This window comes from Nonomuraea ferruginea (assembly GCF_039540635.1).
GTDB lineage: Bacteria > Actinomycetota > Actinomycetes > Streptosporangiales > Streptosporangiaceae > Nonomuraea > Nonomuraea ferruginea.
Genome location: NZ_BAABFD010000021.1, coordinates 57,672 through 141,690, shown reverse-complemented (window position 1 = coordinate 141,690; position 84,019 = coordinate 57,672). Strand labels below are relative to the sequence as shown.

At 71.0% G+C, this 84,019-nt stretch carries 79 protein-coding genes and 1 tRNA gene (1 of these 80 running past the window's edge); 34 read left to right on the top strand and 46 right to left on the bottom strand.

Going from position 1 to position 84,019, the window contains the following annotated elements; all coding sequences use genetic code 11:
- The 7 genes from ABD999_RS34245 to pyrG all read right to left on the bottom strand — a co-directional run.
- The coding region (locus tag ABD999_RS34245; protein WP_345483081.1) for a hypothetical protein at positions 1-321 on the bottom strand (321 nt) is incomplete at its 3' end.
- Between the two features lie 507 nt (positions 322-828).
- Entirely contained in the window at positions 829-1,560 is a 732-nt protein-coding gene (gene scpB / locus ABD999_RS34240; RefSeq protein ID WP_271278136.1) for an SMC-Scp complex subunit ScpB, read from the bottom strand.
- Positions 1,553-2,371, bottom strand: a complete 819-nt coding sequence (locus ABD999_RS34235; RefSeq protein WP_219550938.1) for a segregation and condensation protein A — start codon at positions 2,369-2,371, stop codon at positions 1,553-1,555. The genes scpB and ABD999_RS34235 overlap by 8 nt, the downstream gene beginning before the upstream one ends.
- The gene (locus tag ABD999_RS34230; RefSeq protein WP_148032582.1) at positions 2,368-3,309 is read right to left on the bottom strand and encodes a ParA family protein; all 942 of its coding nucleotides are present in this window, start codon (positions 3,307-3,309) and stop codon (positions 2,368-2,370) included. The genes ABD999_RS34235 and ABD999_RS34230 overlap by 4 nt, the downstream gene beginning before the upstream one ends.
- Before the next feature lie 116 nt (positions 3,310-3,425).
- Entirely contained in the window at positions 3,426-4,352 is a 927-nt protein-coding gene (locus ABD999_RS34225; protein WP_148032583.1) for a site-specific tyrosine recombinase XerD, read from the bottom strand.
- A complete protein-coding gene (locus tag ABD999_RS34220) occupies positions 4,349-4,957 on the bottom strand; it encodes an NUDIX domain-containing protein (protein ID WP_219550936.1) in 609 nt (202 codons plus the stop codon). The genes ABD999_RS34225 and ABD999_RS34220 overlap by 4 nt, the downstream gene beginning before the upstream one ends.
- Positions 4,958-5,001: 44 nt before the next feature.
- Positions 5,002-6,663, bottom strand: a complete 1,662-nt coding sequence (gene pyrG, locus ABD999_RS34215; RefSeq protein ID WP_148032585.1) for a CTP synthase — start codon at positions 6,661-6,663, stop codon at positions 5,002-5,004.
- 106 nt (positions 6,664-6,769) lie between these two features.
- On the opposite strand from pyrG, the gene ABD999_RS34210 reads away from it, so the two are divergent.
- The 3 genes from ABD999_RS34210 to ABD999_RS34200 are packed head-to-tail and all read left to right on the top strand — an operon-like array spanning position 6,770 to position 9,412.
- Positions 6,770-7,417, top strand: a complete 648-nt coding sequence (locus ABD999_RS34210) for an acyltransferase (RefSeq protein ID WP_219550934.1) — start codon at positions 6,770-6,772, stop codon at positions 7,415-7,417.
- Between the two features lie 41 nt (positions 7,418-7,458).
- The gene (locus ABD999_RS34205; RefSeq protein ID WP_271278135.1) at positions 7,459-8,583 is read left to right on the top strand and encodes a nitronate monooxygenase; all 1,125 of its coding nucleotides are present in this window, start codon (positions 7,459-7,461) and stop codon (positions 8,581-8,583) included.
- Positions 8,584-8,632: 49 nt separating this feature from the next.
- Complete coding sequence (locus ABD999_RS34200) at positions 8,633-9,412, top strand: GntR family transcriptional regulator (protein WP_345483078.1); 780 nt, start codon at positions 8,633-8,635, stop codon at positions 9,410-9,412.
- On the opposite strand, the gene ABD999_RS34195 is transcribed toward ABD999_RS34200, so the two are convergent.
- A complete protein-coding gene (locus tag ABD999_RS34195) occupies positions 9,369-11,753 on the bottom strand; it encodes a GcvT family protein (protein ID WP_271278553.1) in 2,385 nt (794 codons plus the stop codon). The genes ABD999_RS34200 and ABD999_RS34195 overlap by 44 nt on opposite strands.
- 69 nt (positions 11,754-11,822) lie before the next feature.
- Here ABD999_RS34195 and ABD999_RS34190 point away from each other — a divergent pair, with 69 nt between their 5' ends.
- The 4 genes from ABD999_RS34190 (at position 11,823) to ABD999_RS34175 (ending at position 14,797) form a co-directional block, all read left to right on the top strand.
- On the top strand, positions 11,823-12,725 hold the full coding sequence (locus ABD999_RS34190) for a choline/ethanolamine kinase family protein (protein WP_148032590.1): 903 nt from the start codon (positions 11,823-11,825) through the stop codon (positions 12,723-12,725).
- A gap of 4 nt (positions 12,726-12,729) precedes the next feature.
- Positions 12,730-13,317 (top strand): DUF4126 domain-containing protein, encoded by a 588-nt coding sequence (locus ABD999_RS34185; protein WP_148032591.1) that lies wholly within the window; start codon positions 12,730-12,732, stop codon positions 13,315-13,317.
- Positions 13,318-13,555: 238 nt separating this feature from the next.
- Entirely contained in the window at positions 13,556-14,161 is a 606-nt protein-coding gene (locus ABD999_RS34180; RefSeq protein WP_271278552.1) for a hypothetical protein, read from the top strand.
- 57 nt (positions 14,162-14,218) lie between these two features.
- The gene (locus ABD999_RS34175; RefSeq protein ID WP_271278551.1) at positions 14,219-14,797 is read left to right on the top strand and encodes a Uma2 family endonuclease; all 579 of its coding nucleotides are present in this window, start codon (positions 14,219-14,221) and stop codon (positions 14,795-14,797) included.
- A 10-nt stretch (positions 14,798-14,807) separates the two neighbouring features.
- Here the strand turns inward: ABD999_RS34175 and ABD999_RS34170 are convergent, their stop codons facing one another.
- Entirely contained in the window at positions 14,808-15,290 is a 483-nt protein-coding gene (locus ABD999_RS34170; protein ID WP_271278550.1) for a hypothetical protein, read from the bottom strand.
- Positions 15,291-15,451: 161 nt separating this feature from the next.
- Here ABD999_RS34170 and ABD999_RS34165 point away from each other — a divergent pair, with 161 nt between their 5' ends.
- Both ABD999_RS34165 and ABD999_RS34160 read left to right on the top strand, forming a co-directional pair.
- Entirely contained in the window at positions 15,452-16,117 is a 666-nt protein-coding gene (locus ABD999_RS34165; RefSeq protein WP_271278549.1) for a GOLPH3/VPS74 family protein, read from the top strand.
- Positions 16,118-16,446: 329 nt separating this feature from the next.
- Positions 16,447-16,716 carry a hypothetical protein gene (locus tag ABD999_RS34160; protein WP_271278548.1) on the top strand — a complete coding sequence of 90 codons (270 nt, stop codon included), beginning with the start codon at positions 16,447-16,449 and terminating at the stop codon, positions 16,714-16,716.
- Between the two features lie 464 nt (positions 16,717-17,180).
- Here ABD999_RS34160 and uvrB read toward each other — a convergent pair whose 3' ends face one another.
- From uvrB to ABD999_RS34140, 4 genes are read right to left on the bottom strand one after another with little or no spacing between them, the layout of a single operon-like run.
- Positions 17,181-19,286 carry an excinuclease ABC subunit UvrB gene (gene uvrB / locus ABD999_RS34155; protein ID WP_148032596.1) on the bottom strand — a complete coding sequence of 702 codons (2,106 nt, stop codon included), beginning with the start codon at positions 19,284-19,286 and terminating at the stop codon, positions 17,181-17,183.
- Between the two features lie 36 nt (positions 19,287-19,322).
- On the bottom strand, positions 19,323-19,556 hold the full coding sequence (locus tag ABD999_RS34150) for a helix-turn-helix transcriptional regulator (protein WP_148032597.1): 234 nt from the start codon (positions 19,554-19,556) through the stop codon (positions 19,323-19,325).
- A 14-nt stretch (positions 19,557-19,570) separates the two neighbouring features.
- On the bottom strand, positions 19,571-20,425 hold the full coding sequence (locus ABD999_RS34145) for an ABC transporter permease (RefSeq protein ID WP_271278547.1): 855 nt from the start codon (positions 20,423-20,425) through the stop codon (positions 19,571-19,573).
- Positions 20,422-21,336 (bottom strand): ABC transporter ATP-binding protein, encoded by a 915-nt coding sequence (locus ABD999_RS34140; RefSeq protein WP_219543467.1) that lies wholly within the window; start codon positions 21,334-21,336, stop codon positions 20,422-20,424. Before ABD999_RS34140 ends, ABD999_RS34145 begins: the two co-directional genes overlap by 4 nt.
- A 143-nt stretch (positions 21,337-21,479) precedes the next feature.
- On the opposite strand from ABD999_RS34140, the gene ABD999_RS34135 reads away from it, so the two are divergent.
- The 3 genes from ABD999_RS34135 to ABD999_RS34125 are packed head-to-tail and all read left to right on the top strand — an operon-like array spanning position 21,480 to position 25,064.
- The gene (locus ABD999_RS34135) at positions 21,480-23,045 is read left to right on the top strand and encodes an SPFH domain-containing protein (RefSeq protein WP_148032598.1); all 1,566 of its coding nucleotides are present in this window, start codon (positions 21,480-21,482) and stop codon (positions 23,043-23,045) included.
- Complete coding sequence (locus ABD999_RS34130) at positions 23,042-24,280, top strand: SPFH domain-containing protein (protein WP_148032599.1); 1,239 nt, start codon at positions 23,042-23,044, stop codon at positions 24,278-24,280. The genes ABD999_RS34135 and ABD999_RS34130 overlap by 4 nt, the downstream gene beginning before the upstream one ends.
- Positions 24,281-24,290: 10 nt before the next feature.
- Complete coding sequence (locus ABD999_RS34125; RefSeq protein WP_271278546.1) at positions 24,291-25,064, top strand: sporulation protein; 774 nt, start codon at positions 24,291-24,293, stop codon at positions 25,062-25,064.
- On the opposite strand, the gene ABD999_RS34120 is transcribed toward ABD999_RS34125, so the two are convergent.
- A complete protein-coding gene (locus ABD999_RS34120) occupies positions 25,061-25,849 on the bottom strand; it encodes a class I SAM-dependent methyltransferase (RefSeq protein WP_271278545.1) in 789 nt (262 codons plus the stop codon). The genes ABD999_RS34125 and ABD999_RS34120 overlap by 4 nt on opposite strands.
- Positions 25,850-25,959: 110 nt before the next feature.
- Between ABD999_RS34120 and ABD999_RS34115 the strand changes: the two genes are divergently transcribed.
- The 5 genes from ABD999_RS34115 (at position 25,960) to ABD999_RS34095 (ending at position 28,825) form a co-directional block, all read left to right on the top strand.
- Positions 25,960-27,021, top strand: a complete 1,062-nt coding sequence (locus ABD999_RS34115; RefSeq protein WP_246639253.1) for a hypothetical protein — start codon at positions 25,960-25,962, stop codon at positions 27,019-27,021.
- On the top strand, positions 27,018-27,635 hold the full coding sequence (locus ABD999_RS34110) for a hypothetical protein (protein ID WP_148032601.1): 618 nt from the start codon (positions 27,018-27,020) through the stop codon (positions 27,633-27,635). Before ABD999_RS34115 ends, ABD999_RS34110 begins: the two co-directional genes overlap by 4 nt.
- Positions 27,636-27,645: 10 nt before the next feature.
- Positions 27,646-28,446 (top strand): inositol monophosphatase family protein, encoded by an 801-nt coding sequence (locus tag ABD999_RS34105; RefSeq protein WP_271278544.1) that lies wholly within the window; start codon positions 27,646-27,648, stop codon positions 28,444-28,446.
- Positions 28,447-28,544: 98 nt separating this feature from the next.
- Positions 28,545-28,682 (top strand): hypothetical protein, encoded by a 138-nt coding sequence (locus ABD999_RS34100; protein WP_187281244.1) that lies wholly within the window; start codon positions 28,545-28,547, stop codon positions 28,680-28,682.
- Positions 28,679-28,825 (top strand): hypothetical protein, encoded by a 147-nt coding sequence (locus tag ABD999_RS34095; protein ID WP_187281245.1) that lies wholly within the window; start codon positions 28,679-28,681, stop codon positions 28,823-28,825. Before ABD999_RS34100 ends, ABD999_RS34095 begins: the two co-directional genes overlap by 4 nt.
- Here ABD999_RS34095 and ABD999_RS34090 read toward each other — a convergent pair.
- Positions 28,818-29,261, bottom strand: a complete 444-nt coding sequence (locus ABD999_RS34090) for an MmpS family transport accessory protein (RefSeq protein WP_271278543.1) — start codon at positions 29,259-29,261, stop codon at positions 28,818-28,820. The genes ABD999_RS34095 and ABD999_RS34090 overlap by 8 nt on opposite strands.
- 38 nt (positions 29,262-29,299) lie before the next feature.
- Positions 29,300-30,472: an ArsB/NhaD family transporter gene (locus tag ABD999_RS34085; RefSeq protein WP_261808658.1), complete on the bottom strand. Its 1,173-nt coding sequence runs from the start codon at positions 30,470-30,472 to the stop codon at positions 29,300-29,302.
- A 58-nt stretch (positions 30,473-30,530) separates the two neighbouring features.
- Between ABD999_RS34085 and ABD999_RS34080 the strand changes: the two genes are divergently transcribed.
- Positions 30,531-36,116 carry a WD40 domain-containing protein gene (locus ABD999_RS34080; RefSeq protein WP_271278541.1) on the top strand — a complete coding sequence of 1,862 codons (5,586 nt, stop codon included), beginning with the start codon at positions 30,531-30,533 and terminating at the stop codon, positions 36,114-36,116.
- Here ABD999_RS34080 and coaE read toward each other — a convergent pair.
- The 5 genes from coaE to polA form a co-directional block, all read right to left on the bottom strand.
- Complete coding sequence (coaE, locus tag ABD999_RS34075; RefSeq protein ID WP_271278540.1) at positions 36,113-36,715, bottom strand: dephospho-CoA kinase; 603 nt, start codon at positions 36,713-36,715, stop codon at positions 36,113-36,115. The genes ABD999_RS34080 and coaE overlap by 4 nt on opposite strands.
- 20 nt (positions 36,716-36,735) lie before the next feature.
- Positions 36,736-37,182: a GNAT family N-acetyltransferase gene (locus tag ABD999_RS34070; RefSeq protein WP_261808659.1), complete on the bottom strand. Its 447-nt coding sequence runs from the start codon at positions 37,180-37,182 to the stop codon at positions 36,736-36,738.
- Between the two features lie 191 nt (positions 37,183-37,373).
- On the bottom strand, positions 37,374-38,852 hold the full coding sequence (rpsA, locus tag ABD999_RS34065) for a 30S ribosomal protein S1 (protein ID WP_148032607.1): 1,479 nt from the start codon (positions 38,850-38,852) through the stop codon (positions 37,374-37,376).
- A gap of 203 nt (positions 38,853-39,055) precedes the next feature.
- The gene (locus ABD999_RS34060) at positions 39,056-40,153 is read right to left on the bottom strand and encodes a polysaccharide deacetylase family protein (protein ID WP_271279609.1); all 1,098 of its coding nucleotides are present in this window, start codon (positions 40,151-40,153) and stop codon (positions 39,056-39,058) included.
- A 110-nt stretch (positions 40,154-40,263) separates the two neighbouring features.
- Positions 40,264-42,954 (bottom strand): DNA polymerase I, encoded by a 2,691-nt coding sequence (gene polA, locus ABD999_RS34055; protein ID WP_271279610.1) that lies wholly within the window; start codon positions 42,952-42,954, stop codon positions 40,264-40,266.
- Positions 42,955-43,016: 62 nt separating this feature from the next.
- Here polA and ABD999_RS34050 point away from each other — a divergent pair, with 62 nt between their 5' ends.
- The 6 genes from ABD999_RS34050 to ABD999_RS34025 all read left to right on the top strand — a co-directional run bounded on the left by ABD999_RS34050 (position 43,017) and on the right by ABD999_RS34025 (position 48,276).
- Positions 43,017-43,430 (top strand): PaaI family thioesterase, encoded by a 414-nt coding sequence (locus ABD999_RS34050; protein WP_378525094.1) that lies wholly within the window; start codon positions 43,017-43,019, stop codon positions 43,428-43,430.
- Between the two features lie 535 nt (positions 43,431-43,965).
- A complete protein-coding gene (locus ABD999_RS34045; protein WP_271279611.1) occupies positions 43,966-45,117 on the top strand; it encodes a branched-chain amino acid ABC transporter permease in 1,152 nt (383 codons plus the stop codon).
- Between the two features lie 10 nt (positions 45,118-45,127).
- A complete protein-coding gene (locus ABD999_RS34040) occupies positions 45,128-46,114 on the top strand; it encodes a branched-chain amino acid ABC transporter permease (RefSeq protein ID WP_148032610.1) in 987 nt (328 codons plus the stop codon).
- Entirely contained in the window at positions 46,104-47,036 is a 933-nt protein-coding gene (locus ABD999_RS34035; protein WP_148032611.1) for an ABC transporter ATP-binding protein, read from the top strand. The genes ABD999_RS34040 and ABD999_RS34035 overlap by 11 nt, the downstream gene beginning before the upstream one ends.
- The gene (locus tag ABD999_RS34030) at positions 47,033-47,818 is read left to right on the top strand and encodes an ABC transporter ATP-binding protein (RefSeq protein WP_148032612.1); all 786 of its coding nucleotides are present in this window, start codon (positions 47,033-47,035) and stop codon (positions 47,816-47,818) included. The genes ABD999_RS34035 and ABD999_RS34030 overlap by 4 nt, the downstream gene beginning before the upstream one ends.
- Positions 47,819-47,880: 62 nt before the next feature.
- Positions 47,881-48,276 carry a hypothetical protein gene (locus ABD999_RS34025; protein ID WP_219543455.1) on the top strand — a complete coding sequence of 132 codons (396 nt, stop codon included), beginning with the start codon at positions 47,881-47,883 and terminating at the stop codon, positions 48,274-48,276.
- 66 nt (positions 48,277-48,342) lie between these two features.
- On the opposite strand, the gene ABD999_RS34020 is transcribed toward ABD999_RS34025, so the two are convergent.
- The gene (locus ABD999_RS34020) at positions 48,343-49,638 is read right to left on the bottom strand and encodes an ABC transporter substrate-binding protein (protein WP_148032614.1); all 1,296 of its coding nucleotides are present in this window, start codon (positions 49,636-49,638) and stop codon (positions 48,343-48,345) included.
- A gap of 187 nt (positions 49,639-49,825) precedes the next feature.
- On the opposite strand from ABD999_RS34020, the gene ABD999_RS34015 reads away from it, so the two are divergent.
- Positions 49,826-50,677: a hypothetical protein gene (locus ABD999_RS34015; RefSeq protein WP_271279612.1), complete on the top strand. Its 852-nt coding sequence runs from the start codon at positions 49,826-49,828 to the stop codon at positions 50,675-50,677.
- Positions 50,678-50,693: 16 nt separating this feature from the next.
- Here the strand turns inward: ABD999_RS34015 and ABD999_RS34010 are convergent, their stop codons facing one another.
- Positions 50,694-51,278, bottom strand: a complete 585-nt coding sequence (locus ABD999_RS34010) for an ANTAR domain-containing response regulator (RefSeq protein ID WP_261808661.1) — start codon at positions 51,276-51,278, stop codon at positions 50,694-50,696.
- A 106-nt stretch (positions 51,279-51,384) separates the two neighbouring features.
- On the opposite strand from ABD999_RS34010, the gene ABD999_RS34005 reads away from it, so the two are divergent.
- The 3 genes from ABD999_RS34005 to dapD all read left to right on the top strand — a co-directional run bounded on the left by ABD999_RS34005 (position 51,385) and on the right by dapD (position 53,093).
- A tRNA-Leu gene (locus tag ABD999_RS34005) sits at positions 51,385-51,467 on the top strand.
- Positions 51,468-51,682: 215 nt separating this feature from the next.
- A complete protein-coding gene (locus tag ABD999_RS34000; RefSeq protein ID WP_148032616.1) occupies positions 51,683-52,102 on the top strand; it encodes a pyridoxamine 5'-phosphate oxidase family protein in 420 nt (139 codons plus the stop codon).
- A 49-nt stretch (positions 52,103-52,151) separates the two neighbouring features.
- A complete protein-coding gene (gene dapD / locus ABD999_RS33995) occupies positions 52,152-53,093 on the top strand; it encodes a 2,3,4,5-tetrahydropyridine-2,6-dicarboxylate N-succinyltransferase (RefSeq protein WP_271279613.1) in 942 nt (313 codons plus the stop codon).
- 48 nt (positions 53,094-53,141) lie between these two features.
- Here the strand turns inward: dapD and pyk are convergent, their stop codons facing one another.
- From pyk to gltB, 4 genes are all read right to left on the bottom strand, one after another.
- Positions 53,142-54,572, bottom strand: a complete 1,431-nt coding sequence (gene pyk / locus ABD999_RS33990) for a pyruvate kinase (RefSeq protein ID WP_148032618.1) — start codon at positions 54,570-54,572, stop codon at positions 53,142-53,144.
- A gap of 119 nt (positions 54,573-54,691) precedes the next feature.
- On the bottom strand, positions 54,692-56,314 hold the full coding sequence (locus ABD999_RS33985; protein ID WP_271276371.1) for a S8 family peptidase: 1,623 nt from the start codon (positions 56,312-56,314) through the stop codon (positions 54,692-54,694).
- 144 nt (positions 56,315-56,458) lie between these two features.
- A complete protein-coding gene (locus ABD999_RS33980; protein ID WP_345483074.1) occupies positions 56,459-57,937 on the bottom strand; it encodes a glutamate synthase subunit beta in 1,479 nt (492 codons plus the stop codon).
- 12 nt (positions 57,938-57,949) lie between these two features.
- Positions 57,950-62,482 carry a glutamate synthase large subunit gene (gltB, locus tag ABD999_RS33975; protein ID WP_271278717.1) on the bottom strand — a complete coding sequence of 1,511 codons (4,533 nt, stop codon included), beginning with the start codon at positions 62,480-62,482 and terminating at the stop codon, positions 57,950-57,952.
- A gap of 195 nt (positions 62,483-62,677) precedes the next feature.
- On the opposite strand from gltB, the gene ABD999_RS33970 reads away from it, so the two are divergent.
- Complete coding sequence (locus ABD999_RS33970) at positions 62,678-64,306, top strand: bis-aminopropyl spermidine synthase family protein (protein WP_271278718.1); 1,629 nt, start codon at positions 62,678-62,680, stop codon at positions 64,304-64,306.
- A gap of 97 nt (positions 64,307-64,403) precedes the next feature.
- On the opposite strand, the gene ABD999_RS33965 is transcribed toward ABD999_RS33970, so the two are convergent.
- The 14 genes from ABD999_RS33965 to ABD999_RS33900 form a co-directional block, all read right to left on the bottom strand.
- Complete coding sequence (locus ABD999_RS33965) at positions 64,404-64,997, bottom strand: hypothetical protein (RefSeq protein ID WP_148032622.1); 594 nt, start codon at positions 64,995-64,997, stop codon at positions 64,404-64,406.
- A gap of 85 nt (positions 64,998-65,082) precedes the next feature.
- Entirely contained in the window at positions 65,083-65,904 is an 822-nt protein-coding gene (locus ABD999_RS33960; RefSeq protein ID WP_219543448.1) for a hypothetical protein, read from the bottom strand.
- Positions 65,901-66,605: a VIT1/CCC1 transporter family protein gene (locus ABD999_RS33955; protein WP_219543447.1), complete on the bottom strand. Its 705-nt coding sequence runs from the start codon at positions 66,603-66,605 to the stop codon at positions 65,901-65,903. Before ABD999_RS33955 ends, ABD999_RS33960 begins: the two co-directional genes overlap by 4 nt.
- Entirely contained in the window at positions 66,602-67,621 is a 1,020-nt protein-coding gene (gene lgt / locus ABD999_RS33950) for a prolipoprotein diacylglyceryl transferase (protein ID WP_271278719.1), read from the bottom strand. The genes ABD999_RS33955 and lgt overlap by 4 nt, the downstream gene beginning before the upstream one ends.
- A 26-nt stretch (positions 67,622-67,647) precedes the next feature.
- Positions 67,648-68,400 carry a thioredoxin domain-containing protein gene (locus tag ABD999_RS33945; RefSeq protein ID WP_271278720.1) on the bottom strand — a complete coding sequence of 251 codons (753 nt, stop codon included), beginning with the start codon at positions 68,398-68,400 and terminating at the stop codon, positions 67,648-67,650.
- Positions 68,366-68,926, bottom strand: a complete 561-nt coding sequence (locus tag ABD999_RS33940; RefSeq protein WP_261808664.1) for a DoxX family protein — start codon at positions 68,924-68,926, stop codon at positions 68,366-68,368. The genes ABD999_RS33945 and ABD999_RS33940 overlap by 35 nt, the downstream gene beginning before the upstream one ends.
- A gap of 168 nt (positions 68,927-69,094) precedes the next feature.
- Positions 69,095-69,895 (bottom strand): tryptophan synthase subunit alpha, encoded by an 801-nt coding sequence (gene trpA, locus ABD999_RS33935; RefSeq protein ID WP_148032627.1) that lies wholly within the window; start codon positions 69,893-69,895, stop codon positions 69,095-69,097.
- 15 nt (positions 69,896-69,910) lie between these two features.
- The gene (gene trpB, locus ABD999_RS33930) at positions 69,911-71,134 is read right to left on the bottom strand and encodes a tryptophan synthase subunit beta (RefSeq protein WP_148034733.1); all 1,224 of its coding nucleotides are present in this window, start codon (positions 71,132-71,134) and stop codon (positions 69,911-69,913) included.
- 20 nt (positions 71,135-71,154) lie between these two features.
- Positions 71,155-71,994, bottom strand: a complete 840-nt coding sequence (gene trpC / locus ABD999_RS33925) for an indole-3-glycerol phosphate synthase TrpC (protein WP_148032628.1) — start codon at positions 71,992-71,994, stop codon at positions 71,155-71,157.
- 125 nt (positions 71,995-72,119) lie between these two features.
- Positions 72,120-72,551 (bottom strand): DUF2752 domain-containing protein, encoded by a 432-nt coding sequence (locus ABD999_RS33920; protein WP_148032629.1) that lies wholly within the window; start codon positions 72,549-72,551, stop codon positions 72,120-72,122.
- A gap of 6 nt (positions 72,552-72,557) precedes the next feature.
- Positions 72,558-73,127: a CD225/dispanin family protein gene (locus ABD999_RS33915; protein ID WP_148032630.1), complete on the bottom strand. Its 570-nt coding sequence runs from the start codon at positions 73,125-73,127 to the stop codon at positions 72,558-72,560.
- Positions 73,128-73,354: 227 nt separating this feature from the next.
- A complete protein-coding gene (locus ABD999_RS33910) occupies positions 73,355-73,933 on the bottom strand; it encodes a Trp biosynthesis-associated membrane protein (RefSeq protein ID WP_271278721.1) in 579 nt (192 codons plus the stop codon).
- Positions 73,934-74,305 (bottom strand): phosphoribosyl-AMP cyclohydrolase, encoded by a 372-nt coding sequence (hisI, locus tag ABD999_RS33905; protein ID WP_219543443.1) that lies wholly within the window; start codon positions 74,303-74,305, stop codon positions 73,934-73,936.
- Between the two features lie 86 nt (positions 74,306-74,391).
- The gene (locus ABD999_RS33900) at positions 74,392-74,733 is read right to left on the bottom strand and encodes an STAS domain-containing protein (protein ID WP_148032633.1); all 342 of its coding nucleotides are present in this window, start codon (positions 74,731-74,733) and stop codon (positions 74,392-74,394) included.
- Between the two features lie 140 nt (positions 74,734-74,873).
- Here ABD999_RS33900 and ABD999_RS33895 point away from each other — a divergent pair, with 140 nt between their 5' ends.
- A complete protein-coding gene (locus ABD999_RS33895; RefSeq protein WP_148032634.1) occupies positions 74,874-75,701 on the top strand; it encodes an MEDS domain-containing protein in 828 nt (275 codons plus the stop codon).
- Complete coding sequence (locus ABD999_RS33890) at positions 75,694-76,077, top strand: ATP-binding protein (protein ID WP_148032635.1); 384 nt, start codon at positions 75,694-75,696, stop codon at positions 76,075-76,077. The genes ABD999_RS33895 and ABD999_RS33890 overlap by 8 nt, the downstream gene beginning before the upstream one ends.
- 5 nt (positions 76,078-76,082) lie before the next feature.
- Here ABD999_RS33890 and ABD999_RS33885 read toward each other — a convergent pair whose 3' ends face one another.
- Positions 76,083-77,870 carry an ABC transporter ATP-binding protein gene (locus ABD999_RS33885; protein WP_148032636.1) on the bottom strand — a complete coding sequence of 596 codons (1,788 nt, stop codon included), beginning with the start codon at positions 77,868-77,870 and terminating at the stop codon, positions 76,083-76,085.
- Positions 77,867-79,675, bottom strand: a complete 1,809-nt coding sequence (locus ABD999_RS33880; protein ID WP_271278724.1) for an ABC transporter ATP-binding protein — start codon at positions 79,673-79,675, stop codon at positions 77,867-77,869. The genes ABD999_RS33885 and ABD999_RS33880 overlap by 4 nt, the downstream gene beginning before the upstream one ends.
- A 115-nt stretch (positions 79,676-79,790) precedes the next feature.
- On the opposite strand from ABD999_RS33880, the gene ABD999_RS33875 reads away from it, so the two are divergent.
- From ABD999_RS33875 to ABD999_RS33865, 3 genes are all read left to right on the top strand, one after another.
- Positions 79,791-80,432, top strand: a complete 642-nt coding sequence (locus ABD999_RS33875) for a TIGR03085 family metal-binding protein (protein WP_219543440.1) — start codon at positions 79,791-79,793, stop codon at positions 80,430-80,432.
- A gap of 215 nt (positions 80,433-80,647) precedes the next feature.
- Positions 80,648-80,809, top strand: coding sequence for a hypothetical protein (locus tag ABD999_RS33870; protein ID WP_187281247.1), 162 nt, complete (start codon positions 80,648-80,650; stop codon positions 80,807-80,809).
- Positions 80,810-80,870: 61 nt separating this feature from the next.
- Positions 80,871-82,232: a glutamine synthetase family protein gene (locus ABD999_RS33865; RefSeq protein WP_271278722.1), complete on the top strand. Its 1,362-nt coding sequence runs from the start codon at positions 80,871-80,873 to the stop codon at positions 82,230-82,232.
- Here ABD999_RS33865 and hisF read toward each other — a convergent pair.
- The 3 genes in view from hisF to priA are tightly spaced (at most 31 nt apart) and all read right to left on the bottom strand, a layout consistent with a single transcriptional unit that may run on beyond the window.
- Complete coding sequence (gene hisF / locus ABD999_RS33860) at positions 82,229-82,990, bottom strand: imidazole glycerol phosphate synthase subunit HisF (protein WP_271278723.1); 762 nt, start codon at positions 82,988-82,990, stop codon at positions 82,229-82,231. The genes ABD999_RS33865 and hisF overlap by 4 nt on opposite strands.
- Positions 82,987-83,382 (bottom strand): Rid family hydrolase, encoded by a 396-nt coding sequence (locus ABD999_RS33855; protein WP_246639251.1) that lies wholly within the window; start codon positions 83,380-83,382, stop codon positions 82,987-82,989. Before ABD999_RS33855 ends, hisF begins: the two co-directional genes overlap by 4 nt.
- Before the next feature lie 31 nt (positions 83,383-83,413).
- On the bottom strand, positions 83,414-84,019 hold the 3' portion of the coding sequence (gene priA / locus ABD999_RS33850; RefSeq protein ID WP_148032641.1) for a bifunctional 1-(5-phosphoribosyl)-5-((5-phosphoribosylamino)methylideneamino)imidazole-4-carboxamide isomerase/phosphoribosylanthranilate isomerase PriA. The gene runs 117 nt beyond the window's last position; only the last 606 of its 723 coding nucleotides appear in the window; its start codon lies off the right edge, out of view; its stop codon occupies positions 83,414-83,416.

The window sequence follows — 84,019 nt, the reverse complement described above, 5'->3', positions numbered from 1 at the left end:
CACCACGGAACTCCCCGCCGGAACCCCGGCGGTCATCGCCACGGAACCCGTCACGACGGGAACCCTCACGCGCGTCATCGCGACGGAAGGACCCGCCCGAAGACCCACGCGCATCATCACGACGGAACCCACCACGGTCGTCCCGCGAACCCCGACGGTCACCACGGAACTCCCCGCCGGAACCCCGGCGGTCATCGCCACGGAACCCGTCACGACGGGAACCCTCACGCGCGTCATCGCGACGGAAGGACCCGCCCGAAGACCCACGCGCATCATCACGACGGAATCCGCCACGGTCGTCCCGCGAACCCCGACGGTCACCACGGAACTCCCCGCCGGAGCTCCGACGGTCATCGCCACGGAAACCGCCACCGCGGGAACCCCCGCGCGCGTCGTCCCCACGGTAGGACCCGCCCGAGGACCCACGCGCGTCATCACGACGGAACGAACCGCCCGAAGACCCGCGCGCGTCATCACGACGGAATCCGCCACGGTCGTCCCGCGAACCCCGACGGTCGCTGCGGATACCCCCGCCGGAACCCCGGCGGTCATCGCCGCGGAAACCGCCACCGCGGGAACCCCCGCGCGCGTCATCCCCACGGTAGGACCCGCCCGAGGAACCGCGCGCGTCGTCGCGGCGGGAGCCGCCGCTGAAGTCGTCTCTGCCGGAACCCCGGCGCTCGTCTCGCTGGGAACCGTCACGGGAGTCGTCGCGGCGCGTACGGCCGCGCGAATCGTCCGAGCGGAAGGCGGGACGCCCGCCGCGGCCGGAGCCGCCGGCGCGTCCTCGACCGCGTCCATCACCGGACGGGGTGCTTCGCCTGTTGATCACTTCGTCGTCTCCTCGATGTTCTCCACGTCGTCGGGGAGGAACGGCGCGAGCTCGGGAAGCTCACTGACGTCGTTCAGTCCCAGACGCTCAAGGAAGTATGAGCTTGTCCGGTAGAGCACGGCTTGGCTCTCCGGGTCGGTGCCGGCCTCCTCGACCAGCCCCCTCGCGACCAGCGTCCGCATGACGCCGTCGCTGCTGACGCCGCGCACCGCGGCCACCCGCGCCCGGCTCACCGGCTGCCGGTAGGCCACGACCGCGAGCGTCTCAAGCGCGGCCTGGGTCAGCCTCGCCTGCTGGCCGTCACGGACGAACCGCTCCACGAGCGGCGCGTACGCGGGGCGCGAATAGTATCGCCACCCTCCCGCGACCTGCCTCAGATCGAAACCCCGCGCGGAGGCTTCGTATTCCGCCGAGAGCTCACGCAGCGCCGCCGCCACCTCGTGGGTGGGCCGCTCCAGCACCTGGGCCAGGGTGACTTCCCGTACGGGCTCGTCGACGACCATGAGGATGGCCTCCAGCGCCGGCTTGAGCTCGGGGCCCGGCGCCTCGTGCGGAGGTGTCTCGGTGACGGGCTCCTCGAAACGGGCGTCCTCAGGCTCTTCCTGCGGATCGACACGTTCGGGGGCCTCCGCGGCGTCCTGGAGGTCCTCGGGAGAGGACGGGATCAGGGAGCCGGGGAGGGTCATCCAGGCGGGCAGGTCCTTGCGCGGGCGGGAGTCGTCAGCCATCTGCGGGTTTCTCCGGGCTCTCCTCGTAGTCGTCTCCCACCGAGACGTCGCCGTCGTCGGTGCCCGTCCACGTGACGTGCAGGTCGCCGAGTGGCTCGACCTGCTCGAAGCTGACCGCGGACTCCCGGAACAGCTCCAGGACGGCCAGGAAGCGGGCGATGACCTCGTAGGTGCCCTCGCAGTCGGCGACCAGGGCCCTGAAAGTGGCTCTGCGCATGCGGCGCAGGCGCTCCACCAGAATAGCGGCCTGCTCGCGCACATTGGCGAGCGGTTGGTAGATGTGGCCGACGCCGACGGTCGGCGGGAGCTTGGGGGTGAAGGCGCGGGCGGCGATGCGGGCCAGCTCCTCGGGGCCGATGCCGAGCACCAGCTCCGGCAGCAGGCCGGCGAACTGCGGCTCCATGGGGACGCTGCGCGGGAAGCGGAGCGCCTCGTCGGCCATCCGCCCGGCGAAGATCTTGGCGACCTCCTTGTAGGCCTTGTACTGCAGGAGGCGGGCGAACAGCAGGTCGCGGGCCTCCAGCAGGGCGAGGTCCTCCTCGTCCTCGACCTCGCCCGACGGCAGCAGCCGGGCCGCCTTGAGGTCGAGCAGGGTGGCCGCGACCAGCAGGAAGTGGCTGGTCTGGTCGAGGTCCCACTCGGGGCCGCGGGAGCGGATGTAGGAGATGAACTCGTCGGTCACCTGCGAGAGGGAGACCTCGGTGATGTCGAGCTTGTGCTTGGAGATCAACCCGAGCAGCAGGTCGAAGGGCCCTTCGAAGACGTCCAGGTGGACCTGGAAGCCCTGGGGCTCGGCCTGCTGCTCTGTCACCTCGCCATTGTGGCAGGCTGCGGCCAGCGCGAGAGCACTTCCCGGGCCAGCTCGCGGTAGGCGTTGGCGCCGAGCGAGGACGGGTCGAAGGTGGTGATCGGCTCGCCGGCCACCGTGGCGTCGGGGAAGCGCACCGTACGGTTGATCACGGTGTGGAAGACCTTGTCGCCGAAGGCCTCCACGACGCGGGCGAGCACCTCGCGGCCGTGGAGCGTGCGCGCGTCGTACATGGTGGCGAGCAGGCCCTCGATCTCGAGGTCCTCGTTGAGCCGCTCCTGCACCTTGGTGATGGTGTCCATGAGCAGGGCGACGCCGCGCAGCGCGAAGAACTCGCACTCCAGCGGCACCATGACGCCGTGCGCGCAGGTGAGGGCGTTGATGGTGAGCAGGCCCAGCGACGGCTGGCAGTCGATGAGGCAGACGTCGTAGTGCGGCAGCAGCGGCTTGATGACGCGGCCGAGCACCTGCTCGCGGGCCACCTCGGTGACGAGCTGGACCTCGGCGGCGGACAGGTCGATGTTGCTGGGCAGCAGGTCGAGGCCCTCGACGCCGGTCTCCAGCAGCACGTCCTCGGCGCTGACGTTGCGTTCCATCAGCAGGTTGTAGACCGTGAGGTCGAGCTGCAGCGGGTTGATGCCGAGGCCGACGGAGAGCGCGCCCTGCGGGTCGAAGTCGACGAGCAGCACTTTGAGTCCGCATTCGACGAGGGCGGCGCCGAGGTTGATGGTGGTGGTGGTCTTGCCGACCCCGCCCTTCTGGTTGACCATGGCGACCACGCGGGCCGGGCCGTGGACGTCGCGCGGCACCGGCTCCGGGAACACCGGGCGGGGCCGCTGCGTGGGGCCCAGGTTGACGCCCTTGGAAGGCGCGTTGGTCTTGGTGTCACCCCAGGGGTTGTCGGGGGTCCCCGGGGTCGAACCGTTGGTCTTCACAGTCACCAGCTCGAACCTCCCTGACGATCCCGAACCGGACCGTCCGGACGGACACTATGGCGTCACCACTTAACGCGGCAAGGCGGCACGCCGGAGTGCCGCACGACCCAAAAGACTATAGATCACTGACGGGCGCGGGGATGCGCCGCCGCGTACACCTCTCTGAGTTTGTCGACCGTGACCAGCGTGTAGACCTGGGTGGTCGTCACGGAGGCGTGGCCGAGCAACTCCTGCACCACCCTAACGTCGGCGCCGCCGTCGAGGAGGTGTGTTGCGAACGAATGGCGGAGAACATGGGGAGATATCCCGGCCAGTCCGGCCCGTTCGGCGGCGGCCTGCAGGACCTCCCACGCGCCCTGGCGGGTGAGCCGCCCGCCCCGGGCGTTGAGGAACACGGCGGGAGTGCCGCGGCCGTGGGCCAGCAGACCGGGCCTGGCCCGTACGAGGTAGGCGTCGAGAGCGGCGCGGGCGTAGCGGCCGAGCGGGACCACGCGGGTGCGGCCGCCCTTGCCGCAGAGCCGCACCTGGTCGTCCTCCAGGTCGTCGACGGCCAGGCCGACGGCCTCGGAGATGCGGGCGCCGGTGCCGTAGAGGACCTCCAGCAGGGCGCGGTTGCGCAGGGTGAGCGGCGCGCCGTCGGGGCCCGAGGCGGCGATGAGCCGCTCGACCTGGTCGACGGAGACGGCCTTGGGAAGCCTGCGGAGCTGGCGTGGCGGGCGCACCTGGTGGGCGGGGTCGTGCACGGTGACGCCCTCGCGCAGCGCGAAGCGGTGCAGGCCACGCACGGCGGACACGGCGCGTGCGGCCGAGCTGGCCACGAGCGCCGGGTGCTCGCCGTCGCCCTCGCGCAGCGCGGCGAGGAAGGCGCGTACGTCGGACTCCGCCACCTGGTCGAGCTCGGCCCGGCCGCGCGAGCGCAGGTGCTCGGCGTAACGGCGCAGGTCGCGCCGGTAGGAGGCGAGCGTGTTGGCGGCCAGGCCGCGCTCCACCGCGAGGTGGGCGAGGTAGCTGGACAGCACCGCCTCCACGGGAATGGTCCTTTCCTTCATGCCTCCGGAGCGTCCGCCGGGCGCAGGCCGGCGAACCCGTCGGCCGCGGCCGCATATGCGGCGAGAATACCGGCCACGGCCGCAGAATTGTGGATCATCCCCGCGAGCACGCGGCGCACGGCGTCGTCGAGCGGCACCCATTCGACCGGCATGCCGATCTCCTCGTGGCGGTGCTCGAAGTGGTTCTCCTCGTCGGGGATCTTCTCCAGGCCGCGGGCCAGGAAGACGCGGATGCGCTCGTCGGAGCAGCCGGGCGAGGTGAGGATGTCGACGAGGGTGTGCCAGGTGGCGGCGCGGTAGCCGGCCTCCTCGGCCAGCTCGCGGGCGGCGCCCTCGACCAGCGGCTCGCCCTCGACGTCGCGGATCCCGGCGGGCAGCTCCCACAGCAGCCGCCGGGCCGGGTGGCGGTACTGCCTGATGAGCAGCACCCGCCGGTCGTCGTCGAGCGCGAGCACCCCGACCGAGCCGGGGTGGCGGACGTAGTCGCGGTCGGCGGTCTCGTCGCGCGGCATCCGCACGGTGTCGGTGACCACGTCGATCACGTAGCCCTCGAACCGCTTCCTGGTCTCGACGACGTCCCAGGACTCGGGCGTGTCTTGGATCATGTCCGCACCCGCTTCCGCCCCCTGCCGGTCACCCGAGCCGATCTTCACTTGGCCACCTTAGCCGCCACCCTGCTGTCGGCGTAGGCGAGCGAGGCGCCGATGAGCCCCTTGAACATCGGGTTGGCGCGGGTGGGCCGGGAGCGGAACTCGGGGTGGGCCTGGGTGCCGATGAAGAACGGGTGCACGTCGGCGGGCAGCTCGGTGTACTCGACCAGGCGGCCGTCGGGCGACACGCCGGAGAACACCAGGCCGACCTTCTCCAGCCGCTCGCGGTAGGCGTTGTTGACCTCGTAGCGGTGGCGGTGGCGCTCGGCGGCCTTGGCCTTGCCGTAGAGCTGGCGGGCGAGGGTGCCCTCGCCGAGCTTGGCGGTGTAGCTGCCGAGCCGCATGGTGCCGCCCATGTCGCGCTCGCCGGCGACGACGTCCTCCTGGTCGGCCATGGTGGAGATGACGGGGTGCTTGGTGTCGGGGTCGAACTCGGCGGAGTTCGCGTCCTCCAGGCCGGCCATGTCGCGGGCGGCCTCGATGACCATGCCCTGCATGCCGAGGCAGATGCCGAGCAGCGGGATCTTGTTCTCCCGGGCGTGGCGGATGGCGCCGATCTTGCCCTCGATGCCGCGCACGCCGAAGCCGCCCGGGATGAGCACGCCGTCGACGCCGTCGAGCTCGCGCTCGGCGCCTTCGGGGGTCTCGCAGTCGTCGCTCTTGACCCAGCGGATGTTGACCCTGGCGTCGTTGGCGAACCCGCCCGCGCGCAGCGCCTCGGTGACCGACAGGTAGGCGTCGGGCAGGTCGATGTACTTGCCGACCAGCGCGATCGTGACCTCCTTGGCCGGCCGGTGCACGCGGCGCAGGAGCTGGTCCCACTCCTTCCAGTCGACGTCGCGGAAGGGCAGGCCGAGGCGGCGCACCACGTACGCGTCGAGCCCCTCGGAGTGCAGGACGCGCGGGATGTCGTAGATGGAGGCGGCGTCGACGCAGCTGACCACGGCGTCCTCGTCCACGTCGCACATCAGGCTGATCTTGCGCTTGATCGCGACCTGGACGGGCCGGTCGGAGCGGAGCACGATGGCGTCGGGCTGGATGCCTATGCTGCGCAGCGCGGCCACGCTGTGCTGGGTGGGCTTGGTCTTGAGCTCGCCCGACGGGCCGATGTAGGGCAGCAGGGAGACGTGCAGGAAGAACACGTTGTCGCGGCCCACCTCGTGGCGGATCTGCCGCACGGCCTCCAGGAACGGCAGCGACTCGATGTCGCCGACGGTGCCGCCCACCTCGGTGATGACCACGTCGACGTCGGGGCCGGCCATGCCCCGGATGCGGTCCTTGATCTCGTTGGTGATGTGCGGGATGACCTGGACGGTGTCGCCGAGGTACTCGCCGCGCCGCTCCTTGGCGATGACGTTGGAGTAGACCTGGCCGGTGGTCACGTTGGCCGAGCCGTGCAGGTCGGTGTCGAGGAAGCGCTCGTAGTGGCCGACGTCGAGGTCGGTCTCGGCGCCGTCGTCGGTGACGAAGACCTCGCCGTGCTGGAACGGGTTCATCGTCCCTGGGTCGACGTTGAGGTAGGGGTCGAGCTTCTGCATCGTGACCCGGAGTCCGCGGCCCTTGAGCAGGCGGCCGAGGCTGGAGGCGGTGAGCCCCTTGCCGAGACTGGAGGCGACGCCGCCGGTGACGAACAGATGCTTGGTTTGCGTGGCGCTGCGCAAGGAGGCTCCCGTGGCTAGGTGTGGCTAGTGTCCACGGGCTCTCAGGATATCAAACAACGCCCCTCACATGCCCGAACGGTATGACCAAGCGGTAACTTTGGTCTTTATGTCACTTGTACGGCGGGCGATCGGCACGCTGATCCACCGTGCCTACGCGGCGGTCCGGGAGGCCGGCGCGATCACCCCGCGCACTCCCGCCGGCTACCGGTTCCGCCATCTGGGCGAGGGAGCGAAGATCGCCTTCCCCCCGGGGGCGATCTTCGGCGAGGAATGGATCGAGATCGGCGACCACACGCTGATCGGCGAGCGCGTGTCGCTGTCGTGCGGCATGTGGCCGGGCGCCGACCTGGGCCCGGACTCGATCCTGCGGATCGGCGAGAGCTGCTCGATCGGCCGCGGCACGCACGTGGTCGCGCATCAGTCGATCGACATCGGTGACGACGTCTTCACCGGCCCGTACGTCTACATCACCGACCAGAACCACGTCTACGACGACCCCGACGTGCCGATCGGCCGGCAGTGGCCGCGCAACAACCCGGTCTCGATCGGGTCGGGCTCATGGCTGGGCGCGGGCGCGATCGTGCTGCCCGGCACCCGGCTGGGGCGGCAGTGTGTGGTGGCGGGCGGCGCGGTGGTGCGCGGCGAGTTCCCCGACCACAGCGTGGTGGCGGGGGTGCCGGCCAAGCTCGTGCGGGCGTACGACGCGGACTTAGGCTGGCACGCGCCGGGCGTCTCGCCGCTGGCCGCTTCCTGACCATCTGGACCGAACATGCTTCTGGCGGTTAGCGTCGGTGCATGCGGACCGCCATCAGCGAGCGTCTAGGCATCGAGTTCCCGCTGTTCGCCTTCAGCCACTGCCGTGACGTGGTGGCGGCGGTGACGAACGCGGGCGGGTTCGGTGTGCTGGGCGCGATCGCGTACACCCCCGAACAGCTCGACGTGGAGCTCACCTGGATCGACGAGCAGGTGGGCGGCAGGCCGTACGGCGTGGACGTGCTCGTCCCCGGCAAGGTGGACGCCGCCGCCCTCGGCGGCGTGCGGGTCGCCGGGCTGATCCCCGAGCGGCACCGCGACTTCGTCACGCACCTGATGGCCAAGTACGGCGTGGGCGGGCCCGGGCAGCAGCCGGTGGGCGCGGCGGCCGACGAGTTCGCCCGGCGGGTGTCGGCGGCGGGCGCGACCGGGCTGATCGACGTGGCGCTCAAGCACCCGATCGGGCTGATCGCCTCCGCGCTGGGCCCGCCGCCGCCGGAGATGGTGGCGCGGGCGCGCGCGGCGGGGGTGCCGGTGGCGGCGCTGGTCGGCACCGTGGAGCACGCGCGCCGGCAGGTGGCCGCGGGCGCGGACGTCATCGTCGCGCAGGGCACCGAGGCGGGCGGCCACACCGGCGAGATCTCCACCCTGGTGCTGACGCCGCAGGTGGTGGACGCGGTCGCGCCGGTGCCGGTGCTGGCCGCCGGCGGCATCGCCTCGGGCCGTCAGATGGCGGCGGCGATGGCGCTCGGCGCGCAGGGCGTCTGGTGCGGCTCGGTCTGGCTGACCACGGAGGAGGCGGAGACGCCCCAGGCGGTCAAGCGCAAGTTCCTGGCGGCCTCGTCGCTGGACACGGTCCGGTCCCGCTCGCGTACCGGCAAGCCGGCCCGCCAGCTCGCCACCGCGTGGACCGAGGAGTGGGACCACGGCCAGGAGAGCCCCGGCCCGCTGGGCATGCCGCTGCAGATGCTGGTGGCCGAGCACGCGATGGCCCGCATCACGGCGGCGGCCGAGCGGGGCGAGCCGGGCGCGCTGGAGCTGGCCGGCTACTTCGTCGGCCAGGTGGTGGGGCAGCTCAACCAGGTCAAGCCGGCCCGCGAGGTGGTGTACGAGATGATCAGCGAGTTCGGCGAGGCGCTGGATCGGCTCAACCGGCTGGCGGAGTGACGCTTCACCCGCTTTGGCGCTCAGCCCCCGAAGCGTGTCAGTATGCGGTGTGGTCGGGACACCGCCTGAGCTGGAGCGGGGCACCGGCGTGCCCGCGCACGTGCAGATCGAACGGTGGCTGCTCGACTCGATAGACCGGGGCGAGCTGGCGCCGGGTGACCGGCTGCCCGGGGAGCGGGAGCTGGCCGGGCGGCTCGGAGTGAGCCGGATGACGCTCCGGCAGGCCCTGGCGCGGCTGGAGTCCGACGGGGTGCTGATCAGGGTGCCCGGCCGGGCGGGCGGGGCGTTCGTGGCCGAGCCGCGCGTCGAGTGCGACCTGACAGGGCTGGCCGGGTTCACCGAGCAGATGCGCCGCGCTCACCTGCGGGCCGAGGCGCGCGTCCTGGTGGCGCGCACGGTGCCCGCGCCGGCCCCGGTGGCCGCCGCGCTGGAGCTCGCGGCGGGCGAGCCGGTGCACGAGGTGGCGCGGGTGCGCTCGGCGGGCCGCTCGCCGGTGGCGCTGGAGCGCTCGTTCTTCCCCGCGCTGCCCGGCTTCCTGGAGGAGGACCTGACGAGGTCGCTGTACGCGCTGCTGGCCGAGCGCTACGACCTGGCGCCGCGCACCGCGCTGGAGCACCTCGACCCGGTGGTCGCGGGCCCGGCGGAGGCGGCGGAGCTCGGCATCGAGCCGGGCGCGCCGCTCATGCGGATCGAGCGCACCGCCTACGCCGGCGACGGCACGCCTGTCGAGCACGCCCGCGACCTGTTCCGGCCGGACCGGGTGCGGATCTCGGTGCGGTCCGGGGTCAGCGGACCCGCTCCCCCGCCGGGTCCCACAGCGGCTCCTTGACGACGGTGCCTGGCACCCACGTGCCCTCCACCTCGATCTCGACCTTGGTGCCCGGTTCGGCCTCCAGGTAGGCGTAGGCGATGGAGGACCCGACGGTGTAGCCGTAGCCGCCGGAGGTGACGCGGGCGGCCACCTCGCCGTCGACGCGCACCGGCTCGTTGCCGAGCGCGACGGCACGGGGGTCGCCGAGCGTGACGCAGCGCAGTCTGCGCTTCGGCCGCGGGTCGAGGGCCTCCCGGCCGAGGAACTCCTTGTCCATCTTGACGCAGAAGCCGAGCCCGGCCTCGTACGGGGTGGTCTCGGGGCCGATGTCGGCCCCCCACACCCGGTAGCCCTTCTCCAGGCGCAGGCTGTCGATGGCCTTGTAGCCGCCGGCGACCATGCCGTGCGGCTCGCCCGCCCGCCACAGCGTCTCCCACAGGGCGAGCCCGTACTCGCTGGAGCAGTAGAGCTCCCAGCCCAGCTCGCCGACGAACGTCACCCGCAGCGCCAGCACGGGCACGTCGCCCACGGTCAGCTCGCGCGAGGTCATGAACGGGAAGCCGAGCGGGTCGGGGGTGAGCGCGCCGAGGATGTCGCGGGCGCGCGGCCCCCACAGCGCGAAGCAGGCGTACTGGCCGGTCACGTCGGCGATCCGGACGTCGGCGCCGCGCAGCCGGGCCTGCTTGCGCAGCCAGCCGAGGTCGTGCGAGCCGAACGCGGTGCCGGTGACGATGAGGAACTCCCGCTCGCCGCGCCGGGTGACGGTGAAGTCGCACTCGATCCCGCCGCGCCGGTTGAGCGCCTGCGTGTACGTGACCGCGCCGATCGCGCGGGCCACCCGGTTGTCGCAGACCCACTCCAGCAGGGCGGCGGCGTCCGGGCCGGTCACCTCGATCTTGGCGAACGAGCTCTCGTCGAACAGGCCGGCGGCCTCGCGCGTGGCGCGGTGCTCGGCGCCGATGGCGGGCGACCAGTTGCGCCCCGCCCAGCCGCGCGGCCGCTCGTCGCCGTCGCCGTCGCCTGCGTCGCTCCCGTAGTGGTTGACCCGCTCCCAGCCGGACTTCTCGCCGAACACGGCACCGTGGCCGCGGTGCCAGGAGTACGCGGGAGAGACCCGCAGCGGCCGGCCGGCCCGCCGCTCGTCGCCCGGGTAGCGGATGTCGTAGTAGGTCTCGTAGTTCTCCACCGCGCGGGCGAGCGTGTAGGACGGCGAGCGGTACTGGGCGCCGAACCGGCGGACGTCCATGTGCCACAGGTCCATGGACGGCTCGCCCTCGACGATCCACTCGGCCATCACCTTGCCGATGCCGCCCGCCCCCGCGATGCCGTGCGCGCAGAACCCGGCCGCCACATAGAACCCGCCGACCTCGGTCTCGCCCAGGATGAACTCGTTGTCCGGGGTGAACGCCTCCGGCCCGTTGATCAGCTTGCGGATGCCGACGTCGGCCATGGCGGGCACGCGGAGCCGGGAGTTGTCGAAGATCTCCTCCAGCCGCGGCCAGTCCTCGGGCAGCAGCCGGCCGTTGAAGTCCGCGGGTATCGCGTCGTGGGAGGCGGCCGTGGCCGTCCAGGGGGCGCACTCGCGCTCGTACCCGCCCATGACCAGCCCGCTGACCTCCTGCCGGTAGTAGACGAGCAGGTCGGGGTCGCGCAGCGTGGGGAGGTCGCGGTGCTCGTGGAAGCCTTCGGTGACCACGTACTGGTGCGACATCGGCACGATCGGCACGCGCACGCCGGCCATGCGGCCGATCTCGGCGGCGAACATGCCGCCGCAGTTGACGACGACCTCGCAGGCGATGTCGCCCTGGTCGGTGCGCACCCCGGTCACGCGGCCGTCCGTGACGTCCAGGCCGAGCACCCTGGTGCGGGTACGGACGCGCGCCCCGCCCTCCCTGGCCCTGGCCGCCAGCGCGTAGCACAGCCGGGAGGGGTCGATCTGGCCGTCGGTGGGCAGGTAGGCGGCGCCGACCACGCCCTCGGTGCTCATCAGCGGGAACAGCTCGGCCGCCTCGGCGACGGAGATCTCCTCCAGCGGCAGGCCGAAGGTGCGCGCCCAGCCGATCTGGCGGCGGATCTCGGCCATCCGCTCGGGGGTGGAGGCCAGCTTGATGCCGCCGCACTCGGTCCAGCCCGCGTCCAGTGTCCGGTAGAGCTCCACGGAGTACTGGTTCATCCTGGTCAGCGTGGGGTCGGCGCGGAGCTGGCCGACCAGGCCCGCCGAGTGGAAGGTCGAGCCGCTGGTGAGCTCGTCGCGGTCCAGCAGGATCACGTCCCGCTCGCCGAGCAGGGTCAGATGGTAGGCGACGGAGGCGCCGCCGACGCCACCTCCGATGATCACGATGCGCGCGGAGTCGCTCATGCGGCGAGGCTAACCTTCGGTGACTCTAAAGGTCTAGACCGTTTAACGCGCGTCGGCTTAGCATCGACCATGGCCGTGCTCGAGATCCTCGACCGCATCCCCCTCCTGTCCGGCGTGCCGCGCTCCGTGGAGGAGCTGCCCGGCGGGCTGACGAACCGCAACTTCAAGGTGACGACCGACGGCGGGACGTTCGTGGTGCGGGTGTTCGGCGGCGACGGCTCGCTGCTCTTCATCGACAGGGACGCCGAGCACCTGGCGACGCTGGCCGCCGCCGAGGCGGGGGTGGGCGCTCCGGTGCACGCCTATCTGCCGGGTGAGGGGCTGGTCGTGGGCTACATCCCCGGGCGTACGTTCACCGAGGCCGACGTGCGCGACCCGGCGAACCTGCCCCGGCTGGCCGAGACGTGCCGGCGGCTGCACGCGGGGCCGCGCTTTCCCCGCGAGTTCGACATGTTCGACGTGCAGCGGCGGTATCTCGGGATCGTGCGGGAGCGCGGGTTCCGGCTGCCGGCGCGGTATCTGGAGTTCATGCCCCAGGTCGCTCAAATCCAGAAATGTCTGGAAGTGCGGCGGGAAGCGACGGTTCCGTGTAACAACGACCTGCTGGCCGGCAACATCATCGACGACGGGCAGCGCCTCTGGCTGATCGACTACGAGTACGCGGGCAACAACGACCCCTGCTTCGAGCTGGGCAACCTGTGGAGCGAGTCGGACCTCTCGCCCGGCCAGCTGGAGGAGCTGGTGACCGCCTACTACGGCCGCCGCCTGCGCCACAAGATCGCGCGCGCCCGGCTGCTGGGGCTGATGGCGAAGTACGGCTGGACCCTGTGGGCGTCGATCCAGGACGGCGCGGACCAGCCGATCGACTTCGACTTCTGGTCGTGGGGGATGGAGAAGTACGAGCGGGCGGTGGCCGAGTTCACCGGCGCGGAGCTTCCGTCCCTCATGGACGAGGCGGCGCGGGCAGACTAGAACCATGTTCGCCACTCTGACCGGACTCGGCCTGTCGACCGCCGCCGGGCTGAACGCCTACATCCCCCTGCTGGTCGTGGGCGTGCTCGCCAACGTCACCGACGCGGTGAAGCTGCCCGACGGGTACGCCTGGCTGTCGAACTGGGGCGTGCTCGGGGTGATCGCGGTGCTGCTGGCCGCCGAGTTCGTGCTGGACAAGGTGCCGGCCGTCGACACGGTGAACGACGTGATCCAGACGGCGGTCCGGCCGGCGTCCGGCGGCGTGGTGTTCAGCGCCACCACCGCGGCGGCCGAGCTGGACAGCTCGGCCTGGATGGCGGAGAACCCCTGGCTCGGCTGGGTGCTGGGCATCGTCATGGCGCTGGCCGTGCACCTGCTGAAGACCGCTGCCCGGCCGGTGGTCAACGCCACCACGGCGGGCGCCGGCGCCCCGGTGGCCAGCGTCGCCGAAGACAGCGGCGCCCTGGGCCTGAGCCTGGTGGCGGTGTTCGCGCCGGTCCTGGTGATCCTCGCCCTGATCCTGCTGGCGCTGATCGCCTGGTGGGTGATCAGGAAGGTCCGCCGCCGGCGCGCCCGCCGGAACCGGATCTGACCGGTAGCGCGGCACCGGTCACCGCGTCAACACCTGCCAGGCGGATGTGGCGCGCCCGCTTCGTTCCGTACCGTCGGGTTCCGCGTCCGCCCCACGGCGGCCCGCCGGCCGTGCGGGCGCTCAGTGGCCCCCGCCCCGCGCCCGCATGACGAGAGGCCCGGCAGCGTTCACCCCGCTGCCGGGCCTTTCCCATCGCCGCGGGGGCACTATCCTCGAAACCAAGAGCCCCACACAGGAGGTGTCCCCGATCGGCGAGCTCCTCATGATCGTGCTGGTCATCCTGGCGTTCCTGCTGCTGATCGCCGGGGTCGGCGTCTACGTGCTGGTCAAGGTCGGCAAGAAGGCCGCGGTCAAGGCCCGGGAGGCCACCACCCGGCTGACCACGCACGTCAACGCCATGGGCGCCGGCGACGCCGCCGAGGTCGAGCGCCTCCGCCTCGACCTGCGCCGCGAGGTCTCGCTGACCCGCCAGGCGGTCGAGCAGGCCCAGCGCCAGGGCTGGGGCCTGGGCGACCTGCCCCGCCTGCTGTCCGACCTGACGGCCCAGGCCGACGTGCACGACGGCCAGCTCGGCATGTACGCGCAGCAGGCCCGCGTCTCGCGCTACGTCGACCACGCCACGCTGGGCACGCTGCGCGAGCACCAGGCGAAGCTGACGGCCATGTGCGCCCGCATCCGCGCCGATCTCCTCAGCGACCAGGTGCAACACTCGGCCACCGGCCTGGAGGACCTGCGCACCCGCACCGACCTGGAGATCGAGGCCCGCCGCCCGGCCCCCGACCCCCTCCAGGAGATCGACGAGCTCTACCGCAGGACCATGCAGGACCGCAAAGAGCAGCCCTGACACCACCCACTGTGGCATCATGATTCCGAAGGGTCACATCTCCGAGGAGGCGTCGTCATGACCACAGCCTTTCCGGAATGGTTCTACCCCGGCCCTCCGGGCGGCTGGACCGCCGACATGCTCGATCACCTCCCCCCCGACGCGCCCACGCACGTCGAACTGATCGATGGTGGGCTCATCATGATGTCGCCCCAGACAATGTTCCACATGCTTGTTCTCAGGCTGCTGGAAAGGGAGCTCCGCCCGCCCGACCACCTCGTCGTCATCCGGGAGATGACCGTGACCCTGGGCCTGCGCCAGCGCCCCGAGCCGGACATCATGCTGGTGAAGACCGCTGCCGCCCAGCAGATCGGCCTCACCACTTTCAAGCCGGCAGACGTTCATCTGGTCGTCGAGGTGGTCTCCGAGGAGTCCCGCGACAGAGACCGCACCACCAAGCCGAGCAAATACGCGAGCGCGGGCATCAAACACTTCTGGCGCGTCGAGCTGGAGGACGACCGCCCCGTCGCCTACACCTTCGAGCTGGAGCCCGCCGTCAAGGCCTATCTGCCCACCGGCATCCATCGCGGCCGGCTGCGCACCGACATCGGCTTCCCCGTCGACGTCGATCTCGACGTGGACAAGGTCAGGCGCTGAGGCGGCCCCGCTAACTCCACTCCTGATAGATGAAGGCCGCGTACTCCTCGGCCGATCCGCCCTTGTTGAGAACGGCCCGGGCCGCCTGCGCCTGCTCGATGGTCGGCAGATGTCCTTCCAGCAGGATCGGCAGCGACAGCCGCCGCGCCAGCAACTCCTTCTCGGAGATCCCGTACGGCCGCCGCACCACCGACACGTTCACCCGCAGCGCATGCTCGTTCCCCGGCACCACCCCCGGCCGATCCACCTCGACCGCCGCGTACCGGTAACCATGCGCCCGATCACACGTGGCGCACCCGGCGACCCCCCGGCTGAGCGCTCCCCCGCACTCCCCGCAGACCAGCCGGTCATAGGCGGCGTCGACCACCCGCCAGAGATGCCGGTCGAGCTCGTCGATCACCATCTCGGCGACCCCCCTCTCCTCCTCAGCGGAGAGCCCTCCGAACTCCCCCCGCAGAAACTCCCGCCACCCCTCCTCGACGAGTCCGTCCACCACCCGAGCGCACTTCACACACCCCGGCGCCCCGGCCGGCTCCCACAACCCGCACCCCGCACACCGCCGCATCCCCGCACCCTAGCCGTTCCTCGGCAGCCGCCTCCTCGCAGTTTCCCGGGCCCACTCGCCGGGCGATCCTCCAGAGGCTTCGGGTGCCCATGCCGGCTCGCGATGCGCCAGATCGGATCCATGAAGCCGCTCATCGCCGAAGAGCTCTCCTGCTGGCCCTCCGCCCCGACGGCGTGGTCTCGGTCAACCAGGAGATGCTGGACTACACGCTGAGCGCCGCCGTGCTCGCCGAACTCGTCGTCATGGACAGACTCGCCCTGGAGAACGGCCACCTACACGTACGCGACCCCGAGCCCACCGGCGACCCCGAACTGGACGAGACACTCCACCAGCTGACAGCCCACAGCGGCCCACCCCCGGCCTTCACCGACTGGTGGGTCTCGATGTACACACCCGAGCGCCGCACCCGATTACTGGCCGCGCTCGTACACCAAGGCCTGATCACCGCAGAAACCCGCCGCTACCTGCGCATCTTCAAAGAGGAGGTCTACCCTGAGACCAGCCCGGCGCCAAGAGCGGCACTCCACGACCGCTTGAGAGCCGTGCTGACCGGAGCCGAGCCCGACGCCCGCGTCTCGGCACTCGTCTCCCTGGCCCACGCGGGCAAGCTCCTCCCCAGGAACCTGCCGAGACCAGAACGCCGGCGCGCCCAGGAGATGGCAGCCCAGAACCCCCTGGGCACCCTGGTCGCACGATCGTTCGACCAGGCCGCCAAGGAGAGCATCGGCAGGATCACAGGCGGCACGGCCACCTGACCAGACGGAGATCGGGGACGGCCCACGTCGCAGCGAACGGCGGGGCCCCAGCAACCGACCCCGAGCGGCTGGCCACCGTCGGTCACCCACCGCATCCCCGCCCAGGTCAAGGGTGAGGCACCACTCATCGAGCCGACCCGCGGACACTCCGAGGACCAATCCGCCATAGCCCACCTGACCGGCGGAACGAAGCCGCTGGCGGACAAGCTGACGGTGACCCTGCGCCCCCGCTCCGGCTCGTCCATCGCCCTGCGCTTCCCCCGGCTGGGAGTCGAGATCACGCCCCCGCCTCGGAGCCCCGCGCCATCACCGGAGGACGCGAACAACGCGTGATCGACGTAAGCGACCCAGACACCTACCACGCCGGCGCCGTCACCGTGGACGTCCTGGCCACCAGCCTCCGCGAGCCGACGGTGGCGGCGATCGTGTCCTTCAGGCACACGGCCTGGCTCTGGCTCCTCCCGCTGGCGCTCCTCGGCGTGGCCTGGGCGGCGGCCCGCCGCCGACTCGACTCCCTGAAATTCGGCGAACCGGCAGGCGCTCCTCCCCGCACCGCCAAGAAGCAACGCGCCGACCGCCGCAAAAAACGCCGCGGCTGACCGTACCGGAGCCCGGAAAGCTACGACGACCAGCGCTCACATGGCCCGGAAAGCGACGCTTCAGCTACGGCGAGCACCCGAGCACGAGGTGAGCCAAAGCTTCAGCATCGGCGGCGAAGCAGCCGCAAAAGCGGCAACCACCACTACGGCGCGAGCCCGGACGGACGGAGAGGGGCAAGCGGAGGTGGGCGGGCGACCCGGCCGAGTTAAGACCGTGCCAGGTACCCCCGCGCCCGGCCACGCCGAAGGCGAAGACCACCAGACCCCGGGCAATCGCGCGAGGCCGGGTCGCCCGCCCACCGCAGCGGCACAAAGACCAGGACACCCCCGCAACACAAGGACCGAAAAGCCTACAGAGGCGACACAAGAGCCGAAACGCCCACCACGGCGACACATAGGCCGAAAAGCTCACAGAAGCGGCACAAAAGCGAAACCACTCACCACAGCGACACAAAGGCCGAGAGTCAGCGAACCCCAGCCTCACGCATGTCCCGAAGCTCCCGCTTGAGCTCCTTGATCTCGTCACGAAGCCGAGCCGCCACCTCGAACTGCAGGTCGGCAGCCGCCTGATGCATCTGCTCGGTCAACGAGTCGATCAACGACTCCATCTGCGCCCGAGGCATCTCCCCCGCGATCGCCTTGGCATGCTGCCCCGCCTTGGCGGCGAACCCCGGCACCGGGGCCTTGCCCCGCGACTGGGACCGCCCACCCCCCATGAGCTGCCGGGTGTCGGCATCCTCCCGCTGCAACGAGTCGAGGATGTCGGCGATCTTCTTGCGCAACGGCTGCGGGTCGATGCCGTTGGCCTTGTTGTAGGCGACCTGCTTGGCCCGCCGCCGGTTGGTCTCGTCGATGGCCCGCTCCATCGACGGCGTGACCTTGTCGGCGTACATGTGAACCTGCCCGGACACGTTACGCGCCGCCCGCCCGATCGTCTGGATGAGGGACGTCTCGGACCGCAGGAAGCCCTCCTTGTCGGCGTCGAGGATGGCGACCAGCGACACCTCGGGCAGGTCGAGCCCCTCACGCAGGAGGTTGATGCCCACGAGCACGTCGAACTCGCCGCTGCGCAGCTCCCGCAGCAGCTCGATGCGGCGCAGCGTGTCGACCTCGCTGTGGAGATAGCGGACCCGGATGCCGAGCTCCAGAAGGTAGTCCGTGAGGTCCTCGGCCATCTTCTTGGTCAGCGTGGTCACGAGCACCCGCTCGTCACGCTCGGCCCGCTCGCGGATCTCGTGCACCAGGTCGTCGATCTGCCCCTTGGTCGGCTTGACCACGACCTCGGGGTCGACCAGCCCGGTGGGCCGGATGACCTGCTCGACGACGTCGCCCTTGACCCGGCCCAGCTCGTAGGGCCCGGGGGTGGCGGACAAGTAGACGGTCTGCCCGATGCGCTCCAGGAACTCCTCCCACTTCAGCGGCCGGTTGTCGAGCGCGGACGGCAGCCGGAAGCCGTGGTCGACGAGGGTGCGCTTGCGGGAGGCGTCGCCTTCGTACATGGCGCCGATCTGCGGCACGGTCTGGTGGGACTCGTCGAGCACCAGCAGGAAGTCCTCGGGGAAGTAGTCGAGCAGCGTGTTGGGCGCGCTGCCGGCCTCGCGGGCGTCCATGTGGCGCGAGTAGTTCTCGATGCCGGAGCAGGTGCCGATCTGGCGCATCATCTCGATGTCGTAGGTGGTGCGCATGCGCAGCCGCTGCGCCTCCAGCAGCTTGCCCTGCCGCTCCAGCTCGGCGAGCCGGTCGGCCAGCTCGGCCTCGATGCCGGCGACGGCGGCGGACATCCGCTCCTCGCCCGCCACGTAGTGGGAGGCGGGGAAGATGTAGAGCTCGTCGTCCTCGGTGATGACCTCGCCGGTGAGCGGGTGCATGGTGGACAGCTTCTCGATCTCGTCGCCGAACATCTCGATGCGGACGGCGAGCTCTTCGTACTTGGGGATGATCTCGATGGTGTCACCGCGGACCCGGAACGTGCCGCGGGTGAAGGCGAGGTCGTTGCGGGTGTACTGCATGTCGACGAGGCGGCGCAGCAGCCGGTCGCGGTCGATGTCCATGCCGACGCGCAGCCGGGTCATGCGGTCGACGTACTCCTGCGGCGTGCCGAGGCCGTAGATGCAGGACACGGAGGCGACCACGACGGTGTCGCGGCGGGTCAGCAGCGAGTTGGTGGCCGAGTGGCGCAGCCGCTCGACCTCGTCGTTGATCGAGGAGTCCTTCTCGATGTAGGTGTCGCTCTGCGGGACGTAGGCCTCGGGCTGGTAGTAGTCGTAGTAGGAGACGAAGTATTCGACCGCGTTGTTGGGCAGCATCTCGCGCAGCTCGTTGGCGAACTGGGCGGCGAGCGTCTTGTTGGGCTGCATGACCAGGGTGGGCCGCTGCAGGCGCTCGATGAGCCACGCGATGGTGGCGGTCTTGCCGGTGCCGGTGGCGCCGAGCAGCACGCTGTCCTTGGCCCCGGCCTTGACGCGGCGCTCCAGCTCGGCGATGGCCGTCGGCTGGTCGCCCGAGGGAGTCATCTCGGTGACGACCTCGAACGGCGCCACCTTCCGCTGCAAATCTGTGACCGGACGCATACTGCCCACTGTAGGCGCAGCCACTGACATAAACCGTCAGGCCGATCGCTCACCGATGCGCGGGAACGGCGTGGTGGAGAAGACGACCTCCACGGGCACCTCGAAGTATCCGGCGATGCGCAGCGCCAGGTAGAGGCTGGGACTGTATTCGCCGCGCTCCAGGTAGCCGATCGTCTGGTAGTGCACCCCCAGGGCGTCGGCGAGCTGCCTTCGGGTGACACCACGCTCGGCCCGCAGCAGGGCGATGCGGTTGTAGACGTTCTCGCTCATCGTCGCCCATCTTCTCAGCCGATCCGCTGCATGGCGCGGTGACGGCGCTGCTCCATCAGCGAGCCGGACTCGCGCCTGGCCATCCTGCGCAGGATCGGCGGGGCCAGCACCAGCCCGGCCACGGCCCAGGCGACGAGCACGAGCGTGGTCTCGACCGGGCGCCACGAACCGCCGATCTCCGCGGCGGCGGCCGCGTCGGGCAGCAGCGCCGAGCGCATGCCGAGGCCGAGCCAGTAGAGCGGGAAGACGTGGGCCAGGCCCTGCAGCCAGCCGGCCAGCGCGGTGATCGGGTAGAAGATCCCGGAGATCGCGGTGAGCCCGCCGACGGTCAGCATCACCAGCCCGCCGGCGGCCTGCGGGCTGCCGGCCACGGCGCCGATGACCGCCCCGAGCGGGAGCGCCGACAGGAGGCCGAGCACCGTGATCCAGGCGATGGTGAGCCAGCCGCCCACCCCTGTGCCGGCCAGCTCCGGTACGAGGAACAGCCCGGCGACGAGCAGCACCACCAGGGAGGCCAGGGTGGAGATCGAGAGCACGACGACCTTGCCGGCGAGGTAGCCGACCATGCCCTGGGGCAGCGCCTTGGCCCTGAGCAGGGTGCCGTCCTCACGCTCGACGGAGAGCGTGCCCACCGCGCCCATGAGCGCGTTGATCGGGATCATCAGGCCGAGCAGGCCGGGCAGCGTGGCCGCCGCCAGGGAGAGGCCGGTGCCGGGCAGGGTGGCGTCGCGCTGGAAGTAGAGCACGACGACGAAGGCCGCGGTGGTGACCACGGTGAAGCCCATGTCCTGCGCGCTGGTCACCTGATGCTTGAACTCCATCCACCCGCGGGTGAGCCCCAGCCGGGCGGCGTGCAGCGTGGGGTTCACGCTTCCTCCCTCTTGACGATGGCCATGTAGGTGTCCTCCAGGGTGGCCCGGCGCACCTCCAGGTCGGTGATCCCGCTGCCGTGCTGCTCGAACAGGCCACGGACGAAGGCGGTGGCGTCGTCGGTGGCGTGCACGAAGTGCTCGCCGTCGCGGCTCCAGCGCACCTGGGCATCACGGGAGACCTGGCGGGTCAGGCTGTCGGGGCTGCCGTCGGCGACGATCTTGCCGCCGGCCAGGATGAGGATGCGGTCGGCGAGCTTCTCGGCCTCGTCGAGGTCGTGCGTGGTGAGCAGGATCGTGGTGTCGTCCAGGTCCGACAGGCGGTGCACGAGGTCGTGGAAGTCGCGCCTGGCCTGCGGGTCGAAGCCGGCGGTCGGCTCGTCGAGGAAGAGCACCTCGGGGCGGCCGACGATGCCGATGGCGACGTCGAGGCGGCGCCGCTGGCCGCCGGAGAGCCGGCTGACGCGCTGACCGGCGTGTTTGCCGAGGCCGACCGCCTCGATCAGGTCGGCCGTGTCGAGCGGCAGCCGCCCGGGCTTCGCGTACGGCACGTAGTAGCGGCTCAGATGGTGCAGGAGCTGGTGCACCCGCCAGCGGCCGTGGTCGCGCCAGGACTGCAGGACCACGCCGATCCTGGCCCGCCACGCCTCGCCGCCGCGCGCCGGTTCGGCGCCGAGCACCCGCACCCGGCCGCCGGAGGGGATCCGGAAGCCTTCGAGTATCTCGATCGTGGTGGTCTTGCCCGCGCCGTTCGGCCCGAGCAGGGCGATCACCTCGCCGGGCGCGACGGCGAAGTCGACGCCCCGCAGCACCTCCTTGTCGCCGTACGTCATGCGCAGGCCACTGACCTCGATCGCGGTGCCCTCGTTCGTCACATTGAGGTCACCGTCCAGTTCTCTGGTGGTGCTCATGACCCCCTCCGATGTAGTAGGACTACTACATTCATAGCACGACTACTACTTATGGCAATAGACGTACGACACCGCTTTGCAAGCAGATGGCAAGCCTCACCCGATACGGTCTGAATTCGCTTGTAGCGGAAGAGGAAGGTTTCATGTCACGACCCAGAGAGGCCCTGAGGCAGGCGGGCCAGGGCGTAGCCCAAGCGGTCGCCCAAGGAGGAAACGTACGTCAGGCTGTCGGACAGGCCATGGGCCAGGTCGTCCAGCAGTCCGGGCAATACACCAACCAGGTCCAGGGGTTCGCGCTCAACCCGCACGACTTCGCCGCCGCCCGTGACGGCGGCGTGTCGGTCGGCACGCTGATCGAGGCGCGCACCGCCTCGCTCAACGAGGCCGGCGAGATCGTCAACCGCAGCTTCGCCGAGAACGGCATGCACGTCATCTCGCCCGTGGTGATCCCCAAGAGCGGCACCGCCAAGGTCGTCGTCCCCCTGGTCATCCTGGTGGCGCTCGGCCTGATCGGCGCGCTCGGCAACGTCATCCCGAACACCGACCTGTTCTTCGGCCCCCACTACTGGGTGGTCCTGGTCCTGGCCGCGGCGTTCCTGTGGTGGCGGCGCAGCGTGGTGATGGTGCCGGAGGGCTGCAAGGCGCTGATCACCCAGTTCGGCAAGCTGGTGCACATCGCCGACCCGGGCCGGGTGACGCTGTTCAACCCGTGGAAGCGGGTCAGCTACATCGTCAACACCACCCGCGAGTACCCCTTCAACGCGCCCATCAGCGAGGCGCCGACCCAGCAGGGCGTCAAGGCCAGCGTCGACCTGTTCCTGCAGTTCAGGATCGAGAACCCGGCCGAGTTCATCTTCGTGCTCGGCTCGGTGAGCGGCTTCCAGTCCAAGCTCCAGAACGCCATCAGCGAGGTCACCCGTTCCCTCATCTACGCCCAGCGCGCCGAGGAGATCTACGACCTGGTCGGCGAGAGCACGCACGGCATGCTCGACAGCCTGAACCAGCAGTTCCTGCCCGCGGTGCGGCTCACGGACGTGAACATCACCCACGCCGAGCCCTCCAGCCAGGAGTACCGCATGGACCTGGCCGCCCCCGAGATGGTCCGGGTGGCCAAGGAGGCCTACACCTACGAGTACGAGCTCAACCTGCGCAAGGAGCAGAACGAGGGCGACCTGGTCAAGGAGCTGGCCGGGCTGCAGGAGACGCTGAGCGCCATCCAGGCTGAGATCGCCGGCTACCAGGCGCGGATGGACACCGCGCTGGAGCGGGCCACCCACCAGGCCACCGCTCAGGCCAGGCAGCGCCTGGTCGAGGCCGAGTCCGAGGCCAAGGCCAACTCGGCGCTGCTGGAGGCGCAGGCGCTGGACATCCGGGCGCTGAGCGCGGCCGAGGCGCCGGAGATCCTCGACTACCGCTTCCAGCAGGACCTGCTGGACAAGCTGGAGTCGGTCGCGAACCGGCTGCCGCAGGTGGTGCACGTCGGCGAGCAGAGCGACATCGACTTCCTCCAGCTGGCCCAGAGCCTGGTCGGCGGCAAGGAGGCGGTGCTGTTCACGCCCGAGGACATGGCCGCCATTCGCGTCAGGCTGCAGCAGATCGGCACCCGCGTGTCCGGTCGTGAGGCGGAGATCAACGCGCTGCTGAAGCGGGTCGCCGACGAGGTCACGGAAGCCCCGGACCTGGAGATCACCACGGAGGTCGAGCGATGAGCCGCGAGTTCTCGAAGATCAAGGAGTCGCTGGCGTCCTGGTCGGAGATCCGCCAGCTGCTGCGTGGCGGCGAGCAGGGCCAGCTCGTGCCCGTCGTCATCCCCAAGGACCGGCGCGGCTTCAGCTGGATGATCCTGATCTTCCTGGCCGTCTACTTCGCCGGCATGGCGGTGCTGACGGACTGGACCGTCCTCGCCGCGCTGGCCGCGCTGTTCTTCCTGGTCGTCGCGCTGCTCACGATGTGGCGGCGGGCGATCATCGAGATCGAGGAGGGCACCACCGGGGTGCGCAGCCGCTGGGGCGCGATCGTCTCCACGCTGCCTCCCGGCCGGCATTACCTCTGGCTGCCCTGGGACCGGGTGGACGCGGTCGTCGACACCTCGACCGAGATCCCGTACTCGGCGCCGATCGTGGCCTGCCCGACGGCGGAGAACGTGCCGCTGAAGTCGATCGAGTTCTTCCTGAAGTTCCGCATCGTGGACCCGGTGGCGTTCGTCCGCACGATCGGCGCCGGCAACTTCGACCTGGTGCTGTCCAGCGCCGTGCAGGACGCGATCCGGCAGCGCAGCCGCAGGGTGAACACCGAGCGGGCCTACGACCTGCGCGGCTCGGACGTGGGCGACATGCAGGACGCGCTCAACCGCCAGCTCGGCCGCTACGGGGTGCGCGTCACCGGCGCCAACATCCCCGACGTGCAACTGCCCGACCAGTACCAGCAGCACCTGTCCACCCGCGAGAAGGTGGCCAAGGAGCTGCAGGCGTACGAGCGCGAGTGGGAGCTGACCCGCAAGCGCCGCATCGACACCCTGCTCATGGAGATCGAGCGGGCCAAGAAGACCCGCGACGCCCGCGTGGTCGAGGTCAAGGCCGCGCACAACACGGCGCGCAAGGACGTGGCCCGGATGCTGGAGGAGCAGGAGACCGAGGCGCAGCGGGTGCGCTGGGAGATCGAGGCACGCGGCCGCGCCGAGCTGACCGCCGCCGAGAACGAGGCCAAGGCGCTGCGCCGGCTGGCCGACTCCTACCGCGACAACCGGGCCGTGCTCCAGTACGAGCTCGCCCGCAGGCGCCTCGACGTGGGCGCCACCCTCGCGGAGAAGGCCCCGCAGCCGCTGGTGGTCCGCACCCAGCAGGGCGGCGGCGACTCCGCGTTGTCCACGCTTCTGCTGGCCCAGTTGCTCCCCCGGATCTCGGCCAACGGCAGGAGCCTCGGGGCACAACCACCCACCACATAGGAGAACCCCCATGGTGTTCCGCAAGCTGATGGCCGCGTTCGGCGCGGGCGTCGAGGTAGACACGGTCCTGTCGAACGCCAGCGTCCGCCCCGGCGAACCGCTGCGCGGGGTGGTCCACTTCCGCGGCGGCGGCTCCGACTACAAGGTGGAGGCCATCACCGTCGACCTGACGGCCGTGGTGGAGGTCGAGTCCGGCGACAGCGAGTACAAGACGACCTACAGTTTCCTGCGCCAGCAGGTGTCGGGCCCGCTGCAACTGGCGGCCAAGGCCGAGCACCGGCAGCCGTTCGAGATCCTGGTGCCGTGGGAGACGCCGATCAGCGCGATCGGCGGCCACCCGCTGCACGGCATGCGGCTCGGCGTGCACACCGAGCTCGCGCTCGCCGGCGCACTCGACAAGGGCGACCTGGACCCGCTGTTCGTCAACCCGCTCCCGGCCCAGGACCACGTGCTCGCCGCGCTGGACCGGCTCGGCTTCCGGTTCAAGAAGGCCGACCTGGAGCGGGGCACGCTGCACGGGTCGACGATGCCGTTCTTCCAGGAGATCGAGTACTACGCGGGCGGCTCGTGGCGGCGCCACTTCAACGAGCTGGAGCTGACGTTCATCGCCGGCCCGCGGCAGATGGACGTCATCCTGGAGGCCGACCAGCGCGACGGCTTCCTGCGTGCCGGCCAGGACACCTACAACCGCTTCACCGTCCGCCACGACGAGCACCCTGCGGGCGTCGACCAGGCCCTCCAGCGCGGCCTGGAGTCGATGGCGCGCAGGCGCGGCTGGTTCTAGCCCTTCCTGGCCACCGCCAGCAGGTGGCCGCTCACGCCCAGCAGTGACGGCACCGATTCGAGCCGACGGGCGGCGTCGAGCAGCAGCTCGCGCCGCCCTTCGTCGTCCAGCCACACGTCGATGTCGCCGTACAGCCAGAACGCGCCCTCCAGCCCGTACCGGACGGGCTCGGCGAGCCCGGCGTCGGCGAACTCCCCGATGATCTCGTCGGGGTCGTGGAAGAAGCCCCGGAACCCTCCCTCCCTAGGGGACACCATGAGCCCGGTCTCCGCGGCGTGGTACTCGGCCGCCAGATGCTCCGGCCGCAGCGCGAAGCCGCGGGCGAACCCGTCGTGCAACCCGGCGAAACGGCTGATGAACGCCGCCACCACCACCCCGCCGGGCCGCACCGCCCGGCGCGCCTCGGCCAGCGCCCGCACCCGGTCGTAGCGCTCGGTCAGGTGGTAGAGCGGCCCCAGCAGCATCACCGCGTCGGCCCCGCCGTCCGGCGCGGGCAGCGAGCGGGCGTCGCCCAGCCGCGCGGTGACCCCCGGCAGCCGCTCGGCCCGCGCCACGTGCAGCGGCACCGGGTCGATCAGCTCGACGTCGTAGCCGTCGGCGGCCAGCCACTCCGCGTGCACGCCCGTACCGCCCCCCACGTCGAGAACCCTGGCGGGAGCCGGCGGCAGCACCCGGCGCAGCACGTCCTGCGTACGCCAGAACTCCAGCCGCCCGACGCCCTCACGGAGCCGGGTCACTTCGCCGCCCTGCTCGTAGTAGCCCAGGGTCTCCGGGTCGATGGTCATGGCCGTCGATCTTAAACGGTACGGGGGACGCGCTTTCCCTGTGCTAGCCCCTGGCCTGGCAGCGTCGTTACCATGACGGCGGGACTGACTGTTCGTCGGACGGGGCAGCGATGGCACGGTTCGTGGGGGCGTTGAAACGGATCGCGCCGTGGGCGGTCCAGAACGCCGACGTCGCCATCGCGTTGCTACTGGCCGTCGTGGTGGGCGTGCTCGGCATCATGCCCGACGAGATCTTCGGCGACAACGGCGCCACCGTGCAGACACAGCTCGTCAGCGCCGCGACGCTGGTGATCCTGGCGCTGGTGGCCACCGCGCTGCTGCGCGACCGGGCCCGCCAGGCGCCGATGGAGGCCATCACCTCCGACGTGCTCGGCCGGCTGCCGACCAGGCTCGACCGGCTGGAGCAGATCGAGTCGCTGGTCGACCGTACCCGCAAGGCGCTGGACGCGCTGCAGCTCGTCCGGGTGCTGGGCAGCTCGCAGGAGATCGCGCAGGCGCACGCCGAGGCGCGCGAGGACACCACGCGGTGGAGCTTCAAGGGCGGCACCGGCACCTACCTGCGCGCCGTCACCCTGCCCGCGTGCGTGGCGGCCGCCCGCCGCGACAAGCGCCACCTGACCGTGCGCATCGAGGTGATCGACCCGGCCGACGTCGAGGTCTGCGAGACGTACGCGCACTACCGGCGGTCGCTGTCCGACCTGCCCGACGGCACCGGCGAGCGGTGGACCACCGACCGGGTCAGGAAGGAGTCGTACGCGACCATCCTGGCGGCGTTCTGGCACCGGCAGCGTTACGGGCTGCTCGACATCGGGGTGGGCCTGTCGTCGACGATGACCACGTTCCGCTGGGACCTGTCCAGCAGCCGCCTGATCATGACGGTCGAGGACCCGAACCGCGCGATGACGGCGCTGGCCGGCACCTTCTACTACGAGAACTGCGACACCGAGCTGCGGCTCAGCTTCGAGCAGGCGCGCCGGGTCCCGCTGGACAAGTACCGGAGCGTGCAGCTCGGCGACGAGCCCACGATCGAGGAGGTGCAGGACCTGTTCGAGCGGATCGGCGTGCCGTTGCCCAAGACCTACAACGGCCGCGACGTCGTCGACATCGCCCGCAAGGCGCTGCGCGCGGTCGACCCCTATGGCGAGCCGCTGCGGGAGACGGCGGTCCCATGAGCTACGGCGGCGTCTTCCAGCGGCTCGCGCGCGGCGAGGCCAGGGCCTGGGCTCTGGCGGCGATCTCCGGTGACGGTCTGCGCGGCGTGCGCCACCCGCTCGGATTCGTCTGCCTGCCGCTGGAGCGCGACGGCGGCGAGGGGGTATGTATCCATCTGTGGTCCGACTCGCTGGCGCCCGCGCGCAGCACCACCTCGCAGATCCACTGCCACAGCTGGGACCTGGTCAGCCACGTCCTCTACGGCCAGGTGCGCAATGTGCACGCCGTGGTGACCGACGCCGGTCACGACGCCACGCACCGGGTGTTCGAGGTCGTCAGCGGGCCGGGCGGCGACCGCATCTCCCCCACCCCGCGCACCGTCCGTCACGAGACGGGCCTGGTGGAGGTGTTCGGGCCCGGCGACACCTACACGCTGCCGTCAGGACGCTTCCACAGCAGCGTCGTCCCCGAGGGCGGGGAGACCGCCACGATCGCGCTCGGCCGGAGCCGTCCGGGCAGCCGCGACCTGTCGCTCGGCCCGCTCCGCACGGGCGGCCACCACGTGCCGAGGCAGGCGCTCGACACCGCGGAGACGGCGCTGGCCGTCCGACTGATAGCCGCCCACCTGAGCTGAGGGGTTCCCGATGGATCTGGATCACGCCCGCGCGGTCGCCGTCGAGGCCGCCGAGGCCGCGGGGGCGCTGCTCCTGGACGGCACCCGAGGCGAGGTCGGAGTGCGCCAGAAGGGCGACGCCGGCGACGTGGTCACCGATCTCGACCTGGCGTCGGAGGAGCTCCTGGCCGGCCGGATCCTGACGGCGTTCCCGTCACACTCGGTGATCACCGAGGAGTCGGGCCTGCTGGGCGCCTCGGGCGGCGAGTGGACGTGGCTGGTCGACCCGCTCGACGGCACCAACAACGTGGCCATCGGCCTGCCCGCCTACGTGGTCGGGCTGGCGCTGTGCCGGGTCGGCCGGCCGGTGCTCGGCGTGGTGCACGACCCGGTGACGGCGCGGACGTGGTCGGCGATCCAGGGCCGCGGCGCGCTGGCCCCGTCGGGGTCGCGGCTGTCGGCGTCCTACCGGCCCTCTCCGCACGGGCCGCTCCTGGCTTGGACCCAGGGGTATGCTGTGAGCAGGCAAGACGCCAGAGCGTGCCTGCTGAAGTCGGCCCTGGAGCTGAGCGCCAGACGAGTGCTGCAGCTGTGGGCCCCGTTGCTGCAGTGGGTGATGCTCGCCCGTGGCGACATCGACGGCATCGTCGGCTACCGCGCGGAGGCGATCGATCTGCCGGCCGGGGCGCTGATCGCCCAGGAGGCGGGCATCGAGATCCGGGCGCTCGACGGCGGGCCGTTCGAGGAGAGCATCGACGGCGGCGCCGGAGATCGCAGTTTCGTGGCCGCGCACCCCAAGGCCCTGCCGGGCCTGCTGGCCCTTGTCAGCTGACGATCCGGCGAGGTGGGAAGGTCGATGACTTCCGTCTGCCGTCGATGTCGATGAAGAGGGTGCTTGGAAGCGGCACCGCAGGGAAAGGAGAGATCACCATGGCGACCATGCTGACCGATGTGACCGTAAGCGAGCCGGCGCGGGTGCTCTTCGCCTCCGCTGCGCAACCGTCCGACGCCTTTACCCCCGAGCGGATCCGTGCGGCCGCCTTCCGGAATCGGCTGGTGACGGCATGACCAATGAGCGGGGGAAGGACTGGGCCCATCCGTGGTTCGCGGTCGTGGTGGGGCCGCGCCCGTCGGAGCAGGTTCCGGAGGAGGACGAGCGCCGCAGGCGCCGCCGCCCTCCCCGGCCGGTGAAGCTCCGGCGCACTACTTGAGCAGGTGCTCGCACGTGCCCTTGCCGGAGGCGACCTTCTCGCCGTCCACGGTGATCCGGCAGGCGGCGGGCTGGAACTGGCCGTTCGCGTCCCGTACGGACCCTGACACGAGGGTGATCAGCCGGCCGGCCTTCTGCTCGGCGGCGGTCAGCTCGATCTCGGCGGTCCTCGACCAGGGCAGGTCCGCGTCGTTCTCGGTGCCGTTCGTGTCGAGGTGGTAGACGATCGGCTGGGCGGAGGTGCCCTTGCCGAGCACTTCCAGCTTGACCTGGCGCACCGCCAGGGCGGAGGCGTCGTCCGTGGCCGGGAGGGTGTCGGCGGACGCCGTGGAGGGCACCGCTTCCGAGGGGGCGGAGGCGTCGGTGGCGCCGCCGCAACCCGCCAGCGCCATGATCATGGCGAGCGCTGCGATGGTCATCTTTCGCGATTCGGGCATGGCGCCCATTGTCGCGGACCTTGACGGCTCGTTCGGGACTATCCGAAAGTCACCAGCGCCCACGTGGTGGTGACCAGCCCGACGACGGCCAGACCGGCCCCGGTGAGCAGGAAGCGGCGCATCGGCACCCGCAGGCCGTGGCGGCGGCACGACTCGAACCAGAGCAGCGTGGCCAGCGACGCCCACGGCGTGATCACCGGCCCCACGTTGGTGCCGACGAGCAGGGCGAACAGCTGGCCGCGGTCGCCGGGCGGGATGACCTCCTCCACGGCCTTGTACGCGGGCAGGTTGTTGATGACGTTGGACAGACCGGCGCCGACGGCTGCGGTCCTGTACGGGTCGCGGTCCGTGCCGAGCAGCCAGTTCATCAGGTCGGCCAGCCCGTAGCGGCTCAGCGTGGGCACCACCAGGAACAGCCCGGTCACGAAGACGAGCAGTTGCCAGGGCACCAGCCCCCAGGTGAGCCGGGCGCGGTCGCGCACGGCGAAGGCGACCACCACGACGAGCGCCGCGGCGACCGCGGCGACGCCGACCTCCACCCGGGCCAGCAGGGCCACGATGAACAGCAGGCACGCGGCCGAGGCGGCGCCGAACAGCACGCGGTCGCCGACCGGCTGCAGCACGGGCGGGGTGTAGCGCAGCTCACGGCGTTCGCCGCGGCGCCAGAAGAACGCCCACAGGAACGCCATCGTCACCACGATCGAGACGAGCTGGGGCGCCCACATGCGGGCGGCGAACTCCAGCGGCGACAGCCCGATCTCGTCCATGGCGAGCAGGTTGGTCAGGTTGGACACCGGCAGCAGCAGGCTCGCGGTGTTGGCGAACCAGATGGTCGTCATGGCCAGCGGCAGGGCGGCGATGCGGGCCCGGGACGCCAGGGCGAGCATGACGGGGGTGAGGAGGACGGCAGTCGTATCGAGATTCAGAAATATCGTGATAAATGACGCGAAGGCAGTGCAGAGCAGGAAAAGCGCGACGTAGTTCCCGCGGCCGAGCACCGCCACCCTGGCCGCGATGGCGTCGAAGACCTGGGCCTCCTTGGTCAGCTCGGCGAGCACGATGATGCCGACCAGGAAGACCAGCAGCGGCCCGATCTCCGCCAGGCTCTCGGCGGCGTCGGGCAGCGGGAGCAGGCCGGTCGCCACGAAGAGCAGGCCGAGCGCGAGCAGCCCGATCCTGATCCAGTCGAGCACGCCAAGACGACGCAACACGAGGACGATGATCGCACACGGGCTGCGAAAGGCCGATCCCACGCGTGATACTGGACGGATGGCGCGTGACGGCAGGCCGACCCAGATCTTCGTCAGCTACTCCCCCGCCGACACGGCGTGGGCCACCTGGATCGCCTGGGAGCTGGAGGCGGCCGGCTACCGGACGATGATCCAGGCATGGGACTTCGTGCCCGGCACCAACTTCATCGACTTCATGGACCGCGGGGTCAGCGAGGCCGGACTGGTCGTGGCCGTGCTCTCGCGCAACTACCTGAGCTCGCGCTACGGGCGGATGGAGTGGCAGGCGGCGCTCCGCGCCGATCCCGACAACCCGTCCAACAAGCTGGTCACGATCCGGCTGGAGGACGTGCGGCTCGAAGGGCTGCTGTCCACGATCACCTGGGTCGACCTGCTGGGCGTCACCGACGCGGGGCAGGCCAGGGCGCTGCTGCTGGGCCGGGTGCGCGAGGCGCTGGCGGGCCGGGCCAAGCCGGAGGCCGCGCCGGCGTTCCCCACCGGCACGAGGACGGTCGCCGGTCCCGCGCCCTCGCTGCCGCCGCCCGGCGAGCGGTCCAGGGCGCGCCGCACGCCGGTGTCGGCGCCGAAGTTCCCGCCCGCCACGGGCCCGCATCCGGCGCGCGAGTCCGTCAGCGTGCTCCACATCGGCGGTCCGCGCTTCGGCCGGGCGCTGCCCGACCCCGGTGAGCCGTTCACGCCGGAAGACATGCAGGCGCGCATCTGGGCCGACCTGACCTCCATGTACGACCGGGGGATGCCGCGGCCCGACCTGATGGTGGTCAGCGGCGACCTGACGGAGTCGGGCACACTCGGTCAGTTCGGGCAGGCCACCCGGTTCGTCACCGACCTGCGGATGCTGATCGGGCTGGAGCCGCACCGGCTGGTGATCGTGCCGGGGCCGCGCGACGTGACGAAGGCCGCGGCCAGCGCCTACTTCATGACGTGCGAGGCCGACGATGTGCGCCCGCAGCCGCCCTACTGGCCGAAGTGGCGCCACTTCGCCGGCCTGTTCGAGGAGGTCTACCAGGGGCTGGACGACCGGGTGTTCGACGGCGGGCAGCCGTGGACCCTGTTCGAGGTGCCCGATCTGAAGGTGGTGGTGGCCGGGCTCAACTCGACCATGGCCATGAGTCATCTCGAGCGCGACGCGTACGCGATGCTGGGCGAGGCGCAGGCGGCCTGGTTCGCCGAGCGGCTGCGCCCTTACGAGGAGCGGGCGTGGCTGCGGCTCGGCGTGCTGGGCCATCCGCCCGACGCGCTGCACGACGCGCCCGCGTACGACCGGCTGCTGGCGCACCGGCTCAACCTGCTCTTCCAGAGCGGCGGGCAGGGCGGCGAGCTCGCGGTCGCCGCGCCGCGCTCCGGCCGCCACCACGTCGTGGAGATCACCTCCGGCGGCGTCAGGATGTGGCTGCCCGACGGCGGCGAGCCGGAACGGTCCCCGAGGGCCTGGCGGGCCGCCCGCGCCACGTTCGCGGGCGAGACGCCCCCCGCGCGGCTGCCCGCCCCGCCGGCCGGGCCCGGACAGCCCGACGGGCGCCAGCCGAGCCCGGTCGACCTGCTGCTCGACCGGATCACCGAGGTGTGCGAGGCCAGGCACGAGCGGGCCAGGATCCGCCGGCTGCGCGAGCACCTGGTGGTCACCCATCCTGAGGACGGGTTCGTCCGGCAGACGATGATCGGCGCCCACGTCGGCGACCTGACGGCGGAGGACGCGACGGCCTTCGTGCGGCAGGCGCACGCCACGGAGCTGGCGGCGGAGCTGGTCTACCAGGGGCCGCCCCCGCCACGCGCGCTGCGTGAGGACCTGATGCGGCGCGGGGTGCGGCTGCGCAGCTTCACCGAGTTCCAGGGCCTGCTCGACCTGTCCGGTTACGTGGCCGAGCAGACGGCCAGGCTGACCACCGACCGCCGCTACCCGCCCGATCTGTACGTGCCGCAGCGCTACCGCGAGCTCGACCGGCCGGGCGGCCAGGTCAGGCCGGGCCTGACCGACGAGCTGATGCGGCTGCTGTCGGCCGACCACGGCCGGTTCCTGCTGCTGCTCGGCGACTTCGGACACGGCAAGACGTTCGCGCTGCGCGAGCTGGCCCGGCGCATCCCGGCCGAGCTGCCCCACCTGACGCCGATCCTCATCGAGCTGCGCGCCCTGGACAAGTCCCACTCGGTCGACGGGCTGGTGGCGGCCCACCTGGCCAACCACGGCGAGGAGGTCATCGACCTGAAGGCGTTCCGCTACCTGCTGCGCCAGGGGCGGATCGTGCTGCTGTTCGACGGGTTCGACGAGCTGGTCACCCGGCTCACCTACGACCGGGCGGCCGACCACCTGGCGACGCTGCTGGCCGCGGCGGAGGACAAGGCGAAGATCGTGGTCGCCAGCCGCACGCAACACTTCAAGTCGCACAGCCAGGTGCTGACCTCGCTCGGCGAGATGGTGGGCGTGCTGCCGCAGCGGCGGGTGCTCGGGCTGGAGAACTTCACCCGCGACCAGATCCGCTCCTACCTGCACAACCGGTTCGCCCGCGAGGACGAGGCGGCCGCCCGCATGTCGCTGATGGAGGGCATCGAGGACCTGCTGGCGCTGGCCAGGAACCCGCGCATGCTCACCTTCATCGCCGACCTCGACGCCGAGCGGCTGCGCACGGTCGCCGAGGCCCGCCACACGATCAGCCCGGCGCTGCTGTACGAGCAGATCCTGGAGGCGTGGCTGGCCTTCGAGGAGCACCGGGCCAGGATGCCCGGCTCGGCGGCGGCGCTGACCAAGGACGAGCTGTGGCAGGCGGTGACGGCGCTGGCGCTGCGGCTGTGGGAGACCGGCGAGTCGCTGCTCGGCGTCGAGGAGCTGACCGAGATCGCCGAAACGCTGGCCGACCTGGCGGGCGGCCAGCTCACCCCCGCGCACACCGCGTACGCGATGGGGTCGGGCAGCCTGATGGTCCGCACCGAGGAGGGCATGTTCGGGTTCATCCACGCCTCGGTGATGGAGTGGCTGATCGCCCGGCACGTCGCGGCGACGCTGGAGGCGCCGGCGGTGCTGTCGCGGCGGCCGCTGTCGGCGCTGACCGTGGAGTTCCTGTGCGACCTGGCCGACGTGCGGGCGCTGCGCGCGTGGGTCGCCGACCCGCCCGCCGACGACGTGGCCAGGGCGAACGCCGTCAAGATCGCCGCCCGGCTGCGCACCCCGGCCAGGGCCGACCTGCGGGGCGCGAACCTCAAGGGCGAGGACCTGTCGGCCAGAGACCTGCGGGAGGTCGATCTGACCGGCGCCGACCTGACCGAGGCGACGCTGGCCGGCACCAACCTGTCCAGGGCGGTGCTGCGCGACGCCCGCCTGGTCGGGGCCAGGCTGGACGGCGCGGTGCTCGCCGGCGCCGATCTGACGGGCGCCGACCTGTCGGGGGCGCGGCTGGCCAGGACCGACCTGAGCGACGCGGCCGTGTCCGGCGCCCGCTGGCACCGGGCCGCGCTGATCGACGTGCGCGGCACGCTCCCGCGCCTGCCGGGCGCCGCCGTGGTGCCCGGCCAGCCGGTGGAGACCCAGCTGGCGCCTGCCGAGATCGGGGTCCCGTACGGCTATCACTTCCAGACCAGCCGGCTGCCCGAGCCGATCGCCTACAGCCCCGACGGCGCGACGATCGCGATCGGCCACGACGACGGCGGGGTGCTGCTGTGCGTCGGCGGGCTGCCGGTGCGCACGCTGCAGGGGCACTCCGGGCGGGTGTACGCGGTCTCGTTCGCCGGCGGCCTGCTGGCGAGCGGCGCGAGCGACGGCACCGTGGTGCTGTGGGACGCGCTGACCGGTGAGCGGCTGCGCACGCTGACCGGTCACTCCGACGGCGCCTGGCCGGTGCGGCTCAGCCCGACGGGCGAGCTGCTGGCGGTGGGCGGCGGCGACGGCGTGGTCCGGGTGTGGGACACCGCGACGGGCGAGTCCGTCCACCTGCTGGCCGGCCACCAGGCCCCGGTCTACACGGCCTCGTTCGGCGGGTCGGCGCTGGTGACGGGCGACTCGGCGGGCGTGGTCCGGGTGTGGGACCTCACGTCCGGAGAGCTCGTCACGACGCTCGACGGGCACCGCGGCGGCGTCTACCGGGCCGTGCACGCCCCCGGCGGCGCGCTGCTGGCCACCGGCGACGAGGCGGGCACGCTGCGGCTGTGGGACACCCGCACGTGGGAGCGGCGGCACGCGCTCACCGGCCACCGGGGCAGCATCTACTGCGTCACGTTCTCCCCCGACGGTTCGCTGGTGGCCACCGGCGACACCTCGGGCGACGTGCGGCTGTGGGAGACGTCCGGCGAGTTCCGCGGCCTGCACACCACCCACGCGGCGGCCGTCTACCAGGTGGCGTTCTCACCCGACGGGCACACGCTCGCCACCGGCGACTCCGGCGGCGTGGTCCGGCTGCAGACCGTGGGCGGCCCGCACCGCACCGAGCTGACCGGCCACCGCAGCTCGGTGTGGCCGTTCGCGTGGCGGCCCGACGGCGGGCAGCTCGCCACCAGCAGCAACGACGGCACCGTGCGGCTGTGGGACCCGGTGTCCGGCAAGTGCCAGCGGGTGCTGCGCGGCCACGGCAGGCGCATCACCTCCGTACGGTTCAGCGCCGACGGCACGATGCTGGCCACCAGCGGCAACGACGGCGTGGTCCGCATCTGGGAGCCGCGCACCGGGCGGAAGCTGACCGAGTTCACCGGCACCTCCGACCGGCTCATCTCCGCGCTGTTCTCCCCCGCGGGCCCGCTGCTCGCCGCCTCCAGCAACGACGGCGGCGTGCACTTCTGGAACGTGACGACCCACGAGTACGAGCGCGAGCTGAACACCGAGACCGACCACGTGTGGGCCGAGGCGTTCAGCCCCGACGGCACCATGCTGGCGACCGCCAACGACGACGACAGCGTGCGCGTCTGGTGGCGCTCCACGGGCCGGCTGGTCACCAACCTGGCCGACCACCGCGGCCGGGTCCGCTCGATCGCCTTCAGCCCCGACGGCCGCTACGTCGCCACCGGGTGCGACGACCGTCGCGTACGGATCTGGCACGTGGAGTCCGGCGGCCGGGTGGCCACCCTCGACGGGCACACCGACCGGGTGTACGCGGTGGCGTTCTCGTCGTCGGGCCGCCTGCTGGCGAGCGCCGGCAACGACGGCCGGGCCCTGGTGTGGGAGCTGCGGCCGGGCCAGCCGTGGCATCCGCTGCTGCGGCACACCCTCGACGGCGGCCGGGGCCGGCTGTGGAGCGTCGCCTTCGACGCGTCCGGAGAGCGGCTGGCGACCGGCGGCGACGACCTGACCGTGCGGGTGTGGGACGCGGAGTCGGGGCGGCTGCTGCACCGGCTGGACGGGCACGCGCGGCGGGTCTGGTCGGTGGCCTTCAGCCCGGTCTCCGACCTGCTGGCCACGGCGGGCGACGACGGGGCGGTCATCCTGTGGCAGGGCGCGGAGCGGCTGGTGACGCTGCTCGGGCTGCCGGAGGGCTGGGCGGCGCTCGCCCCCGACGGGCGCTACAAGGTGCACGGAGAGACGGCGGGGCAGTTCTGGCACGTCGTCGGCATGTCGAGGTTCGAGCTGGGAGAGCTGGACGCCTACCTGCCGGGGGTGCGCCAGGTGCCGCTGGACTCGCCGTTCTAACCCCGGGCGGCGCGCTCCAGCAGCTCGGCCCAGACCTCGCCGGCCCGGGCGTCCAGGTCGTCGAGCGATCCCTCGTTGGGGATCACGACGTCGGCCACGGCCAGCCGGTCCTCGCGGCTCGCCTGGGCGGCGATGCGGGCCTTAGCGTCGTGCTCGGCCATGCCGCGGTGGTCGGCCAGGCGGGCGATGCGCACCTCGTCGGCCGCGTCGACCACGATGACCAAGTCGTACATGCCCGCCAGGCCATTCTCGGCCAGCAGCGGCACGTCGTAGACCACGATCGCGTCGTCGGGCGCCTCGCTCTGCAGCAGGGCGACCCGCTCCCCCACCAGGGGATGCACGATCGCGTTGAGCGCGGCCAGCTTCTCCTGGTCGGCGAAGACGATCGAGCCGAGCTTCTCCCTGTCGAGCGAGCCGTCGGGGCGGAGCACCTCCTCGCCGAACGTCGCCACCACCCGGGCCAGGCCGGGGGTGCCCGGCTCGACCACCTCGCGGGCGATCTTGTCGGCGTCGATGACCACGGCGCCCCTGGCGGACAGCCTCTTGGACACCTCGCTCTTGCCCGAACCGATGCCGCCGGTGAGCCCAATCTTCAGCACAGCGGCAGCCTACCGGTGGGTCAGCGCCTCAGGTGGACGAGGGTGAGGTGATCGTCCATGCGCTCGCGGCGGGTCTCGCGGTAGCCCAGGCGGCGGTAGAGGCGCAGGTTGCCCTCCGACAGGTGGCCGGTGTAGAGGTCGAACGCCGTCGCCTCCGGGACCTCGTCGTGCAGCGCCCGCAGCAGGGCCGTCCCCAGCCCTTCCCCCTGCCGGTCGGGCGCCACGACGAGCCGGCCCACCAGGCAGGTGGTGCCCGACAGGGCGCCGCGCACCGCGCCGACGATCCGCCCGGCCTCGACGGCCTTGAGCGCGAGGCCGGTCTCGATGGCCTTGCGGACCTGCTGGACGGACTCCACCAGCGGCGGGATGTACGGGTCACCGTAGAGCTGGGCCTCGCTCACGTAGGCCGCGCGCTGGAGGGTCAGGATCTCGCCGGCGTCCTCCGCCCTGGCCCGCTGGATCTCCACGCCGAGCACCCTACACGCGTCGCCGCCCTCCCCACGCCCCTGAAAGCTCCCGTGACGCCCGGACGGCACGTCCTCCGAGGAAGGGGGCCGGGGAGCCTCCTCGCCGCCGTCAGGGCGATCTCGGCGTCCGCACGCGAGAAGGCCCCGCACGATGCCGTGCGGGGCCTTCTCGGTGACGTGCTACCAGGAGATCAGCTCTGGCCGCCCGCGAGCTTCTCGCGGAGGGCCGCCAGCGCCTCGTCGGAGGCGAGGGCGCCGCCGGCCGGGGCCGACTGGCCGCCGCCCTGCTGACCCTGCGGCTCGCCGTAGGACGTGGGAGCCGCTTCGCCCGCCTCGGCCTCGGCCTTGCGAGCCTCCTCGATCTGCTTGCGGTGGGCCTCGTAGCGCGTCTGGGCCTCGGCGTACTGCCGCTCCCACTCCTCACGCTGCTTGTCGAAGCCCTCCAGCCACTCCCCGGTCTCCGGGTCGAAGCCCTCGGGGTAGATGTAGTTGCCCTGGTCGTCGTAGGTGGCCGCCATGCCGTAGAGGGTCGGGTCGAACTCGACCTCGGCGCCGACGCCCTCGTTGGCCTGCTTCAGCGACAGGCTGATGCGGCGACGGTCGAGGTCGATGTCGATGATCTTCACGAAGATCTCGTCGCCGACCTGGACGACCTGCTCCGGGATCTCCACGTGGCGCTCGGCCAGCTCGGAGATGTGGACCAGGCCCTCGATGCCCTCCTCGACCCGGACGAACGCGCCGAACGGCACCAGCTTGGTGACGCGGCCCGGCACGACCTGGCCGATCTGGTGGGTGCGGGCGAACTGCTGCCACGGGTCTTCCTGGGTCGCCTTGAGCGACAGGGAGACGCGCTCGCGCTCCATGTCGACGTCCAGGACCTCGACCGTGACCTCCTGGCCGACCTCGACGACCTCGGACGGGTGGTCGATGTGCTTCCAGGACAGCTCGGACACGTGGACCAGACCGTCGACGCCGCCGAGATCGACGAAGGCGCCGAAGTTGACGATCGAGGACACGACGCCCTTGCGGACCTGGCCCTTCTGGAGGGTGTTGAGGAACGTCTGGCGAACCTCGGACTGCGTCTGCTCCAGCCAGGCACGGCGCGACAGGACCACGTTGTTGCGGTTCTTGTCGAGCTCGATGATCTTGGCTTCGAGTTCGCGGCCGACGTACGGCTGCAGATCGCGGACACGGCGCATCTCGACGAGGGACGCCGGGAGGAAGCCGCGGAGGCCGATGTCGAGGATGAGACCACCCTTGACGACCTCGATGACGGTGCCGGTGACGATGCCGTCCTCGTCCTTGATCTTCTCGATCGTGCCCCAGGCGCGCTCGTACTGAGCACGCTTCTTGGACAGGATCAGGCGGCCCTCCTTGTCCTCCTTCTGGAGAACGAGGGCTTCGACGTGTTCGCCGACCTCCACGACGTCAGCCGGATCGACATCGTGCTTGATCGAAAGCTCACGCGAGGGGATGACTCCCTCGGTCTTGTAGCCGATATCGAGAAGGACCTCGTCTCGATCGACCTTGACGACGGTGCCCTCGACGATGTCGCCGTCGTTGAAGTACTTGATGGTCTCGTCGATCGCGGCGAGGAAGGCTTCCTCGGACCCGATGTCGTTGACCGCTACCTGCGGGGTGCTCGAGGTGGCCTCAGTGCTGGACGTCATGTGTGGAATTGCTCCGAACGCGGACAGGATGTCGATGTGGCGGACGCGCGGCAGGCCCTCTTCCGCATCAAGCCGAGGAATTACGACATCGACGAGACCGAGCGCGAGCCCGCTCCGTCTGAGGCGCGCGCGAGCCCACAGCGCAGCGATCAGCATATGAGACCAGAGCGGCGGGGTCAATCCGGCCAGGACATTCGCCACATCTAGTAGCTGTTGATCAGGAGACTGCGCTTGGCCCCGATATTACCCCTAAGTCGGGCCGGGACGGAGATCCGCCCGGGGTCGCCGTCGGAGACGTACCGCTCACGGGGATGCTTGTCCAGCCACTCCAGCCAGTGCTGCGAGCACCACTTGCGGCATTCTCCCTTCTTGCCGTTGCTCTGGATCCGCTGGATCGCGCCACGATCGAATTTTTTCGCGTACGGCGAAAGCGACGGCTCCGCCCCGGCCAGGAAGACCCCGTCGAAGGCGTATCGGGTGCCCTCCCACGCGCCGGAGCGCGCGGCCTTCTTCTTGCGCGGCATGGACCCGTACGGCAGCGCCATGGTCTTGGCCGGACCGGCGCCCAGGCGGACGAGCAGGCGCTCCAGCTTGGCGAGCTGCTTGCGGACGGTCCGCGTGGGCACGGCCCGGAGGTTGGGGTGGCCCCAGGTGTGGTTGGCCACCTCGAACCCGTTGCCGGCCAGCCAGCGCACGGCCGCGGCCTGCTCCTGCTCGGTCCGCAGGCCGAACGGCGTGTGGTTGATCCAGAACGTGGCCACGGGCCGGAAGTCGGGATATCTGGCCGCCGTCTCCAGGATGATCGCCACGGCCGTGTCGGGTTTGACGTTGCCGTGGACGTCGAGCCCGAAGTGGCTGGGGTGCCCGTCGTCGAAGGTGAGCACGACGGGGAACTTCCCGGCCGGCACCCGGATGTCGCCGGCGGCGAACTCCCTGGCGCTGATCGGCACGTACCCCTGCCGGGCGAGCTTGTCCAGCTCCTTCCTGAACTGGGCGGGGGTGCGGTCGATGGACGCCTGCCGCTTCTTGACGATCCGGTGGTACATGATCACCGGGATCTTGCCGAGCTCGTTGGCCTTGACCTCGCGGGCGAGCTCGGGCGTGGCGACGATTCCCGGCGGCGGCGTCGCCTCGGTGGCCGCTGTGGTGGGCGCGGTGGGCGCGGGCGTGGCGCGTTGGGGTAACGCCGAGGGTGGCGGGGCGGGCTCTCCGGAGATCAGCAGGAGCCCGATGATCGCCGTCACCACGACCACGACGTTCGCCAAGCCGATGATGCGCGCCTGGAACGATGTGGACCGCACAGAACTCCCGTACCGCTCGGGGAAATCGAACCCACAGAGTAGTCCAGAACCACCGCGGACCTCTGAGCCCTACGGGTTACCCGGTCAAAAGAGGGCAAACCCGGCAGGAGTCAGTGGCCGGCGTCCTCCCAGGTGCGGCCCACGCCGATCGACACCTCCAGCGGCACCCGGAGGTGGTAGGCGGCGTTCATCTGGTCGGTGACGAGCTGCCTGAGCGTCTCCAGCTCGCCGGGCGCCACCTCGAACACCAGCTCGTCGTGGACCTGGAGCAGCATCCGCGAGGACAGCCCCTCCTCCCGCAGCGCCTGGCGCACGTGGAGCATGGCGACCTTGATGATGTCGGCCGCCGAGCCCTGGATGGGGGCGTTGAGCGCCATCCGCTCGGCCATCTCGCGGCGCTGGCGGTTGTCGCTGGTCAGGTCGGGCAGATAGCGGCGGCGGCCCATCATGGTCTCGGTGTAGCCGTTGGTGCGGGCCTGGCGGACGATCTCCTGCAGGAAGTCGCGCACGCCGCCGAACTCCTGGAAGTATTCCTCCTTGAGCGCCCGGGCCTCGGCCACCGGGATGTTGAGCTGCCCCGACAGGCCGAAGTCGGACAGCCCGTAGGCCAGGCCGTAGTTCATCGCCTTGATGCGCGCCCGCAGCTCGCCGTCGATCTGCTCGGGCGGCAGGTCGAACACCCGGGCGGCGGTCGCCTGGTGGAAGTCGTGGCCCGACTCGAAGGCGGCGATCAGCGACTCGTCGCCCGACAGGTGGGCCATGATCCGCAGCTCGATCTGGCTGTAGTCGGCGGTCAGCAGCGTCTCGTAGCCCTCGCCGACGACGAAGCCCTGCCGGATGCGGCGGCCCTCGGCGGTGCGGATCGGGATGTTCTGCAGGTTGGGCTTCTCGGACGACAGGCGGCCGGTCGCGGCGATGATCTGGTTGAACGTGGTGTGGATGCGGCCGTCGTCGGCGATCTCCTTGATCAGGCCCTCGACCGTGGTGCGGAGCTTGGTCTGGTCGCGGTGACGCAGCATGATGACCGGCAGCTCGTGGTCGGTCTGGGTGGCCAGCCAGGCGAGCTGGTCGGCGTCGGTGCTGTAGCCGGTCTTGATCTTCTTCGTCTTGGGCAGGCCGAGCCTGGTGAAAAGGATCTCCTGCAGCTGCTTGGGCGAGCCCAGGTTGAACTGCTCGCCGACGACCCGGTGGGCCTCCTCGACGGCGTGCTTGACCGCGGCGCCGAACTCGGCCTCCAGGCCGGTGAAGTAGTCGCGGTCGACGGCCACGCCCGCCCGCTCCAGCTCGGCCAGCACGGTCAGCAGCGGCAGCTCGACGTCGGTGAGCAGCTGGGTGCCGCCACGGCCGGTCAGGAATGCCTCCAGCGCGTCGGCCAGCTCGCGCACCGCGTGGGCGCGCAGCGCGAGGTCCTTGGCGGGGGCGTCCTCGTCGTCGCCGAACAGCGCGGCCTGGCCGCTGGGCTCCTCCTCGGCGCGCAGGTCGCGGTGGAGATAGCGCCTGGCCAGGTCTTCGAGGGCGAAGGTGCGCTGGCCCGGCATCGCGAGGTAGGCCGCCAGCGCGGTGTCGCAGGTGAGGCCGCGCAGGTCGAGGCCCTGCGCCCACAGGGCCAGGATCGGGCCCTTGGCGTCGTGGACGGCCTTGGGCCTGGACTCGTCGGCCAGCCAGGCGCGCAGCGCCGCCTCGTCGGCCTCGGTGAGCTTGGCCGGGTCGAGATGGGCGGCGGTGCCGTCGGGCGAGGCGACGGCGATGGCGTCGACGCGGCCGGTGCCGCTGCCGTAGGAGCCCTTGAAGGCCAGGCCGGCGCGGCCCTCGGGCATGAACGACAGCCAGCCCGGCACCCGGTCGGGACCGAGGATCACGGTCTCGACCTCGAAGCCCTGGTCAGGCTCCTGCTCGCCGGTGCCGAGCGTCTTGAAGACGCGCTCGCGCAGCTCGCCGCGGATCTGGAGGGTGTCGAACAGCTTGTTGAGCTCCTCGCGGTCCCACGCGCCCTGCCTGAGCTCGGCGGGCTCGGCCTCGACCACGACGTCGCGCAGCAGCTCGGTGAGCCGGCGGTTCATCAGCACCTGGGCGACGTGCTCGCGCAGCTTGTCGCCGACCTTGCCCTTGACCTCGTCGACGCGGTCGACGAGCGCGGTGAGCGAGCCGTACTCGCGCACCCACTTGGCGGCGGTCTTCTCTCCGACGCCGGGGATGCTGGCCAGGTTGTCGCTGGGGTCGCCGCGCAGCGCGGCGAAGTCGGGGTACTGCCGCGGGGTGAGGCCGTACTTCTCCTGCACCGCCTCGGGGGTGAAGCGGGTCATGTCGCTGATGCCGCGCCGGGTCATGAGCACGGTGACGTCGTCGTCGACGAGCTGCAGCGCGTCGCGGTCGCCGGTGACGATGAGCACGCTCATGCCCTCGGCGGAGGCGCGGGTGGCGAGGGTGGCGATGAGGTCGTCGGCCTCGAAGCCGGGCTTGGACAGCCGCGGGATGCGCAGGATGTCGAGCAGCTCGTAGATGAGCTGCATCTGGCCGCGGAAGTCTTCGGGGGTCTCCGCCCTGTTGGCCTTGTAGGCGGCGTACTCCTCGTGCCGGAAGGTCGGCTCCGAGCGGTCGAAGGCCACCGCGATGTGCGTCGGCTGCTCGTCGCGCAGGATGTTGGTCAACATCGACGTGAACCCGTAGACCGCCTCGGTGTGCTGACCGTCGGTGGTCATGAGGTTGGCGTCCTTGAGCGCGTAAAAGGCGCGGTAAGCCAGGGAATGCCCGTCGAGCAGCAGCAGGCACGGGCGGCTGGGGGTCACTTCACTCTTCGGCACACAGGCAGCCTAGTCTGCGACTACGACAGAAAACCCGAGCTGGAAAGACTGGAGGCGTCCCCTTGACGCAGATCGATCCCGCGGTCGGCCTCGCCTTCGTCCGTGACAAGACCGGCGTGCTCGCCGAGCGCATGGGCATCGAGTTCCTGGAGGCCACGCCGGAGCGGGTGGTCGCCCGCATGCCGGTGGAGGGCAACACGCAGCCGTACGGGCTGCTGCACGGCGGCGCCTCGGTGGTGCTGGCCGAGACGGTGGGCTCGACCGGCGCGGCGCTGCACGCCGGGCCCGGCAGGATCGCGGTCGGCGTCGAGATCAACGCGACCCATCACCGCTCGGCGACGTCGGGGTTCGTCACAGCCGTCGCCACTCCCCTGCACGCCGGGCGTACGCTCGCCACCTACGAGATCGAGATCTCGGACGAAGCCGGGCGGCGGGTGTGCACCTCGCGCCTCACATGCATGCTGCGTGACGCCTGAGTCCTTTGCGTGACTTTTGTCCGCCCTTTGCGCATGCCCCCCACAGGTCGCTACGGTTGTGTGCACTAGAGCCCGCGGGGAGGCCGAGTAGATAACAGGTGAGGCCGGGGAAAGCCTTGCATGGCCCCAAAGGCCGCCCCTCGGGCTCTTTCATTCCCCCCTCGATCGTTAGCAATCTGTGACTGTCACCTGCCAGGTGCAACCCTCGATTTAGCCCCTGACCTGCCACCTTCGTTTGCTCACATGAGTGACACACACATGTCACTAAATGGTGACGAAGGATACTGAACCGGGCGTACGCGAAATAAGCTCCCGCCACAGCATCCCAGTTGTGCCTGCGATGCCCGCGTGTCGAGATGGAGGGGCACAACCCCGCCTTGACCTAATTGAGGGAGCACCATTGCGCAGAGCCGTGATCGCGTTCACGGCCTTCCTGGGTGGACTCATCCTGCTGCTCACCGTCCCGGCCCATGCGGCCGCACCGGAACAGAGCCTCAGGGGAACACTCACATTCCAAGGCCAGCCAGTGAACGGCGTGAAGATCGTGGTTACCACCGAGAGCGGGCAACCCGTTCAGGAGGTCACCAGCAACGCCCAGGGCACGTGGGAAGTGCCGATCGAGGAACCCGGCCAGTACAAGGTCACACTGGACGCCGCCACGCTCCCGCAGAACATGGCGATCCGGGGGGGCAACAACCAACGCGCCCCGACCGTGTACGAAGGCAACCCGACCACCGTCTTGTTCGCCCTGCAGGCCAAGGCCGCGGACGGCGCCGCGGCGCCCGACGAGGGCGGCGGCAGCGCGTTCTGGCAGCGCGCGGCGCAGCTGACTTTCGAAGGCTTCAACCTGGGGCTGATCATCGCCCTGGCGGCGCTCGGCCTGTCGCTCATCTACGGCACCACCGGCCTGACCAACTTCGCCCACGGCGAGCTGGTCACCCTGGGGGCCTTGCTCGCCTATCTTGTGAACGTTCCCTTCGGCCTGCACATCGTCCCGGCCGCGGTCATCGCGGTCATGCTGGCCGGCGGGATCGGGTACGCGCAGGACCGGTTCTTCTGGGGCCAGCTGCGCAGGCGCGGCACCGGCATCATCGCCGCGATGATCGTCTCGATCGGCGTGGCGCTGTTCATGAGATACCTGTTCCTCATCCTGTTCGGCGGCGAGACCCAGGCGTACGCCCAGTACAACGCCCAGGCCGGCCTCCAGCTCGGCCCCATCTCGGCCACGCCGAAGAACCTCATCTCGATGGGCATCGAGCTGATCGTGCTCATCGCCGTCGGGTTCGCCCTGCTGCGCACCCGTACCGGCAAGGCCGCCCGCGCGGTCGCCGACAACCCGGCGCTGGCCGCCTCCTCGGGCATCAACGTCGACCGGATCATCCGCATCATCTGGACCGGCGGCGGCGCCATCGCCGCGCTCGCGGGCGTCATGCTCGGCCTGTCGCAGAACCTGAAGTTCACGATGGGCCAGGAGCTCCTGCTCCTCATCTTCGCCGGCGTCACGCTCGGCGGCCTCGGCACCGCCTTCGGCGCGCTCATCGGCTCGATCATCGTCGGCTTGTTCATCCAGGTCTCGACGCTGTGGATACCACCGGAGCTCAAGAACGTCGGCGCGCTGGCCGTGCTCATCCTCGTGCTCCTCTTCCGGCCGCAGGGCATCCTCGGCCGCCGAGAGCGGATCGGCTGACGGGGGAATCATGAACTGGGACATCATCCTCTCCACCACCCTCAAGGCCGCCATCGGCGTCGAGACGGTGTGGTACGCGCTCGCCGCCATCGGCATCAACATCCACTTCGGCTACACCGGCCTGCTCAACTTCGGCCAGTCGGCGTTCCTGGCCGTCGCCGGCTACGGCCTGGCCGTCACCGTCACCGTGATCGGGCTGCCCTTCTGGATCGGCATCGGCGTCGGCCTGGTCGCCGCGGTCCTGCTGGCCTTCCTCCTGGGCATCCCCACGCTGCGGCTGCGCGCCGACTATCTGGCCATCGTGACCATCGCCGCGGCGGAGATCGTCAGACTCATCTTCCGTTCCGTGGAGTTCAAGAGCGTCTTCGGCGGCTCCGACGGCCGGCGCGGCTTCTCACAGGGCTTCTACGAGATCAACCCCTACGCGGAGGGGACCTACGGGTTCTGGCCGTTGAGCTTCAACGAGCGCGAGATGTGGGTGCTCACCGTCGGCTGGGTCCTGATCGCCATCGCCTGCCTCATCGTCTTCTTGCTGATGAAGAGCCCGTGGGGACGCGTGCTCAAGGCCATCCGCGAGGACGAGGACGCCGTGCGCAGCCTCGGCAAGAACGTGTTCTCCTACAAGATGCAGTCGCTGATCCTCGGCGGCGTGCTCGGCTGCCTGGGCGGCTTCGTCTACGGACTCGCCACCGGGTCCGTGCAGCCCGACATCTTCGGCACCGAGACCACGTTCTTCGCCTACACGATCGTCATCCTCGGCGGCGCCGCCCGCGTGTTCGGCCCGGTGGTCGGCGCGTCGATCTTCTGGGTGCTGCTGGTGCTCGTCAACGGTCTCCTCAGCGGCGCGGTGCAGTCCGGAGTCATCACCTTCATGGACATCACGCAGGTCGGCCCGTTCCGCTTCCTGCTGGTCGGACTGGGGCTGATCCTCCTGCTCGTCTACCGCCCGCAAGGCATCTTCGGCGACAAGAGGGAGCTGGCCATCAATGCACGCTGAGACCGCCACCGACCGCAAGGCCGCCGCGCTGGCCGCGTTCAAGGACCTCCCCCACGAGCCGGGCGTGGCCAAGCCCGACCCGATCCTCGTGGTCGACAACGTCGTGCGCCGCTTCGGCGGCCTGACGGCCGTCGACGTCGGGCACGTGGAGGTCCAGCGCGGCTCCATCACCGCCCTCATCGGCCCCAACGGCGCGGGCAAGACCACGTTCTTCAACCAGCTCACCGGCTTCGACACCGCCGACTCGGGCGAGTGGACGTTCAACGGGCGCAAGATGAACGGCGTGCCGGCCCACAAGGTCGCGCGCGCCGGCATGGTCCGCACCTTCCAGCTCACCAAGGCGCTGTCGCGGCTCACCGTGCTGGAGAACATGAGGCTCGGCGCGCAGGGTCAGAAGGGCGAGAACTTCTGGCGCGCGCTGATCCCCGGGTCCTGGCGCGGCCAGGAGGACCAGATCACCGCCCGGGCCGACGAACTGCTGGCCAGGTTCAAGCTCGACGCCAAGCGCGAGGACTTCGCCGGCTCGCTCTCCGGCGGCCAGCGCAAGCTGCTGGAGATGGCCCGCGCCCTCATGGTCGAGCCCGAGCTGGTCATGCTCGACGAGCCCATGGCGGGCGTCAACCCGGCGCTCACCCAGTCGCTGCTCGGCCACGTCAAGGACCTGCGCGAGCAGGGCATGAGCGTGCTGTTCGTCGAGCACGACATGGACATGGTGCGCGACATCAGCGACTGGGTCATCGTCATGGCACAGGGCGCCGTCATCGCCGAGGGCCCGCCGGACACCATCATGTCCGACCAGCGGGTCATCGACGCCTACCTGGGCGCCCACCATGACGCGCCGCTCTCGGAGAGCGAGCTGGAGGAGCAGCTTCACGAGGCCGAGGAGGCGCTCGAGGCCGAGATCCAGGAGGAGAGCAAGTGAACGCCGTCCCCGAGTCCAAGGCCGCCGTCACCGACCGCAGCGACCATCTCAGCGGCGCCGAGAACGCCGTGCTCCGCTGCGACGAGCTGATCGCCGGCTACCTGCCGGGTGTCAACATCCTCAACGGCTCCGACCTGTACGTGGGCGACGGCGAGCTGATCGGCATCATCGGCCCCAACGGGGCCGGCAAGTCGACGCTGCTCAAGGCCATGTTCGGGCTGGTCGACATCCGCAGCGGCACGGTCACGCTGAAGGGTGAGGACATCACCAACATGAAGGCGCACCAGCTGGTCTCGCGCGGCGTCGGCTACGTCCCGCAGACCAACAACGTCTTCCCCAGCCTGACCATCGAGGAGAACCTCGAGATGGGGGCCTTCCAGGCGCCCGCCAAGTTCAAGGAGCGCTTCGAATTCGTCTGCGAGCTGTTCCCGGCGCTCAAGGAGCGGCGCAAGCAGCGCGCCGGCTCCCTGTCGGGCGGTGAGCGGCAGATGGTGGCCATGGCCAGGGCGCTCATGACCGAGCCGTCGGTGCTGCTGCTGGACGAGCCGTCGGCGGGCCTGTCGCCCAAGCTGCAGGACCTGGTGTTCCTCCAGGCCCAGCAGATCAACAAGGCCGGCGTCACCATCATCATGGTGGAGCAGAACGCCCGGCGCTGCCTGCAGATCTGTCACCGCGGCTACGTGCTCGACCAGGGGCGTAACGCCTACACCGGCACCGGACGCCAGCTCGCCGACGACCCCAAGGTCATCGAGCTGTACCTCGGGACCCTCGCCAGGGCGTAGATCACGGCACGAAACGGAGAAGGGGCTCCACCCGGGGCCCCTTCTCCGTTTTCAATGTCCATGTGAACCGTTTCGTGGCGTTCGTGCTCATGCTCCCCGTCCTGGCGGCCTGCGGGCAGGCCCCCGCCGCCGGCGCCTACAGCACCGGCGGCGACCCCGGCGACGATCCGTGCGCGCGCGTGGTCTCCGCCATCGGCTACGCCGGCCTCCTGCTGGAGCCCGCGGGCGAGGAGGACGCGCAGCGCTTCGAGGACGCCGTGCTCGGCCGCCTGGCCGAGGTGCGCGGCATCACCCTCCAGTTCGGCCCCCGCCTGCCCGCCTCGCTCGGCGGCGCCGTCCGTACGGTCGAGGCCACCACCCAGGACCTGTCCGTGGCGAGCCTGCCGCGCGCGCGGCAGGTGGCACTGCTCAAGGAGTACCGGGCCGCCGCGGGGCGGATCGAGGAGGGCTGCTCCTGAGCACGTGAAAGGGCCCCGGTCCTCAGGGGGGAGGGACCGGGGCCCGGTGGCTCACCGGAGGAGCGATCAGCCCTCGATGTTGCCCGTGCGGTACTCGACGGCCTTGGTGCCGTACTTGTTGTCGTCGCCGTACTCGTAGATGCCGATGGTGGCGACGGCCGGGTCACCGGCGTCGTTGAACTCGACCGGACCGCTCACGCCGTCGTAGTCGATGTCCTTGCCGGCCTTGAGCAGCTCGACGCAGGTCGGGAAGCTGTCGCACTTCTCGCCGCCCTTGCTGACCTCGGCCAGCTTGGCCGCGATGGCCGTGCCCGAGTCGCTCTTGGCGGCCTCAGCGGCCAGCGCGATCAGGTTGGCGGCGTCGTACGACTCCGGCGCGTAGCTGAAGTCCTCAAGGTCACCGTCCACCTCGAGGAGCTTCTTCTGGAAGTCCTCAGGAGACGCGGCGCCGGGGATCGTGCCCTTGACACCCTTCAGGGTGCCCTTGGGCATGTCGACGTAGTTGGTGTTGGAGGTGTTGCCGTCGACCATGTACCACTTGTGCTTGTCGGCCGGCAGACCCTGCTTGACCAGCTCGTTGATGACCTTGGCGGTCTCCTCGAAGCCGATGAGCACGATGCCCGCGGGGTTCTTCGCCTTGATCTTGGCGATGTCGGCGGCGAAGTCGGCGGCCTTCGGGTCGTAGTCGACCCGCTCGACCACCTCGGCGCCACCGTCCTGGACGGTCTTGACGACCTGGTCGGCCAGGCCGGTGCCGTAGGAGTCCTGCATCGCCATGATGGCGACCGTGGCGTTGCCGTCGGCGACGATCAGGTCACCGAGGACGCGGCCCTGCAGCTTGTCCGGCGGCGAGGTGCGGAAGTAGAGGCCCTTGTCGGCGATGGTGGTGAACGTGTCGGAGGTGTTGGCCGGGGAGAACTGGATGACGCCCGCGCCGGTGATCTTGTCGATCACCGTCTCCGAGACCGACGAGGAGGCGGCGCCGATGATGGCGTCGGCCTTCTGCGCCAGCAGGTTGTCGACCGACTGGGAGGCGATGTTGGTGGTCGTGTCGCCGGAGTCGGTGTGGATCTTGACGACGTCCTTGCCGAGCACGCCGCCGGCCTCGTTGATCTCCTTGACGGCCAGGTCGACGCCCGCGAACTCGGGCGGGCCGAGGAACGCGAGCGACCCCGTCTGCGGCAGCAGCGTGCCCAGGGTAAGCGTGCCGTCGCCCTCTGCCGCGGGGGCCGCGGAGGATGGCGCAGCCGACGAAGGTGTGGATTGCGAGGCGGTGTCGCTGCCACCACCGCAAGCTGTCAGGGCGAGGCTGGTGGCAGCCACGACAGCCAGCACCCGTCCCACGGGAGCAATGCGGACCATGAAGTAATCTCCTTCATTCCAGGCCGGGATCCGTCAGCACGCCGAGCGTTCCCGATCGAATGACGGAAACGTACAAAATGCCTGCATGGTGATGCCAGGGCAGCGGGGTAACTGTCGGCACTTGGATGCGGAGTCGTAATCAGTCCTCAACTTACGCGCGTGATCGGCAGGTGCTTAATCTGCCTCGGTGAAGCGGATAACGGCACTCCTCCCCCTGATGGCCCTCCTCGCAGGTTGCGGCGGTGACAGCGTGCCACCGCCCGACGCCGCACCGCCGCCGGGCGTATCGGTCTCGCTCGCGCAGTGGCGCTCGGACGAGCCCGCGCACAGGATGCAGGTGGCCGTGCGCAACGCCTCCGAGACTCCGGTGCACTTCACCGACGTTCAACTGGTGACGCCATCATTCACCACATTGGCCCCACAAAACGTGGAAATCACGGTCAAGAAGACGGAGAGAACCGACTTACCCATCCCCTTCGGGAAAGCCAACTGCACGCCCGGCCGTCTTCCCGGGGTCCAGCCGGCCACCGTCGTCGCCCACGTCCGCGTCGGCGCGGAGCAGGAGCCGCGCAAGGTGGTCTTCGAGATCCCCCACCCCGATCCGCTGCTGACCCGGCTGCTGCGCGACGAGTGTTCGGAGCATCTGATCAAGCTGGCGGCCGACATCGCCTTCGGCCCCGAGTGGAAGCGGGTCGGCGACGCCATGCACGGCACCCTCGTGCTGACCCGCCGCGGCGAAGGCGCCGTCACCGTGCACCGCATCGACGGCACCACGCACTACATCGCCGCCCCGGTCACCGAGGGCGACCCGATCGCCGAGCTGGACGCCGCGGCCCCGAGCATCGCGGCCGAGATCCGGCTCACCCCCGGGCGGTGCGACCCGCACGCCTTCGCCGAGGCCAAGAAGGCGTTCCTGTTCCCCGTACGCGCCAGCGTCGACGGCGGCGAGCAGCGCGTCGTGATCGTCAGCCCGCCGAAGGACGTCCAGGACCGTCTCATCCACTACGCGCTCGACGTGTGCGGCCTGCCCACGTCGTGAACCCGCGCCGGGGCGCTCAGCCCCGGTCGGCCGCGTCCTCGATGACGATCTGGGCGACCTCGCGCATGCTCAGCCGGCGGTCCATGGACGCCTTCTGGATCCAGCGGAACGCCTGCGGCTCGCTCCAGCCGTGCTGCGTCATCAGGCTGCCCTTGGCCCGCTCGACCAGCTTGCGCGTCTCCAGCCGCTCCGTCAGGCTCGACACCTCGGCGGCCAGCGCCACCATCTCCTCGTGACGGCTCACCGCCATCTCGATCGCCGGCACCAGGTCGGCCTTGGTGAACGGCTTGACCAGATAGGCCATCGCCCCCGCCTCCCTGGCCCGCTCCACCAGGTCACGCTGGGAGAACGCGGTGAGGATCAGGCATGGCGCGATCCGCTCGGCCACGATCCGCTCCGCCGCGGAGATGCCGTCGAGCACCGGCATCTTGACGTCCAGGATGACGAGATCGGGCCGCAGATCGGTGGCCAGCCGGATCGCCTGCTCCCCGTCGCCGGCCTCCCCCACGACGACGTAGCCGTCCTCCTGGAGCATCTCCTTGAGATCGAGGCGGATGAGCGCCTCGTCTTCCGCGATCACCACTCGCCGCTGCGTACTCACGAGCAGAAGAGTACCGATGTCCGGTACATTAGATCCACGGCGGCATCCTCGACAGTCTCCCTGAAGAGGTGAACCCCCACAAGTTTCCGGACACGTCTGGAAATATGCCGGAATGGTGGAATGGCAGACACTGACGCCTCAAAAGCGTCTGCCCGCAAGGGCGTGCGGGTTCGAATCCCGCTTCCGGCACCCCGGAAACCGTCGCACGCACCCTCGTGTGACCCTTGATCGTGCTCTCCGATCGGCCGGTTGCGGCGGCCAGGTCGTGCACCGAACGCCCCGTCGAGACGCCCTCCCCCTGCTCCACGTGACCTTTCGCCTCGAAGGTACGCCTCCAAAGCAGGCATAGGGTGACCGAAGATCGGTAATGAACGGATCACGGTGGCTTTTCGGAGGTGGATGCCGTGGGGTTGAACGTGGCGGAGCGGGCCAAGTTCCTGGCGGAGCCGCATGTGGCCGGTGTGGCGGTCGACGCGGGAGCGGACCGGGGGCCGCTGAGCGTGCCGGTCTGGTACGACTACGAACCGGGCGGCGACGTGGAGTTCCTGACCGGGCGTGACTCCCGGAAGGCGGCGCTGATCGGGAAGACGGGCCGGTTCACGCTGCTGGTGCAGCGGACCAGCCCGACCTATCGGTACGTGTCCGTCGAGGGGCCGGTCGTGTGGTCGGGGCCGACGACGTTGGAGCAGCTCACCAGGATCGCCTCGCGCTACCTGCCGGTCGAGGCGGTTCCCGGCTACGTGGAGGGGTCCGACCTGGGCGCGCTGGTGACGTTCCGGATGCGGCCCGAACACTGGCTGTCGGCCGACCTGGGCGCCATCTGAGGAGCACCGTCACGGTATTTTGAGGCATGTGACTGCTATCGATCCTGCCGTGACCGGCGCTTTCGGCATCGGCCTCGCGACCATAGCCGCTGACGGCACCGTACTCGACACCTGGTTCCCCGAGCCTCAGCTGGGCGAGCCGCCCGTGACGGGCACCGAGCGGCTCTCCGCCGAGGAGGCCGGCGAGCTGGGCGGGCTGGTGGGGCCCGACCAGGCGCGCGGCGTGGAGGTGGTGGCGGTCCGCACCGGCATCGCCAAGCTCTCCGAGCCGCCGGCCGACGCCCACGACGCCTACCTGCGGCTCCACCTGCTCTCGGCGCGGCTGGTCCGGCCGCACGGCCTGAGCCTCGACGGGGTGTTCGGCAAGCTGGCGAACGTCGTGTGGACCAGTCACGGGCCGTGCGCCGTGGACGGCTTCGAGATCACGCGGGCGCGGCTGCGGGCCAGCGGGCCGGTGGCGGTCTACGGGGTCGACAAGTTCCCGCGCATGGTCGACTACGTGATGCCGTCCGGGGTGCGGATCGCCGACGCCGACCGGGTGCGCCTGGGCGCCCACCTGGCGAGCGGCACGACCGTGATGCACGAGGGGTTCGTCAACTTCAACGCCGGCACGCTGGGCGCGTCCATGGTCGAGGGCCGGATCTCAGCGGGCGTGGTGCTCGGCGAGGGCTCCGACCTGGGCGGCGGCGCGTCCATCATGGGCACGCTCTCGGGCGGCGGCAAGGAGGTCGTCTCGGTCGGCAAGCGCTGCCTGATCGGCGCGAACGCGGGCATCGGCATCTCACTGGGCGACGACTGCGTCGTCGAGGCCGGGCTGTACGTGACGGCGGGCACGAAGGTGCGCCTGCCGGACGGCGGCGTGGTGAAGGCCAGGGAGCTGTCGGGGCGCGACGGGCTGTTGTTCCGCCGCAACTCCGAGACCGGCGCCGTGGAGGTGGTGACCCGCCAGGGCACCGGCATCGAGCTGAACGAGGCGCTGCACGCCAACTAGCGTCCGGCCGGCTTCCCTCCCGGGGGCAGCCGGCCGACGGACGGTCCCTCAGCTGGCGTGGGAGACGGCGGAGCCGATCGTGTGCACGCGCAGCGCGTTGGTGGAGCCGGGGGTGCCGGGCGGGGAGCCGGCGACGATGACCACCTTGTCGCCCTTCTCCAGCCGGCCCAGAGACAGCAGCGACGCCTCCACCTGCCGCACCATGTCGTCGGTGTGGTGCACGAACGGCACCTGGAACGTCTCCACCCCCCAGGTGAGCGAGAGCTGGCCGCGGACGTGGGGCGCGGAGGTGAAGGCCAGCAGCGGGATCGGCGAGCGGTAGCGGGCCAGCCGGCGGGCCGTCTCGCCGGACATGGTGAAGGCCACCAGGGCCTTGGCCCCCACGATGGCGCCGACCTCGGCGGCGGCGCGGGCGATGGCGCCGCCGGTGGTCTCCGGCATGCGCTCCAGGGTGTGGGTGGCGTGCAGCGAGGAGGCCTCGGCGGCGCAGGCGATGCGGTCCATCGTGGAGACGGACTCGATCGGGTAGTTGCCGACGGAGGTCTCGCCCGACAGCATGACCGCGTCGGCGCCGTCCATGACGGCGTAGGCGACGTCGGAGGCCTCGGCGCGGGTGGGGCGGGGGGCGCTCATCATCGAGTCGAGCATCTGCGTGGCGACGATGACCGGGCGGGCCTTCTCGCGGCACAGCTCGATGATGCGCCGCTGCACGATCGGCACCTGCTCCAGCGGCAGCTCGACGCCGAGGTCGCCGCGGGCGACCATGATGCCGTCGAAGGCCTCGACGATCTCGGGGAGGCGCTCGACCGCCTGCGGCTTCTCGATCTTGGCGAGGAGGGGGAGGCGGACGGCCTCCTGCTCCATGATGTTGCGTACGACGTCGGCGTCGGAGGGACGGCGGACGAACGACAGGGCGATCATGTCGAACCCGGTGCGCAGCGCCCAGCGCAGGTCGGTCTCGTCCTTGTCGGTGAGCGCGGGGGCGCTGACGTTGACGCCGGGCAGGTTGAGACCCTTGTTGTCGGAGATCATGCCGCCGATGACGACGCGGGTGACGACCCGGTCGCCGTCGACGCGGGTGACCTCGAGCACGAGCCGGCCGTCGTCGACGAGGATGGTGTCGCCGGGGCGCACGTCCTTGGCGAGACCCTTGTAGGTGGTGGAGACCTGCTCGCGGTCGCCGGGGACGTCTTCGGCGGTGATGGAGAAGACGTCGCCGAAGCCGAGCCGGACCGGCCCCTCCTCGAAGCGGCCGACGCGGATCTTGGGGCCCTGCAGGTCGGCGAGAACGCCTACACCGCGGCCGAGGTCGGCCGCCACCTCCCTGACGCGATCGAAGACCTCTCTGTGCATGTCATGGTCGCCATGGCTGAGGTTGAACCGTGCGACGTCCATGCCCGCGGCGATGAGATCGCGCAGGCGTTCGGGTGAGGACGTGGCTGGGCCTAGAGTGCAGACGATTTTCGCGCGACGTGTCACGAGTCCTACCTTAATTGGTACAGACCACTTGGCAGTCAAGGACGACGCAGAACGTACCGCGCGCGGGAGAACAGCACGGCAACGGCGACCGGCGAGCGCGCCACGTGCACGTGTCGCCGTCATGGTTCGAAGGTGGCCGCCTCCAGGGCGTTGACGATGCCGTGGCCGTAGAAGCCGTTCTTGTCCGGGCCGCCCTCGCACACGTGCGTGGTCTTCTCCCCGTACACGTCGTAGACGTACGCGCGCGGGACGGGGCACGCCGCCGGCGTCGCGGTCTTGTACAGGTACTCCTCGACGGTGTCAGGCGCGAGGGTGACGCCGCCCGGCCCCGGCTTGCCGAAGCGGCTGATGATGATGGCGGCCACGCCGGTGGCATGCGGGGCGGCCATGGAGGTGCCGTCGAGGTACTGGTAGTACGCGCAGGTGCCGCGGGCGCAGTCGCGCACGACGTCCTGGCCCTTGGGCTTGCCGTCGGCGCCGATGCGGCCCTTGGCGCGCAGCGCCTTCTCGGGGGCGGCGGCGAGGATGGAGCGGGTCGGGGAGGCGCCCTTGCCGTCGAGCGCGTCGCCGCCGGGCGCGGCGACGTCCGCCTGTTCCGTCCCGTAGTCGCTGTAGATGGCCTTGCGGCCGGACGGGCCGACCGAGGCGACCGAGATGACGCCTTCCGACTCGGCGGGGACGTTGAGGCAGCCGTTGTCGATCCTGCGGATCTTCTCATCGCCGCGCGGGTAGCCGGGGCTGTCGTTGTCGGCCTTCGGCCGGCCGAGGTCGGTGGCGCCGTTGCCGAGCGCGGAGACGAGGGTGACGCCCTTCTTCCTGGCGTAGTCGAGGGCGCGCTGCATGCCGGTGATGATGGCGCGCTGTTCGAGCTGCTCCTTCTTGCTGTCGGACGGGTTCGCCCGGCAGTTGAACAGCCACGGGTCGACGTAGTAGCTCATGTTGACCACGTCGACGCCGATGTCGCCGGCGTAGGTGAGGGCGTCGAGGCTGGCCTTGAGGAAGAAGAAGCCGGAGTCCTGGCCGGCCCGGATGTTGACGAGCTGCACCCCAGGGGCCACTCCGGCGATGCCGATGCCGTTGATGGGCGCGGCGATGGTGCTGGCGACGTGCGTCCCGTGGCCTTCGTCGTCCTGGTCGACGGGGTCCTTGCAGTCCGCGGCCTCGCAGGGGCCGTCGAGGTTCTCGCCGTTCTCGTCCTTGGGCCGGTCGGTGACGAAGTTGCGGCTGAGCCCGCGGTTGAAGTTGGGCGCGATGTCGGGGTGGTTGCCGTCGATGCCGGTGTCGATGACGCCGACGAGGACCTTCTTCGTGCCGGGCGCCTTCTCGTTGGCGCGGTCGGCGCCGATCAGCCGCATGTCCCACTGGAGGCCGCTGAGCGGGTCGCTTTTCTCGGCGGAGCCCTTCTCGCCGAAGGCCGACCCGTCGGGGAACGCCCTGGCGGCGGTCGCGGAGGTGCGGCCGATGGCCCTGTCGCCGGAGACGCCGACGACGGCGGGGTCGGCGCCGACGGTCTCGGCGAAGCGCTCGCCGGAGCCCTGGGCGATCAGGTAGCCGAGCTTGGTCTCGGTGTGGGTGACGGTGCCGTCGGCCTTCCGCACGGCGGTGAGCGCGTCGGCCCGGCGGCCGTCGGCGTAGAAGACGAGGTAGTCGGCGGCGGCCGCGGCCGCGGGGGTGACCGGGGAGCAGGCGGTCAGCGCGGCTGTCGCCGACAGCGCCGCGAGGACCGGGGCAACACGCCTCATTTCTCCCCTATCATCCGTACTTCTCCAGAATGTGCATCTTCCCGACCTGCGGCAACTGATGCAACCCGCCGGATACGGGGGCGAGCCGGGACGCGAAACGCCCGCCCGGGAAGGGGCCGGGCGGGCGTTTCGTTCCAGCGCAGGTCAGACCAGCGGACGGGCCGTCGGCAGGATCGGGTAGGGCAGCGCCGTGTCACCGGTCAGGAACCGGTCGACGCCGCTGGCGGCGGCGCGGCCCTCGGCGATGGCCCAGACGATGAGCGACTGGCCGCGGCCCATGTCGCCGGCCACGAACACGCCGTCGACCTTGGACATGTAGGTCTTGTCGCGCGCGACATTGCCGCGGGCGTCGTAGAAGCCGTCGCCGCCCAGCTCGGCCAGGTCCCGCAGCAGCGGGCCCCGCTCCGGGCCGACGAAGCCCATGGAGAGCGTGACCAGCTCGGCCGGGATCTCCCGCTCGGTGCCGGAAATCGGCTTGAAGCCCGACTGCGGGCCCTCGACCTCCACCAGGCGCAGCGCCTTCACGTTGCCGTCGGCGTCGCCGACGAACTCCGTGGTGGAGACCGCGTACACCCGCTGCCCGCCCTGCTCGGCGAGCTCCTCGTGGGCGCTCTCCATCTTGAACAGGATCGGGAAGGTCGGCCACGGCTGCCCGGCGGCCCGGGTCTCGGGCGGCCGCGGCATGATCTCCAGCTGCGTGACGGACGCGGCGCCCTGCCGGATGGCGGTGCCGATGCAGTCGGCGCCGGTGTCGCCGCCGCCGATGACCACGACGTGCTTGCCCTCGGCGGAGATCGGGGAGACCGCGAAGTCGCCCTCCTGCACCTTGTTGGACAGCGGCAGATACTCCATCGCCTGATGGACGCCCTTGAGCTCGCGGCCCGCCACCGGCAGGTCGCGCCACGCGGTCGCGCCGCCGGACAGCACCACCGCGTCGTACTGCTCGCGCAGCTCGGCGGCGGTGACGTCGAGGCCGACGTTGACGCCGGTGCGGAACTCGGTGCCCTCGGCCCGCATCTGCGCCAGGCGGCGGTCGATGTGGCGCTTCTCCATCTTGAACTCGGGGATGCCGTAGCGCAGCAGCCCGCCGACGCGGTCGGCCCGCTCGTACACCACCACGTCGTGACCGGCGCGGGTGAGCTGCTGGGCGGCGGCCAGCCCGGCCGGGCCGGAGCCGACCACGGCCACCCGCTTGCCGGTCTTGCGCTGCGGCGGCTGCGGGGTCACCCAGCCCTCGGCGAACGCCCGGTCGATGATCTCGACCTCGACCCGCTTGATCGCCACCGGGTCGGCGTTGATGCCGAGCACGCACGCCGCCTCGCACGGAGCCGGGCAGAGCCTGCCGGTGAACTCCGGGAAGTTGTTGGTGGCGTGCAGCCGCTCGATCGCCTCGCGCCAGTCGGTGCGGTGGACGAGGTCGTTCCACTCCGGGATGAGGTTGCCCAGCGGGCAGCCGTTGTGGCAGAACGGGATGCCGCAGTCCATGCAGCGGGCCGCCTGCTTGGTCAGCTTGCCGGACGGGAAGTCCTGATAGACCTCCTGCCAGTCGCCGATGCGGACGTCGACGGGGCGGCGCGCCGGCAGCTCCCGCTCGTGCGTGAGGAACCCCTTGGGGTCAGCCATCGGTACGCCTCCCTATCCCTGAACCGCAGCCGCCATGACGGCCTCGTCGATGTCCCTGCCTTCGATGCGGGCGGCCTCCGCGGCCTCCAGGACCCGCCGGTAGTCGGTCGGCATGATCTTGCCGAACCGGGTGAGCGCGGAGTCCCAGTCGGCCAGCAGCTGCTTGGCCGCCGGGGAGCCGGTCTCGGCGAAGTGCTTCTCGACGGTCTCCTTGAGGAACTCGGCGTCCTCGCCGGTGAGCGCCTCGATGGCGACCATCTCGCGGTTGACCCGCTCGGCCTTGAGGTCGAGCAGGTAGGCGACGCCGCCGGACATGCCGGCCGCGAAGTTGCGCCCGGTGGGGCCGAGCACGACCACCCTGCCGCCGGTCATGTACTCGCAGCCGTGGTCGCCGACGCCTTCGACGACGGCGGTCGCGCCGGAGTTGCGCACGCAGAACCGCTCACCGACGACGCCCCGGATGAACACTTCTCCGGACGTAGCACCGTACAAGGCGACATTTCCGGAAATGATGTGACCGTCGAGCGGCGCCTCCTCGTGCGGGCGCAGCGTGACGCGACCGCCGGACAGGCCCTTGCCGAGGTAGTCGTTGGCGTCGCCGGTGAGCCGCAGCGTGATGCCGCGGGGCACGAACGCGCCGAACGAGTTGCCCGCCGAGCCGGTGAAGGAGATGTCGATCGTGTTGTCGGGCAGGCCCTCGCCGCCGTGACGCTTGGTGACCTCATAGCCCAGCATGGTGCCGACCGTGCGGTTCACGTTGCGGATGGGCAGGTCGAGCGTGACCGGGGTGCCGTCGCGGAGCGCGCCCTCGGCGAGCTGGATCAGCGTGTTGTCCAGCGCGTGGTCCAGGCCGTGGTCCTGGCCGGTGACCCGGCGCAGCGCGGTGCTCGCGGGCAGGTCGGGCCGGTGCAGGATCGGCGACAGGTCGAGCCCGCTCGCCTTCCAGTGGTCCTCGGCCGCCGTGGTGTCGAGCATCTCCACGTGCCCGATGGCCTCGTCGAGCGAGCGGAAGCCCAGCTCGGCGAGGTACTCGCGGATCTCCTCGGCGATGAACTCGAAGAAGTTGACCACGAACTCGGGCTTGCCGCTGAACCGCCTGCGCAGCTCGGGGTTCTGTGTGGCGACGCCCACCGGGCAGGTGTCGAGGTGGCAGACCCGCATCATCACGCAGCCGCTGACCACGAGGGGCGCGGTGGCGAAACCGTACTCCTCGGCGCCCAGCAGGGCGGCGATGACCACGTCGCGGCCGGTCTTGAGCTGGCCGTCGACCTGCACCACGATGCGGTCGCGCAGGTTGTTGAGCAGCAGCGTCTGCTGCGTCTCTGCCAGGCCCAGCTCCCACGGCGCGCCCGCGTGCTTGAGGCTGGTCAGCGGGGACGCGCCGGTGCCGCCGTCGTGGCCGGAGATCAGCACCACGTCGGCGTGCGCCTTCGACACCCCGGCCGCGACCGTGCCGACGCCGACCTCGGCCACCAGCTTCACGTGGACCCTGGACGCCGGGTTGGCGTTCTTCAGGTCGTGGATGAGCTGCGCGAGGTCCTCGATCGAGTAGATGTCGTGGTGCGGCGGCGGCGAGATGAGGCCGACGCCGGGTGTGGAGTGGCGCGTCTTGGCGATCCACGGGTAGACCTTGTGGCCGGGCAGCTGGCCGCCCTCGCCGGGCTTGGCGCCCTGGGCCATCTTGATCTGCAGGTCGTCGGCGTTCACCAGGTATTCGGAGGTGACGCCGAACCGGCCGGAGGCCACCTGCTTGATCGCCGACCGGCGGGCCGGGTCGTAGAGCCGCTCGGGGTCCTCGCCGCCCTCACCGGTGTTGGACTTGCCGCCCAGCCGGTTCATCGCGATGGCGAGCGTCTCGTGCGCCTCCATCGAGATCGAGCCGTACGACATCGCGCCCGTGGAGAACCGCTTGACGATCTCCGAGACGGGCTCGACCTCCTCGATCGGGATCGGGGTGCCCGCGCGCAGCTTGAACAGGCCGCGCAGGGTCATCAGCCGCTCCGCCTGGGAGTCCACCATGCCGGTGTACTCCTTGAAGATCTCGTAGCGGCGGGTCCGGGTGGCGTGCTGCAGCTTGAAGACGGTCTCGGGGTTGAACAGGTGGGGCTCGCCCTCGCGCCGCCACTGGTACTCGCCGCCGACCTGGAGCCGGCGGTGCGCGTTCGCCGCCCTCGGGTACGCGTGCGCGTGACGCTCGGCGGCCTCTCTGGCCAGCACGTCGAAGCCGACGCCGCCGAGCCGCGAGGTGGTGCCGGTGAAGCAGGAGTCGATGACCTCCTGGCTCAGGCCGAGCGCCTCGAAGATCTGCGCGCCGGTGTAGGAGGCCACGGTCGACACGCCCATCTTGGACATGACCTTGATGACGCCCTTGCCGTACGCCTTGATCAGGTTGCGTACGGCCTTGCGCTTGTCGACCTTGAGCGTTCCGCTGTCGACCAGGTCCTCGACGGTCTCGATGGCGAGGTAGGGGTTGACCGCGCCGGCGCCGTAGCCGATGAGCAGCGCCATGTGGTGGCACTCGCGGGCCTCGCCTGTCTCGATCACCAGGCCGATCTTGGTGCGGGTCTTCTCCTGGATCAGGTGGTGGTGCACCGCGCCGGTGAGCAGCAGCGACGGGATGGGCGCGAGCGCCTCGCCGGAGCCGCGGTCGGACAGCACGATGATCCGGGCGCCGTCGGCGATGGCCTGAGAGACCTCGGCCCGGATCTCGTCGAGGCGGTGCAGCAGGGCCTCGCCGCCGCCCGCGACCTCGTAGAGGCCGGAGACGACGTGCGGGTGGAAGCCCGGCAGGTCGTGCTCGTCGTTGATGTGGATGATCTTGGCGAGCTCGTCGTTGTCGATCACCGGGTACGGCAGCACGAGCTGGCGGCACGACGTCGGCCCGGGGTCGAGCAGGTTGCCCTCGGGACCGAGCGTGCTGGCCAGGCTGGTCACCAGCTCCTCGCGGATGGCGTCCAGCGGCGGGTTCGTCACCTGCGCGAACAACTGGCTGAAGTAGTCGAACAGCAGCCTGGGCTTCTCGCTGAGCACCGCGACCGGGGTGTCGGTGCCCATGGAGCCGATCGGCTCGATGCCGGTGCGGGCCATCGGGGTGAGGATGACGCGCAGCTCCTCCTCGGTGTAGCCGAAGGTCTGCTGCCGCTTGACGAGCGCCTCGTGGCTGGGGCTGTCGACCTCGCGCGTCTCCGACACGACCCAGCGCTCGCGCGCGGGCAGCTCCTCGAACCTGACCAGCCCGGCGTGCAGCCAGTCCTCGTACGGGAGCGCGGCGGCGAGCTCGGCCTTGATCTCGTCGTCCTCGATGATCTTGCCGCGGGCGGTGTCGATGAGGAACATCCGGCCGGGCTGCAGGCGGCCCTTGCGGACCACGTCCCCGGGCTCGAAGTCGAGCACCCCCGCCTCGGAGGCGAGCACGACGAGCCCGTCGGCCGTCACCCAGAAGCGGCCGGGGCGCAGGCCGTTGCGGTCGAGCACGGCGCCGGCGAGCGTGCCGTCGGTGAACGTGATCGACGCCGGGCCGTCCCACGCCTCCATCAGGGAGGAGTGGAACTCGTAGAAGGCGCGGCGCGCGGGATCCATCTCGGTGTGGTTCTCCCACGCCTCAGGGATCATCATGAGCACCGCGTGCGGCAGGCTCCGGCCGCCGATGTGGAGCAGCTCCAGCACCTCGTCGAAGGAGGCGGTGTCGCTCGCGTCGGGGTCGCAGATCGGGAAGAGCCGTGCCAGGTCGCCCGGGATCAGGTCCGACTGGAGCATGGCCTCGCGGGCGCGCATCCAGTTGCGGTTGCCCTTGACGGTGTTGATCTCGCCGTTGTGCGCGATGTAGCGGTACGGATGCGCGAGCGGCCAGCTCGGGAACGTGTTGGTGGAGAACCGCGAGTGGACCAGCGCGATCGCGCTCTCGTAACGCTCGTCGGACAGGTCGGGGAAGAACGGCTCGACCTGCTCGGGGGTGAGCATGCCCTTGTAGACGACCGTACGCGCCGACAGGGACGGGAAGTAGACGTCCACCTCGTGCTCGGCCCGCTTGCGCAGGCAGAACGCGAGCCTGTCGAGGTCGATCCCGGCCTCGCCGCCCGGCGAGGACACGAAGATCTGCTTGAAGTACGGCATGACCGCGCGGGCGCTCGGCCCGGGCAGCGCGCGGTCGACCGGCACGTCGCGCCACCCGAGGACGGTGAGGCCCTCCTCGGCGGCGATCTCCTCGATCATGCCGGTGGCGATGGCCCGCGCCTGCTCGTCGATGGGCAGGAACGCGATGCCGGTGGCGTACTGCCCGGCGGGGGGCAGCGGGAAGCCGGTGGTCGCGCGGTAGAAAGCGTCGGGGATCTGGGTGAGGATCCCGGCTCCGTCGCCGGTGTCCGGCTCGCTACCCTTGGCCCCCCGATGATCCAGATTGCACAGCGCCGTCAGCGCCTTGACCACGATCCCGTGCCCCCGGCGTCCTGCGACGTCGGCGACCATGGCGACACCACAGGCGTCATGCTCGTTGGCGGGGTGGTAGAGGCCCTGGGGCTCGGGGAACCCGAGGTGGGCAGCAGGCATTGCATCCCTCCCGTCGTCATCGTCTGTCTTGAACTGCTTACAGGCGGGGACGACGTTGGCCCTGCTGCATATCGTGTGTAGAGGTTACCGCACGCTGCCGGAATGGTGCCCATCGCGTCCGTTTTACGAAACATGTCGCACTTATCCGAGGTCAGCGGCTCGGATCTTGGCGCGGCGGATCGATAGGGTGGCCGTATGGAGCGTGACGGGGTGGAGCGCCTGCTCGGCGCGGCAGGGGTGGACAGCAGGCGGCTCAGGCACGCGCTGACCCTGCTCTGCGACGGCCGCTGGTGGTCCCTGGCCGACCTGGTCAGGGAGACCGCGACGTCCCGGCGCACCATCGAGGAGCTGCTACGCGAGCTGCGGACGGAGCGGGAGGGAGACCGGTTCCGGCTGCCGCCGGCGCACTGGCAGGACTTCCAGGACCTGCTGGCGCTCGCGCCGCCTCCGGAGGACCCGGTCCAGCACCTGGTCGCGCACTACGAGCCCGCGCTGGAGCGGCTGCGCGAGCTGGTGGCCAAGGCGCCGCGGCCCCGCCACGCGCTCGACCACGTGCCGGCCACGCCCGAGACGGTCCTGCGCCGGGCGCTGCTGCTCGGGGCCCGTTTCTGGCTCCCGGGCGGGCGACTGCTGTGTGTCGGCGACCACGACCTGACCTCGGTCGCGGTCAAGCTGGTGCATCCGGAGACCGACGTGACCGTGGTGGACGTCGACGACCGCATCCTGGCCTACATCGACGAGCAGCGGCTGGGGATCCACACCCGCTGGGCCGACCTGCGGCTGGGCCTGCCCGCGTCGGCCCGCGACCACGACCTGGCCGTCACCGACCCCCCGTACACCCCGGAGGGCGTCGGCCTGTTCGTGGCCCGCGCGCTGGAAGGGCTGACGGAGAACGGGCGCGTCCTGCTGGCGTACGGAGCGAGCGAGCGGACCCCGGCGCTGGCGCTGAAGGTGCAGAACGCCCTGTCGGCGTTGAACGTGGCGTTTGAAGCGATTTACCCAGATTTCAACAGATATTTTGGGGCAGAGGCGATCGGCTCCGCCGCCGACCTCTACATCCTGCGCCCCACCACCAAGACCGCCCCCGCCGTGCGCTCCCGCCTCTCCCAGCTCACCACCGCCATCTACACCCACGGCCCCCAGTCGGTCGAGTCCGCCCCGGCGCCCGCTCCCGGCCAAGCGGAGCCCCGCCCGACCCCCGCGAGCATGGCCGAGTCCGCCACCCGCCTCTCGTCCGCCGTCGAGGCCGACCTGCTGGTCGGCGACTGGCCCGCCACCCTCCCCCAGCCCCGGGTCAAGCTGGCGACCTGGCTGGGCAAACCGTACGCGGCCTCGGTGGAAAGGGTCGCGATAGCCGTCCCCCCGGGCCTGGAGGCTGCCCTCCCCCGCCTCCTGCTGGCCACCCGCGCCCCGCACGTCGAGGTCCACCTGGCGGGCCCCTTCGACATCCCCTCAGCGCTGGACCCCGTCTACAGCTTCACCGAGTCCGGCGCCATGCTCACCGCGACCCGCCGCCCCCGCCCCGAGGCCCCGCAGGCCCAGATCCTGCGCCGCATCCTCGACAGCGGCCACGCCAAACTGGCCAACACCTGGCGCGAGGCCCTCATCGCGGTAGCCGCCACCCACGACGTCACCCTCACCAAGAACGAGGCCCGCGCCCTGATCCGCGAGGCGGCCCCCTGGGCCGGCGACCTCACCCCCCTGGACGCCCCACTCCACCGCCTGACGGCCCTCCCCTCAGCCATCGCCGCCACCCTCCACTCCCTCCCCGACGACGGGAACAGCGGCGTTTCGAATCCCTACGGTGGGAACAGCGGGCCGTAAGGCACGCATGACGGCGCCTCACCCGGGGGGTTCCCCAAAGGGTTTGAAGCTTTTCACGCACTACGGCCGGTCACGCACAGCCCGAGAGAAACCCCGCTCACGTGGCGTCGAGGACGCGCGACTGGACGACGGCGCTCAGCCCGTCGAGGGCGATCAGAGGCTGCACGAGATCGCCCTCCGCGGCGCCCTCCAGGACACCCGCCCAGCTGACCGTCACGTAGTGCCCCAGCGCGCGGACCTCGGCACGGCTGCGGGCCGGGTCGAACGGGAGCGCCTGCCGGACGAACCCGTCCGTGCGCAGGGCGGACACCAGCGCGTCGGCGGCCCGCCCGTCCGGGAGGTTGAAGATGACGAACTGCCCCGCCATCCCCTCCCCCCGGTACGTGGCACGCAGCGCCTGCGTGCACCCGTCGGCCTCGACCCCCCACAGCGCGTCCGCGCAGTCGTCGAGCTCCTCGACGGCCTCGCGCCGCAGCGCTCCGAGGGTCTGCGTGGCGCCGGTGAAGACCTCGGCCGCCGTCAGCGGACGGGTGTCGGCCTGGCGGGTGTCGACGAGCGCGTACAGGGCGGACGTGGGCTGGGTGCGCAGCGCGGCGGGCCGGGGCGCGTCCCGTCCCAGCCACAGCCACGCGCCCGCCGCGACGACGGCGAGCGCGGCCGACACCAGCGCGATGACGAGTCGGACCGGCATCTAGTCCCCCTGTGACGCCAACAACCTGCCGCTGCGGACGAGCGGCCTCCTCGGTAACCGGACGAGCGCGTGGGAGCGTACACCATCAGGACCCCGGCCCGGTGATCGCCACGACGCGCTGGTAGACGGGCTTCTCGGCGCCGCGCAGGGTCAGGGCCAGCGACACGTAGTCGTCCTTGGCCGTGGGCTCGGCGCCGTCGGCCCGGCCGATCCACACCAGCCCGACGTAGTGGCCGAGGGCGTAGCCGCCCGCCTCGGTGTAGCCGCTGCCGGGGAAGGCGGCCTTGGCGCTCTCCAGGGGGAGCGTCCAGCCTCCCCGGTAGAGGGTCTTGAGCGACTCGACCAGCTCGGCCGCCGCCTGCCCGTCGCGCAGGTTGAGCAGGGTGTACTGGCCGACGTAGCGGCCGTCGGCGCTGGTGTAGAGGCCGCGGGCGGCCTGGCTGCACTCGGCGGCGGACACCTGCTCGATCAGCGCCTCCCCCCACAGGGCGGCCGAGCAGTCGGCCTCGATCTTGCTGGCGACCAGCCGGAGCCTGAGCTTCTTCTCCCCGGTGAGCGTCTTCTGGGCGAAGACCTCCTTCGCGGTGAGCGGCTTGGCGTCCTCGGCGCGGTCGGAGATCGGCTCGAACAGCTTGGGCGAGGCCCACCCGTGGAAGGTCTGCGGCAGCGCGGAGCTCGTCTGCGCGATGGCGGCGCCGGTCCGGCTCTCGGGCGTGTAGGAGCCGAGTGAGGCCACCACGACGACGAGCGCGACCGCCGCGGCGAGGACGGCGATCGACGAGGTGACGATGACGAGGAGCTTCTGCCGCTCGGGCCGGACCCCCCAGTCGGTGAGGAGCGGGAACTGCCAGTCGGACCGGGGCGGCCGGGTCCGGCGGCGCCTGCGGCTGCGCTGCGGGCCGGTCACAGCGTCGCGCCTTCGATCGCGTGGCCGAGGGCGAACGTCAGCGCGGCGGCGACGCTGCCGACGACGAGCTGCCGCAACCCGGAGTACCACCAGCTGCGGGCCGTCACAGCGGACACGATCGCGCCCGCGCCGAACAGGGCCAGGCACGACACCACCGCCGACACCCACAGCTCCACGGCGCCGAACAGGTAGGGCAGCAGCGGCAGGGCTGCTCCCAGCCCGAACGACAGGAACGACGAGACGGCCGCCACCTTGGGCTTGGGCAGGTCACGGGGAGTCATGCCCAGCTCGTTGCGGGTGTGGAGCTCCAGCGCCTGCTCGGGGTCGCGGGAGAGCTGCCTGGCCACCTCGGCGGCGAGCGCGGGATCGACGCCCCGGTCGGTGAAGGACCGGGCCAGCTCCTCCAGCTCCTCGTCGGGGTGGTGGGCGAGCTCGCGCGCCTCCACCTTGATCTCCCGCAGGGCCAGCTCCCGCTGGCTGGCGACCGAGACGTACTCGCCGCCCGCCATGGAGAACGCGCCCGCCGCCAGCCCGGCGACGCCCGCGAGCGCGATGATCCCGGGATCGCCGGTGCCGCCCGCGACCCCGGCGATGAGCGCGAAGTTGGACACCAGGCCGTCCATGGCGCCGAACACGGACGGCCGCAGCCAGCCGCCGGCGACGTCGCGGTGCTGGTGGTGAGCCTCCGCGCGCTCGCTCATCGGCTGTTCTTCTCCTCGGGTACGGCTTCGGAGTCCTGCCCGGGAACCCGGTCCGCGCCGGAGGCCTCCTCGGTGGCGGGGTCGTCGTCGGGGTCGGCCTGATCGGGCCGGTGCGCCGGATCGGCGTCGTCGTCCGCAGTGGAGTCGGCAGTGGAGTCGGCAGTGGAGTCGGCAGCGGCGTCCGGCCGCGCGACGACGACCTCCTCGGAGGTCTTGTTCCTGGTGACCCAGAAGTAGACGAGGGCGCCGACGAACAGCGCGATGGCGGTGAACTGGTTGATGCGCAGGCCGAGGAACTCGACGGCGTGGTCGACGCCGCCGACGGGGTCGATGCGCAGCCCTTCGATCCAGAACCTGCCCAGCGTGTAACCGGCCACGTAGAGGGCGAACAGCCGCCCGTGGCGCAGCGAGAACCGCTTGCCCGCGTAGATCAGGGCGAAGCCGAGCGCGACGTTCCACAGCGACTCGTACAGGAACGTCGGGTGGTAGAGCACGCCGGGCTCGCCGCCGTGCTGCATGTCGATCTCCAGGCCCCACGGCAGCGTCGTCGGCGAGCCGTACAGCTCCTGGTTGAACCAGTTGCCCCAGCGGCCGATCGCCTGGGCGAAGGCGATGCCGGGCGCGACCGTGTCGGCGACGGCGCTCAGCGACAGGCCGCGCCGGCGGCACGCCAGCCAGACGCCGACGGCGCCCAGCGCGACCGCGCCCCAGATGCCGAGCCCGCCCTCCCAGATGAACAGGGCCTGGATGGGCTCCTTGATCGCGCGGCTGCCGAAGTAGGTCTGCCAGTCGGTGATGACGTGGTAGAGGCGGCCGCCGATCAGGCCGAAGATCACCGCCGGCACGGCGATGTCGATGATCGTGCCCTTCTCGCCGCCGCGAGCGCGCCAGCGGCGCTCGCCCAGCCAGACGGCGACGACCACGCCGAGCACGATGCAGAGCGCGTAGGCCCTGATCGGGATGATTCCGAGATACCAGACCCCCTGGGAGGGGCTGGGAATCGAGGCTAGGAGCATGTCAGGTGAGGGTAGCGGACGCCGCGCTACTTGGCGGCCTCGGTGACGGTTTCGCGCAGCTCCTGAGGCGAGAACGCGACACTGCTGTCGAGCTCGGTGCCGTTGAGCTTCACCGTCGGGGTGCCCTGGATCTTCTGCTCGTCGCCGATCTTCTTGCTGTAGTCGAGCTGGGCCTTGGCGTAGGTCTGGGACGTGACGCAGGTCTCGAAGGCGGGGTCGGTGATGCCGGCGTCCTTGCCCCACCCGACCATCTCGTCGAGTTTGAAGCCCTCACCGACCTCGCTGGGCTGGTGCTCGAAGAGCGTGTCGTGGAAGGCCATCCACTGCGGGCCGTCGGGCACGCAGCGGGAGGCGGCCCCGGCCCGCACCGAGTTGGACTTGGTCGGCTCCTGGGAGAAGATCGTGATCGGGTGGTAGACGACCTTGGCCAGGCCCTCGGCGGCGAGGTTCTTGAACGTGGCGCCGCTGACCCGCTCCAGCTCGCGGCAGGCGGGACACTGGAAGTCCTCGTAGATGTCGATCACCGGCTGGGTCACGCCCTCCTTGGCCATCACCACGGCGCCCTCGGCGTTCACGGTGATCGGCGCCAGCGCCTCGCCGGCCTGCTCGGACTGCGACGTGCTGGCCGCGTACCACCACCCGGCGCCGACGGCGGCCAGCGCGACCACGCCGGCCGTCACGTAGGTGACGAGCTTCTTGCGCCGCTCCCGCACGCGGTCGGCTGCGCGCTGCTGCTCGATCTTCTCACGCGCCGACTTCGCCCGGTCGCCCTTGCCCATCGCCGTTCTCCTCTTCTCCGATCGGATGCTCCAGCCCCGCCAGGCCCAGCGGCCGGTCGAGCGCGACGCGCCCGGGCGGGAATCGCACGATCCAGACGCCCAGCAGCACGAAGCCGAAGTCGCGCAGGATGTCGATGAGGTACGTCGGCTCCTGCCCGGCCCCGAGCTGACCGCCGCCGCCGAAGCAGCCGCAGTCGATGCGCAGCCCGTGGGCCCACGCCCAGGCTATGCCGAAGACGAAGGCCAGCATGAGCAGCGCGGCGACCACGGCGGCCACCCTGGTCATGAGCCCGATGATCAGCAACACGCCGACCACGATCTCCACGATCGGCAGGCCGTAGCCGACCGTCGTGGCCACCGCGTCGGGCAGCAGCTCGTACGCTCTGACCGCCACGACCGACTCGGACGGGTTGCCTATCTTGAGCCCACCGGCCACGATCAGCACCCCGCCGAGGACCAGCCGGGCGGCGGTCGTCACCCAGGGTATCGCTGATCTGGCGTTGCGTGACGCCTCCGACGCGTTCACGGGCCATCTCCTCTTCCGCTGTGTACCGGGAAAGCGCACAGTACCTTGGATCTATCTGATCACGCTGCCGATAAGACTCGGCTAAGCGCCGATTGCCGCAGGTCGCACGGGACAAGGCGCGTGACAAGGCGAAGCCCCCGGGAGCTCCCGGGGGGCTCGCGGGCCGGGTCAGCCGCGGGCGCGGACTCCCTCGGCCATGTCACGGGCCAGCTTCTGGATCGAGGCGCGGCCCGCGGCCTCGTCGGGCGCGTCCAGGAGGCGGCGGATGAAGGCGGAGCCGACGATGACGCCGTCGGCGTAGCGGGCGACCTCGGCCGCCTGCGCGCCGGTGCCGACGCCGAGGCCGACGCACACGGGCAGGTCGGTGTGGGCGCGGGTGCGCTCCACCAGACCCTCGGCGGCGACGTTGACCGACTCCCTGGCGCCCGTGACGCCCATGAGCGAGGCGGCGTAGACGAACCCGGTGCAGCAGGCGGCGACCGCCGCGATGCGCTCGTCGGTCGAGCTGGGCGCGACCAGGAACACGGTGTCGATGCCTGCGTCGGCGGACGCCTCGCGCCACGGCCCAGACTCCTCGGGGGTCAGGTCGGGCGTGATGGTGCCGACGCCGCCGGCGTTGGCCAGGTCGCGGGCGAACCGGTCGGCGCCGTAGCGGTCGATCGGGTTCCAGTACGTCATCACGAGCGTGGCCGCGCCGGTGGCCGCCACGCCCTCGACGGTGCGCAGGACGTCGGCGATGCGGGTGCCGTTGACCAGGGCGCGGTGCACCGCGTCCTGGATGGTCGGACCGTCCATCAGCGGGTCGGAGTAGGGCAGGCCGATCTCGATGACGTCGCAGCCGGCCTCGACCAGGGCCGCGGCGGCGGCGACGGCGCCGTCCTTGGTCGGGAAGCCCGCGGGCAGGTAGGCGACGAGGGCGGCCCTGTTGTCCGCCTTGGCCTTGGCGAACACCGTCTGAAGAGTCGTCATTGGTGGTCCTGGTCGTCAGAGGTTGAAGTACTTCATGGCCGTGCCCATGTCCTTGTCGCCGCGCCCCGAGAGGTTGACCAGGATGGTCGCCTCGGGGCCCAGCTCCCGGCCGAGCTCCAGCGCGCCCGCGAGGGCGTGGGAGGACTCGATGGCCGGGATGATGCCCTCGGTCCTGGCCAGCAGCGAGAACGCCGCCATGGCCGCGTCGTCGGTGACGCCGTGGTAGGTGGCCCGGCCGCTGTCCTTGAGCCAGGCGTGCTCGGGGCCCACGCCCGGATAGTCGAGGCCGGCCGAGATCGAGTGGGACTCGATCGTCTGCCCCTCCTCGTCCTGCAGCACGTAGGTGCGCGAGCCGTGGAGCACGCCGACCGTGCCGGCGGTGAGGGTCAGGGCGTGCTCGCCGCTGTCGAGACCCCGGCCCGCGGCCTCGTAGCCGTGGAGCTGGACGCCCTCGTCGCCGACGAAGGCGTGGAAGATGCCGATGGCGTTGCTGCCGCCGCCGACGGCGGCGCACACCGCGGTCGGCAGCGCGCCGGTCAGCTCCAGCATCTGGCGGCGGGCCTCGACGCCGATGATGCGGGCGAAGTCGCGCACGATCTCCGGGAACGGGTGCGGGCCCGCGACGGTGCCGAACAGGTAGTGGGTGGTGTCGACGTTGGTGACCCAGTCGCGGAACGCCTCGTTGATGGCGTCCTTGAGCGTCTTGGAGCCGTTGTGGACCGGGACGACGGTGGCGCCGAGCAGCTTCATCCTGGCGACGTTGAGCGCCTGGCGCTCGCAGTCGACCGCGCCCATGTAGATCACGCACTCGAGGCCGAGGAGCGCGGCGGCGGTGGCGGTGGCCACGCCGTGCTGGCCCGCTCCGGTCTCGGCGATCACGCGCTTCTTGCCGAGGCGCTTGGTGAGCAGGGCCTGGCCCAGAACGTTGTTGATCTTGTGGGCGCCGGTGTGGGTGAGGTCCTCGCGCTTGAGTATGACCCGCGCGCCGCCGGCCTGCTCGCTGAAGCGCCGCACGTCGGTGAGCGTGGTGGGCCGGCCCGCGTACGTGCGCAGCAGGTGGTCGAACTCGCGCAGGAACCGCGCGTCGGCGCGCGCCTCGGCGTAGGTGCGGGCGACCTCGTCGAGCGCCGGGATGAGCGCCTCGGGCACGAACCGGCCGCCGAAGATGCCGAACTTGCCGTGCACATCGGGATCGTCGCCGTGGACGCCGTTGCCGGCGAGATCGGCGGCGGTAAGGATCGTGCCTTCGTTTGCCACTGCTATCCCTCTGCTCCGTGATCCGGGCGTGTCGCCGGGTGGGCGCCTGCGGTCACCAGCGCCTCCACGGCCTTGCGCGGGTCCTTGCCGGTGACCAGGCTCTCTCCCACCAGCACCGCGTCGGCGCCCCATCTGGCGTAGGCGAGCAGGTCGTGCGGGCCCCGCACACCCGACTCTGCGATCTTGATGACATTATCGGGGATCTTCGGCCCCAACTTGCTGAAGACGTCGCGGTCGACTTCGAGAGTTTTGAGATTGCGGGCGTTGACCCCGATGACGCGGGCGCCCGCCGAGACGGCCCGGTCGAGCTCCTCCTCGGTGTGGACCTCGACGAGCGGGGTGAGCCCGATGGACTCGGCGCGCTCGATCAGCGACACCAGCGCCTCCTGCTCCAGGCAGACGACCATGAGCAGCGCCAGGTCGGCGCCGTGGGCCCGGGCCTCCCAGAGCTGGTAGGAGGTGAGGATGAAGTCCTTGCGCAGGATGGGGATGTCGACCCGGGCGCGCACGGCGGCCAGGTCGTCGAGGCTGCCGCCGAACTTGTGCCGCTCGGTCAGCACGCTGATCACGTGGGCGCCGCCCGCCTCGTAGTCGGCCGCCAGCGCCGCCGGGTCGGCGATCGCGGCCAGCGCACCCTTGGACGGGCTGGAACGCTTCACCTCGGCGATCACCGAGACCCGGTCGCCGCCCAGCGCGGCGAGCGCGTCGCGGGGGGCCGGCGCCCGCTCGGCGCGCTGCTTGAGCTCGCCGAGTGACACGGTCTGCTGGCGTGCGGCGAGATCGGCACGCACCCCGTCGAGGATGTCGTCGAGGACACTAGGTCCTTCCGTCCGCTCACTCACGCGCTTAGGGTCCCTCCGGTCGGCAGTGGGGGTGGAGACCGGTAGTTCGCAAGGCGTCCGCTCCCGGCCCCGTACTCTGCGATGGTATCGGCCCCGGCGAGGTCGGCTCGCCACAGGGGGGTTGACTAGGGAGCCAGGAACACCCCGAATGGGAGATTGCGGACGACCCAATAAAGAATCACCATTGCCAGGAACGCCCACAGGTAAGCGGGGTGGGCGAGCGTGGTGCGCCGCGGTCTGCCGCGCCACGCGTTCACCATCCACCGTCCCCACCAGAACAGCAGGAAGGGGACCATCGCCAGGGCCAGCGGGTTCAGGCCGAGCGCCGTCACCGGGTCGAGATGGGCGAGTGCGTGGATGGTGCGCAGCGTGCCGCACCCGGGGCAGTAGAGGCCCGTCGCCCACAGGAAGGGGCAGGTCGGGTAGTTGCCCGGCTGGTTGGGGTCGATCGTGCCGACGACCGCGAAGACGGCGCCGGCGGCCGCGGCCACACCGAGCGGCGCGAGCACTGCCTTGAGCCGGTCAGCGCCGCGCCGATCGAGGTTCGCGTCGGTCATGGTTATTTAGTACGTGCCATAGGTGGTCGTGACGCTCGCGGCGATGATCATGAAGAAGACGATGTAGCCCACGATGATGAGGGCGTACATCGCGATGCCCGCGATCAGCGACCGCTTCCACCAGGTCTTGGCCTCCTCGGACGCGGCCATGGCACCCTGCATGTCGCCGATCTGCCACTTCTGGTTGACCTGCGTCGACTTGACGATCGAGACGATGCCCAGGGGCAGGCAGCAGAACAGGGTCGTCAGGATGGCGGCGACCAGGTGGTTGTCCGGCGGGGTGCCGTATCCGCCGGGCTGCTGGCCGTAGCCGGGAGGCGGACCGCCGTAGCCGCCGCCGCTCGGCGGCTGCTCGCCGTAACCGCCGTAACCGCCACCGCTCGGGGGCTGCTGACCGTAGCCACCGCCGCTCGGGGGCTGCTGGCCGTAGCCGCCACCGCTGGGCGGCTGCTGACCGTAACCACCGCCGCTGGGCGGCTGCTGACCGTAGCCGCCACCGCTCGGGGGCTGCTGACCGTAACCGCCACCGGGCGGCTGGGCGCCATATCCGCCGTCGCCCTGGTTTCCGTAACTCATGTCCCTTTAACTCCTCATATCGTTAGTTCGTGGTGAGGTGCGCGCGGCAGCCTAGCGACAAACCATGGGCGACATGCAATAACGTTCAGCTTGCGGACAACTTGTAATCCGCCTGCAAAACTTCAGTAACCGGCCGACGCGGTCGCGGCGGGACCGGGCAGCGTCACCATCATGCCGCCGGCGGCCTGGGCGGACAGGCCCGGAGAGACATCCGTACGTGAACGAACTCAGCGCGATTCGGTGGGGTCGTCCCCGCGGTCGAGCGCGTCCCACAGGGCCCTGTCACCGTCGGCCTGGGGCCGGGGGCGGTCGGCCGCTCGCTCGTACCGGTCGGACATGCCGGCCCACCTGCCGCCGCGGATGACGGCGAGGACCCCGCCGGCCAGCATCAGCAGCGCGCCCAGCCCGGCGGCGGCGGGCCACGCTGTCACGACGTCCCACTCCAGCGGGCCCGCCGCGCTGAGCACGTTGTGCCCGCGCAGCCAGGTCTCGATCCCGGCCCGGCCGGTGGCGCCCCACGCCGCGGCCGCCGCGCCGATGCCGCACAGCGCCAGCAGGGCGCCGACGACGCGCCGTCCGGCGCCCTTGGTGGCCAGCACGGCGACGACCCCGGCCAGCCCCGCCAGGGCGAGCGGGGTCAGCACCGGGCTCAGGTCACCGCCGGTGGGGACCGTCAGCTCGCCGCTCGCCCGTACGCCGTCCACCCAGGGGCGGCCCGCGGCGAGCAGCACCAGGAGGCAGCCCGCGGCCGTGAGCGCCACCCACAGCCACAGCTCCCGCCGGCCCGCGCCCTGCCCGGAGCCCATCTACCGCTCCGCGGGCGCGGCGGCGGCGCCCTGGACGGCCTGCAGCCGGTCGGCGTCGAAGCAGGTGCGGTCGCCGGTGTGGCAGGCCGCGCCGACCTGGTCGACCCGGACCAGCAAGGTGTCGCCGTCGCAGTCGAGCGCGACCTCTCGCACGTACTGGACATGACCGGACGTGTCGCCCTTGACCCAGTATTCCTGGCGGCTGCGGGACCAGTACGTGGCCCTGCCGGTGGTGAGCGTGCGATGCAGCGCCTCGTCGTCCATCCAGGCGAGCATGAGCACCTCACCGGTGTCGTGCTGCTGGACGATCGCGGGCACCAGCCCGTCGCCGTCGCGCTTCAGTCTCGCGGCGATCTCGGGATCAAGCGGCATGCCGCCATTCAACCAGCCCCGCGGCGCGCTCCCGCACTCCCCCGTGCCGTGCGCCCTCCCCGTGAGCTCCAGGACGCGCGCGAAGGTCAGTCGAGGGCCTGGGAGAGGGTGTCGTAGATGGGGAAGAGCGGGGCCAGGTTGGTGCGGCGGAGCCGGCGCAGGACCTGGCCGTCCGGTGCGACCAGCGCCATGGTGCCGTCGCGTTCGCGCAGGGCGGCGAGCTGGCGCACCAGCACGCCCAGGCCCGTGGTGTCGATGAAGGTCAGCCTGCTGAGGTCGACGACCAGGCGCGGGCCGTGCGCCCGCACCGCCTCGGCGAGGCACGTGCGCACCTCCGACACGTTGTCCGCGTCGACCTCGCCGGCCAGGCTGACCACGGTCCGCTCGCCGTGTTTCCGGCGAGTCATCTGCAGCAGTTCCAACGCCATGCTCCTCACGCCCTGTGACAAGGCGGCCCGCGTCGAAGCTACACCTTTCCTTGGTCCGTCACTGACTGTTTTACGGAGAACGCACTGCGTGATATCGCTCCGACCGGTATCTTCGAGACCACGCCGATAGGGAGCGCATCGTGGTCCGTGTCACCGGCTCCGCCCTCGACCCCGACCTGGGCGATCACGTATGCCTGCCGTTCCTCGGCGACCGGGAGCGGCGGGCCGCGACCCGGCTGTTCACGCTCAACGGGCTGCGCCGCCGCACCAAGGTGCTGATCATCACGCACGCCGACTCCCCCGACCGCACGCGGGCGTGGCTGACGCCGCTGGTGCCGGGGTTCCGCGAGGCGGAGTCGGCCGGGCGGATCGAGATCGCCGGCACGCGTCTGACCGGCGGCCGGCCGGATCCCTGCCGGGCGCTCGACCGGCTGGAGGCCGCCGGGGAGCGGGCTCTCGCCCAGGGCTACCGGGGGCTGTACGCGCTGGTCGACGCCTCGTGGGGAGTGCACGACCCGCCGGGGCAGGTGGCGTCCGAGTCGGCGGTGAACGCGCTGTTCGGGCGGTGCGGGCTGGCGGCCGTCTGCCAGTACGACCGGGCGCTGTTCCCCTGTGAGGCGCTCGACAGGGTGACGGGCGTGCACCCGATCTCGCCGGAGCAGGCGCTGCTGCGGTACGCCGCCACGTCGTCGCCGCCGGGGCTGCGGCTGCGGGGCGACGTCGACCTGACGAACCGCCAGGCGTTCGCCTCGATCCTGGCGCCGCTGCGGGCGGAGCGGGACGAGGTCGTGATCGACGCCACGGAGCTGGACTTCATCGACGCGGGCTCGGCGCAGCTGCTGGTGGCGATGGCCCTGGCCAGGCGGCCGGGGCGGACGGTGGTGGCGTGCGGCAGCCCGCTGGCGCGGCTGCTGCGCCTGCTGAAGGCGGGCGACGCCCTCGGCGTGCGCCCGGCCGGTGATGTGTAGGCAGATACTCTCGCAGACTTTCGCGCGCGGCCGGATCACGCTGCTGCGCAAGATGGTCACGGCCCGCGCAGCCCAGGAGGGGCTGGCGGGCCGGCGGCTGGAGGACTTCGTGGTGGCGGTCAACGAGGTGACCACGAACGCGGTCCTGCACGGCGGGGGCGGCGGGCGGCTGCGCCTGTGGTGGCAGCACGGGCGGCTGTGGTGCGAGGTCGCCGACGACGGCCCCGGCCTGCCGCCGGGCTGGTCCACCGCCTCGCCCCCGCCCGCCGCGTTCGAGGCGGGCGGGCGCGGCCTGTGGCTCACGCGGCTCCTGTGCGAGCAGCTCACGATCGTCTCGGGTCCCGGCGGGACGACGGTAACCTTCGCGGCGTCGTGAGCCGGTCAGGAGCGGGCGGCGGAGATCCAGGAGGCGTGCAGGTCGGCGTACACGCCGGGCTCGCCCACCAGTTCCGCGTGCGGGCCCCGCTGGACGAGCCGGCCGCCGTCGAAGACGAGGACCTCGTCGGCGTTCTCGGCGGTGGACAGGCGGTGCGCGATGGTGACGGCGGTGCGTCCGCGGGTGACGCCTTCCAGGGCCCGGGCCAGCCGCACCTCGGTGGCCGGGTCGACGGCCGAGGTCGCCTCGTCGAGCAGCAGCAGGTCGGGGTCGGCCAGGTAGGCGCGGGCCAGCGCGACGAGCTGGCGCTCGCCCGCCGACAGCGACTCGCCGCGCTGGCCGACCGGGGTGTCGAGGCCGGCGGGCAGGCCTTCCAGCCAGTCGGCCAGGCCCAGCTCGGTGAGGGCGAGCGTGATCTCCTCACGGGTGGCCGACGGCTTGCCGTACAGGATGTTCTCCTGGAGCGTGCCGTCGAACAGGAAGCCGTCCTGCGGCACCATGACGATGCGCTCGCGCAGCGAGGAGAAGCGGACGCCGCGCAGGTCGTGCCCGTCGACGAGGACGCGGCCCGAGACCGGGTCCATGAGACGGGTGAGCAGCTTGGCGAAGGTGGTCTTGCCCGAACCGGTCTCACCGACGACGGCGAGGCGTGAGCGGGGCGGGATGTCCACGGTGACCTCGCGCAGCACAGGCGGGCCGCCGGGGTAGGCGAAGGTGACGTCCTCGAAGGCGACGGAGATGGGGCCGCGCGGCGGCGCGGTGCCGTCGTCGCCGGGATCGGCCACGTCGGCGGGCGTGTCGATGACGCCGAGCACCCGCCGCCAGCCCGCGATGGCGTTCTGCGCCTCGTTGAGCACCTCGGTGGCGGTCTGCATCGGCGCCACGAACAGCGTGATGAGGAACAGGAAGGCGACCAGCTGTCCGGCGGTGATGTCGCCCGACAGGCCGAGCCGCACGCCGAGCAGCACGATCCCGGCGATGGCCAGGGCCGCCACGATCTCCGTCAGCGGGAACACGAACCCGACGATGGTCTGCGCCTTGACCTGGGCGGCCTTGTTGGCGTCCACGGCCTGGTCGATGCGCTCGGCGGTGCGCCGCTCGGTGGCGTAGGCGCGGATCACGGCGGCGCCCACGACGGACTCGCTGACCGCGGCCAGCATGTCGCCGGTGCGCTCGCGCACCCGGGTGTAGGCGGCCGACAGCCAGCGCTGGAAGCGCGGCAACGCGATCATCAACGGCACGAAGCAGGCCCACACCAGCAGCGTGAGCTGCCAGGAGTAGACGAACATCAGCACGGAGGCGATGATCAGCTGCCCGAAGGCCATGATGATCATCAGCCCGCCCCACTGCATGAACGTGCTGATCTGGTCGATGTCGTTGGTGACGCGGGAGACCAGGGCGCCGCGCCGCTCGGTGTTCTGGGTGAGCACGGACAGGTCGTGCACGTGCCGGAAGCCGCGCACCCGCAGCGTGGCCAGCGACGACTCGGTCGCCTTGTAGAGCCGGACGTTCATCAGGTACGCGGCCGCCGCGGTCAGCAGCACCGCCATGGCGCACACCGCGACCATCCGGGTGATGTACGGCAGATCCGGATGGCCGGTGGCGATCCCGGTGTCGATGGTCTGCTGCACGGCCAGCGGAACGATGATCTTGCCGCTGGTGGCGATCACGGCCAGCACCAGCGTGACCCCCAGGCCCTTGCGGAACTCGGGGGTCAGCGACAGTCCTTGCCGGACCACGCCCCAGGCGGATCTCTCGGCACCGGCGCCGATGCGCCCGCTTTCGACGGTCATGCGCTGATCTCTTCCTCTTCGAGACCGGGCCGCCGGTCGGTGTCCGTGTCTGTGTCGAGCGTGGCCCGTTCCAGCTCCTCGCGCTCGTAGGCGGTCACCAGGTCGCGGTAGCCGGGGCAGCGGTCCAGCAGTTCCGCGTGGGTGCCGCGGTCGGCGACCCGGCCCCGGTCGAGGAAGACGACCTCGTCGGCGAGCGCGATCGTGGCCATCCGGTAGGCGACGACCACGACGGTCGACGCCTGCGACCGGTCTCGCAGCCCGTACAGGATCCTGGCTTCGACCTGCGGGTCGACGCTGGACGTGGCGTCGTCGAGTATGAGCAGGCGGGGCTCGCGGACGACCGCCCTGGCCAGCGCGAGGCGCTGGCGCTGGCCGCCGGACAGGGTGGTGCCGCGCTCGCCGACGTGGGTGCCGAGGCCGTCGCCGAGCCCGGCGACGAAGCCGTCGGCCTGCGCCAGGCGCAGCGCCCGCCACACCCGCTCGTCGTCGACGGGCAGGCCGAGCGCGATGTTGCCGCGTACGGTGTCGTCGAAGAGGAACGTCTGCTGCGGCACCAGCGCCACCGACTCGGCGATGCCGCCGTAGGGCAGGTCGCGCAGGTCCACGCCGTCGAGCCGGACCTGGCCCGAGGCGGGGTCCACGAGGCGGACCAGGAGCTGCACCAGCGTGGACTTGCCGGAGCCGGTGGGCCCGACCAGGGCGACGGTGCGCCCGGCGGGCACGTCGAAGCTGACCTCGTGCAGCACCTCGGTGTCGCCGTAGGCGTAGGAGACGTCCTTGACCTCCAGGGACGCGGGGCCGTCGGGCCGGGACGCGGTCTCGCCGTAGGTCATGGAGCCCTCGGCGTCCAGCACGGCCTGCACCCGGCCCCAGCCGACGACGCTGCGCGGCAGCTCGGCCAGCACCCAGCCGAGCGCCCTGATCGGGAAGGACAGCAGCGTGAACAGGTAGGCGACCTGGACGAGCTGCCCGGAGTCGATCGAGCCGGTGGACAGCCGCAGCGCGCCGACGGCCAGGACGGCGAGCACGCCGAGCGTCGGCAGCGCCTCCAGCAGGGGGTCGAACAGGCCGCGCACCTTGCCGACGGCGATGTTGGCGTCGCGCAGCTCGTGGGCGCGACGGCGGAACCGGTCGGTCTCCAGCTCCTCCCTGCCGAGCGTCTTGACGACGAGCGCGCCGTCGAAGCTCTCGTGGGCGATCTCGCTCACCTCGGCCCGGAGCTGCTGGGCGCGGGTCACGAGAGGGCTGAGCCGGCGCTGGTAGACGAGGTTCAGCAGCGCGATGGCCGGGAAGATGAAGAAGCCGACCAGGGCGAGCATGAGGTCGGTGAACAGGATGCCGATCGCCGCGGTGAACAGCATGACGACCACGCCGACGGCCATCGGCAGCGGCGCCAGCGGCGCCCACGCGGCCTCGGCGTCGGAGCTGGCGTTCGACAGCAGCTGGCCGGTGGGGTGGCGGTGGTGCCAGGACAACGGCAGGCGCAGATACTGCTTGGTGACGTCGCGGCGGGAGCGGGCCTGCATGCGATACTGCATCAGCCCGGCCAGGATGCGCCGCCCGGCCACGCCCAGGGCCTTGAGCAGGGCGGTCCCCATGATGAGCAGCACGCCGGTCCAGAGCGCGCCGGTGGTGACCTCCCCCCGGTCGAACGCGGCGAGCACGACGTTCTGGGTCGCCCAGCCGAGCGCCCAGGCCGAGGCGACGGTCATCCCGCCGTAGACGGCGCTCGCCAGCACGGCGAAGGTGAACACCACCTTCTCGGTGCGAATGGCCACCCCAAGGACGCGAAGCCCTTGACGCATGACGGCCGAGGTGACCTTGTTCGCCACTCGGAAAATTCCTTTCACACCCGACGTTTCTACGTAAGTCACTATCACGTCTGATCGCCCCGTTATTCCCACAGGTAGGGTTGACGATGTGACTCACGCCCGTAGCGAACGCGCCGCACTCTGCGACCTGCTCGACCAGCTCGGCCCCGGAGAGCCGACCCTCTGCGAGGGCTGGGACACCTACGACCTGGCCGCGCACCTGGCGCTGCGCGAGCGCCGGCCCGACGCGATGCCGGGCATCGCGGTGCGCGCGCTGGCCGGCCACACGGCTTCGGTGCAGCGCGGGCTGAAGGCCAAGCACCCGTTCCCCGCGCTGGTCGCCCTGGTGCGCAAGCCCGGCGGCGTGTACGGGCTGCTGCCGTTCCTCGACACGGCGGTCAACACCATGGAGTTCTTCGTCCACCACGAGGACGTGCGGCGCGCCCAGCCGGGCTGGGAGCCGCGCGAGCTGCCCGCCGACTTCGAGGATCTGATCTGGAAGCGGCTGTCGGCCATGGCGAAGATGATGCTGCGCCGCGCCCCCGTCGGCGTGGTGCTCCACCGCCGCGGCGGCGGCGGGGCCAGGTCCGTGGTCCTGGGCGGCGCCCAGCAGGGTCCCAAGGTCGAGGTGAGCGGAACGGCGAGCGAACTGTTGCTTTTCTGCTTCGGCCGCCAGGCGCATTCCCGGGCCGAGCTGAGCGGCGACGCCGACGCGATCGAGCGGCTGAGGAGCGCCCGGCTGGGCGTCTGACCAGGGGCGGGGCATGGTGACGAGGGTCACGGCACACCCTCACCTGCGACGCCCGAAAACCCTTGCGCGGAAGGCGCTCCCGCGGCGCCGGCAGGCCGTACCATGGGCCAGAGACAAGCCCCCCGGTTAGGATCATGAACATCTTCACAGAAGATGCAAGGTGATCGCCCAGATCCGGGTATATACGGCTGGGAACGGACTGCAGGAGGCCCCCCATGCAGGTCAAGAAGGTGCTCACGTACGTGTTGGTGGCGTTCGTGGTCTTCTACCTGTTCACCCGGCCGGCCGAAGCCGCCGCCGCGGTCAACGGAGTATTTGACGGAATCATCAACGGAGCCAACCAGTTGGCTGTCTTCTTTACCAATGTCTTGACCTGATAGTCGGTCCTGTCTGCGGGAGATGCTTCCCCGCGCCGCCCAGACGTGTTACGCAGGCAGGATGACAGATCGTCCAGGCGCCAACACGCTCCACCAGCCCGACCCCGGGGTCAGGCGCATCCTCGAGCGAGCGGAGCTCGAAGGCGTGGAGCTGATCCGCTTTCTGTACGTCGACCACGGTGGCGTCGTCCGCGGCAAGGCCGCCTCCCGGTCGCGTCTCGCGGAGCGGCTCACGTCCGGCATCGGGCACACGGTGGCCATGATGGCGATGAACATGCTCGACCAGTTGCAGGACGTCGAGCACATGGGTCCGGTGGGCGAGGTGCGCATCGTTCCCGACCCCTCCACCTACGTCACCCTCCCCCACGCGCCCGGCGCGGCCGCGATGCTGTCAGACCTGCGCCTGCCCGACGGCTCCCCCTGGGAGGCCTGCTCGCGCTCCTTCCTCAAGGACGCGGCGGCCTCACTCGCGGCCGAGGGCTACCTGCTGCTGGCGGCCTTCGAGCCGGAGTTCACGCTCGGCCGCCGGCTCCCCGATCCGTCCGGCGGGCCCGACCGCCTGGTGCCGATCGACGACTCCCTCTGCTACGCGGGCACCGGCTTCGACACCGCGCACGACTACACGATCAAGCTGATCCGCGCCCTGGAGACCCAGGGGCTGCGGGTCGAGCACTGCCATCCCGAGCTCGGCCCCGGCCAGCAGGAGCTGTCCGTACGCCACGCGCCCGCGCTGCGCGCCGCCGACAACCACGTGCTCTACCGCGAGACCGTGCGCGGGGTCGCCATGCGCATGGCGATGTGGGCGTCGCTCGCCCCCAAACCGCTGGCCGACCAGGCGGGCAACGGCGCCCATCTGCACCTGTCGCTGTGGCGCGACGGCACGAACGTGTTCGGCGAGGACGGCGACGTGCGCGCCTGGTTCATCGGCGGGCTCCTCGCCCACCTGCCCGCGCTGACCGCGCTCACCTGCGGCAGCGTCAACAGCTTCCGCCGCCTGGCGCCGCGCAGGTGGTCGAGCGCGTACGCCGTCTACGGCCCCGACAACAGGGAGGCGGCGGTCCGCGTCTGCTCGCCGCTGGGCGAGCTCGGCGAGCCCAACCTGGAGCTGAAGCCGTCCGACTCCTCCGCCAACCCCTACCTGTCGCTCGGCGCGGTCATCCACGCGGGGATGGACGGCATCCGCCGCAAGCTCGACCCGGGCGAGCCGGTCACGGTCGACCCCGACACCCGCCCCGGCCTCTACCCGCGCCTGCCCGCCTCCCTGGACGAGGCGCTCGACGCGCTGGAGGCGGACGAGACGCTGACGGAAGCGCTGGGCCCGCTGCGGCGCGACGCCTTCCTCGCGGTCAAGCGCTCGGAGGCGGCCGCGTTCGCCGGACGGGACGCCTCCTACGAGTGCTTCCAGCACATGCGGGTGTTCTAGCGGACCGGGTGGCCGGCCGCCCGGAGGGTGTCCTTCACCTCGGCGATCTTCAGCGTGCCGAAGTGGAACACGCTGGCGGCCAGCACCGCGTCGGCGCCGGCCGCCACGGCGGGAGGGAAGTCCTCCAGGCGCCCGGCCCCGCCGCTGGCGATCACCGGCACCCGCACGACGGCCCGGACCGCGCGGATCATCTCCAGGTCGTAGCCGTCGAGGGTGCCGTCGCCGTCCATCGAGTTGAGCAGGATCTCGCCCACGCCCAGTTCCTCGCCCCTGGCCGCCCACTCCACCGCGTCGATGCCGGTGCCGCGGCGGCCGCCGTGGGTGGTGACCTCGAAGCCGCTCGGCGTGCCCGGCGCCCGCCGGGCGTCGACCGACAGCACCACGCACTGCGCGCCGAACCGGCGCGACGCCTCGGTGAGCAGCTCCGGCCTGGCGATCGTCGCGGTGTTGAGCGACACCTTGTCGGCGCCCGCGCGCAGCAGCCGGTCGACGTCGTCGGCCGACCGCACCCCGCCGCCCACGGTGAGCGGGATGAACACCTGCTCGGCCGTGCGGCGCACGACGTCCAGCATGGTGTCGCGCTCACCTGAGGAGGCGGTGATGTCGAGGAAGGTCAGCTCGTCGGCGCCCTCCTCGTCATAGCGCCTGGCCAGCTCCACCGGGTCGCCCGCGTCGCGCAGGTTCTCGAAGTTGACGCCCTTGACCACCCGCCCGGCGTCGACGTCCAGGCAGGGGATCACTCTGACGGCTACGGTCATGCTCGTTGTGCCTCTATCTCGATCTCTACCAGCATCCTCGGGTCGACCAGGCCGGCCACCCGCACTCCGGTGCAGGCCGGACGGACCTTGCCGAACACCTCCGCGATGGCCTTGCCCACCTGGTCGAAGTGGCGCTGATCCACCACGTAGTAGCGCACCATGACGACGTCCTCGCGGGACAGCCCGCCCTTCACCACGGCCTCCAGCGCGATCTCCATCGCGGTGAGCGCCTGATGGTAGGGGTCGCCGACGTGGCGGACCTCCCCCTCGACGGTGGAGGTGCAGCCCGACACGATGACCCGGTCTCCGGCGATGACCGCTCGCGCGTATCCGTACTTCTCCTCCCAGACGCCGCCCGAAAACACCCGCGTGCCGATGCTGTCCATGCTCATGGTGCCCATCACGCCCCCTCCCGACAGGGATCTAACTGCGGACAGTGGCCAGTGCGCTCTCCAGCGTGAACGCCTGGGCGTACAGGGCCCTTCCCACGATGGCACCTTCCACGCCGTCGGGGACGAGAGAAGCCAGTGCGGACAGGTCGTCGAGCGAGGAGATGCCGCCGCTGGCCACGACGGGCCTGTCGGTGCGTGCGCAGACCTGCTTCAGCAGGTCGAGGTTGGGGCCCTTGAGCGTGCCGTCCTTGGTCACGTCGGTGACCACGTAGCGGGGGCAGCCGTCGGCCTCCAGCCGGTCGAACACCTCCCACAGGTCACCGGCGTCCTCGGTCCAGCCGCGGGCGGCGAGCGTGGTGCCGCGCACGTCCAGGCCGACCGCGATCTTGTCGCCGTGCTCAGCGATGATCTTGCGGCACCACTCGGGGTTCTCCAGCGCGGCCGTGCCGATGTTGACCCGGCGGCAGCCGGTGGCCAGCGCCGCCGCCAGCGACTCGTCGTCGCGGATGCCGCCCGACAACTCCACGTTCACGTCCAGCCGGCCGATCAGGTCGGTGATCAGCTCGCGGTTGGAGCCGCGGCCGAAGGCCGCGTCCAGGTCGACCAGATGGATCCACTCCGCGCCCGCCTCCTGCCA

Bases quoted from the DNA above. Each gene is read 5' to 3' on its own strand.
- ABD999_RS34175 (WP_271278551.1), top strand. From the start codon at position 14,219: ATGACCACAGCCTTTCCGGAATGGTTCTACCCCGGCCCTCCGGGCGGC.
- rpsA (WP_148032607.1), bottom strand. From the start codon at position 38,852: ATGACGTCCAGCACTGAGGCCACCTCGAGCACCCCGCAGGTAGCGGTC.
- ABD999_RS34195 (WP_271278553.1), bottom strand. From the start codon at position 11,753: ATGAGCGACTCCGCGCGCATCGTGATCATCGGAGGTGGCGTCGGCGGC.
- ABD999_RS34140 (WP_219543467.1), bottom strand. From the start codon at position 21,336: ATGAGCACCACCAGAGAACTGGACGGTGACCTCAATGTGACGAACGAG.
- ABD999_RS33880 (WP_271278724.1), bottom strand. From the start codon at position 79,675: ATGCGTCAAGGGCTTCGCGTCCTTGGGGTGGCCATTCGCACCGAGAAG.
- ABD999_RS34210 (WP_219550934.1), top strand. From the start codon at position 6,770: ATGTCACTTGTACGGCGGGCGATCGGCACGCTGATCCACCGTGCCTAC.
- ABD999_RS34040 (WP_148032610.1), top strand. From the start codon at position 45,128: ATGAACTGGGACATCATCCTCTCCACCACCCTCAAGGCCGCCATCGGC.
- ABD999_RS34035 (WP_148032611.1), top strand. From the start codon at position 46,104: ATGCACGCTGAGACCGCCACCGACCGCAAGGCCGCCGCGCTGGCCGCG.
- ABD999_RS34115 (WP_246639253.1), top strand. From the start codon at position 25,960: ATGGCACGGTTCGTGGGGGCGTTGAAACGGATCGCGCCGTGGGCGGTC.
- ABD999_RS33915 (WP_148032630.1), bottom strand. From the start codon at position 73,127: ATGAGTTACGGAAACCAGGGCGACGGCGGATATGGCGCCCAGCCGCCC.
- ABD999_RS34165 (WP_271278549.1), top strand. From the start codon at position 15,452: ATGCCGGCTCGCGATGCGCCAGATCGGATCCATGAAGCCGCTCATCGC.
- ABD999_RS34125 (WP_271278546.1), top strand. From the start codon at position 24,291: ATGGTGTTCCGCAAGCTGATGGCCGCGTTCGGCGCGGGCGTCGAGGTA.
- ABD999_RS34120 (WP_271278545.1), bottom strand. From the start codon at position 25,849: ATGACCATCGACCCGGAGACCCTGGGCTACTACGAGCAGGGCGGCGAA.
- ABD999_RS34220 (WP_219550936.1), bottom strand. From the start codon at position 4,957: ATGATCCAAGACACGCCCGAGTCCTGGGACGTCGTCGAGACCAGGAAG.
- ABD999_RS34105 (WP_271278544.1), top strand. From the start codon at position 27,646: ATGGATCTGGATCACGCCCGCGCGGTCGCCGTCGAGGCCGCCGAGGCC.
- hisI (WP_219543443.1), bottom strand. From the start codon at position 74,305: ATGCCGCTTGATCCCGAGATCGCCGCGAGACTGAAGCGCGACGGCGAC.
- lgt (WP_271278719.1), bottom strand. From the start codon at position 67,621: ATGCTCCTAGCCTCGATTCCCAGCCCCTCCCAGGGGGTCTGGTATCTC.
- ABD999_RS34095 (WP_187281245.1), top strand. From the start codon at position 28,679: ATGACCAATGAGCGGGGGAAGGACTGGGCCCATCCGTGGTTCGCGGTC.
- ABD999_RS34205 (WP_271278135.1), top strand. From the start codon at position 7,459: ATGCGGACCGCCATCAGCGAGCGTCTAGGCATCGAGTTCCCGCTGTTC.
- trpA (WP_148032627.1), bottom strand. From the start codon at position 69,895: ATGACGACTCTTCAGACGGTGTTCGCCAAGGCCAAGGCGGACAACAGG.
- ABD999_RS33980 (WP_345483074.1), bottom strand. From the start codon at position 57,937: ATGGCTGACCCCAAGGGGTTCCTCACGCACGAGCGGGAGCTGCCGGCG.
- ABD999_RS33885 (WP_148032636.1), bottom strand. From the start codon at position 77,870: ATGACCGTCGAAAGCGGGCGCATCGGCGCCGGTGCCGAGAGATCCGCC.
- ABD999_RS34150 (WP_148032597.1), bottom strand. From the start codon at position 19,556: ATGAGCGAGAACGTCTACAACCGCATCGCCCTGCTGCGGGCCGAGCGT.
- uvrB (WP_148032596.1), bottom strand. From the start codon at position 19,286: ATGCGTCCGGTCACAGATTTGCAGCGGAAGGTGGCGCCGTTCGAGGTC.
- ABD999_RS33900 (WP_148032633.1), bottom strand. From the start codon at position 74,733: ATGGCGTTGGAACTGCTGCAGATGACTCGCCGGAAACACGGCGAGCGG.
- hisF (WP_271278723.1), bottom strand. From the start codon at position 82,990: ATGACCGTAGCCGTCAGAGTGATCCCCTGCCTGGACGTCGACGCCGGG.
- ABD999_RS33870 (WP_187281247.1), top strand. From the start codon at position 80,648: ATGCAGGTCAAGAAGGTGCTCACGTACGTGTTGGTGGCGTTCGTGGTC.
- ABD999_RS34185 (WP_148032591.1), top strand. From the start codon at position 12,730: ATGTTCGCCACTCTGACCGGACTCGGCCTGTCGACCGCCGCCGGGCTG.
- ABD999_RS34130 (WP_148032599.1), top strand. From the start codon at position 23,042: ATGAGCCGCGAGTTCTCGAAGATCAAGGAGTCGCTGGCGTCCTGGTCG.
- ABD999_RS33985 (WP_271276371.1), bottom strand. From the start codon at position 56,314: ATGAGGCGTGTTGCCCCGGTCCTCGCGGCGCTGTCGGCGACAGCCGCG.
- ABD999_RS34020 (WP_148032614.1), bottom strand. From the start codon at position 49,638: ATGGTCCGCATTGCTCCCGTGGGACGGGTGCTGGCTGTCGTGGCTGCC.
- ABD999_RS34100 (WP_187281244.1), top strand. From the start codon at position 28,545: ATGGCGACCATGCTGACCGATGTGACCGTAAGCGAGCCGGCGCGGGTG.
- ABD999_RS33920 (WP_148032629.1), bottom strand. From the start codon at position 72,551: ATGACCGACGCGAACCTCGATCGGCGCGGCGCTGACCGGCTCAAGGCA.
- ABD999_RS34080 (WP_271278541.1), top strand. From the start codon at position 30,531: ATGGCGCGTGACGGCAGGCCGACCCAGATCTTCGTCAGCTACTCCCCC.
- ABD999_RS33910 (WP_271278721.1), bottom strand. From the start codon at position 73,933: ATGGGCTCCGGGCAGGGCGCGGGCCGGCGGGAGCTGTGGCTGTGGGTG.
- ABD999_RS33955 (WP_219543447.1), bottom strand. From the start codon at position 66,605: ATGAGCGAGCGCGCGGAGGCTCACCACCAGCACCGCGACGTCGCCGGC.
- ABD999_RS33855 (WP_246639251.1), bottom strand. From the start codon at position 83,382: ATGAGCATGGACAGCATCGGCACGCGGGTGTTTTCGGGCGGCGTCTGG.
- ABD999_RS33945 (WP_271278720.1), bottom strand. From the start codon at position 68,400: ATGGGCAAGGGCGACCGGGCGAAGTCGGCGCGTGAGAAGATCGAGCAG.
- gltB (WP_271278717.1), bottom strand. From the start codon at position 62,482: ATGCCTGCTGCCCACCTCGGGTTCCCCGAGCCCCAGGGCCTCTACCAC.
- ABD999_RS33890 (WP_148032635.1), top strand. From the start codon at position 75,694: ATGTGTAGGCAGATACTCTCGCAGACTTTCGCGCGCGGCCGGATCACG.
- ABD999_RS34135 (WP_148032598.1), top strand. From the start codon at position 21,480: ATGTCACGACCCAGAGAGGCCCTGAGGCAGGCGGGCCAGGGCGTAGCC.
- ABD999_RS33865 (WP_271278722.1), top strand. From the start codon at position 80,871: ATGACAGATCGTCCAGGCGCCAACACGCTCCACCAGCCCGACCCCGGG.
- ABD999_RS34190 (WP_148032590.1), top strand. From the start codon at position 11,823: ATGGCCGTGCTCGAGATCCTCGACCGCATCCCCCTCCTGTCCGGCGTG.
- ABD999_RS34225 (WP_148032583.1), bottom strand. From the start codon at position 4,352: ATGAAGGAAAGGACCATTCCCGTGGAGGCGGTGCTGTCCAGCTACCTC.
- scpB (WP_271278136.1), bottom strand. From the start codon at position 1,560: ATGGCTGACGACTCCCGCCCGCGCAAGGACCTGCCCGCCTGGATGACC.
- ABD999_RS33970 (WP_271278718.1), top strand. From the start codon at position 62,678: ATGGAGCGTGACGGGGTGGAGCGCCTGCTCGGCGCGGCAGGGGTGGAC.
- ABD999_RS34090 (WP_271278543.1), bottom strand. From the start codon at position 29,261: ATGCCCGAATCGCGAAAGATGACCATCGCAGCGCTCGCCATGATCATG.
- ABD999_RS34110 (WP_148032601.1), top strand. From the start codon at position 27,018: ATGAGCTACGGCGGCGTCTTCCAGCGGCTCGCGCGCGGCGAGGCCAGG.
- ABD999_RS33965 (WP_148032622.1), bottom strand. From the start codon at position 64,997: ATGCCGGTCCGACTCGTCATCGCGCTGGTGTCGGCCGCGCTCGCCGTC.